Below are 111,154 nucleotides of genomic sequence, written 5' to 3'. Positions count from 1 at the left end.
CCAGGAACCGGCGGTGTGCGGACCCGACGATGCGTTCGGAGGCGGCGAATGTCGCCGCAGGATCCCTCTCGAGGTCCGGGCTGAGCAGGCGGTTGAGTTCGACCGCCGATCGATCGACCCCGAGGGCTGAGAGCATCGATGCTGCGGCATCCGCGCTCTCCACGGCGAGGCGGAGGAGACCACGGAACGCGGACCACTCGGCGTGCCACTCCCCGGCCGGTCGGGCGTCCTGGGAAACCCCGGCGGTGTGGACCGTGGCGAGCAGGCCGGCCGCACGAAGCCCGTTCGCGCTGAGGAGCACGGCGTCGACCGGGTTGTGCTTGTGCGGCATCGCCGACGAGCCCCCCGTCGTGCCGAGAGACACCTCCGCGATCTCGGTCCGCGCGAGGAAGGCGACGTCCTTGCCGACGCGGCCAAGAGCGGTGACGACGAGGGCGGACGACGATGCGATGCGCAGGATCGGACTGCGTTCGCTGGGCCACGAACGCCCGGGGTCGTCGAGGTCGAGGGCGTCGGCAAGCGCCGCCCGCAGCGTACCGGTGGTATTCGCCGAACCGGCTGCGCGATCGAAGTCTTCCCCCGTGCCGACGGCTCCGCCGAGCTGGACGGGATACGCGGTGGTGTCGATCGCGTCGATCGCCGCCGTCACCCCATCGAGCCAGCCGGCCACAGCGACACCCACGGTGCTCTGCGCTGCATGCTGGCCGAGCGTTCGCGCGATCGACAGCGTCTCCTTCTCGGCGATTGCGAGCTCGGCAAGGCTGTGCCCTGCTGCGACGAGGCGTTCGCGGGCGTCGCCCAGGGCGCGACGTGCGACGAGCACGAGCGCGGTGTCGAGGATGTCCTGGCTGGTCGCTCCCGCGTGGACCCGTCCTCCTGATCCCGGGACGACGGCCTCTGCCTGCACACGGAGTTGAGCGACGAGCGGGATGACGGGCACACCGCCCGCCCGTGCTCCCGCGATCAGGTGGCCGCGGTCGAGGTCCTCTGGCCGCAGGGCATCGGCCACGTCATCGAGATCCTCGCCCAGCACCTGGCCCCACGCACGCACGAGGCCGCGCTCGACGTCGACGAGCGCCCCGAGCACAGCGTCATCCGAGGTGACCGCAGCAGACCCCGCGAGCGGTTCGAGCAGCCCCCAGTCGGTCGCGTCGGCACTCGAGCGCTCAGCCATGGATCTCCGCATCGAAATCGAGGAAGACGGTTTCGCTGTCTCCCTGCAGTCGTATATCGAAACGGTAGCTCTTCTCGGCGTCCGGCGCAGCGAGAAGAGTGACGCGGCGGGCCGGATCTACCGCGGCGAAAAACGGGTCACGGCCGTTGCGCTCGGCTTCGTCTCCGAAGTAGGCGCGGGTGAACAGGTGATGCGTCAGACCGCGCGCAAAGATCGTGACGAGAACATACGGCGCGGCTTCCGGCCGTGTCGGGCCTGGCTTGATCGTGGAGAAGTCGTAGTGGCCGGCCCGATCGACAGCGGCACGACCGAAGCCCGTGACCGTGTGGCCGTCGCGGTCGAGACTGCCCCGCTCCGTGATCACGCGACCGGAGGCATCCGCGTGCCAGATCTCGACGATGGCGTCGGGGATCGGATCGCCTGCGCCGTCGTAGACCGTGCCGTGGAGACGGATCGCGTCCGGATGCCACCCGGGGGCGACGTCCGGGCCACCGACGTATGGCAGCGCGTAGCCGAAGAACGGGCCGACGGTCTGCGACGGCGTCTGGCCGAGGGGGGTGTCAGGCATGGTCGGCATCCTCCGGTTCCATCCACGTGGACTTCGGACCGGTGAGCACGACGTCCCACCGGTAGCCGAGAGCCCACTCGGGCTCGCTGACGTCGTGGTCGTACGCTGCGACGAGGCGGTCCCTGGCAGCGGGGTCGACGATCGACTGGTAGATCGGATCGAGGCCGAACAGCGGGTCACCAGGGAAGTACATCTGGGTGATGAGCCGCTGCGTGAAGGCCGAGCCGAAGAAGGAGAAGTGGATGTGCGCTGGGCGCCACGCGTTTCGATGGTTCTTCCACGGGTAGGCGCCCGGCTTGATCGTCGTGAGCCGATATTCCCCGTCGTTCCCGGTGATCAGGCGCCCGACCCCGGTGAAGTTCGGATCGAGGGGGGCGGGATGCTGGTCGCGCTTGTGCACGTACCGGCCGGAGGCGTTCGCCTGCCAGATCTCGACCAGCTGGTTGCGGACGGGGCGACCGTCGCCGTCGAGCACCCTGCCGGTCACGATGATGCGCTCTCCGAGTGGTTCGCCGGTGTGCTGGATCGTGAGGTCACTTTCCTCGGCGGCGACGTCGGTGTGGCCGAACGCCGGGGAGACCAGTTCGATCTCCTCCGGGTCGGCACGCACAAGTTCGTGGGTGGGATGCCGCAGGGTCGTGCTGCGGTAGGGCGCGAAGTCCCGCGGCGGGTGTGTTGCGAGAGGCCGGCCGGAAGCTTCCGCTGTGGCGCGGTGCTCGGCGTGGAGGGCAGCTATCTCGTCTGAGATCACCTGCTGGGTCACGGGAGTCGAGTTCATCGGGCATCCTCTCAGATCGGGAGGCCGGCGTATTGCTCGGCCAGGCTCTGCATCGCGTGGGTGGAGCCGGTGACGTACTCGAGCTGGCCGACCTGGCTCCGGTAGCGGAAGGCGCGGGCAGAGGCATCCGGGTCCTCGTGATGGACATGGAGCATCTCGGTCATCCACTGCGAGAAGTGCTGCACCTGCCACTGCCGTGCGAGCGCATGATCGCTGTAGCCGGCGAGACCGGTGTCGTCTCCTGCGTGATGCGCGATCAGCGCGCGTCCGAGCATGGCGACGTCGGCGATGGCCGAGTTGAGACCCTTTGCCCCGGTCGGCGGCACGATGTGGCCCGCATCCCCTGCGAGGAAGAGCCGACCGCTCGAGAGCGTCGAGGTCACGAAACTGCGCATCGGGGTGATGGACTTCTCGGTGATCCGGCCCTCATCGAGCGTCCAGCCTTCGACGCCGAGACGGGTGTGCAGTCCCTCCCAGATCCGCTCGTCGCTCCAGTCGTCGACGGACTCGTCAGGTCCGACCTGCAGGTAGAGGCGGGAGACCTGCCTGCTCCGCATCGAGTGCATCGCGAAGCCGTCGGGGTGAAGCGCGTAGATGAGGTCATCGGTCGATGGCGGCACGTCGGCGAGGATGCCAAGCCAGCCGAACGGGTAACTGCGCTCGAAGACGTGCAGCTCAGAGGCGGGGATGCTGCGGCGACAGACCCCGTGGTACCCGTCTGCGCCGACGACGATGCCGCACGACAGCTCCCTGGTCGATCCTTCGTGCGTGAAGGTCACCGTTGGACTGCTGCCGTCGATGCCGATCGGCGTGACGTCGGCTGCCTCGAACAGGATTGTGGAGCCGATGCGTTCGTGTTCGGCGAGCATGTCGGCGACGAGGGCCTGCTGGCCGTAGACGGTGACGGTGCGGCCGACGAGGTCACGGAAGTCGACGTGCCGCCTTCCGCCGTCGAATTGCAGGTAGATGCCGCCGTGCTCGAGGCCACGGCTTCGCAGGTTCGCGTCGAGCCCGAGGTCGGTGAGGATGTCGACCGATCCCTGCTCCAGGACGCCGGCCCGGATACGCGAGAGCACGTGCTCGCGGGTCTGGCGTTCGAGAATCACGAAAGGGATCCCGGCCTGGGAGAGGATGTGCCCGAGCAGGAGTCCGGCCGGGCCGGCTCCGATGATGGCCACGCTGGTCTGCACGGATCCGCCTCTACATCGATGGGAAGGTGATCCAAGCATCCGTCATCCGGCCGAGCGGAACATCCCCTGTTCCGTTGAGTGGAAGAGCGGTCCTGCAATACTTCTCGGATGAAGACTTCTTTGATTCCTCAGACAGATCTCGAAACCTCCAACGTCATCCTCGGCCTGATGCGCATCTCCGAACTCTCCGATGCCGAAATCCGGGATCTCATCTCGGCTGCCAGGGATGCCGGGATCAACTACTTCGACCACGCCGACATCTACGGCGGCGCACGGCACGAGTGCGAGCGTCGGTTCGGCGACGCCGTGACCTTCTCCCCTGCAGAGCGGGAGTCGGTGGTCGTGCAGTCCAAGGTCGGCATCCGGGACGGCTACTTCGACTTCTCGCGTGAGCACATCCTCACGACCGTCGACGAGTCCCTCGCCGCACTCAAGCTCGACTACCTCGACGCCCTCCTGCTTCACCGCCCTGACACGCTCGTCGAACCGGAAGAAGTCGCCGCCGCCTTCGACGAACTCCACGCCGCTGGCAAGGTGCGTCACTTCGGGGTTTCAAACCACACTCCTGGCCAGACCGAGCTCCTCAAGAAGTTCGTCAACCAGCCCCTCGCGATCAACCAGGTTCAGCTGAGCATCACGCACGCACCGATCGTCGCCCAGGGCACAGCCGCGAACATGGTCGGCCTCGACCAGTCGATCAGCCGCGACCTCGGGATCCTCGATTACAGCCGACTCAACGACATCACCCTCCAGGCCTGGTCCCCCTTCCAGAAGGGCTTCTTCGACGGGGTGTTCCTCGGTGACCGCGAGAAGTTCGCCGAACTGAACGACGTGATCGACGAGCTCGCCTCCGCATACGACGTGCCGACCTCCGCGATCGCGGTCGCCTGGATCACCCGTCATCCCGCGAACATCCAGGTCGTCCTCGGCACCACGACGATCGCCCGGGTGCAGGACTCCGCCCTGGGCTCAGACCTCCCGCTCACCCGCGAGGAGTGGTACCGCCTGTACACCGCGGCCGGCCACATCCTGCCGTAGGCCAGAGCGGAACGCCGACGACATGACGAGCACCCCCTCGCCCACAGACGCGCAACTCGCCTGGCAGAGGATGGGCATGGGGATGTTCGTCCATTTCGGGCTCAACACCTTCGCCGATCGCGAGTGGAGTGACGGCACCCTGCCCGCCGGCTCCTTCGATCCCAGCGACCTCGACGCGAGGCAGTGGGCGCGCACAGCGGTGGATCTCGGGGCCGAGTACGTCGTTCTCACCGCCAAACACCACGACGGTTTTTGTCTCTGGCCCACCGCGACCACGTCGTATTCGGTCGCGTCCTCACCCTGGAGATCAGGGAAGGGAGACGTCGTGGCCGAACTGGCCGACGCCTGCAGGGACGAAGGCCTCAGGCTCGGGCTCTATCTCTCGCCCTGGGATCGCAACGCCCCAAGTTACAGCGACCCGGCAGCGTACGACGACGTCTATGTCGCCCAGCTGACGGAGTTGTGCACACGGTACGGCCCGCTCGTCGAGCTCTGGTTCGACGGGGCAGGCTCCGAAGGGCACCGCTACGACTGGGCCAGGTACATGGAGGTCGTCCGCTCGCACCAGCCAGACGCGATGATCTTCAACATGGGCGAGCCGACCATCCGGTGGGTCGGCAACGAGGACGGCCTGGCCGGCGACCCGGTGCGGTACGTCATCGACTCCACTCCTGACAGCCAGTACGTGGGGACCGCGACGTCCCTCGTGACGGAGGCCTACCTTCCACCGGAGTGCGATGTCTCGCTCCGGCGCAAGTGGTTCTGGAGCCCTGACGACGAACCCAAGTCGGTCGAGCACCTGCTCGCGATCTACTACCGGTCGATCGGGCTGGGGGCGAACCTGCTCCTCAACGTGCCACCGGATCAGTCGGGGCGGATCTCCGCGACGGATGCCGCTCGGCTCGCCGAGTTCCGCTCGGAGCTGGATCGCCGGCTGGGACGACCGGTACCGACGCGGCTGTCACAGGACGGCGACAGGGTCACGGTGCACTGGGACGGGCCACTCACGATCGAGCATGTCGAGCTCGAGGAGGACCTCAGCGACGGCCAGCGCGTGTCGGGCCATTCCGTCAGTATCAACGGCTCCGTGGTCGCCGGCGGCGGGAGCATCGGCATCCGGCGGATCCACCCGATCCCCTCCGTCGTCGCGCACAGGCTGGCAATCGATCTGACGGGCGAGGGCGGACGACTGCGCTCGGTCACTGTACGCACCGGCGGAGACAGTTCCATGGAACCCCAGATCCCGGCGGGTTACGAAGCGCCCACCGACACACCTGACGACGCCTGACCAGCCGCCCGACCGCGCCGCATCCCGGTCACCGCCGCGTTCACCGCAACGATGATCGCGATGCCGAGCCATTCGTGGGCAACGGGCACCTGGTGCAGCACGACGAGCCCGGCGAGCGCCGCGATCACCGGGTTGATGCTCATGAACACGCCGAAGACCGGTGTCGGCACCCGACGCAGCGCGAGGAGGTCGAGTGCGTACGGGACGGCGGAGCAGAACACTCCGGCGGCGACGGCGGCAAGGACCGAGCTCACGTCGAACCGCCCCTGAACGGCGAACACGACAATCGCCGGTGCCGACATCACTGCGGCGACGAGTGTCGCCGCAGCTGCTCCGTGCAGTCCGGTGGTGCGTCGCCCGATCACCCGGTTGAGCAGGATGTACGACGCCCAGCAGCAAGCGGCGATGAGTCCGAAGCCGACGCCGATCAGGTCACTCGACGGCCCGGGTAGCACGAGGATCCAGACGCCCGCGAAGGCGGCGACCGCACAGACGAGGTCGAGCAGCCTCCTGGACGATGCGAGCGCGACCCCGAGCGGCCCCAGGAATTCGAGGGTCACGGCGAGGCCGAGCCCGATGCGATCCACCGCCGAGTAGAGCGTCAGGTTCATGATCACGAAGACGAGGCCGAGAAGCAGGATCGGCCACCACTGCGCTCGCGTGAATCGGTGCAGGGGCGGGCGCACCACCGGCATGAGCACGGCTGCTCCGACGATCTGGCGGACGGCGACCACTCCGACCGGCCCGATCGCGTCGAAAGCGGTGGCGCCGACGGCGGCACCGAACTGGTTGCTCGTCGCGCCGGACAGCATCATGAGGATGCCGGAGGGACTGACGCGAGTCGGAGCCGCTGCCGTGTGAGGCGTCGGAAGACCGGCCGTCGTCGGCGCGGTGTTCGTGCGAGTTGTCGTCAGGTGGTCGTTCACGATGCCAGTCTCACGAAATGTGACGACACCGCAGAATGCGTGACGGGGTACGGCCATACGCTGGACGCATGGCTCTGGATCTGTCGCACCTGCGGTTACTCGTGGCCTGCGTCTCGCAGGGCACGATCACGGATGCCGCCATCGAGGTGGGTTTGTCGCAGGCGGCGGCGTCCCGCGCGATCGTTGCACTCGAATCAGAGCTCGGGACCCGTCTGCTCCGCAGGGGACCCAGAGGCGTCATTCCGACTCCGGCAGGCAACAGGGTCGTGGCGCACGCCAGGCGGGTGCTTGCAGAGGTCGATGCCTTGCGCACCATGGCCAGTTCGGAGAGCGGGACATTGCGGGTCGGCTACGCGTGGGCCGCCTTCGGGGCCTACACCGACGGCATCCGCAAACGATGGTCGACGGAGCATCCTGACACCCGCCTCGAACTCGTCCACGTCAACTCGCGCACCGCAGGTCTCGCCGAAGGGGTCGTCGACGTCGCGGTGCTCCGCGTGCCCGTCGACGCCCGGTTCGAAACCGTGGAAGTCGGCCGGGAACGCCGGTTTGCCGCGATTCCTGCAGACGACCCGCTCGCACGTCGCCGGTCGCTGTCACTGGCCGACCTGGAGGGCCGTGTCGTCGCGACGGACCCGGAGTCGAGCACGACGACGGCGGCGCTCTGGCCCGAGGCGAGTGTCACGATGACACGCATCTCAGACATGGAGGAATGGCTCGACGAGATCGCAACGGGCGGAGCTGTCGGCACCACCGCAGAGGCAACGGTCGCGCGGCATCCTCGTCGTGGCGTCGCCTACCGGGTGCTTCGCGGAGCACCTCCGATTCCGGTGACGCTTGCCTGGTGGCGCGACGACACGGCGCGCGACGGACGCGCGCTGGTGGAGATCGCGCGAGAACACTACGCCGACGGGCGTCCATGACCTGATGAGTCTGCATCCGCCCGGATCGCGGGGGCGTTGACCAACCCGGTTCGAGATGGAACGATCGTGCAGGTGACCAGCACCACCGACACGACACAGCGCCTGAGCGATCTCGCCCGGCTGCGTCGGGTGCGCGACCGGATGGACCGGGAGTACGCGCAGCCCCTCGACGTCCAGGCGCTCGCGCGGGGCGTCAACATGTCTGCCGGTCACCTCAGCCGTCAGTTCCGTGAGGCATACGGCGAATCCCCGTACGCCTACCTGATGACGCGACGGATCGAGCGCGCGATGGCGTTGCTGCGTCGCGGCGATCTCAGCGTCACCGACGTCTGCTTCGCGGTGGGCTGCGCGTCCCTGGGCACCTTCAGCACGCGCTTCACCGAGCTGGTCGGTGTGCCCCCAAGCGTCTATCGGCGCGAGAGCGTGCACACGACCGCCGGGATGCCGGCCTGCATAGCAAAACAGGTGACGAGACCGGTCAGGAATCGAGAAGCGCGCGTGCCCGTGCCCCAACTAGGTTGACTGCCATGAACATCACCATTTTCGCGAGTTTCCTTCCGCACACGGATCCGGATGCCTCTCTGTCGTTCTACCGCGACGTCCTCGGTTTCGAGGTTCGCAACGATGTCGGCTACGAGGGGATGCGCTGGATCACCGTCGGCCCTGTCGGCCAGCCGGACACGGCCATCGTCCTCGAGCCACCGGCCGCCGACCCTGGCGTCACCGACGACGAACGCCGCACGATCGTCGAGATGATGGCCAAGGGCACCTACGGCGGCATCGCCCTGGCCACCCCTGACCTCGACGGCACCTTCGAACGGCTGCAGGCCAGTGGTGCCGAGATCGTCCAGGAACCGATCGACCAGCCGTACGGCATCCGGGACTGCGCCGTCCGTGACCCGGCTGGCAACCAGATCCGCATCCAGGAGCTGCGCTGAAGCTGGTTAGATCGAACCAGGCGACACCGATGGAGTCCGCGAGCACGGCTCCGCCCCGACAGATGGAGACACGATGAGCATGGCCACGAGGACGGACACGCAGTCGTCAGAACCACAGGTTGCAGACAGCCACGATTTGATCCGCGTCCAGGGCGCTCGCGTGAACAACCTGAAAGACATCAGCCTGACGATCCCGAAACGTCGGCTGACGGTGTTCACCGGAGTCTCCGGATCCGGCAAGAGCTCACTGGTGTTCGGCACCATCGCCGCGGAATCGCAGCGGATGATCAACGAGACCTACAGCGCGTTCCTGCAGGGCTTCATGCCGTCACTGGCGCGCCCGGACGTCGACGTGCTCGAAGGGCTGACGACAGCGATCATCGTCGACCAGGAACGGATGGGCGCGAACTCACGGTCGACCGTCGGAACCGCCACAGACGTCAACGCGATGCTCCGCATCGTCTTCAGCCGCCTCGGCCAGCCGCACGTCGGATCGCCGCAGGCATTCTCTTTCAACGTCGCATCGATCAGCGGCGCCGGTGCGGTGACCCTCGAGCGCGGCGGAAGAACCACGAAGGAGCGCCGGAGCTTCGAGATCACCGGTGGCATGTGCCCGCGCTGCGAGGGTATGGGCACGGTGAACGACATCGACCTCAGCCAGCTCTACGACGATTCCAAGTCGTTGAACGAAGGCGCGATGACGATCCCCGGCTACACCGCAGACGGCTGGGGCGTGAAGATTTACGCAGGGTCGGGCTTCGTCGACCCGGACAAGGCGATCCGTGACTACACCAAGAAGGAGCTCGACGACTTCCTGTACCACGAGCCCACGAAGGTGAAGATCGGCGACATCAACATGACCTATGAGGGACTGGTTCCCCGGGTCCAGAAGTCGATGCTCTCCAAGGACCGCGAGGCCATGCAGCCGCACATCCGGGCGTTTGTCGACCGAGCGGTGACGTTCACGACCTGTCCTGACTGCGGCGGCACACGACTCAACGAAGGTGCACGATCGTCGAAGGTCGCCGGCATCAACATCGCAGAGGCCTGCGCGATGCAGATCAGCGACCTCGCCTCCTGGGTCCGCGACCTCGACGAACCATCGGTCGCGCCGCTGCTCGTCGCACTGCGTGACACCCTCGACTCCTTCGTCGAGATCGGGCTGGGCTATCTCTCACTCGACCGGCCTGCCGGGACACTGTCAGGAGGTGAAGCCCAGCGCACGAAGATGATCCGTCACCTCGGGTCATCGCTCACCGACGTCACCTATGTCTTCGACGAGCCGACCATCGGTCTGCACCCGCACGACATCGAACGGATGAACAAGCTGCTTCTGCAGCTGCGCGACAAGGGCAACACCGTGCTCGTCGTCGAGCACAAACCGGAGATGATCGCGATCGCCGACCATGTCGTCGACCTCGGCCCCGGCGCCGGAACCGGTGGCGGCAACATCACATTCGAGGGATCCCTCGACGCCCTCCAGTCCAGCGACACCCTCACCGGGCGTCACCTCCATGACCGGGTCGCTCTCAAGGACACGGTGCGGAAGCCGACCGGCGCCCTCGAGATCCGCGGAGCCACCGAGCACAACCTGCAGAACGTCGACGTCGACATCCCCCTCGGTGTGCTCGTCGTCGTCACCGGAGTGGCCGGCTCCGGCAAGAGCTCCCTCGTGCACGGATCCATCCCCCGTGGTGCCGATGTGGTGTCGATCGACCAGGGGGCGATCCGCGGTTCACGGCGAAGCAACCCCGCGACATACACCGGAATGCTCGAACCGATCCGCAAGGCGTTCGCGAAAGCCAATGGCGTGAAGCCTGCGCTGTTCAGCTCCAACTCCGAAGGCGCCTGTCCGGTGTGCAACGGCGCAGGAGTCATCTACACCGAACTCGGTGTGATGGCCACCGTCGAGTCGCCGTGCGAAGTGTGCGAGGGCAAGCGGTTCCAGGCCGAGGTGCTCGAGTACAAGCTCGGTGGCCGTGACATCAGCGAAGTGCTCGCGATGTCCGTGACCGAGGCGGAAGAGTTCTTCGGATCGGGCGAGGCCCGCACTCCGGCCGCTCACGCCGTGCTCGACCGGCTCGTCGACGTCGGACTCGGCTATCTCAGCCTCGGCCAGCCGCTCACCACCCTGTCCGGCGGCGAGCGCCAGCGGCTCAAGCTCGCCACGCAGATGGGCGAGAAGGGCGGGATCTACGTGCTCGATGAGCCGACCACCGGCCTGCACCTGGCCGACGTCGAGAACCTGCTCGGCCTGCTCGACCGGCTCGTCGACTCAGGCAAGTCGGTCATCGTGGTCGAGCACCACCAGGCGGTCATGGCGCATGCGGACTGGATCATCGACCTCGGTCCAGGAGCCGGTCACGACGGCGGCCTTGTCGTGTTCGAGGGTTCGCCTGCGGATCTTGTCTCCGGCCGGTCCACCCTCACCGGCAAGCACCTGGCGGCATACGTCGGCGCCTGATCGGCGGCGCCGATCGATCAGTTCTGAAGAAGCACCGACGGCATCCGACGAATAGAGTCTGTCCCATCAGGTCCCCCGAAAGGAACAAGAAATGGCCGAGGCGAAGAAGACAGCGAAGTCGTACGACGGATTCACCGACGAAGAACGCGCCGCGATGAAGGAACGCGCGCAGGAACTCAAGGCGGAGGCGCGCCGCGGCGACCGCGACGCGAAGGCGCGGGAGAAGGGAGAAAAGGACCTTCTCGACAAGATCGCCGAGATGTCCGGGAACGACCAGGACATCGCCGAGAAGCTTCACGCCCTCGTCTCGGCTGTCGCACCCGAGCTGATGCCGAAGACCTGGTACGGGCAGCCCGCCTACGCGCGGGATGGTCAGATCGTCGTCTTCTTCCAGGCGGCCCAGAAGTTCGACTCACGGTATCCGACCCTGGGGTTCAACGACCCGGCAAAACTCGACGACGGCACCATGTGGCCGACCTCTTTCGCGCTGACCGCGTGGACCGCCGAGAACGAGAAGGCGATCGCCGCCCTCGTGAAGAAGGCAGCCGGCTAGAGGAGCGGAAGCCGCTTGACCAGACGGTCGACGGCGTTCCGCGGACCGACGATGCTGATGCCGACGAGGGAGGCATCCGCAGTCTCCCTCAGTTCTGACACGTACTCGTCATAGACCCGGTTGGTCTGCGCGGACTGCGGCATATCGGCCACGAAGACGGCGTCATGACCGGCGGCCTTCGCGCGGATCGCAGAGATCTGCTCGGCTGTCGCCGACAAGACACTGCAGCCCGCCCAGGGAAGCCCCTCATGGGCTGCCCCTGTCGCGTCCACCGCGCTCGGCCCGATCAAACCGACGATCGCTTGGCCGGTGGATGCCGAGACGCAGGCGACCGCGTTGACCATCTGTCCGAGCGGGGCATCGTCGCGAACGAGAACGACCCATTTGAGACGCGCAGACCGTGTCGGTTCCCCGGTGCGGATTTCGTCAGGGGCAAAGGCGGGTATGGTCACTCTTATCCTTACGTCCGGTAAAGCAAGGCATCAGGCTAGCAAGACAGCCATCAGAGCGCCGCTAGACCGGATTATCTACGGAGGAAGAGGAGAAATGGCGATACTGGACGACATTGATACGGCGATCATCCGGGAATTGCAGTCAGATGCCCGGCGCACGAACAGGGACATCGCCGCGGCGGTCGGCATCTCTGCCACGACCGCACTCGACCGCACGAGGTCCCTGCGACAGCGGGGGATCATCCTCGGCGCGACGCTGGAACTCGACCTCGGTTCGATCGGGCGGCCGGTCCAGGCGATGATCGCCGTGCGCATCCGACCGCCGTCCCGGCGCAATATCGAGGGTTTTCGCAACTGGGTTTCGGCCCTCCCTGACGTCGTCTCCGTGTTCGTGACGAGCGGCAATGAGGACTTCCTGATTCACGTCGCGGTTCCGAGCAACGACCACCTCTACGCCTTCGTCATCGACAAACTCACCGAACGCAACGAGATCGTCGACGTCCGCACCTCCGTCGTCTACGAACACATCAGAAGCCCGGACGTCCTCCCGGCGTAGACCCGCGCGCGGCGACGCGTCCTGTGTGGCATCCGGCCGGAGAACAGGAACCTTTGGGCATTGCGTCGAGGGCTGCACGGCGGGACGCTTGGGGGACAACGCGCAGGGATCCATCCGTTTCGGCTTCCGCGACCAGGTAGTGGAGGAACACCATGGGTGCTGAACCCAACGGTACGGGCACGACATCGACGATGATGGCGCTCCGCGCGCACCGGCGTGGTGGGCCGGAGGAACTCGTCTACGAGGAGGCGCCCAGGCCGGTCCCAGGCACTGGTGAGATCTCGGTCGCTGTGCGGGCGGCCGCGATCACGTTCGCCGAGCTGACCTGGCCGGAGACGTGGGAGACCGGCGGTGTCGACCGGACGCCCATCATTCCGTCGCACGAGTTCTCCGGAGTGGTCGCCGAGATCGGCCCGGATGTCGTCGCCCTGGCCGTGGGCGACGCGGTTTTCGGGATCGCCCCGTTCGACGGCGACGGAGCGGCTGCCGAATACGTCGTCGTCCCCGTCGCATCCGTCGCCCGAAAGGATGCTTCGGTCTCCGATGTCGACGCGGCCGCTGCCGTTCTGCCGGCTCTGACGGCGTGGGAGGCGCTCAACGAGCACACCCATCTGACGGCCGATCAGCACATTCTGATCAGGGGCGGAACCGGTGGGGTCGGGGCGTTCCTCACCCAGTTCGCGCACCGGATCGGCGCCGAGGTCACCGTGACGGTGAGCTCAGCGTTGGCGGACGCCCACGCGAGAAGCCTCGGCGCCGATCATGTCGTCGTGGTCGCTCGCCACTCCGAGCCGCTCGACCTGCACGGGTTCGACGTCGCGATCGACGCGGTCGGGGGTGACGTGCCTGAGTGGATGTATGCCGCGGTTCACCAGGGCGGACAACTCATCGTCCTCCAGGAACCCCCGAGCGACGACTTGGCCGAGAAGCACGGCATCGGTGCTCTCTTCTTCGTCGTCGGCACGCGTCAGGACAGGCTGGAGGAACTGGCCGCGTTGCTCGCCGCTGGGGACGTCGACGTGGCGATCGCCCAGACGTTCCCGCTTTCAGCCGGTCGGGAGGCCTACGAAAGCGGGGAACTGCCGAAACCGAGGCCGGGGAAGACCGTCATCCTCGTTCCGTGATTCCGTCGCGCCCGACCTGAAATCTGCGGGGTCCGGGCACGAAAAAAGCCCCCGATTCCTCGGAGGCTTTCTCTGTGTTTCAACCCTGTGCGCGAGGGGGGACTTGAACCCCCACGCCCTTTCGAGCACTGGCACCTGAAGCCAGCGCGTCTGCCAATTCCGCCACTCGCGCAGTGTTGCGACACGTGCGTGTCAACTCAGCGAGATTAGCATGACGCCGGTCGAATCGCCATTCGGCCGGAGGGGTGCGGATGCTGTCCTATATATAGGGGAGCGCGGGTTTAGGCAGGTCCGCAGGCGGCTTGAGTCGCACTCACAGCCCCGCCTACTAACATGTGCATAGCCATTTGACACGATCGGGAGACCTGTGGGCATTCTGGACAACTTCGAGAAGGGTCTCGAACGTGCCGTTAACGGTGCGTTCGCCAAGACCTTCCGTTCGGGGCTGCAGCCGGTCGAGATCACCTCGGCACTCAAACGGGAACTCGACACCAAAGCAGCCGTGATGAGCCGCGACCGCATCCTCGCGCCCAACCAGTTCGTCGTGCGCATGTCGCCTGCGGACAACGAGCGCATGGCAAGCATCGGTCCCGCACTCATCGACGAACTCACGAGTCTCGTGCAGAAGCACGCGACGCACCAGGGCTACCAGTTCGCCGGCGGAATCAGCATCCGCCTGAAAGCAGACGGCAGCCTCTCCGACGGGATGCTCCAGATCGATTCGGTCAACGTGAAGGGCCAGGTCTCGTGGACGCCGGTCCTCGACATCGGCGGCCAGCGCCACCCGATCACGAAGAGCCGCACGGTCATCGGCCGCGGCAGCGATGCAGACATCACGATCGACGATTCAGGCACCAGCCGCAAACACGTCGAAATCCTCTGGGACGGCGAGCGCGCCCAGGCCCGTGACCTCGGGTCGACGAACGGATCGACCCTCAACGGAAACCCGTTCACCCAGACCGCGCTGACCCCCGATTCCGTCGTTCAGATCGGTCGCACCCGTATTGTGTTCCGAGTGCTGGCACAATCTTCCGCTCCGAGTCCCCGTGACGATTACGACGACTCCACCCGCGCTTATGGCGCGGAGGGCGGATTCTGGGGGCCCAAATCGTGAGTGAACTCACCCTGCTGGTGCTCCGCATCGGCTTCCTTCTTCTCCTCTGGCTGTTCGTGTTCGCCATCGTCTACGCCCTCCGCGCCGACATCTTCGGCCAGGGCTCGCGCAAGGCACAGGCGGCTCAAGCGGCCGCGGCTCCCCGGGCAGCGCCGGCCCCACCACTGCCTCCGAAAGCGGCTCCGGCACCCCCGGTCCTGCCAACGGGAGGTCGCAGGAACGAGAAGGCGAGCATCCACAACGTCAACCGCCTCGTCATCACCGCAGGGCCCAAGGAGGGCCTCGAGGTGATGCTCGGTCGCGACCCGCTGACCATCGGCCGCGCACCCGACTCGGGTCTCGTCATCCGCGACGACTACACCTCGACCCATCACGCGAAACTCCTGCTCTGGAACGAGGACTGGATGATCCAGGACCTCGACTCCACCAACGGCACGTTCCTCGGCGGCAAACGCATCAGCTCACCGACGCAGATCACGCTCGGCACTCCGATCAAGGTCGGCGCGACCAGTTTTGAACTGCGGCGGTAGACGATGACGAAAGCAGGCGACTCTGCGGCCATCTCCCATGTCGGGAAAGTCCGCTCGAACAACCAGGACTCCGGATACGCCGGAACCCACTTGTTCGTGGTCGCCGATGGCATGGGCGGTCACGCCGGAGGCGACGTGGCCAGTGCGATCGCCATCAAGCGGATCATGCAGGCGGATGCCGATTTCACCAGCGCACAGGACGCCGAAGCCGCACTGCAGACCGCGATCAGTGCGGCGAACTCCGAACTCGCTGAAGCCGTGTTCGAGCACCCTGAGCTCGGCGGCATGGGCACGACGGTCGACGCCATCGCTGCGGTCGGCGACGAGGTCGCCATCGCGCACATCGGTGACTCCCGCATCTACCTCCTCCGCGACGGCGAACTGAGCCAGATCACCACCGACCACACCTTCGTGCAGCGGCTCGTCGACTCCGGCAGGATCACCGAGGAAGAGGCGATGGTCCACCCGCGCCGCTCCGTGCTCATGCGCGTGCTCGGTGACGTCGACTCGAACCCCGAGATCGACACCATGGTGATGCGAACCCACCCGGGTGACCGCTGGCTGCTCTGCTCGGACGGCCTCTCCGGCGTCGTCGAGAACGAAGCCATCCAGGTCACCCTCGCCCAGAACCTCCCCGCCCGCCAGGTCGGCGAGCAGCTCATCCGCAAGGCGCTCGACGGTGGAGCACCGGACAACGTCACCGTCGTCATCTTCGACGTCGGTGCCGAACGCTCGGCGAGCGCCGAGACCCCCGTCATCGTCGGGTCGGCGTCCCGACCGCTCGCGTACCAGAACGAAGTGCCACGACGCACCGGGCTACTACCGTCGCTGCGGCTGCACTCCGGCCGGGCAACCTCGTCCGGCCCCAGCCACTTCGAGCCGGCGTCGGACGACTACCTGGACGAACTCATCGAAGAGGATGCCCGCCGCGCGAAACGACGACGCCTCACCTGGCTCGTCGGCTCGATCGCGATCGCCCTCGCCATCGCTCTTGCATTGCTCCTCGGCTACGCCTGGACGCAGACTCGCTACTTCGTCGGCGCGGACGAAGACACCGTGGTCATCTTCCAGGGCATCCAGCAGGACATCGGTCCGTTCAGCATGTCAACCGAACACAACGACACCGGCATTCCCATCTCGATGCTGTCGACCTACGACCGGCAGCAGGTGGAGCAGACCATCAGTGCCTCGTCGCTCGAGGAAGCGCAGGAGATCGTCTCGCGCCTCCGCACCACCACGTCGAAGGACGACGAGTGATGTCAGATAGAACCCAGTCCACAGGAGCCGTCGGCGGCCGCATCGTCGACCTGCCCGCCTCCACGCCTGAATTCAAGGCAGACACCGCGGTCATCCGTACGATGCGCAAGCTGCACCTGCCGCAGAAGTTGCGTAACCGCGAACTCGCCCTCCTGCTCTTCGCCTGCGTCATCAACTCCGTTGCGATCCTGCTCGTGCAGCTCGGCGCGACCGGGGCGATCGACCTCGACCTCATCTACCTCGGCGCCGGCCTCTCTGCCCTCGTGCTCGGGCTGCATGTCTGCCTCCGCTACGTCGCACCACAGGCAGACCCGCTCCTCCTGCCGATCGCCACCGTGCTCAACGGTCTCGGCGTCGCCATGATCTACCGCATCGACCTCGCGGTCGGTGTGACCGGCTGGGCAGCGGCATCCACCCGCCAGATCCTGTGGAGCGCCATCGCGATCATCGCGTCGATCGTCGTGATCCTCGTGGTCAGGAACCACCGCGTGCTGTTCAGGTACACGTACCTGTTCGGCTTTTTCGCGTTCATCCTGCTCCTGCTTCCGCTCGTCCCCGGCATCGGCCGTGAAGTCAGCGGCGCACGCGTCTGGGTCGGCATCGGCGACCTCGTCAGCTTCCAGCCCGGTGAGATCGCGAAGATCGCTCTGGCGATCTTCTTCGCCGGGTACCTCGTCCGCACGAGGGACAGCCTGTCCATGGTTGGCAAGAAGGTCCTCTGGATGCAGTTCCCCCGCCTCCGCGACCTCGGCCCGATACTCGTCGTCTGGGCGCTGTCGATGGCAATCATCGTGTTCCAGCACGACATGGGAACAGCGCTCCTCTTCTTCGGCCTGTTCACGGTGATGCTCTACGTCTCGACCGGCCGGCTGAGCTGGATCGTCATCGGCGTCGGCCTCTTCGCCGTCGGTGCCTTCTTCGCCAGCCAGACCCTCACCTACGTGCACGGCCGGTTCCAGAACTGGCTCGACGCGTTCAGCACCCAGGTGTACGACGCCCAGGGCGGCAGCTACCAGCTCGTCCAGGGCATCTTCGGCCTGGCGCAGGGTGGCCTCATCGGCACCGGCCTCGGGCAGGGCAGGCCGCACCTCACCCCGCTGTCGCAGAGTGACTACATCATGGCGAGCCTCGGTGAAGAGCTTGGACTCGCCGGCCTGTTCGCCATCCTCGGCCTCTACCTGTTGTTCGTCTCGCGCGGGCTCCGCATCGGCTTCAGGGGCCAGGACGACTTTGGCAAGCTCCTCGCCGTCGGACTGGCATTCACCATCGCCCTGCAGGTGTTCATCATGGTCGGCGGCGTCACCCGGGTCATCCCGCTCACCGGCCTCACGACGCCGTTCCTCGCTGCGGGTGGTTCGTCCCTCGTCGCCAACTGGATCATCGTCGCCCTCCTGCTGCGCGTGAGCGACAGCATCCGCACCGGCCCCGGAACGGAGGTCACCTCATGAACCGTGAATTGAAACGCGTCAGCGTCGTCGTCCTCGTCATGTTCTTCGCCCTGTTCGGCTCGACGACCGTCATCCAGGCTTTCCAGGCGGACGCCCTCCGGCTGGATGCGCGGAACACGCGCGCCCTTTACGATAGCTACGACACCGAGCGCGGTCCGATCCTCGCCGGCAGCACGGTGATCGCGCAGTCCGTGCCGACGGGCGACCAGTACGTCTTCCAGCGGGAGTACCCGCATGGCGAGTTGTACGCACCGGTCACCGGGTTCTTCAACCCGACCCAGGGCTCGGCAGGCATCGAGCAATACATGAACGACTACCTGTCGGGCACCTCGAACTCGCAGTTCCTCGACGGCATCAACCGGATCGTCGCCGGCCAGGCCCCGAAGGGTGCAGCGGTCGAGGTCACGATCGACCCGATCGTGCAGCAAGCCGCGTTCGACGCGCTCGGAGACATGCAGGGCGCCGTCGTGGCGATCGAGCCGTCGACCGGCCGCATCCTCGCCATGGTCACGTCACCCACCTACGACCCCAACGTCCTTGCGTCGCACGACTCGCAGAGCGTCATCTCCGCATACGAGGCGCTTGAAGACGACCCCCTCGATCCGCTGGTCAACCGGGCGACAGGCGGCGACATGAACCCGCCAGGCTCGACGTTCAAGATCGTTGTGGCCGCAGCGGCCATCGCGAGCGGCAACTATACGCCCGAGTCGACCTTCCCGAACCCGGCCAGCCTTCAGCTTCCCGACAGCGACGCGGTCGTCTACAACTGGACCCGCACCACCTGCGGCCCGGGTGAGACGGTCACTCTCAAGGAGGCGATCCGCCAGAGCTGCAACATCCCCCTGGCGGAGCTCGGCATGGAGCTCGGCGACGAAGCGCTGCGCGAGCAGGCCGAGAAGTTCGGCTTCAACACCGAGATGGCCCTGCCGACCCCGACGGGCGTGAGCGTCTACCCGGAGGACCTCGACGACGCCCAGACGGCCTTGTCGGCGTTCGGCCAATACGACGTCAGGGCCACACCGCTGCAGATGGCACTCGTCTCGGCTGGAATCGCGAACAAAGGAACGGTGATGGCACCGACTCTCGTCGACAGCGTGATCGGCCGAAACCTCGAGGTCCTCAAGAGTTTCGAGCCCCAGGTGATGAGTGAAGCGCTCACCGAGGAACAGTGCGTTCCGATCACCGACATGATGGTCAACGGCGTCTCAGCCGGACAATCGAACGGTGCAAGAATAGAGGGGGTCGACGTGGCGGGAAAGACCGGCACTGCACAGAACGGTGACGACGAACCATATTCACTCTGGTTCACCGGCTTCGCCCCAGCAAGCAATCCCGAGGTCGCGGTCGCGGTTGTCGTCGAGAACGACGGAAATCTGGGTCACCACAGCTCAGGAAACATCGTTGCCGCGCCAATTGCCAAGAAAGTCATAGAGGCGGTGCTGAACAAATGAGACCCACAGCAGGGGTCACCTTCGGGGGACGCTACGAACTGGAGTCCAGGATCGCCATCGGCGGCATGGGCGAAGTCTGGAACGCGACCGACCTGGTCATCGGTCGAACCGTCGCCATCAAGATCCTCAAGGATGAGTACCTCGGCGACCCGAACTTCCTCGAGCGGTTCCGCTCCGAGGCGCGCCACGCCGCCCTGGTGAACCACGAGGGCATCGCCAACGTCTTCGACTACGGCGAAGAAGACGGCAGCGCGTTCCTCGTGATGGAGCTCGTACCTGGGGAAGCACTGTCGACCATGCTCGAGCGCGAGCACGTGCTGTCCACCGACAAGGTGCTCGACATCACCGCCCAGACCGCTCTCGCGCTCCAGGCCGCACACGCCGCCGGCCTCGTCCACCGTGACATCAAGCCAGGCAACCTGCTGATCACCCCGGATGGCCGCGTCAAGATCACCGACTTCGGTATCGCCCGCATCGCCGACCAGGTGCCGCTCACGGCAACCGGCCAGGTCATGGGAACCGTCCAGTACCTCTCACCGGAGCAGGCGTCCGGCCACGCGGCCTCGCCGACCACCGACATCTACTCGCTCGGCATCGTCGCTTACGAGTGCCTGGCAGGCAAGCGGCCGTTCACCGGCGAGTCGCAGGTCGCGATCGCCATGGCTCAGATCAACGAGACTCCGCCGCCCCTGCCTGTCACGGTCTCCGAACCGGTACGCAACCTCGTGCTCTCGATGATCGCGAAGAACCCGTCCGACCGGCCGGCATCCGCGGCACACGTCAGTCGTGCCGCCCAAGCCCTGCGTCGGGGAGACACCGCCGCCGCTGCAGCGGCCGTTCCGGCCATCGCCGAGGGAAGCGGACTCACCGACGCGACCATGGTCATGGGAGCGGGAGCGGACGACGCGACCCAGCTGATCGGCGCAACCGAGGTCACCACGACCACGACGGCCGAGGTCCCGGTCACCGAGCCGAAGAAGCGCAGCCCGTGGACCTGGCCTCTGATCGCCCTGATCACGATCCTCGCGATCGTCCTCGCCGGCACCGTCATCGCCCTGATCAACCAGGGCGACGGCGGCAACCCGCCTGCGACAACCGCCTCGAAGACACCGAGTGCCACACCGACGCCCACTCCGACCCCGACACCGACTCCGACGAGCGAGCTCATCGCTGTCAGCGCCTCCGACTTCGTCGGCGACACCTACGACGAGGCTGCCGCGAAGCTCAGAGACCTCGGGCTCGCGTCCGAACGCGCGGAGGGCAATGCCGCCACCAGTGAAGACCAGGTCGGCATCGTCTACGCGATCAACCCGGAGGGCAACCTTCAAAAGGGCCAGGTCGTCACGGTCACCGTGTACGGTCCGATGGCCTCCATCCCCACCCCGACGGCCGCTCCGACCATCTCGGGCGACGGATGCGACGGCGCCGGCGGATGCGTGAACGTCGCGGCTGGCTCAACGGTCACCGTGAACTGGCCGGCATTCACTCAGTGCCCGGCCGGTCAGCAGATGCTCGGTTACCGCATCACCGCCACCGGCGGAACCCCGACCGCAGCGGGTGGAGCAGTGTCCACCAACAGCGGCCAGGTCGTCGTCGGCGACACCCCCGGCCCGCTCAGCATCACCTACAGCGTGTTCTGCGGATCGGGTGAATCAGCCCAGTCTCCTGCGGGAACAGCGACCATCCAGCCCGCCGGAGAGTGAGCATACGTCAGCGACTAAGCTATCCCTGACCTGACTATGGGTGTGATCTGAAGGAGTTCATGCGTGGCTGACGAACAACGCCTGCTCGCGGGGCGCTACCTCGTCGGCGACCTGATCGGTCGCGGTGGCATGGCCAACGTTTTCCGCGGCACTGATACCAAGCTCGGTCGCACAGTGGCCATCAAGATCCTCAAGGCCGACCTCGCCAACGACCCGGCTTTCCGCACCCGTTTCCGCCAGGAAGCCCAGGCGGCGTCGCGGATGGCTCATCCCACGATCGTGCGTGTCTTCGATGCAGGCGAGGAGACGATCAAGGAGGACGGGCGCGTTTCACGTGAACCCTTCATCGTCATGGAGTACGTCTACGGCCGCACGCTGAAGTCGGTCATCGCCGAGGGGCCGATGGAATCCGGCCGCGCCGTGGCGATCACCGAAGGCATCCTCACCGCCCTCGAATACTCACACCGCGCCGGAGTCGTCCACCGCGACATCAAGCCGGGCAACGTGATGATCACGCCGGACGAGCAGGTCAAGGTGATGGACTTCGGGATCGCGAGGGCCGTCTCCGACTCATCGTCGACCGTCGCTCAGACCACGGCCATCCTCGGCACCGCCTCCTATTTCTCGCCGGAGCAGGCGAAGGGCGAAACCGTCGACGCCCGCACCGACCTCTACTCGACCGGGGTCGTCCTGTTCGAGATGCTGACCGGTCGGGCACCGTTCCGCGGCGACACCGCCGTCGCCGTCGCGTACCAGCATGTGAGCGAGACCGCCGTGCGGCCGTCGTCAGTGAACCCGAAGGTGTCACCGGCCCTCGATCACGTCGTCATGCGCGCGCTGGCCAAGGACCGTTTCGGGCGCTACCAGACAGCCGCGGACTTCCGCGACGACGTCGCCGTAGCCGCATCGGGCAAGATCCCCGTCCACCACGACACCGACGACGCGAGCACAGCGCTGTTCGGTCCCTCGCCACGCGCGTCGGCGAGCACCGAGCAGGCGCTCCGTCAGCTGACCAGCGACGACTCGGTCACGAGGACCCAGCGCCGGCCACCCGTCGTCTGGATCTGGGCAGGAATCGCGTCGATCGCTGTCGTATTGATCGCGGTGATGATCTGGGTGATGTCCCTCAGTCAGGCACCCGTGCTGCAGACCGAGTCGCGGCTGATCCCCGACCTCGTCGGGGTGAGTGAGGAGAGCGCGGTGAACACTCTCACCGACCTCGACCTCGTCGCCAGTGTGGTCACCGAAGAGAACACGACCGTGGACGAGGGACTCGTCATCCGCACGGATCCGAACGAAGGCAGCAAGGTCAGGCCCAAGGATGTCATCCGGGTCTACGTCTCGCTCGGAGCGGCCAAGGTCACGGTGCCGGATGTCGCGAACAAGACCTCGGAGCAGGCGCAAGCGGACCTGACCGCCGCTGGGCTGGCGATCGGGTCGATCTCGAAACAGAACTCACCCAGTCTCGCGGCTGGCTCCGTGATCAGTACCGACCCGGCAGCGGCAAGTGAAGTGCCTGAAGGCACCACCGTGAACCTCATCGTCTCGAGCGGAATGGTCACGATCAAGGACGTCCGTGGACAGTCGATCGATGTCGCGACCGAACTGATGGAGGACGCGGCGGTCGGGCTGACCGTGCAGCCGATCCCCGACACGAGCTGTCCGGCTCAGCCGGGCAACCCCGTGACGAACCAGTCGCTCGCACCAGGCGACGTGCCCCAGCGGTCCACCATCGACCTCACCTACTGCACGGGCTGATCCGCCAGAGAGGAAACGGCGGCCGCGACTGATGTCGCGGCCGCCGTTTTCTCTCTGCCCGCTACCGGAGTGGTTCTTCCGTCCGGGTGGCGTCGAACACCGGCTCATCAGAACCGAGCGGAGATGCGCCACTGTCAGGGGCGACGTAGCCCCCGGTGGAGTACGACTGGCCGGAGGACCCGGATGCCTCATCCGAGTCGCCCTTGATGTCCTGGACCTGGCTGGTCGCATCGTCCTTCACGTTGGAGGCGGCGGTGGTCGCGGCATCCTTCACGGACTCCGCGGCATCCTTGACCGGCTCCTTGAGGTCCTCAGCCACGCCCTTCGCCGTCTCCTTGAGGTCGTCGACGAGCGGAGCGGCCTTTTCCTTGGCGGTCTGAGCGAGCTCCCTCTCCTTCGAGGATGCCGGAATCAACGATGCGGCAAGCAGGCCAGCGCCGAAAGCGATGAGGCCGACGGCGATGGGGTTGCCTTTCGCCTTGTCGATCGCGGTGTGCGGGACGTCACCGATGCGGGACGCTGCATCGCCCACGTGGGAGGACGCATCGTCAGCCGCGCCCATCACGCTGTCCTTCACCTTGCGCGCGACACCCTTGACCTTCTCGGTCTGGCGCTGGGCGATGCTCGACGGGCTCACCTTGTCGGCGAGCGCGTCGACGTCGTAGCTGAGGTTGCTCCTCGTCTCTTCGATGTCCTGTCGGATTGCTTCCGGGTCGTTCGTCATCTCTGGTCCTCACTTGTCTTGAATGCGTCTGGTACCTTCTTCAGGGTCTCGGCCGTCTTCGGCGCACCCTGGATCTCTTCGATTTCCTTCTTGCCGCGCATCGCGAGCACCGCTGCGACGATGCCCCAGATGGCCGCAACGATGATCGCGGACCACACCAGACCGGTGAGGAATCCCAGTCCCCACCAGAGCGCCACGGAGAGGAAAACGAGGGCCATCAGGCCGGCTACTCCTGCACCACCGAACATTCCAGCGCCCTTGCCGGCCTTCTTCGCGGATTCGGACAGTTCGGCCTTCGCGAGCTCCACTTCCTGCCGGAACAGTGTGGAGATGTCCTTCGAGACCTCACCGAGCAGTTGGCCGAGCGATTCGGTCCTTCCGTTCGGATCCGGAACGTATGGCTCACTCATCGAACGTCACCGCTCGTGTACTCCGGGGTACCCGATGGGTATTCAGACGTCTCGGTGTGCCCGGCGGGCGCGGTGTACCCGGAGGCGTACCCTGCTGTCGTACCTGCTGCGGTGTAGTCCGCGGCAGGGATGTTCGTCGCAGTCGGTCGCCCGGCCGACGTGTCGTGTGACTCGTCGTTCCCGCTCGCGAGCGACTTCGCCAGTCGGCCGACGACGATGCCGGCGCCTGCAGCGATCGCGATGAAGACGCCGGGGCGGCGGCGGGCGAATCGCTTGACGTCGTCGAGCAGAGCTGAGGGATCCCTGCCTTCCAGCCAGCCCGCGACATCGCCAGCCCGTGAGGCGGCCTGCGAGACGAGATTCGAGGCCATGCCCTGCGAGCTGGATGAATCGGCCATCGAGCGCAGCTCATCGCTGACAGAACGGATGCCGCCTGCGGCACGCTCCTGCTGAGTCGCAACCTGACTGCTCACCTGCGAACGGACTTCGCCGGCGAGGTTGCGCACCTGGTGCTTCACTTCCTGCTTCACGTTGCCGGCCTCATCGGCGGCTGCACTGGCTACGTGGGATCCGGCATCCCGCACACGATCCGTGGTGGATGCTTCGGTTGTATCTGATGACGTCTGTGTCATGATTTTTCCTCCTCGGAGGAGACCTGTCCGCGTCGTCAGGGGTGGCGACGGCTTCGAGGTCTCGAGTCGTGAGAGAAATCCTCACCCCGGGCTTCGCGAACTCCAAGAATCGGCAAAAGGCTTGACTCCCCTCAAACGGGGGAGTATCACGCGCCCGGATGGAGGTCTCAGGTGGAGGGTTCGCGGGCGCGACGAGCGCAGCCCGGCTCGGTGGGACGAGTAGGGCTGGGCCAGACGCTCTTAGGAGACGACGAGCGGGGTGAGTCCCTTGGCGGTCTCAGCGGCCTGCGGGAGGCCTGCGGCAGCGAGCCAGTTGCCGAGCATGAGGTAGCCGCCCTCTGTGAGCACGCTCTCGGGGTGGAACTGCACACCGTAGATCGGCGCCTCGCTGTGGCGGAGGCCCATGATGACGCCGCCCTGGGTCCTGCTGGTGACCACGAGGTCGCTCGGGACCGTCCCGTCCACGACGGCGAGCGAGTGGTACCTGGTGGCTGTGAAGGGGTGCGGGACCCCGGCGTAGAACGCGCTGTCGTCATGCTCGATGAGCGAGGTCTTGCCGTGCATCAGCTCGTCGGCGTTCGTCACGGTCGCACCGAATGCCTCGGCGATTGCCTGGTGCCCGAGGCACACGCCCAGGAGCGGTGTGCCCGATGCCAGCGCTGCATTCACCATCGGGATGGAGACGCCGGCGTCGGACGGCTTTCCGGGGCCGGGGGAGACCAGGATCGCGTCGTATTCCGCGAGCTTTGCCGCGGCATCCGCTTCGCTGATCGTGTCGTTGCGAAGAACCTCGGTTTCAGCACCGAGCTGCAGCAGATACCCGTTCAGGGTGTAGACGAAGCTGTCGTAGTTGTCGATTACCAATACGCGAGTCACAGGAGCCTCTTACTCTTCAACGGTCACTTCCTGGGGGTCGATGAACGACTGCACCCAGGGGAACACCCAGGTCGCCAGCAGATACAAAACTACCGCGAGCAGCGCGATCAGTATCAGGATGCGCACCCAGACCGGTCCAGGCAGGACGCGCCACAACGCACCGTACATGTCTAGCCTTCCACTGGTGCGGCCAGCGAAGCCGGCCCATCGGGTTCGGCGGTTCGCGGCGTCCACGATTCGAAGACGCCATAGGCGATGATACGTTCCGCGGTTGAGAATGCCGGATTACAGCTGGTGAGGGTGATGAACGAATCCGTCGCTTCGACACCGTCGAGCTGTGGGACAGGGTTGAGGACCCCGACCCCCGACGGCTTCACGTACTCGAGGGTCCTGAACCGGTAGGTGTACCAGCCCTCGGGAACCTCAACCACGATCGCGTCGCCGACCTGCAGGGTTCCGACCAGGTTGAGTGGTTTGCCGTGAGTGTTCCGGTGTCCGGCAACGGCGAAGTTACCCGGCTGGCCGGGCATCGCCGTGTCCGGGTAGTGTCCGATCCCGAGCGGGTTCAGCGTGCGCGACGTCGAGACGCCGCCGGCCATTTTGGCTGCGTAGTCAGCGCCGAACCGCGGCACCCGGAGGACGCCGAAGACCTCGGCGTCGCCTGGTTCTGCGAGGACCAACGGGTCGACGGCGTCGACGGGGTCTGCAGGCGCTTCGGATGCCGTGGGCAACGGAATACTCGTGGCCCACGACTTACTCAGCGCATCTGCTTCGGTGTCTTGAGCCGCACGGAGGACCGCGTCGTTGAGCCAGAGCTGCCAGACGAGGAACAGGAGCACGAGGACCCCGCCGGTGACGAGCAGTTCACCGATCACTCCGACAACGCTCACTCGGGGTCGCGGCTTCTGCGAGCGGTTCCGCCCACGACGCGACGCCCTGGTGGGCGGCACGGACTCGGGGCTGTCTGGCATTCGGCAAGTCTATCTGCGGCACCTTGGAGGCTTTCCCAGAGTTGTGCACAGAGTTATCCACAAGCTGGGGATAATTACACCGGTGTAATTGTCCACAGTGTTAATAACCCTGTTAACAACTCTGGCCGGGGGTTTTCCCGTGGAGCCGCGGCGGCTGCGCCCGGTATCCCGGGCGCGGCGCGGCGTTGGTTGGGGAAACTAACGCCAGCGGGTCGTCATCAGGAAGCCGATGAAGGCGATTCCGAATCCGACGACGATGTTCCAGGACTCGAGCGCGGCGATCGGCAGAGCTCCCTGACTGACGTAGAACACGATGATCCAGGCCAGCCCGAGGAGCATGAAGCCGAACATCACCGGCTTGAACCAGACCGGGTTGGGTGCCTGCTCACCGGAGCGTTGTGTGCTCGAGGTGGCCTGTGTGCTCTTCGTTTTGTCGCGTGCCATAGCGCCGATTCTAGTCGCTCAGCCCTAAAGCGCGCGCATCACCGCGAAGTAGGGGATCAGGCTGGCGATCACGAGCACGACGCACAGCCCGGAGATGAGGAGAGTCTGACGTCGCTTGTGCTTGAGGTGCCTGGTCTCGTAGTAGATCAGACCGACAAGGGCGCCGCCGACGAGCCCGCCGAGGTGCGCCTGCCAAGCGACGTTGATGCCGGGGATGAAGCCGATCACGAGGTTGATCCCGACGAGCACGAGCAGGCCGTTCATGTTGCCGCCGCGCTTGCGCTGGATCACGAGGAATGCACCCATCAGGCCGAAGATCGCACCGGACGCACCGACGACCGGAGTGGTTCCGTCCGTGAGGAACAGCACACCGAGCGAGCCCGCAAAACCGGAGATCAGATACAGGGCAAGGAAACGTGCGCGCCCGAGCATGGGTTCGAGCGCTTGCCCGAAGATCCAGAGCGTGTACATGTTCAGCAGGACATGGAAAATGAAACTCTGGGAGTGGACGAAGACAGTCGTCAGCATCCGCCACGGCTCGAACGCCAGCGGCGTCGAGTAGACACCCGCGTACAACAGGTATTCCGTGACGTTGAGTCCCGGGATGAGTTGCAGCAGGAAAACGAATGCCGTGACGGCGATGAGGACGTACGTGACGATCGGCCGCTCGCCGCTGCGGCTGAAGAAGCCCGTCCGTCGTGGCGCTGTCTGACGCTGCTGCTTCATGCATTCCGGGCAGATCACGCCGACCGCGCCAGGAGTCTGGCATTCGCCGCAGATCGTGCGCCCACACCGCTGGCAGAGCACGAAGCTCTGCCGGTCGGGGTGGCGGTAACAGAAGTTGTCCCGGCGCACGGGAGGAACGGACGACTGGCTCATTCGCCGAAACCGAAGACCGGGCCGAAGCCAGTGCGGGGTTTAGACGTCGGCAACCGTGACGCTCTCGATGACGATGTCGTCGAGGGGGCGGTCGCGTGCGTCACGGGGAACCTCTGCCAGTTTGTCGACGACCTTGCGGCTGGCTTCGTCTTCGACGGCACCGAAGATGGTGTGCTTACCCTGCAGCCAGCTGGTGTCGCCGACCGTGATGAAGAACTGGGAGCCGTTCGTTCCACGGCCCGCGATCTTGCCTGCGTTTGCCATCGCGAGCATGTACGGCTCGTTGAAGTTGAGTTCCGGGTGGATCTCGTCGTCGAACTTGTAGCCCGGGCCGCCGGTTCCGTTTCCGAGGGGGTCGCCGCCCTGGATCATGAAGCCGGGGATGATGCGGTGGAAGATGACACCGTTGTAAAGGGGTGTGTCCTTCTTGGTCTCACCGGTGCGCTCGTCGGTCCATTCGGTGCTGCCAGTGGCCAGGCCGACGAAGTTGCCGACCGTCTTGGGGGCGTGGTCACCGAAGAGGTTGACCTTGATGTCGCCGTAGTTGGTGTGAAGGGTTGCGACAGCGGTGTGCTTTGACATGTTTTCAATTCTTACACACGCATTGAGTCAAGCCGGGTGGTGTTCGGGGCATTCGGTGGCAAGATGGATGTCTGTCGCGTTAAAACGAGATCAATGGAGGTCAGCGGTGAGTCTGTCACGCAAGCGCAAAAAAGAGCTCAAGCGACTCAAGGGTGAAGCCAACGAGTTGTGGCAAGCCCAGCAGGAGATTCTGGACCACGCCAACCATGTCGCTCGTGAGGCGAGCAGGCAGTTGAGTGCATACGGCCGGGAGCAGATCGTTCCCTCGGTCGTGAACACGTACGAACACAAGGTGCAGCCGGTCGTCGACCGCGGCTATGCCGCATCACGGGACTTCGCCGATGTCGCCAAGCGCGGCATCGACAAGACGGTCCTGCCGGTGCTCGGAGGGGTGGTCGGCAGCGTGCTGTCGATCGGCGACATCGCCAAGGACCACCGCGTCCGCGCTGCGCTGGAACGCTTCCAGCCGGCCAAGCCGGCACCGAAGAAGTCGAACGTCGGCAGTGTCATCGCCGTCGGCGTCGGAGTACTCGCTGCTGCGGGTGTCGCCTACGCGGTCTGGCAGACGTTCCGTGCCGACGACGAGCTGTGGGTTGCTGACGAAGAGCCGGCCCTGCCGAACCTCTGATCCTCGTTACTTCGAAGGATGGCCGGTCCCTGAGGGGCCGGCCATCCTTCGTTTTGTGTCTGCCGTCCACCCTGTTGCTCTGGGCATCCGTGCACGAGAATGAGCCTGGGACGCTTGTCCACCCAGATGAGGAGCAGCCATGCCGGTGACGGAATTGTCCGAAGCAGAATCCCTCGAGTTACTTGCTGCCGCACCCGTCGGCCGCATCGTGGTCGCGGTCAACGACATCATCGACATCTATCCGGTGTCCCACACCGTTCTCGATGGCGCGATCTACTTCCGCACTGCACCCGGCGACAAACTCGCCGGTCTGGCAGCCAATGCGGCTGTGCTCTTCGAAGCGGACGAGCTCACTCCGACCGATGCCTGGAGCGTCGTAGTCCATGGTCTTGCGCGTCGGCTTGAGCACGACGACGAGATCGAGCCGGTGGTTGGCAGGTTGCGGGATCCGTTCGTGCGCGGTCGGAGGGACGTCATCGTCCGGATCGTTCCCAGCTCGGTGAGCGGCCGCTCGATCCATCCCATCGACGGTGACGACGACGACGACGACAGCACGCTCTGAGCCGAGCGATCGGTTGCAACCGTCCTGACCGGTTACAGCATCGCGAGCGCGATGTCGACGAGCGCCACGCGCTTCAGCGACGGTACCGCGGTGAGCGGATGCCACGCGGCCAGGTCGGTCGACCCGCCGACCTCATAGGTCAGCTCACCACCCGTGACGTGCGCACGGTAGACGATGCGGAGACCGTGCAGAGGTCTGGTTGCATTCGGTGAAATGCGATTCTCGGGCTGCGCGACGAACGAGTCGATCCCGAGCAGACCGTCGAGTTCAGCGGTGTAGCCGGTCTCCTCGAAGATCTCGCGTACCGCGGCATCCGCCGGGTGTTCGCCCGGATCGATGCCACCGCCAGGCAGGGTCCAGCCGCTGTGTCCTGCCTCCCGCCAGTGGGCGAGAAGGATCTGGTCGCCATCGATGATGACGCCGTACGCAGCAACGCGAATGTCCATCCGCCCACAGTACCCATCGAGAGGTTCCCGGCGAAGGCCGGCGACTCTATTCGCTGAGCCAGGGCGTCGACACGAGCCCGATCAGGAGACCCTCAGGGCTGAGGAGCCTCGCGGTCACCTGCCCCCATGGTTCCGTGCGGGTTCCGTGGATGAGGGTGAGCCCTTTCGCGCGCAGTTCCTGCTCGGCGACCGCCACGTCCCTGACCTCGAACTCGATGGTCGCCTGGGGCACGGGGATGTCGTCCGGCCAGTCGGGGGTGCCGAAGCAGGTCTCAGCCGCCTCTGCGAGCGGCCAAAGGCCCAGATGCTTCGTCCCATTGAGCTGGTGAGTGTAGTTGTAGTCGCCCATCTTCTCTTCGAAGCGGATGCCGAGGCTGCCGCCGTAGAACGAGAGGGCTGCGTCGGGGTCGGCGACGATCGGTGAGAACCCGGCGACGAAGAGAATGTCCATCGTTCCAGTGTGGCGCAGGCGACACACGATTCCGTGAAAGTCACACGCTCGGGGAGGGAGAAAACTGTGGAGCCTAGGGGAATCGAACCCCTGACCTCCTGCTTGCAAAGCAGGCGCTCTACCAATTGAGCTAAGGCCCCGATTAGGGAGAAATTGTATCTAAACGTCTCCCGAGTGGGGATACCAGGACTTGAACCTGGGACCTCTTCGTTATCAGCGAAGCGCTCTAACCGCCTGAGCTATATCCCCGTTTGGGCAGATTAGAGACTACCTGAGATCTGCCGTTTTCTATAATCGAGAGGGCTCGTCGAGCCCTCTCGATCACGCTTAGTTGTTTGTGAAGCCGACCAGGAGTCCGCCGGTGATCTTCACGCTCAGGTTGTACAGCGCGGCGCACAGGGCACCGAGCGCGGTTACGACGATGAGGTTGAGAATCGCGACGACGACGGCGAAGCCCATCACCCGTCCGAGGTTGAAGATCGCCAGGAGGTCGTTGCCGACTCCGGCGACATCCTTGTACAGGCCGTTGACCTGATCGAAGATGTTCGTCTGGTCGAGCACGGTGTACACGAGGAAGAACACGACGATGGTGACGACCGCGAGGGCAACAGCGACGAGGAACGACAGCTTCACTGCCGACCAGAAGTCGATGTAGACCAGTTTGAGACGGACCTGCTTTGTCGAGGTGCGTTTCGTCGACTTCTTGGCGAGCTTCTCGGCAACGCTACTCATACTTATTCTTCCTTCTCAGCCTCGGCGGCGGGCGCTGCAGCTTCTTCTACGACTATGACATCTGCTGATTCTGCGTCCGCGGCCACAAGATTGCGGTCACTGTTCCTGGCCAGGGCAATAATCCGGTCATCGTCTGCGAATCGTGCGAAAACGACGCCCATGGTGTCCCTGCCCTTGGCGGGAACTTCGGCCACCGCAGACCTTACCACCTTGCCGCTGGCAAGAACCACAAGCACCTCGTCGTCCTCGCTCACGATGAGTGCGCCGGCCAGGTCGCCTCGGTCCTCGTTGTACTTGGCGACCTTGATACCGAGTCCGCCGCGGTTCTGGAGCCGGTATTGCTCGACCGCAGTGCGCTTCGCGTAGCCGCCCTCGGTGGCGATGAACACGAAGGCTTCCGCATCGGGATCCGCCGGCAGGACCGAGGCGGACAGTAGTTCGTCGCCGTCACGGAAGTTCATCCCGATCACACCAGATGTCGAGCGTCCCATCGGCCGCAGCGTCTCGTCGTTCGCGGTGAAACGGATGGACATGCCGAGTCGTGAGACGAGGAAGATGTCGCTGTCGTCTTCGACGAGAAGTGCACCGACGAGCTCGTCACCCTCACGCAGGTTGATGGCGATGATGCCACCGGTGCGGTTGGTGTCGTATTCGCTCAGTGCGGTCTTCTTGGCGAGACCGTTGCGGGTCGCCAGTACGAGGTAGGTGGCCGCCTCGTAGTCGCGGATATCGAGGATCTCAGCGATCTCCTCATCCGGCTGCATGGCGAGCAGGTTGGCGACGTGCTGGCCCTTGGCGTCGCGGCCGGCCTCCTGCACCTCGTACGCCTTGGCCCGGTAGACCCGGCCCTTGTTCGTGAAGAACAGCAGCCAGTGATGCGTGGTCGTCACGAAGAAGTGATCGACGACGTCGTCAGCGCGGAGCTGTGCTCCCTTGACGCCCTTGCCACCGCGGTGCTGCTGGCGGTAGTTGTCGCTCCGGGTGCGCTTGATGTAGCCGCCGCGCGTGACCGAGATGACCATCTCTTCTTCGGGAATGAGGTCTTCGACGCTCATGTCTCCGTCGTACCCGAACATGATCTCGGTGCGACGGTCGTCTCCGAACCGGTCGACGATCTCGGTGAGTTCCTCGCTCACGATCGTGCGCTGGCGCTCGGGGCTCGCGAGGATCGCCTTGTACTCGGTGATCTCGCGCTCGATCTCGTCGTGCTCGTCGATGATCTTCTGGCGTTCGAGAGCGGCGAGACGGCGCAGCTGCATCTCGAGGATGGCCCGCGCCTGCAGCTCGTCGATGTCGAGGAGGTCGATCAGGCCGTCGCGGGCATCCTCGACGGTCTTGGACCGGCGTATCAGGGCGATGACCTCGTCAAGGGCGTCGAGGGCCTTGAGGTACCCGCGCAGGATGTGAGCACGTTCCTCCGCCTTCATCAAGCGATGCTTCGTGCGACGGATGATGACATCGATCTGGTGGGCGACCCACGCGGTGATGAATCCGTCGAGCGCGAGCGTGCGCGGGATGCCGTCGACGATCGCAAGCATGTTCGCGCCGAAGTTCTCCTGCAGCTGCGTGTGCTTGTAGAGGTTGTTGAGCACGACCTTCGCGACGGCATCACGCTTGAGCACGATGACGAGGCGCTGGCCGGTGCGGCCGGAGGTCTCGTCGCGGATATCCGCGATACCCGAGATCTTGCCGTCCTTGACCATATCGGCGATCTTCACCGCGAGGTTGTCCGGGTTGACCTGGTACGGCAGCTCGGTGACGACGAGGCAGGTGCGGCCCTGGATCTCCTCGACACTGACGACGGCGCGCATCGTGATCGAGCCGCGACCGGTGCGGTAGGCGTCGTGGATGCCCTTCACTCCGAGGATCTGGGCTCCGGTCGGGAAGTCGGGACCCTTGACCCGCTGCATCAGGGCTTCGAGAAGCTCCTCACGCGAGGCATCCGGGTTGGCCAGGTGCCAGAGGGCAGCGCTCGAGACCTCGCGCAGGTTGTGCGGTGGGATGTTCGTGGCCATACCCACGGCGATGCCGACCGAGCCGTTGACCAGGAGGTTCGGGAACCGGGCGGGAAGAACGGCGGGCTCCTGGGTGCGTCCGTCGTAGTTGTCCTGGAAGTTGACGGTGTCCTCGTCGATGTCGCGGACCATTTCCATGGCGAGCGGCGACATCTTCGTTTCCGTGTACCGCGGTGCTGCCGCCCCGTCGTTGCCGGGGGAACCGAAGTTGCCCTGGCCGAGCGCCAGCGGGTAGCGGAGGCTCCACGGCTGGACGAGTCGGACCAGTGCGTCGTAGATCGCGGAGTCACCGTGCGGGTGGAACTGACCCATCACGTCACCGACGACACGGGCGCACTTGGAGAAGGCCTTGTCCGGCCGGTAGCCACCGTCATACATGGCGTAGATCACGCGGCGGTGAACGGGCTTCATGCCGTCGCGCACCTCGGGGAGGGCGCGACCGACGATGACGCTCATCGCGTAGTCGAGGTACGACCTCTGCATCTCCAACTGGAGATCGACCTGGCTGATCCTGCCGTGGACGCCATGGTCCTCGGGTGGATCTACAACGATGTCTTCGGCGCCTTCGGGAGTGGTGTCGTTAGATGTCAAGGAACCGTACGTCCTTCGCGTTCTTTTGGATGAAGTTTCGGCGTGACTCGACGTCCTCGCCCATCAGGGTGGAAAAGATCTCGTCGGCGGCTGCAGCGTCGTCGAGGTTGACCTGCATCAGCGTGCGGGTCTCGGGGGCCATCGTGGTCTCCCACAGCTCCTTGTAGTCCATCTCGCCGAGACCCTTGTAACGCTGGATGCCGTTGTCCTTGGGGATGCGACGGCCGGCCGCGATTCCCGCGGCGAGCTGGGCGTCACGTTCGGCATCGCTGTAGACGTATTCGTGCTCGGCGTTGGTCCACTTGAGCTTGAACAGCGGCGGCTGCGCCAGATAGACGTAGCCGAAGTCGATCAGCGGACGCATGTAGCGGAACAGGAGGGTGAGCAGCAGCGTGGTGATGTGCTGGCCGTCGACGTCGGCATCGGCCATCAGGACGATCTTGTGGTACCTGGCCTTCTCCGGGTTGAAGTCCTCGCCGATGCCTGCACCGAAAGCGGTGATCATCGCCTGGACCTCGGCGTTGCCGAGGGCGCGGTCGAGTCGCGCCTTCTCCACATTGAGGATCTTGCCTCTGAGGGGCAGGATCGCCTGGGTCTCCGGGTTTCGGCCCTGCACGGCCGAGCCGCCGGCCGAGTCGCCCTCGACGATGAAGATCTCGGAGAGCGATGGGTCCTTGGACTGGCAGTCCTTGAGCTTGCCCGGCATACCGCCACCCTCGAGGAGTCCCTTGCGGCGAGCGGTCTCGCGGGCCTTGCGGGCGGCGAGACGCGCGGTCGCAGCCTGGAACGCCTTGCGGATGATCTCCTTGGCCTGGGCCGGGTTGCGACCGAACCAGTCACCGAGCTGATCGCCGACGACCTTCTGGACGAACGCCTTCGCTTCGGTGTTGCCGAGCTTGGTCTTCGTCTGGCCCTCGAACTGCGGCTCGGTGAGCTTCACCGAGATGACGGCGGTGAGGCCCTCACGCACGTCGTCACCTGAGAGGTTGTCGTCCTTCTCCTTGAGCAGGCCCTTTTCACGCGCGTACTTGTTGACGAGCGTGGTGAGTGCGGCGCGGAAACCTTCTTCGTGGGTTCCGCCCTCGTGGGTGTTGATCGTGTTCGCGTAGGTGTGGACGCTCTCGGTGTACGCGGTCGTCCACTGCATGGCGACTTCGAGGGCGATCTTGCGGTTGTCGTCCTCGGTCTCGAACGAGATGATCTCGTCGTTGACGAGGTCGGCCTTGCGGGCGTGGTTGAGGTACTCGACGTAGTCCACGAGACCGCGCTCGTAGAGGAACACGTTCGACTGCTGCACGAGTTCCGGCTCGGTACCGTCGACCGTGACCTTCCCCTCGACGAGGTGGTCGGCGCGTTCGTCGTGCAGTGCGATGCGGAGTCCCTTGTTGAGGAACGCCATCTGCTGGAACCGGGTACGAAGCGTGTCGTAGTCGAACTCGGTGGTCTCGAAGATTTCCGCACTCGGCCAGAAGGTGATCGTGGTTCCGGTCTCCTCGGAATCCTCATCCTGCGAGAGGGGAGCGTCGGCGACACCGTCGTGGAAGGTGGCACGCCAGACCGAACCCTGGCGACGGACCTCGACGTCGAGGCGGTTCGACAGGGCGTTGACGACCGAACTGCCGACACCGTGGAGGCCACCGGAAACGGCGTATCCGCCTCCGCCGAACTTTCCTCCGGCGTGGAGGATGGTCAGAACGACCTCGACGGTCGATTTCCCTTCGACGGGGTGGATGTCGACGGGGATCCCTCGACCGTTGTCCACGACACGGACGGCACCGTCCGGAAGAATCGTGACCTCGATGTTGTCGCAGTAGCCGGCCAGGGCCTCATCGACCGCGTTGTCGACGATCTCGTAGACCAGGTGATGCAAACCGCGCGGACCGGTGGAACCGATGTACATTCCGGGGCGTTTACGTACGGCTTCGAGACCTTCGAGAACCTGAATCTGGCTTGCGCCGTAGTCGCTGTTATCCGCGGACCTGTTCGGTTCTGATGACATATGAAATTAGGCTCCAAACCGTGTTCGTGCTCGACATGTAATTCTATCAAGAACGGGAGGGCTTCGGGGCTGATATGCCCCTCTGAGGCACTTTTACCGCAGGGTCGACCACAAATGTCTGGTTAACCGTAGGTATCGCGTACGCCACGCCCTTGAACCGATCTGGGGCCGCGTTTGAAGGATGGGACGTTGGGTCCCAGAAAACGGATGCTCTCGATCCCCGCTTCGGGATACCTCACGGCGATGTGCGTCATGATGTCGACGCGCATCAGCCGGAGCTGCGTCGCCCAGGCCGTCGATTCGCACTGGACGGTGAGAACACCGTTCTCGATTCCGACCGGAGAGGAGTGGTTAGCGGTCTCCTCGCCGGCCAACTCCGTCCAGTTCGCCACGAGCTCCGACTGTGCCAACGGCGAGTCCCAGCCGAGCTGGCTGGTCAGTGCGCCGAGGACGTCGCTGATGCCTTTCGGGTCGCGGCCGAGTCCGAACGGGACGCTCTCGCCCGGCTCCGTCTTGCGATTCCGTTTGGAACGCGCGTAGTGCTTCTGCCCGCCGAAGAGCTCCTTGAAACGCACGTAGACACGCGCCGATTCTGAGGATGAGTCCTGGCCGCGGTTCGCCTCAGCCATGAATGGTCTCACCGGCTGCTTCGAGAATCTGCCCGGCGGAGATGTGCACGGTATGGGCGGTGAGAGCCTCCGGGACGTCTTCGAGGACGGCGGCGGTGATGAGTACCTGCTCGAAACCAGCGACGGCAGCCGCGAGCCTGGCCCGGCGGTTGAGGTCGAGCTCCGCGAAGACATCGTCGAGGATCAGCACGGGGTCGCCCGTGTTCGAGTCCCGCCGGAGCAGCTCGGCCGACGCGAGTTTGAGCGCAAGGGCGAACGACCAGGTCTCGCCGTGGCTGGCGTAGCCCTTCACCGGGAGCGCGTTCAGTTCGAAGAGGATGTCGTCCCGATGAGGGCCGACCAGTGTGAGTCCGCGCTCGAGTTCACTGCGGCGCTGCAGGGCGAGCGCGGCCCGGAACCGTTCGGCAGTCGCACCGGACGGCGCTGCGGACGGTTCGTCGGCCGAATCCGGCGATTCGAGCTCGGCGTCGACCCCGTCGATCGAGAGCAGCGGGGTGAGCGAAGGACCGTGGTCGTCGCCGACGACCGAGGCATAGGCATCCCTGATCGGCTGCCTGAGGGATTCGATCAGCGCGACGCGCTCGTCGATGATCTCGGAACCCAGCGCGACGAGTTTGTCGTCCCAGATCTCCAGCGTTGTCAGCTGGTTCGGTTTGAGGCCTGATGCGCGTGCCGATTTCAGGAGCGAGTTGCGCTGTTTCAGGGTACGTTCGTAGTCGCTCATCACGCCCGCGAGCCGGGGGGTGTGGAGAATGAGCAGCTGGTCGAGGAACCGCCGGCGTGCTGACGGGTCGCCACGGACGATGCCGAGATCTTCAGGGGCGAAGAGCACGCTGGAGAAGTAACGGGGCAGCTCGCGCGGTTTGATCTGGCCGCGGTTGACCTGGGCCCGGTTGGCTCCGGTTCGGTTGATCTGCACCTCGGTGAGAAGGTCGCGGCCGTTGTGCTGCAGCCTGGCCCGGATGATCGCGGCATCCTGTCCGGCGCGGATCAGCGCCGAGTCCGTGGACACGCGGTGGGAGCCGAGGGTGGAGAGGTAGCCGAGGGCTTCGACCAGGTTGGTCTTGCCCTGGCCATTGCGCCCGACGAAGAGATTCGCCCCCGGCGCCATCGCCACGTCAGCGACCGCGTAATTGCGGTAATTGCTGAGGTTGAGGTGGGTGACGATCACTCCAGAAGCCTACCGAGCGCGCCTGACAGGCAGGTCAGTCGTCGGACTTCTTCACCGAGTGGCCACCGAACTGGTTCCGGAGCGCCGCGACCGCCTTCATGGCAGGCGAGTCATCCTGGCGAGAGACGAAACGGGCGAAAATGGATGCCGAGATGGTCGGGACGGGGACGGCGTTCGCCACTGCTTCCTCGATCGTCCAGCGGCCTTCACCCGAATCCTCGACGTAACCTTCGATCTCGGACAGGTCATCGTCCTCATCCAGTGCACGGACGAGGAGTTCGAGCAGCCAGGACCGCACGACGGTGCCGCGCTGCCAGGCCTTGAACGTTCCGGGGACGTCACGGATGATGTCTTCGCGCTTCTCGAGGAGCTCGAAGCCCTCGGCGTACGCCTGCATGAGCGCGTATTCGATGCCGTTGTGCACCATCTTCGCGTAGTGACCAGCACCGACTTCACCGACGTGGACGAAGCCTTCTTCGCGCGGGCCTTCCGGTCGGAGGGCGTCGAAGACCGGCATGACACGCTCGACCTGGGCGGCCGATCCGCCGACCATGAGGCCGTATCCGTTCTCGAGACCCCAGACACCGCCGGAGACACCGGCGTCGATGTAGTCGATGCCCTTCGCCGAGAGCAACTCAGCGTGCTTGAAGTCCTCGGTGAATCGGCTGTTGCCGCCATCGATGACGAGGTCGCCTGCGTCGAGTCGTTCGTTGAGGTCGGCAACGACACCGTCGGTGATCTCGCCGGCAGGCACCATCACCCAGATGGTGCGTGGCGAAGGGAGAGCCGCGACCAGGTCGTCGAGGGTGGCGACATCCGAGACATCCGGATTACGGTCGAAACCGGTGACTTCGATGCCTGCGTTACGGAGGCGGGTTCGCATGTTGCCGCCCATTTTGCCGAGTCCGATGAGGCCGATGTGCATGCGAGGTGTCCTTCGAGGTGTGAATTGCGGGCGGAAGCCCAGGTTTAGCGCAGGAGAAGGTTCGGCTGAAGCAGGTATTTGAAGCTGTCGGCGCCTGGCTGGTCCTTGGACGACTGGCTGGTGATCAGCATCGGCCCTGGCTTGTTGGTGTTCTCCGACTTGGTGAACGAGAACCGCACGTACTCGCTGCGCACGGCGGTAAGGCCATCGATGAGGAATTGCGGCTTGAGGCTGAGCACGATGTCGTCGCCGGTCAGCAGCGCGTCGATCGCTTCGGATGCCTGTGCCTGCTCGGATCCGACGGCCTCCATGGTCAGTCCGTCGATCGTGAACGTGAATCGGAGCGCAGCCTCTCGTTCGAGAACGAGGGAGACACGGCGGACGGCTTCGATGAGTTCGGCCGTGTTGATGACCGCGTAGTTCTCGCTGGAGTCGGGGAACAGGCGGCGCACAGGCGGGAAAGAACCCTTGATCAGCAGCGAGGTGACGGTCTTCTTGTCAGCGGTGAACGCGATGAGCTCGCGGTCGTCCTTGCTGGTGAAGGCGACCGAAATCGTCGACGAGTGACCGAAGGTCTTGCCGACCTCCTGGAGCGTGCGCGCCGGAACAAGAGCGACGAGACTGTCCGGTGTGGTGTTGTCGCCGTTGTCCCAGTCGATCTCTCGGACAGCGACACGGTATCGGTCGGTGGCGACGAGGCTGATGCGGTTGTCGGTGACTTCCAGCTGAACGCCGGTGATGACCGGGGTGACGTCATCTCGTGACGCGGCGACGGCCACCTGGGCGACGGCGGCTGCGAAGTCCTCGCCGGGCACGAGCCCGGTCTGGCCGGAGATCTGGGGGATCGTCGGATATTCCTCGACGGGCATCGAGAGCAACGTGAAGTTGGCGGAGCCGCAGGAGACGACGATCCGGTTGTCGTTCGTCGTGAACTGCACCGGAGCGTTCGGAAGTCGGCTGGCGATGTCGGCGAGGAGTCGGCCGGAGACGAGGATCGTGCCGGCTTCGTCGACCTGGGCGCTGATCTGGGTCTGAGCCGAGACTTCGTAGTCGAAGCTCGAGAGCGTCAGACCGTCGTCTGTGGCCTGGATGAGCACACCGCTGAGGATCGGAAGGGTCGTTCTCTGCGGCAACAGCTTCACTGCGAATGAGACTGCTTCGCTGAAGACATCGCGATTGACGCTAAACCGCACAGTGGATCCCCTGTCGTTTCAAGGTACGAGTGGTTCCCCATGTTAGTCGGGTCGAGGAAGCACTGTCATTCACCTGTTCGAGGAGATCGAGCCGCGGCGAGAAGGTTGTCGACTGGAGAGAGAGTTAAAGAATCGTTAATGGTCTTAACCGCTGTGGAAACTGTGGATAACTCTGTCGATCCAAGCAAACACATGGGAACTACAACTGTGTGAGTTGTTGGCGGGCTGTGCAGTCGGTGCCGACGGCATCCCATGCGTTTACTGGCATCCGAGTGGTTTGTTCACAATCGGAACGTCCAATTTCACAGACGCGCCCGAGTTGTCCGAACAGTTTCCACAGGGTTATCCACATTGTGTACGACGCCTCAGTTTTCTACTGGTTAACCCCGTGTGTTCACCGCTTTAACGAGTGAAACGGTGCCCCTGCTTGATGCGGCTGGTCAGTTCGGTGACCTGGTTGTAGATGGAGCGACGCTCCTGCATGAGGTCGGAAATCTTCTTGTTGGCATACATCACGGTCGTGTGATCCCGGTTTCCGAAGAGCTGACCGATCTTGGGAAGGGACAGGTTCGTCAGCTCGCGGCACAGATACATCGCGATCTGCCTGGCTGTGGCGATGGCCTGGGAACGGCTCGAACCATAGAGGTCGTCGACGCTGAGTTTGAAGTATGCCGCGGTGATGTTGATGATGTCGACCGGAGAGATGACGTTGTCGTCGTCGAGGGTGATGAGGTCCTTGAGCACGGTCTGGACGAGGTTCATGTCGACGGGGGTGCGGTTGAGGCTGGCGAACGCCGTGACCCGGATGAGAGTCCCCTCGAGTTCGCGGATGTTGCTGGACACTTTCGACGCGATGAATTCGAGAACCTCGTCGGGGATCTGCAGCTTCTCGCTCTGCGCCTTCTTACGGAGGATCGCGATCCTGGTTTCGAGGTCGGGAACCTGGACGTCGGTGATCAGACCCCACTCGAAGCGCGAGCGCATCCGGTCTTCGAAGCCGGTCAGGGCCTTCGGCGGCAGGTCGCTGGTGATCGCCACCTGCTTGTTGTGGTCGTGCAGGGTGTTGAAGGTGTGGAAGAACGCTTCCTGCGTCTCCGCTTTACCCTGCAGGAACTGGATGTCGTCGATCAGGAGGATGTCGATGTCGCGGTAACGGGACTGGAAGACCGACCCGCGGTTGTTGGCGATCGAGTTGATGAAGTCGTTGGTGAATTCCTCGCTGCTGACGTAGCGGACGCGGATGCCCGGGTACAGACTCATGGCGTAGTGGCCGATGGCGTGGAGAAGGTGGGTCTTGCCGAGTCCGGAGTCGCCGTAGATGAAGAGCGGGTTGTATGCCTTCGCTGGCGCCTCGGCCACGGCGACAGCCGCTGCGTGGGAAAAGCGGTTCGACTGGCCGATGACGAAATTGTCGAAGGAGTACTTCGAGTTGAGCCGGGTGTCGTTCTGTCGTGCCGGGAGGACGGTGTCGGTCATCGACATGTGGGAGGGCGCGTTGTTGACGTAACTCGGCTGTTCCTGATTCGCGGGAGCCTGGGGAAGGGGCTCGTACTCCTCATCGATGATCTCCGGATTCACGACCACGGCGAAGGTAGAGGCGCCGTGCGATTCCTGCAGGGTGCCGATCGCCTTGAGCAAGGGGGCACGCATTCGCATGTTCAGCTGGCCGGCCGTGAACTCGTTGGGAACCTCGAGGTAAAAGGTGCCGGCCATGATCCCCTTGGGGACGACCAGGTTGAGGAACCCATGGAGCGGAGGTGTGATGCGCTCGTCGGTCGCGAGCTCATCGAGCACGGTCTGCCACGTCTGCGTGATTGACTCTTGCTCGTTTGCCATATTTCCCCACATTGAAAGTTATTCACAGAGTTATCCACGGATGCTCTCACACCGGCGGATCCATTGGGAACCGGGAAGGCGAGGCTGGGGATAACTGATCCCTCACGCTAGCCAATCGGACGCATGACCCCAAATTTACCGCAGAAATCCGCCCGCGTGTCAGTGCTGGCTTCCCTGAGAAACCTGTGGATAATCATTCGTTTGGCCTGATTCAGTTTGACCATCGGGCGTCGAGGCCGTAGGTTTAATCAGTTGACTTCTGCCTACGGGCACCAATCTTTCCCCTGCTATGCACACCGCCGCAGTGGAGATTCCAAACGTGGAGTAAGTGATTATGAGCAAGAGAACCTTCCAGCCGAACAACCGTCGTCGCGCCAAGGTGCACGGTTTCCGTCTGCGCATGCGCACCCGCGCCGGCCGTGCCATCCTCGGCGCCCGCCGTCGCAAGGGCCGCACCGAACTCTCCGCGTAGCATCCCGACTCCGGCAACCCGTCGTCATCGTGCTCGCTAAAGCGCAACGCATCACGAGCGCAGATGACTACAAGCGGGTCGTGCGCCGTGGACGACGGATGGTTGGCGTGAACAGCGTGACCTATCAACTGATGAACCCGAATGGCGGATCTCCGCGGTTCGGGTTCATTGTTGCAAAAACGGTCGGGAACGCCGTCGTACGCAACCGGGTTCGTCGCCGTCTCAAAGCAATCGCATATGCGATCGCACCATCGCTGCCCGATGGCGCCGAGACGGTATTTCGCGCACTTCCTGCAGCGGCGGGTGCCACCTTTCCCGCCCTGTCGGGCGAGATCGAACGCTCAACCACCAGCTTGGCGGCGCGCTCGTGACCGGCGTCACCGCAGACCAGGGAATCGGGACCGACGCGATGCGGAGCATCCTGCTACTTCCGCGCAACGCGGCGGTTGCCGCTCTGATCGCGTACCGCACAGCGATCTCACCGCTTTATGGTGAAGTCTGCCGGTACTATCCCTCTTGTTCGGCCTATGCGATGCATGCCATCGCACAGCACGGTGCAGTGATCGGATCGGGACTCGCCCTCAGGCGGATCGCGCGCTGCCACCCGTGGGCTGCCGGCGGCGTCGATGATGCGCCACTCAAAAAGAACTTCCGATACACCGTGACCCCGCGAGGGTTCGTTGTAACAGCCAGCCACCGAAAGGGCTAAATCCCACATGGATCTCTTGTCGATCATCCTTTGGCCGTTGAAGTGGGTCGTTGAGCTCATCCTCGTCGGCTGGCACTCGCTGTTCAGCGCGCTGGGACTCCCTCCGGAGGAGGGACTCACCTGGGTTCTGTCGATCGTCGGCCTGGTGCTCGTCGTTCGCGCACTGCTGATTCCGCTCTTCGTCAAGCAGATCAAGAATCAGCGCCGGATGATGGAAGTCGCTCCGCAGCTGAAGAAGATCCAGGACAAGTACAAGGGCAAGAAGGACCAGTTCAGTCGCGAGGCCATGAGCCGCGAGACGATGGAGCTGTACAAGAAGACCGGGACGAACCCGCTGGGCTCCTGTCTTCCCCTCCTCGTTCAGATGCCGATCTTCTTCGCCCTGTTCTCGGTGCTCAACGACTCGCAGACCGGTAAGTCCGGTGTCGGACCGCTCAACGAGGAGCTCTCCGAGCAGTTCGGTTCTTCGTCACTGTTCGGTTTCGCTCCCCTGCACATGAGCTTCCAGTCGGCGATGAACGCTGCAGGTGGACCCGAGGTCGGCGTCATGATCGTTGCCGCCATCATGGTCGTGCTCATGACCGCGTCACAGTTCATCACTCAGCTGCAGATCGTCTCCAAGAACATCTCGGACGAGACCAAGGCCAGCCCGATGTTCAAGCAGCAGCGAATCCTGCTCTACATCCTGCCGTTCGTCTTCCTCTTCTCCGGCTTCGCGTTCCCGCTCGGTGTCATGTTCTACTGGCTGGTCTCGAACATCTGGACCATGGTCCAGCAGTTCATCATCATCAGGAACATGCCGATGCCCGGCACGGAAGCAGCGAAGGAACGCGAAGAGCGACTGGCTCGCAAGGGCAAGCTGAAGCCGGCCGAAGGCGCGGGCGACACCCTGGTCATCGAAGAGAAGAAGCCGGCCCAGCGCCAGCAGCCGGTCGGAAAGAACCGCGCCAAGAAGGCTGCGCCTAAGGGCCCCGCCGCCACCGGGCCGAAGACACCGCCTGCCCAGACGAAGAACCCTGCAGCTGCTCCCAAGGCGCCTGCTGCGAAGCCCAACCCCGAGGCCGGACAGGCTCCGAAAAACAATGGAAAGTAGCGCGATGAGCGACCTGATCGATAACCAGGCAGACGTTGAGATCGTGCGGAACGACTCCCCCACAGTCACCCAGCTCGAAGAAGAAGGCGACGTCGCCGCGGACTACATCGAAGAATTCCTCGACATCTGCGACCTCGACGGCGACATCGACATCGACGTGCGTAACGGCCGCGCCTATGTCGCCGTCACGGCGAGCGAGGGAAGCAACATCCGCGTTCTCTCCAAGCCCGACGTCGTCAGCGCGCTCCAGGAGCTGACCCGCCTCGCCGTGCAGAGCAAGACCGGTGCGTTCTCCCGCCTGATCCTGGACATCGGTGGATCTCGGGATGCTCGCCAGGCCGAGCTGACCGTTCTCGTGGACAGTGCGATCGCTCAGCTCGACGCCGGCGCTTCGTCCGCCGCTCTGCCCGCGATGTCGAGCTACGAGCGCAAGCTCGTTCACGATGTCGTATCTGACCGGGGCTTTGTCTCCACATCACACGGCGAGGGCCGCGATCGTCACACGGTGATCACGCGCGCCTAGTGTGCCCGTTGTTTCACGTGAAACGGGGTGGGCGGTGTCGCCTGCCCCGTGGCCGTCGCTGATCGAGCCCACTGGCTGATCGAGCTTCATCGCTGATCGAGCTTGTCGAGATCCTTCTCGCCCGATGATCGAGCCTGTCGAGATCGCACCCGCGCACCGGTGGTCATTCCGACAACCTCGATGACCGGGCCTCAGCCCGCTGATCGAGCGTGTCGCGATCCCCATCCTTGTGGTCACAACCGGCACTTCCTCCTCACCCCGGCGTACCGCCCGACCGAATAGAGTTGACCCGACATGACTGACGCCACACTCGAGCCCGAGCCCGCCGCTGCATCCCTCCTCCTGGGTGATCGCCTCCCCCTGACGCGGCGCTTCACCGAGAACCTTGCCCGTCGCGGTGAGGAACTGGGGCTCATCGGACCCCTTGAACTACCGCGCCTCTGGACCCGGCACATTCTCAACAGCGCTCTGGTGGCACCGTTGCTCCGCCCGGGCACCGTGGGCGACGTGGGGTCCGGCGCCGGTCTCCCTGGACTCGTCCTGGGTATCGCCCGCCCAGATGTGCAGTTTGTGTTGATCGAGCCGATGGAGCGTCGTGTCGCTTGGCTGAATGATCAAGTCAACGAGCTTGAGTTGAGCAATGTGACCGTTATGCGGGAACGTGCGGAGGACGTGAAGCTCGGAGAGCGGCTGGATCAGGTGACCGCGCGCGCCGTTAGCGCCTTCAGGAAGCTCTTGCCCCTGACGGCTCCCCTACTCCGGGATGGCGGCGAGCTGGTCCTCATGAAGGGCGCGAACGCCCAGGCTGAGATCGACTCGGCTGCCAAAGAGATGCGCAAGTACAAGGTGACCGATGCCCGCGTTCAGGTCCTGGGTGAAGGAATTACCGAGGACGTCACGCGGGTGATTCTCGGTACCGTCCGAGCCCACTAAACGATTCAACAGGCAGACGCGTGGCCACCGCCGGCCACTGGCTCGTTTGTTTCACGTGAAACAGTAGCTGCGTCGGTGCTCAGGCGTCCTTCACAGTCCGATACCTGGCGTGGTCTATCCCCGGATGCCCTCGATTCGTCATCGAGGTGTGCGGGTGCATCGAGACTGAGTGCATGGCATACATGGACATCATCGTGTGTTCCGACGGAACCTACTCCGTGGGCAGTACCTGGTGCGTGCCTGAGCGGGTGGCAAGACACAATGCTGGGCCAGGTTCGGTCGTTACGCGACGCCGGCTACCCGTGAGGCTGGTGCACTCGGAGAAGTGCCCCAACACGCCGAGGCCCTCGGGCGCGAGAAGCAGTCCCAGCGCAGGGTCGCCGCAAACACCGAGCGCTCATCGACGGCAGGCCGAACAGCCGGGCATTGTGCGGGGTGAGAAGGCGAGACGAGCTCAGGTCGACCGTGATGATCCATAGTGGAAGGCCCTCCCCTGCAGCTGGGCTCAGGCCCGCCGCGCCCGGTGCTGGTAGGCGGCACCGGGCGCGGCGACTCGCGTCCCTTCGGTTATCGAGCCTGTCGAGACGACCCGGGTCCGAGGCATGCGATCTCGACAGGCTCGATCGCCGTGACGGGAGCACCTCTCGACGGTGTTTCACGTGAAACCCGTGGGGCGTGGCCGTTCATCGACCTCGTCAACATGCCCCGCGCACGGTCATTGAGCCTGTCGAAATCCTTCTCGATCACCGAACTGTTCGCTCGCCGTGTCGGAGGCCCTCGACTGTGTTTCACGTGAAACGGAGGCTGCGCTGGCGGCCATTGGGCCAGTCAGGATGCCTTATCGGTCAATAGCTCTCCCCGGAGTTCGACAGGGTCGATCCACGGGAGGGCAACCAGCCGCTCGAGGTCAGTTTCACGTGAAACAATGCACCCTCCACGTCGTGTCGGCGAGCACATCGGTCATTGAGCCTGTCGAGACGCTTTCGAGAGAACATCTGGCCCCTGGATCTCGGCGAGCTGGAGCAAGTGAGGAGCCGCGGCGGTGTTTCACGTGAAACGCTGTGCCTGGGTTCGATCTCCCGGCCGGCCGAGGAGGGATCACGACAAGCTCGATCCACGGGGTCGACCGGCTCTCAACGAGTGGTTTCACGTGAAACGCCGAGCTGCCCAGGATCTCGAGGGGCTCGATCACTGAGGTGACTCGAGCACCGGGCTGTACGAAAAAGGGGCGGGTGGCTGCCCGGCCGTTGGATGTTTCACGTGAAACGAGGCCGCTAGCTGTATTGAGTCGGGATCTCGACAGGCTCGATCAGTGGGTCGGGGTCGCTCGGACAGCGGGTCGCTCGAACAGCGTGTCGCTCGAACAGCGGGGCGGCTCCGCCAGCGGCGCCTGCGGTGTTTCACGTGAAACACGGAGAAGGTGCGCGGTGAGCGACAGATCGGCAAGCTCGATCAGCGGGCGGATCAACGGGGTGCAGAGTGTGCGGACGGCCCGCGGAAGGCGCACACACGGCCTCGATTGGCGGGCCGGGCGCGTGGGGTCAGGTACGGTTGGAAGGAACGAGAGAACGGAGACCGTTTCACGTGAAACATCCCCAATCTGAAGGAGAGTCGGTGAGCACAACGTCCACGATCAACGAAACATCCCCCCTCATGCGGGAGATCCTCGATCTGACTCACCGCCGCAAGAATCTCGCTGAAGCGAAAGTCCCTCTCCCCGAAAACACGCGGATTTTCACGGTTTCCAATCAAAAGGGCGGCGTGGGCAAGACCACGACGACGGTGAACATCGCCGCTGCGCTGGCCAAATCCGGGGCTCGCGTGCTCGTGATCGACCTCGACCCCCAGGGGAACGCATCCACGGCCCTCGGCGTCGACCATCACGCCGAAGTTCCGAGCATCTACGACGTGATCATCGATGACTTCCCGCTCGCGGATGTCGTCCAGAAGAGCCCGGAATTCGACACTCTGTTCTGTGCCCCGTCAACAATTCATCTCGCGGGGGCCGAGATCGAGCTCGTCTCGCAGGTGGCCAGGGAGCACCGTCTCCGCACCGCCCTCGAAACGTTCGTCGCCGAGGCGGAGATCCCGTTCCATTACGTGCTGATCGACTGCCCGCCGTCGCTCGGGCTTCTCACAATCAACGCATTTGTGGCCGCACGCGAGGTTTTGATCCCGATTCAGGCCGAATATTACGCCCTGGAGGGCCTCAGTCAGCTGCTCAACAGTATCCAGCTCATCCAGAAGCACCTGAATCCGCCTCTGAAGCTCTCGACGATCCTCCTCACCATGTATGACAGCCGTACGAATCTCGCGCATCAGGTCGCTGACGACGTTCGGGAGCACTTCCCCAACGAAGTGCTCGTCACTGTGATCCCGCGATCGGTGAGGATCTCCGAGGCCCCGAGCTTCGGCCAGACGGTCATCAGCCACGACCCCAGCGGGGTCGGCGCCATCTCGTACCTCGAGGCGGCAGCTGAGATCGCGACCAGGCACGCCGCAGCGGCGGCAACACAGAACGACACTGCACTATCCACTGAAGGAGCAACACACTAATGGCTGCGAAACGCACCGGTCTCGGCCGCGGAATTGGGTCACTCATCCCCACGACGACCCAGGAGATGACCGACAACGGCCGGCCCGTCGACGTCTTCTTCCCTGAGAGCAGCCCCAGTAGGACGGCCGAGGCGCAGCTCGTCGACGTCCCAGGCGCTCGTCTCGTGAACCTCGACCCACACGACATCCTCCCCAACGCCGTGCAGCCGCGCACCCACTTCGACGTGGACCACCTCGCGGAGCTGGTCCACAGCATCCGCGAAGTCGGTGTCCTCCAGCCGATCGTGGTGCGCAAGCACGCGACCGAAACCGGCAAATACGAGCTCATCATGGGTGAGCGTCGGCTGCGCGCGACCAAGGAGGTCGGGCTCGACAGCATCCCGGCCGTCATCAAGGACACCGCGAACGAGGACATGCTCAGGGATGCTCTCCTGGAGAACCTCCATCGCTCCAACCTCAACCCGCTCGAGGAGGCGTCCGCCTACCAGCAGCTCCTCGCCGACTTCGGGATCACCCAGGATCAGCTGGCGCAGAGAATTGGCCGGTCACGGCCACAAATTACCAACACCATCCGGCTCCTGAAGCTGCCTGAATCCGTGCAGAAGCGCGTCGCGGCCGGTGTGCTCAGTGCAGGACACGCGCGCGCCGTTCTGTCGGTAGGCCACCACGAGGGGATGCTCCGCCTCGCTGACAAGATCGTCAACGAAGACCTCTCAGTGAGAGCTGCCGAGGCCGCTGCTGCCCAGGGCCTCGCTCCGAAGAAGCCCAAGCCCGCAGCCGGATCGCGACACGGGCACCTCGACGAGATCGGCGAACGACTCGGCGACCGACTCAACACCAGGGTGAAGGTCTCACTTGGAGCGAAGAAAGGCCAGGTCACGATCGATTTCGCGACCATCGCCGACTTGAACAGGATCCTCGACGAGATCGGTGAACCGGTCTACGGCGGATAGCCACCCACCTCGCCGCAGCGAGCCGGGGGTCACTCCCCGGCTGCTGCGATCGCGAGAGCGCTGTATGCGGATGCCAGGGTGAGCCCGGCCGCCTCGATGGCCTGGGGCACGAGTGACGTCTCCGTGAGCCCGGGAAGCATGTTCGCCTCGAGGAACCAGACGATGCCTTCTTCGTCGACGATGACGTCGATGCGGGAGATCTGCCGCAGCCCGAGCAGGGTGTGCACCTGCACAGCCACCTCGGCTGCGTGGGCGGCGACCTCTTCGGACACCCGCGCCGGGGCGTAGAAGGTGGTCTCCCCCGCGTTGTAACGCGCTTCGAAGCTGTAGACGCCCGACAGCGGCTGGATCTCGACGGCAGGAAGCGCCACGGGGCCGTGTCCGGTGTCGATCACGGTGATCGCCAGCTCTGTGCCCTCGATCTTCTTCTCGATCAGCGCGACATCCGAGTAGGTGTATGCGTCGACCATGGCGCGCGGCAGATCCGCGGCATCCGTCACGATCGTCACTCCCTGGGCCGAACCACCCTGCGCGGGCTTCACGACGGCGGCAGCGCCGATACCGTGCAGGACTTCCGCCAGGACGCCATTGGCACCGAGCTCGCGGAAGGTCTCGGTGGGCAGCGCAAGCCAGGCGGGCGTGGCGATGCCGGCACGGGAAACCAGCACCTTTGCGGTCGGCTTGAACCAGGCCAGTCCGGCTGCTTCAGGGTGAGATCCGACATAACGGATACCCCTGGCGCGCAGAAGCGCCTGGAGCGCCCCGTCTTCACCGCTGGCCCCGTGGAGAGCCGGCCAGACGACATCCGGGTTCTTCTCGGTCAGTGCAGCGAGCAGGGTGGCGTCGGGGTCGCGGAGCGTGACCGTGTGTCCGGCTGTCTGCAGTTCCTCGGCGACGCGTCGTCCCGATCGCAGGGACACATCACGTTCGTGCGAGATCCCGCCGGCGAGCACCACGATGTCGAGCTTATTGAAAGTGGTCATGATCAGGCCTTTTCTGTGGTCTGTTTAGGGCGGGTGTCAGGACATGTTGGGTGGAGGAGCGGTGTACGAGACACGCGACCGCGCACTCGTCAGCGTGCCGGTGCCCGCGAACGTGTCCAGCAGGTCGAGCTCTCCGTTGATGACGGTGGCCAGCCGGCGGATGCCGACCCTGATGCTCTCCGGTGTCGGATAACAGAACGAGAGCCGGATGTTCCTGCGCCCGTCACCGTCGGCATAGAAGGCCGTCCCCGGGGTGTAGGCGACGAGTTCCTTGACCGCGCGCGGGAGCATCGCCTTCGAATCGAGGCGTTCGGGAAGGGTCAGCCAGACGTAGAAACCGCCGGTGGGATCGGTCCACGTGAGGTCGGGAAGGTACTCGCCGAGTGCAGCGAGCATCGTCTCCTTGCGCTCCTTGTAGACCCCGCGGAAGGTGTTGATCTGGCCCTTCCAGTCGGCCTGGTCCAGGTACTGGGAGATGACGAGCTGGCTGAACGACGACGGGCAGAGGATTGCAGCCTCGTTGGCGAGGATCAGCTTCTCACGGATGGCGTGGGGCGCGAGGGCCCAGCCGACACGGAAGCCGGGAGCGAGCGTCTTAGAGAAGGTGCCGAGGTACACGACGCCGTCGTGCTCGAGCGATCGCAGCGCTGCCGGGGGCTTCTGGTCGAAGTACAGCAGGCCGTACGGGTTGTCCTCGAGCACGAGGATGTCGTTCTCACGCGCGATCTCGAGGATCTCGCTGCGACGGGCCTCAGACAGCGTCACACCGGCCGGGTTGTGGAAGGTCGGGATCGTGTACAGGAACTTGATCCGCTTGCCGTCGGCCTTGAGCCGGGCGATGTGCTCGCGCAACGCCTCGGGGATGAGCCCGTCGTTGTCCATCGGAACGTGGTTCACTTCGGCCTGGTAGCTCTTGAAGATCACCATCGCGGTGACGTAACTGGGTCCCTCGGCCAGGACGACGTCACCCGGGTCGATGAACAGTTTGCTGAACAGTTCGAGCGCGTGCTGGCTGCCCGTGGTGATCACGACATCGGACGCACTGCCCTGGATGCCCTCGAGCGCCATCACCTCGAGGGTCTGTTCGCGCAGCTTCTCGACACCCTGCCCAGAGCCGTACTGCAGTGCGACGGGGCCCTGCTCGCGCATGACGCGACTCATGGCATCCGTCACCAGGTCTTCAGGCAGAGCGGACACGTACGGCATCCCACCGGCCAGCGAAACAACCTCAGGGCGGCTGGCGACGGCGAACAGGGCACGGACCTCGCTGGCGGCCAACCCGGCCGTGCGGGCGGCGTAAGAGCCGTACCACGGGTCGAGGTTGTTTCCGGATGCTTGGCGGATGCCTGGTTCTGACACTGTTCTTCCGTTCCTGGTCCTAATCGATGTTATCTGTGTTGGGGTGGGGCGAATTGCGAGGTGCGGCTCCTGCGGGGCGGTTAAATGAGAACGACCCGCCCGGCGTGTGCCGGACGGGTCGAGTGTCGAGGGTCGTCGGGCTACGCCAGGAAGGCGGCCAGGTCGGCCTCGAGGGCTGCTTTCGGCTTTGCGCCGATGATGGTCTGAGCGACCTCGCCACCCTTGAACACCTTGAGTGCGGGGATGGACGTGATCTGGTACTGCATCGCCAGGCCCGGGTTCTCGTCGACGTTCACCTTGACGATGTCGAGCTTGTCGATGTTCTCAGACGCGATCTGGTCGAGGATCGGTGAGACCATGCGGCAGGGGCCACACCACTCTGCCCAGAAGTCGACGAGCACCGGGCGGGCGCTCTGCAGAACCTCTGCGTCGAAAGTGCTCTCAGATACTGCACGTGCTGACATGGGGTTTTCTCCTTTGTGGATGGTTCGAAGTCTAGACGGATGCCGCGAGGGCGGCTTCAGCTTTTGGGCTGGCGGATTCTGCCTGCTCCCGGTCGGCGAGGAAGTGCTCGGCGTCGAGGGCGGCGACGGTTCCGGATGCCGCAGCGGTCACGGCCTGGCGGTACGTGGGGTCGATGACGTCCCCAGCCGCGAAAACACCGGGCAGGTTGGTCTTCGACGAGCGGCCGTCGACGGCGATGGTGCCGTCCGTGGTGAGCTCGAGCTGACCGTGGAACAGGTGGGTGCGCGGGTCGTTGCCGATCGCGACAAACAGGCCACCGAGTTCGAGGTGGCTCTCTGTACCGTCGACCGTGGACTTGAGCGTGACGCCATCGACGGCGTTCTCACCGGAGATGCCGACGACCTCGGAGTTCCAGATGAACTCGATCTTGTCGTTGGAGAAGGCACGCTCCTGCATGATCTTGGAGGCGCGCAGGGTGTCCTTGCGGTGAATGACGTACACCTTGGACGCGAAGCGAGTGAGGAAGGTGGCCTCCTCCATGGCGGAGTCGCCGCCGCCGACCACAGCGATGGTCTTCTGCTTGAAGAAGAAGCCGTCGCAGGTCGCGCACCAGGAGATGCCGCGGCCCGAGAGGCGCTCTTCGTCGGCCAGTCCGAGCTTGCGGTAGGCACTGCCGGTGGCCACGATGACGGATGCCGCCTCGAAGTCACCCGAGTACCCGGTCTTGACGGTCTTCACGTCTCCGGAGAGGGAGACCTCGGTGACGTCGTCGAGAATGACCTCGGTTCCGAAGCGCTCAGCCTGCTCCTGGAACTTGCTCATGAGCTCCGGGCCCTGGATTCCCTCGGGGAAGCCGGGGTAGTTCTCCACCTCGGTGGTGTTCATCAGCTCGCCGCCGGCCTCGACACTCGACGCCAGAAGCAGCGGGTTCAGGTTGGCCCGGGCCGCGTAGATGGCGGCGGTGTAACCGGCAGGGCCGGACCCGATGATGATGACGTTGCGCACGTAGAGCTCCTTGGAAGATGTCAGTCGCTGAGTGGAACACATCTTAGTTCGCCGATATTCCGGGAGCCTGAACGACGCCCGGTGCGTGTGGGTTCGCCAGGTGCAGAGCCTCTATCGGCGGCGCAGACGGCGGGTAACAGGGGCGAGTGCCTCGCGCAGCTCGGCGGAACGCATCAGCGTGAGCGCCCCCACATAGACCGCTGACATGACGACGGCGACGAGGGCCATCGTCACGAGGGCTCCGAGGACCGAAGCGATGGCCCATCCCCCTGAGTACCCGCCGAGCAGCCACACGAGGCCGGCACCGACGAGAACGGCGGGTACGGCGGCCACCGAGTAGACCACGAGGCTGCGGACGATCCTGGCGATGTCGAGCCCCGCGATCCGCTTCCGGAGAAGGATGCCGGCGGTCACCATCTGGACCGTGATCGAGATCGACATCGAGATGGCCAGCCCGACGCCGATCAGTGAAAGTGGTAGCAGGGAGCAGGCCAGAGCGAGCGCGATGTAAACGACGACCTGCACGAGCGTGAAGAAGAACGGCGTGCGCGTGTCTCCGAGGGCGTAGAACGTGCGCTGGAAGACGAACAGCACCGCAAAAGGGACCAGACCGGCGAGGTAGGCGATGAGCACGAAGCCCATCGCCGCTGTGTCACTGAACGCCGCCGTGAAGAGACTCGCGAACGGGAAGGACAGGACGATCAGTCCTGCGGTGGCCAGGACGATGATCAGGGTGATCTGACGGGTTGCGGCGGAGACATCCGTTTTCAGTTCGTCTGTCCGGTTCTCGCGGACGTGTTCGGCGAGCCGGGTGAAATATGCGGTCGCGACAGACAGGGTGATGACCGAGTGAGGCAGCATGAAGATCAGCCACGCGTTCTGCAGGGCGGCCGTGGACGGACCTTCACCTGAGGCGATGAGCACGACGTTGCTCTGGACCAGCCCGGCCAGGGTGGTCAAACCGAGCATCGCGAACGACCAGCCGGCCAGCTTGCCGGTTGCGCGCAGGCCGATGCCGCGCCAGCGGAAGTCCGGACGGAAGCTCAGGCCGACCCGGCGCCAGAAGAAGAACAGGATGAGCGCCTGGATGGCGACGCCGAGGGTGGCGGTGCCCGCCAGCACGGCGATCATGTCAGGCGTCCACTCCGTCACCAGCCTCGTGCCGTTGGGGTCGGCGCCGAAAAGCAGGATGAACACCACGAGACCGGCCATGGCCACGACGTTGTTGACGACGGGTGACCAGGTGTACGGCCCGAACAGCTTGTGGGCGTTGAGGATCTCGCCGAGCACCGTGTAGAGGCCGTAGAAGAAGATCTGCGGCAGGCACCAGTACGCGAATGCAACGGCCAGAGCTCGCGTCTCCGGGTCGAGCCTGACCGAGTACAGCTGGACGAGAAGCGGCGCGAAGAGGACCGCGACGGTCGTCGCTGCGAAGAGCACGACGAGGGTGAGCGTGAGGAGCTTGTTGACGTAGGACTTGCCGCCGTCCGCATGGACGATCGAACGGACGATCGACGGAACGAGGATGGCGCTCAGCACCCCTCCGGCGATGATGACGTAGAGCGTGTTCGGCAGCTGGTTCGCCACCGCGAACGCGTCAGCGCTGCTGCTCGCGACCAGGCCGATCGTCCAGGCGAGCAGCATCGCCTTCACGAAGCCGAGGATGCGGGAGACCATCGTTCCGGATGCCAGGAAGAAGCTGGCGCGTCCGATGCCGGCGTTGTCGGTCGTCTTCGTCATCGATCCCCAGGGGTGGTCGCGGTGGCGGGAGGAGCATCTGTCGTCTGCGGAGCATCCGAGGGTTCCTCGCTGGACAGCGTGCGGCGGTCGGAGCGGCGTTTGCGGACCGTACGGATGAGGCCGAGCACGAAGAGGACGGCGACGAGGGCGGCGAGGATGGCGGCGCCGATGCCTTCCCAGTCGGCGCGAACCGTGACGGGCACGAGCACGCTCTCGCCGATGACGGCACTCTGGGGCGAGTACAGCTGCAGGCGGACGGTGACCTCACCGTTGCCGAGCCTGGCCTCGACGGGGACCCGTACCGATTCACGGGCGTTCGCCGGGATGACTTGGGTGACGCTGGAGTCGACGTTGAGCTTGAGGCTCGAGCTCGATGCCTGGAGGACGACGGTGACCGGGAGGTCGTATTCATTCCGAACGGAGAATGGAAGCGACGACTGGTTGCTCACCATGAGGATCGGACTGGTGGCGGCGATCGCGACCGAGTCGAGCGTCGCAGTCGTCTCGGTGTCATGGGTGGTGGCCGCCTCGGTCCAGCCCTCGGGGTCCGAGCGCCACGACACGGCCAGAAGGGCGAGGATCTCGGCGCGCTCCCTGCCGGTGAGGAGGGCCGGTTCATCGAGCATGGTCGAGAACGCGGCGAGACTGCTCTCGCGGGTGTGCAGCCGTTTGACGAGGGCGACCCTTTCCGCAGACTGCGGCTGGTCGGCCACTGTCGCGGCGATCGCCTTCTGGGCGACGGCGGTGCTGAGCACGGTACCGGCGACGGTCGGCATCGACATGAGCGAGGTGATGGCATCGCTCAGGCGTGCGCCCGTCGGTGGCCACTCCCGGTCGAGGGTGAGCAGGAGAGTGCGTCCGGGCGCGTCCTCCTCGGAGGCGATGACCATGAGCTGAGCGGAGAGGTCGGCCAGCGCATCGAGCTGCTCGTCCGTACTGATCGCCGTAGCCGCGCGTCGCAGGGATTCGGATGCCACAGCATCCGAGAGCAGGACCGAGGTGTCGCTGGCCGTTGCAGAGGCTCCTGGGGTGTAACCGGTCTTGGTGGTTACGTTGCTGGAGGAGAGAATCGTGGTCGTCGCACCGGATGCCGTGAACACCGGAAGATCGGACGCCAGCACGGTGTCGTCGTCAGGCCAGACGATCCCCGTCGTCGTGTACGGCCACTCGGTCAGCTCGGCGAGTGTCGGGAGCGTCGGCTCACCAGGGGTCGGCGTCGGCGTCGGCGCGACGGACGGCTCGCCGGTGGGCGTCGTCGGATCCTCCGGGTCGGCCGGGTCGCCTGGGTCAGGATCCGTCGTGGCATCCGGATCGACGGCGTCGGTGAAGTTCTCCGGGTCGAGGCCGTAGAGCAGCGAGGTCGGGTTCATCAGACCACCGATGCCGGCCTGTGACTGGATAGACGCGTCGGCATCCGCATACTGCAACGGGAATGTTTCGTTCGTTGCGCGGCTCAGTCGATCGAGCCAGCTGACCGCGGACGCCGGTGCCGCGCTGCCGAGCGCGCGGATCGAAGCAATGACCATGGGGTCGATGCCGAGCGCGACCGGGCGGTCGATGAGCCCGTCGAGCTGACGGGTGAGAAGACCGGTCGGGGAGGTGTAGACGCTCAGTGCTTCGGCGCTGAGCAAACCGACACTCGAGGAAGGAGCAGTGATCGGTGCGGCGACGGCGACACCGAGCGACTGCGCGGTGACGTCCGGGGTGTAGACGATGGTCTCGTGGGCGCTGGCCACGGTATCGCCGCTCGTGAAGCTCGCGTCGATCGGATAGACGCCCGCCTCGGCAGGGAGGCCGAGCAGCGCAGCGTTGACGATGATCGGAGTGGCCGTGTGACGGAGGCCGGCGGCCAGGGATGGAACGGCGACGCTCGCAACGGCACGGTCGCTTGCGGTCTTACCTGAGCCGTCAAGCCAGTCGGCGAGAGCGGACCGGGAGGCGACGGCATCCGTCCCGGATTCGATGACGAGCGTGCCGGCAGGCAGGTCTGCGTCTGTCAGGTTCTCGATCGTGACGGTTAGGGTCATCGAGCCGGCCGCATTGATCGAACTGGCGGACTGGCTGATCTCGACAACGACCTCGTCATCGGCCGCCGCGGTCTTGACGGCGGTCTGCCCGGATCTCGGTGTGGAAACCGTTCCTGCAGGCCCATCGAAGGCGATGGCGCTCGAGCCGATCCCAAGGGACACCAAGCCGACCGCGGTGGCAACGATCACGCGCAGCGTCTTGTGCAGTCGATTCTTGGTCATAGGCTCTCGCTGGCTCTGGGCCTCGGCCAGCATGAATCCTGATTCTACGGGTGGACTCTGGGCGGATGCCGCCAGCGCGCGCCATGGGGCGCGGAAACGCTGTGGTGCGGGCTAGCGCCAACCCTCTCACACCTGGTCCGCCGGCCCTTTTCCTCCCGGCCCCTCCGCGATCAGTCGATCCTTCTTCCATCGCACCCAGCCGTGGATCTGGCGTTCGCGGTAGTAGGCCTCATCGATCCGATCGAAGTACTCGAAGTAGACCAGGGCCAGCGGCCGCCTCCGGGAGGTGTATTTGGCGCAGAGCGCTGACTCGTGCTGGTCCATCCGGTGCGAGAGGTCCCAGGTGCTCCCCGTGTACAGAGTGCCGTCGGCGCAGCGAAGGATGTACATGTAGGGCATGGGTCGAGGATGCCGTGGGGCCGCGTCGCGACGGGCGGGCGCCGAAGAGCGGGGAGAACTGTCGGCGGTGCTCGAGGGTGTGAAGGGACGGGCGGCTACAGGCCGATCGACCCGATCATCGTCCAGACCGTCCGTGTGAGGTCCGGGTGCTCGAGCGCGATCTCGCGCAGCAACTCGTACTCGAGCTTCGCGACGTTGTGGCGGTGGGTATCGGCATCCGGCCGGTTGCTGCGCGCTGCGTACCTGGCCATCGTGTATTCGGCGGTGAGTCCGCGGGCATCGAGAGCATCGGTCTTCAGCTCGTAGACGACGAGTTCGTCGACCGTCGGAAGGTCGTGGATGAAGTCGTACGGGTCTTCTCCGGCGCGGCAACGGTTCTCGATGAGGACGTCGAGTTCATCGCGTGCGTAGCGGCGGAGCCGGTCGAGGTCGAAGGGCGTCGTAGTCAAATCTCGGCCCCTCCCTGGTCGTCTGAGCCGTGTGCGCGTTAAAGGTTACGCCTGTTTTTCTGAAGGGCGACCGATGTCAACCGCCCCGCGCGCGCCGCACAATCAGGGCCAATCGGGTCGCGCCGTGCAACCATGGGCTATGGAACACTCACGGTTGAGCAAGACAACGCTGGAGCACTTCCGCGCTGTCCTCGAAGAGCAGCGCGCCGAACTCGAGCAGCATCGGGTGCACACCGAGGAGTCCCTCGTCGAAGTCCGGGTCGCCCGTGATGGTGAAACCGACGACGAGCACGACCCGGAAGGCCCGACCATCGCCTCCGAGTGGTCGAGGCTCACCGGCCTCCAGGAAGAGGCCGCCAGGCAGCTCACCGTGCTCGACAAAGCCCTTGCCCGGGTCGATGACGGCAGCTACGGTCTCTGCACCCGCTGCAACAAGCCGATCGGCCGCGCCCGCCTCGACGCGCGCCCCGCCGCCGAGCTCTGCATCGACTGCGCCCGCCTCGCCGAAGAGCACCGGTAACCCTTCTCGCGGGTTACAGCGCGGTCCGCAACCTCGGAGAATCGACAACCGACGGCCCCATCCGCACCTAAATCAGGCGGATCGACGGAAATCTCCGAAGTTACGCACGGCATGCGCGCGCTACGGGAGGAAATCAGGGTGTCGATCGGCCGATAGCGGATGGACCCGCCGATTTTCCTCCCGAAGTTCGACAACCCGCCAGGCATCGATGGCCGGCACACGGATCCGCGCGTACGCTCGCCGTATGAGCGACAGCGAGCCCGACCTTCCCGAGGTCTGTGTCTGCTACATCCTTCGTGAAACCGGCCAGGGCGGTTACGAGGTCCTCCTCGGCGAGAAGAAGAAGGGCCTCGGTCTCGGAAAGATGGTCGGACCGGGAGGAAAGCTCGAACCGGGCGAGACGCCCGCGCAGGCGGTCGTGCGCGAGGTGCACGAAGAATCAGGGTTGCGACTGCGCGAGGAGGATCTCGTGCCGCTCGGGCGCATCCGATACGAGTTCCCGTACCGCCCGGCATGGAGTCAGGTCTCGTGGGTGTTCGCGACCCGCGCGTGGCAGGGCGAGGTTATCGAATCCGACGAGCTGCTGCTGGGCTGGCACTGTGTCGACGACATCCCGTTCGACCGCATGTGGGACGACGCCAAACACTGGCTCCCCGAGGCGCTCGACGGTGAGTACTGTGAACGCCGATTCGTGTTCGGCGCCGACCTGTCGACGGTGGCGGCGGGCGACGTGCCGGTCAGGCCTGCAGCGCGAGGCTGAACGGCAGCACAGCGGATGCCCCAGCGCCGCGAAGCAGGCGGCCGGCGACGGTGAGCGTCCAGCGACTGTCGACCAGGTCGTCGACGAGCAGGATCGGTCGACCCTGGTAACCCTCGAGAGCGGTTACCAGCTCGGGATCGAGATCGAATCGATCCCAGACGCTGGCCAGCCGGTAGGCACTGTTCCCACCTGGTTCGCCAGATGGCCCGCCGTTCTTCAGGCTGAGCGTCCCGAGGTACGGCAGCCGGCCGACCTCTGAGAGAGCACGGGCGACCGAGTCGACGAGCTGCGGACGACGCCGTGACGGGATGCTGACGACGGCGGCAGGGCGTTGGTCCCAACCCCATTCAGCGAGTACGCGGATGCAGGCCTGCACGAGCGCCGGGCTGGCCGTCGCGTCCGGTGTCGTCGGGGCGAAGAGATCGCGGAGTGTCCCGCCCCAGCCGAGGTCGGTGAGCCGGGCCAGGGCGCGCCCCGCCTCGACCCGCTCCTCCGGCGCGATCTTGCCGCGAACCGGCACGCCGAGATTCTCGGCGCCCGTCGGCCACTGGGCACGCGGTTCGATGGCGACCCCGACACGGCTGAGCGATTTCTGTGCCTGGCCGGATGCCTCCTGCCGCACGTCGGTGGGATACCAGGCCGGCTCACCAGCCGCCGCCGCACAGTTGTCGCAGCGACCGCAGGGTACGGCTGTGTCGTCGTCGAGGGCGCGCTGGAGAAACTCCATGCGACATCCGGTGGTGCTTTCGTACTCGAGCATCGAGTTCTGCTCCTGGACGCGGGCCGCCGCGATGCGTTCGTACCGTTCGGCGTCGTAGACCCAGGGCTGCCCGGTGGCGACCCAGCCGCCGGTGACCCTTTGCACGGCGCCGTCGACGTCGAGCACCTTGAGCAGCAGTTCAAGCGGGCTGCGCTTGAGGTTCACCCGCGCCTCAAGAGCGGGGGTCGACAGCGGGGCTCCGTTGAACGCGAGCTCGTCGATGACGGCGAGGGCCTTCTGCTCGTTCGGCATCGACGACGTGGCGAAGTACTGCCAGATGGCTTCGTCCTCTGTTCCTGGCAGGAGCAGCACATCGGCGCTGGCCGCCCTCCCCTCGATCATGGCCGCACGACCGGCACGTCCGACCTGCTGGTAGTACGCCACTGGCGACGATGGCGCTCCGAGGTGCAGGACGAAACCGAGGTCCGGCTTGTCGAAACCCATGCCGAGCGCGCTCGTGGCGACGAGCGCCTTGACCTGGTTGTTCTTGAGCGCCTGCTCGAGGCCTTCGCGATCGCCGGCATCCGTTCGCCCGGTGTACGCCTGCACCTCGTGCCCGGCCTCACGCAGCAGACGGGCGGTGTCCTCGGCGGCAGACACGGTCAGGGCGTAGATGATCCCGGAGCCGCGGAGTTCTCCGAGATGGCTGAGCAGCCAGCCGAGCCGGGCGCCGGCATCCGGAAGTCGGAGGACACCGAGGCGGAGGGATGCCCTCGCGAGCGGACCGCGGATGGTCACGACGGGTTCGCCGCCGGCGTGCTCGAGCTGCTCGGCGACATCGGTGACGACGCGGGAGTTGGCTGTTGCGGTCGTGGCCAGCACCGGGACGCCGTGCGGCATCTCGGCGATGAGGTCGCGGAGGCGCCGATAGTCCGGGCGGAAGTCGTGACCCCAGTCGGAGATGCAGTGGGCCTCGTCGACGACGAGCAGGCCGGTGCGCTGCACGAGCTTCGGCAACTGCTCCTCACGGAAACGCGGGTTGTTCAACCGTTCAGGCGAGACGAGGAGCACGTCGACCTCGTCGTTGTCGAGCTTCGTGAGCACATCGCCCCACTCGTGCGGGTTGGCCGAGTTGATGGCCACAGCGCGCACACCGGCGCGCGCGGCCGCTTCGACCTGGTCGCGCATGAGGGCGAGCAGCGGCGACACCAGCAGGGTCGGCCCAGCACCCTGCCGACGGAGGAGCAGCGTGGCCACGAAGTAGACCGCCGACTTGCCCCACCCGGTGCGTTGCACGACGAGGGCACGCTTGCGGTCGGCGACAAGGGTCTCGATGGCTTCGAACTGGCCGTCGTGGAAGTCGGCGTCGGGCGAACCGACCAGCGTGCGCAGGATGTCGAGGGCATCGGCCCGGGTGTCGGTCATGGTCCCAGCTTGTCAGGTGCGGCTGACAGGACGGGTCCGTGATCGTGTGCGGCGGCGGGGCAGGGGGTGACCCGAAGCGGCTGAAAGCCTAGACTCCGGCCATGGCTACGACCGACCCGACGGAGGTGGAGGCGCAACTCACTGCGATCCTCGACCGGTACCGCCCAGAACTCGTGGACGGGACGATCTACGGCATCCCGGCGCTGATCTGGCCCGGTGCCACTGGGCACGACTATTTCGCGGCGCTCAAACGCAACAAGAGGAACGTCGGTCTCTACCTGATCATCGCCGACCGCTACCCCGACGACCTCGCGCTGGCCTCCGACGCCCTGCAATCGCGGCGTACCGGCAGGGCGACGTTCTCGTTCTCGTCGCTGGACGGGGAGATGGCGGTGGAACTCGTTCGACTGCTCGACCGGCTGATCGACCGGTACCGCGCCGAACACGCGACGTCCTGAGCACGACACGCACGAAGGAGGACCCGATGACGAACGAAGACGTGGCGCGCGCCTTCTCCGGCCACCGATTCGAAGAGGCGCTGAACCGTCTCGCCGACGACGTGGTCTGGAACCTCGTCGGCGAGGCCAGGCTGGAGGGCCGCTCCGCGGTGACCGACGCCTGTCGCGGAACCGCTGCCGAACTCACGGACGTGACCACCACCTGGCTCCGGTTCGTGTCCACCGGCAACGGTGATGTCGTCGCCGTCGACGTGATCGGGCGGTACGAAGACAGGGACGGCGTCACAGGGGTGTCATCCTGCGATATCTATGAGTTCGACGACGGCCGGATCCGGACCATCACGTCGTACACGGTCGAGATAGACCCCGACGCACGCACCTGACTGAGCTCACCGATCAGCCGGGCCGGCGGCATCCGTTTCTCAGGCGTCGACGATCTGCTTGCCGAGCGGAAGCAGGGCGACCGGCACCATCTTGAAGTTGGCCCAGCCGAACGGGATGCCGATGATCGTGATGCAGAGCGCCACGCCGCTGACGATGTGCCCGAGAGCGATCCACCACCCGGCGAGGATCACCCAGACCACATTGCCGAGAACCGACCCGATGCCTGCGGTCGGACGGTCGACGACCTCCTTGCCGAATGGCCAGAGCGCGTAGACGCCGATCCGGGCTGAGGCGATTCCCCAGGGGATCGTGACGATGAGCACGAACATGATCAGCGCGGCGAGCATGTAGCCGACGAACAGCCAGAATCCGGACAGCAGCACCCAGATGATGTTCAGGAGAGTCTTCATGGTGTGACCAGTCTGCCACCGGGGCGGTGCCACACTGGAACCGTGACTTCTGAGCTCGTGCACCGCCTCCGATCCGATCTCGACTCCGCCCGGTTCACGGTGACCACCCTCACCGGACTGTGGGGCGACGAAGCGGATGCCGCGCTGCACCGCAACGAGAGGGTCCCGGCATTGCGCGCGCTCGCGAGACGTCGTGCGGACTCGGGCGCCGAAGCATCCGCGACCCTCGCAACGGCATTCGTGCTCGGGCTCCCGGTTCCCCTGGACGACCTCGCCCAAGCCCTTCCCTCCCTCGGGGTGGACGGTGCGAGCGAACTCGGACTGGTCTCAGTCGACGGCGCCGAAGTGACCCCGCTGCTGGACCTGCGACCGTACAGTTTCGTCGACGCCCACGGCGCAGGCAGCTGGTGGATCCTCTCCGACCTCGGCGAACTCGCCCTCGGCCGCCCCCTCGGTGAAGAGCACGTCCTCGGCGTCGGCGGTGCGTCGGTGACCCTCAGCGGTCTGATGATGCAGACCCCTGTCGGGAGCGTCCTCGACCTCGGCACCGGATGCGGCATCCAGGCGATGCACGCAGCCAGGCACGCGACGACCGTCGTGGCGACCGACATCTCAGAGCGCGCGCTCGAACTCGCGCGGCTCAACGCCGAGCTCAACTCCGTCCACAACATCGAGTTCCGGCTTGGCAGCCTGTTCGAGCCGGTGCGGGGCGAGCGATTCGACCAGATCGTCTCGAACCCGCCCTTCGTCATCACCCCGCGCGGCGAAGGGGTGCCCGAATACGAGTACAGGGATGCAGGCATGGTCGGCGACGCGCTCGTCGAGGCGGTCCTCCGCGGGGCGGCCGCTCACCTGAACCCGGGCGGCGTCGCCCAGATGCTCGGCAACTGGGAGTACCGGGTCGGCCAGGATGCCCTCACACGCGTCGGCGGCTGGATCGACGGCACCGGGCTCGACGCGTGGATCATCGAACGCGACGTGCAGGATCCCGCCGAATACGCCGAGACCTGGATCCGTGACGGCGGCACGCGCTCGGGCACTCCAGACTTCGACCGGCTCTACGCCGCCTGGCTCGACGATTTCGCCGCCCGCCGCGTGACATCCGTCGGGTTCGGGTACGTCACCCTCCGGATGCCGTCGGCCGGCTCCCCGACGCTCCGTCGCCTCGAACGACTCCACGGCGCCCTCGGCTCGAACGAGTCCGGACTCGGTGTGCACCTCGCCTCGGCGCTCGCCGGACACGACTGGCAGGCGGCCTTGTCGGATGACGAGATCGCCTCACGGCGACTCACCGTCGCGCCCGACGTGACTGAGGAACGGCACTACTGGCCGGGGGCGGAGGATCCGACGGCCATGATGCTGCGCCAGGGCGGCGGGTTCGGTCGCACGGTGCGGATGGACACGGCCCTGTCCGCCCTCGTCGGAGCGAGCGACGGTGACCTGTCGGTCGGTGCGGTCGCCGGGGCGATCGCGCAGTTGCTCGACGCCGACTACGTCGAGTTGCTCGCCGAGCTCGTGCCGCGCGTGAGAGCCCTGGTCGACGACGGGTTCCTGCTGCCCCCTGACCTGTAAATCGCCGAACGCCGCACGCTGAGCAGGAGAAAGAGCACGCGACGCACGCTCAACAGGAGAAATCGGCCGTATCCGGCCTGGTCCTCCTGTTGAGCGGCATCCGTCTCAGCCGTCGCCTGCCGTCTAAGCCGTTTCCCACCCGATAAATAGGGCATCCGCCCGATACTGAGCCCCCTCCTTAGAGAACACGATGGAGACATCACCAAGACCTGAGGAGTTGAGATCATGCAGATTTCCGGAGAATACGGAACCGAGCTGCTCATCCGTTACACCGAAGAGCAGCTGAGCCGCGACCTGGAACGCCGTCGCATCGCGACCGAACGGCGTGCCGAGCGCCAGCCCGGCGCGAGCCGCCAGACATTCGCAGCGCGGCTGGCAGCACTGTTCGGTGCGCACGACGAGCGGATGCCGTCCGCTTCCACCGTGCGGTCGGCGGGCGTCTCGCAGGCCCACGCGGCGCACCGGTGAGCTTTCGTTCGACGACCGCAACCGGATTGGCGGTCGCAGCCGATCCGGTGGCCGAAACCCGCTCGACCGGCGTCGGCGGAGCGTGGGACCATGAAGGAATGAGGTCGCCGGCGGCAAGCCCATCGATGATCGGGCGCGAGTCCGAGCTCGCACAACTGCGCTCTGCGCTGGCCGACACTCTGCTCGGCCTGCCGCAGGGCGTTCTTGTGTCTGGCGAGGCGGGCATCGGCAAGACGCGCCTGCTCGAGGAGTTCCTGGCATCGGCGTCAGAGGAGGCACTTGTCCTCGCCGGGCAGTGCGTCGACCTCGGCGCGGTCGGCGCACCGTACGCGCCGATCAAGGGCGTGCTCCGTTCCCTGGTCAGCCAGATCGGAGCCGACACCGTGCTCGAGGCCGGCGGTCCCGGCCGCGGAGCCCTCACTGCGCTCCTCCCCGAACTCGGCGACGCCGACCTCGACCGCTCGGGCACAGGGCTCAACCGGCTGCACGAGACCGTCGCCGTCGTGCTCGAGACCGTGTCGCTGACCACACCGGTCGTCGTCGTGATCGAAGACCTGCACTGGGCCGATGACGCCACTCTCAACCTCCTCCGCTTCCTGCTGCGCGGACTCAGCAGGGGCCGGATCCTCGTCGTCCTCAGCGTCCGCACCGAAGACGTGCCCAGGGGGCATCCGCTCAGGGGCCTCATCTCCGAACTGGAGCGGTCCCGCAGCATCACGCGCATCGAGGTGCAACGGCTCAGCCGCCCGGAGGTCCAGCGCCAGGTGCACGAGATCCTCGGCACGTTGCCAGACGACGAAGTGTTCGACAGCGTCTTCTCCCGGAGCGAGGGCATCCCGTTCTTCGTCGAAGAACTCGTCGGGTTCGACGAGACCTGTGAGGGCGACCTCCCGTGGACGCTCCGCGAACTGCTCCTGGCCCGTTACGAACGACTCAGCGACGACACTCAGCATGTGCTCCGGCTGCTGTCGGCCGGTGGTGTCCGGGTCGACCATGAACTGCTGATGACGGTCTACCACGGCGACGCTGATGTGCTCGATAGGGCAGCGCGCGAGGCCGTGCTCGCGAACATCCTTCTCGCCGACGAGCGCAGTTATGCCTTCAGGCACGCGCTCGTCCGTGAGGCGATCCACGCCGACCTCCTGCCAGGGGAACGCACTCGCTTCCACACCCGCTTCGCCGAAGCGCTCGAGGCCGTCGCAGACGAACGGCGGGTGGCGACGGAGATCTCGTACCACTGGCTCGCCGCCCACGACGCGGCGAAGGCGTTCCCGGCCTCCCTTCGTGCGATGTCCGAGGCGCGCGCGACCTACGCTTACGGAACGGCCGCGCAGATGGGTGAGCGAGCCCTGGAACTGTGGGACCAGGTTCCGGATGCCGAGACCGTCGCGAATCGCAAGAAGATCGACCTCATCGCCCAGACGGCCTCGGCACTGCGCAACGCCGGTGAAGGCGAACGATCGCTGGCGATGGTCAACCTCGCGTTGCAGGAATGCCCGCGCGACGACGCATTCCGCTACGCCCGACTGCTGCGGGACAAAGCGATGTACCTCGGCAACATGGGCAAACCGGGCTCGATCGAACTGCTCCGCGAGGCCCTCGAACTCGTCCCCCCGGGGTCGACAGGTCTGGCCGGCACATCCGGACTGGCGGGTTCGACGCTGACGGCAACGGAGTTGCGCTCGGCGATGCTCACCGGGCTCGCCGGCCGGCTCATGATCGAAGCTCGCTTCACCGAGGGCGCTTCGGTGGCGCTGGAGGGGCTGGAGGAAGCCCGCGCGGCTGGCTCCGACCGGCACGCGTCAATCGCCTCGAACATCTACGGTGCGGCGATGATCGACTCCGGCAGGATCGAGGAGGGGTACCGGCACCTCGAGAACGCCCGCCGGCTGGCCGAGAGTGACACGAGCGCGATGCTCCGTTACCGGGTGAACGCCTCGGATGCCGAATACCTCCTCGGCCACTACCCCGAGGCGCTGCGGATCGCCGAACTCGGCATCGCCTTCGCACACGAGCTGGGTGTCGAACGCAGCACGGGCATCATCCTGCAATCCAACGCCGTCGATCCGCTCATCGCGCTTGGGGACTGGGAGCGCGCCGAACGGCTGGTCGCCCGCGCCCTCACGCTCCTGCCGTCGCCCGTCTTCAACGCCTACCTCCAGCGCGCCAGGATCTTCCTGATGATGTGGCGAGGCGACGTCGCAGGCGCAGCGAAGCTGTACAAAGGACTGCGCTCCGGCTTCCTCGCCCTCGCACAGGTCGAGATGCAGGTGGAACTCGGCCACGCGAGGATGGCCGCAGAACTCAACCTGGAGCGCGGCGACCCGAAGCAGGCCTGGGCCGACGTCTCAGTGTTGCTCGGCGACGACCATCGGCAATACCCTGGCTACGATCTGCCACTGCTCGCCGCGGCGGCCCGTGTGCTCGCCGTGCTCCGCGCGGGCGGTGACACGCTCCCAGCCGGCGAAGACGCGGCGGCCGAGGCCCGCATGCGCGAACTTGCCGACGAGCTCGATTTCTGGCCGACGAGCCCGGTGTGGATTCCCCTCTTCCACGCCGAACTGTCGGGCACAGACGGCACAGGAACCGACCCGGATGCCTGGCAGCGGGCCGTCGATGCGGTCGCTGGCAACACCGCAGCTCCCGCACACCTCCACGCTTATGTGCTGCTCAGGCTCGGGCGGGCGCACGCGGAGTCCGGCGACAGGGCAGAGGCGGCATCCGCCCTGCAGGCGGCCATTGCCGAAGCCGGCCTGCTCGGTGCCGGCCTGGTCAGCGCACAAGCCCGGGCGGTCGCCGCGCGCGCCGGCATCCCGCTCGACGGCGGCCAGCCGAAGCCGGTGACGGATGCCACCGAGCTCACCGCCCGCGAACGGCAGGTCCTCGAACTCATCGCCCAAGGCCTCAGCAACAAGCAGATCGGCGAGCAGTTGTTCATCAGCGCCAAGACGGCGAGCGTGCACGTGTCTGCGATCCTCCGCAAGCTCGGGGCATCCAGCCGTACCGAGGCGGCCTTCCTGGCCCGGGAACTCGTCTAGTCGGCCGTCGCGCCCTGCCCGATAGTCGGCCGGACCCCTGACGCGACGAGGCCCTGCCGCCTAACATGAAGGATCAGACCCGTTGCCGTCACGGGAGGTTGCCATGGTTCAGGTTCGCATCGTCGGCGTCGCGCTGGACTCCAGCGCCCAACCGGTCATCTTGCTGAAGCCGTTGGACGAGGTGGCGGGCACCGGGCGGATGCTTCCCATCTGGATCGGTGCATCGGAGGCGACATCCATCCTCATCGCGGTGGAAGGCGCCGAAGCGCCGAGGCCACTGTCCCACGATCTGATGAACACCCTGATCGAGGCGGTCGGTGCCTCGGTCGACCGGGTCGAGGTGACGAAGATCGAGGACGGCACGTTCTACGCAGAGATCACGCTCCGCACGAGAGACGGGTCGCTGGTCATCGATTCGCGGCCCTCGGATGCGATCGCCATCGCGGCGCGCGCGGACGCACCCATCTGGGTCGACGACGAGGTGCTCGTGGTCGCTGGCGTCGTCGACACCGACGAAGGGCTGAGCCCGGCAGTCGAGGAGGAACGGCTCGAGGAGTTCCGCAAGTTCCTCAACGACGTCGACCCGGAGGACTTCCAGGGCTGAGAGGTCGCTTCAGTTCGCGGTCGCGCCGCCCTCGGCGAGGTACGCGAGTCGCTGGAGCGTCTCTGTATTGCGGGCGTGAAGCATCGTCTGGCGGATCGGACCCGGGATGTAGCGGCCCGGCCCGCGGACGGCGTCCTCACCGATGCGGACGACGCATCCGTCTTTTCGCGGTTTCACGTCGAGGGTCACGTGTGCCTCGCCGATCGGCCAGCCCCTCGCCTTGATCTTCATGTGACGGGGCGGGTCCCACTCGAGGACCGAGGTCGAGTCGTTGATGAGGAACGGCCAGACGCCGAAGGAGTGGAAGATCCGCGCGCCTTCTGCGGGCCAGGCGTCGTCGACATCGCGCATACGTGAGGCGCCGACCACCCAGCTCGGGTAGAGCCAGCCGTTCGCCAGCACCGCGAACACCTCTTCAGGAGTGGCTTCGATGTAGCGATAGTTGACGGACATGACTTCTCCTACGATTCGTGTGTGGCGTCTGGCGCCAGTGACGGCGGGGTCGACAGACCGAAAACATCACGCAGCGCGAGGAGCGCCGCGTTCCAGCCGGGCAGGCCGTGGACCCCGGGGCCTGGCGGGGTCGAGGACGAGCAGAGGTAGACACCCTCCAGCGGCGTCCGCCAGGGCTGCGCGGACAGCAGCGGGCGCGCCAGCAACTGCGGCAGGTTCACATCACCCGCGGAGATGTCTCCGCGGATGTAGTTCGGGTTGTAGTGCTCGTATTCGATGGCGGTCTTCGACGCCGAGGCGAGGATCGTGTCCCTGAAGCCGGGAGCGAAACGTTCGATCTGGCTGATCACGGCTTCGGTCCGGTTCACCGTCGACCCGGCGGGAACGTGTGTGTACGCCCAGAGCACGTGTTTGCCTTCGGGTGCCCTGGTGGGGTCGAAGCTGCTCGGCTGCGAGACGAGGACGTAGGCGTTTTCCGGATGCTTGCCGCGGGCGACGTCGCGCTCGGAACGGGCGATTTCGGCGCGGGTTCCGCCAAGGTGAAGCGTTCCGGTGAGGGCGAGTTCGGGGTTGGTCCACGGCACGGGACCTGAGAGGGCGAAATCGACCTTGGCGACGGCGTTGCCGTATGAGAACCGGCCGAGCCGCCTGGAGTATCCATCGGGCAGGCGATTCCCGGCGATCTTCTGCAGGGCGCGGGGGCTGGTGTCGAAGAGCACGGCGCGGCTCGGCGGCAGTTCGCGCAGGCTGGTCACCTCATGGTCGGTGATGATCTCGCCGCCGTGGGCGACGACATCCGCTGCCATTGCGTCGACGATGCCCTGACTTCCGCCGACGGGGATCGGCCAGCCGCCCGCGTGTGCGTACGCGGCGAGCACGAGTCCTGCTGCGGTCGGGGCCAGGCCAGGCAACGGCTGGATGGCATGGGCGAGCACTCCGGTCAGAAGGGCGGGAGCGACATCCCCTTTCCACCGGACGTTCCAGAATGGGCTGCCCTGCTCGAGAGCGCGCAGCCCGAACCTGGTGAGTGTGATCGGATGCTTCGGCACACGCAGCAGGGAGGTGGATGTGAACTGGGCGATGCCATCCGCGTGCGCCGAGAGCGGTCCGAACAGCTGCTTCCAGGCCGGTCCGTCTGCGCCGAGGCCGTCGGCCGCGCGGTCGAGGGAGCGCCAGGCGAGCCCGGCCTGTCCATGGTCGAGCGGGTGGCCGTATGCGAGTTCGGGGTTGACGAAGTCGAGGCGGTCGGTGAGCCCGAAGTGCTGGAAGAAGCCGGAAGCGTATGCCATCGGATGCACGGCGGAGCAGACGTCGTGCCGGAAGCCGGGAAGCGTCAGTTCTGAGGTCCGCGAACCGCCCCCGATGGTGCTTTCACGCTCGTAGACGCGGACCGAGACGCCGGCCCTCGCCAGGGTCACGGCGGCTGCGAGTCCGTTCGGGCCGGCGCCGATCACGAGTGCATCTGGCTGAGTCATTGGTCGTCAGTATGACACCGTGATTCGGAACCGAGCGACCCCTTGACTGCGTCCGACGACACCCGAACTCGGGTCGCCGCCACACCCGAAGTCGGGGTTTGTCCAGCGCGTAGACGCGTGGCGTTCACGAATCGTTCGGAATACTCTGGTCGAATAGGGCCTTAACGCACCATGGTGTGAGGAAACGAGCACCACCGCCAAACCCGATTGGACGGATTGTGACTACCCGAACGGCCGAGTATCCGAGGCCGGATCATTTCATCCTTCACATCAGCGACACACATTTGCTTGCCGGGGGCAGCAAGCTTTACGGTCAGGTCGACAGCGAGACGCACCTCAAACAGCTGTTCGCCGAGCTCGAAGCCTCAGGGGGTCGCCCTGAAGCCATCGTCTTCACGGGTGACCTGGCCGACCGAGGTGAGCCCGAGGCGTACGAACGTATCCGGGCCATCGTCGACCCGGCCGCAGCCCGACTCGGCGCCACGGTCATCTGGGTCATGGGCAATCATGACGACCGCGAAGCCTTCCGCGCCGGCCTGTTCAACGAAGTACCGACCCAGCGCCCGGTGGACCGCGTCTATGAGATCAACGGGCTGCGCATCATCACCCTCGACACCACGGTTCCCGGCCACCACTACGGCGAAGTGACCGGAGACCAGCTCGACTGGCTCGCTGAGGAACTCTCCGTTCCCGCACCTGAGGGTACGATCCTCGCCATGCACCACCCGCCGGTCCCGAGCATGCTCGATCTCGCGGCGAGCGTCGAACTCCGTGAGCAGGCCGGCCTTGCCGAAGTGCTCGAAGGAACGGATGTTCGGAGCATCCTGGCCGGGCACCTGCACTATTCATCGACGGCGACATTCGCGGGCATCCCGGTGTCGGTCGCGTCGGCCACCTGCTACACCCAGGACCTCACCGTGCCGATCGGCGGCACGCGCGGTCGCGACGGGGCTCGGGCCTTCAATCTCGTCCACGTCTACCCGAACACGGTGCTGCACTCGGTCGTTCCGCTCGGCAGCTTCCCGACTCTCGACTACATCGACGCCGCCGAGAGTGCGCGTCGGCTGTCGGCGCTCGGCGTGAAGTTCGATGAGGCCGTGCGCCTCGCCCACCCCGTCCTCGAATCACTCGTGGTGCCGAGCGCACCGCCGACGGAATCGATCCCCATCCTGCGCTGAGGGCCCGAACCGCGTCCGCTCACGCGTTCCGGACGCACTCACCCGGCGCACCAGGTGAGCGGGTCCGGAACAGGTGAGTACGTGTCGACGCGACCGAACCGCTGGTCACGTCCGCTCCGGTGATCGAGCCTGTCGAGATCCCCGGCGACCGAACGGTCCGAAAAGGTCGCTCGACGACGAATCGCCTCTTGGGACCGATCGCCGGGCCGGGTCGCCCTTCAGGACCGATCGAGCGCTACGAACGCCTGTCAGCCGGCATCCGTCGCCGAGTGCTCGCTCGAGTGCAGGGCGACCTCGGTCTCCCACGGCGCAGCGAACGGGAAGTAGTGCTCGAGGAACTCGGTGACGGCCTGGGTGCGCTCTTCGACCGAGATCTCGGGCTTGGAGCCGTCGTTGAGACAGAACATGTCCTGGTCGCGGCGTTTCAGGAGTCGCTCCATCGACGGCAGCGCCGAGCGCAGCGTCGTTTCGATGTACTTCACCCGCGCGTTGGTCTGCACGACCGCTTTGCCGATCATCAGCGCGTAGTAGTGGTACAGCGAGTTCGTGACCGAGATGTCCGTCGCCGACCGGAACCGGCTGGCGGCTGTGCGACGGAACTCTTCGGGGAACTCGTTCTCGAGCTCCTGCATCACGCTCTTGCGGAGCGGGGCGGCGGAGTGTTCGAGGTGCCTCGTGGTGACCTTGCCGAACCGCTCGCGGAGGAGCTCACGGTTGACGCGGGCGGCGTTCTCGAATCCGCTACGCGAAGGGTCGCTCTCGCCGAGACCGATGCGAGTGGATGCCTCGACGAACTTCGTGATTCCCCCGGGGGAGAAGAACACCTCAGGCTTGATCGGCCGGCCGATGAACATGTCGTCGTTCGAGTAGAGGAAGTGCTCGGCGAGTCCGTCGATGTGGTGCAGCTGGGCCTCGACGGCGTGTGAGTTGTGGGTCGGCAGCACGCTCAGGTCGGCGAAGTGGTCCTCACTGCGCACCAGGGTGACGGACGGGTGCTCTGCGAGCCACTCCGGACGCGGGGAGTCGGTCACGATGAAGATGCGACGGACCCACGGCGCGAACATGTAGACGCTGCGGAGCGCGTACTTGAGTTCGTTGATCTGGCGGAATCGGGCATCCGAGTCGTCACCGTCGCCGACGACGTAGCTCTGCATCCGTTTGGCGCGGGCACGCTGGAACTCGGCGCTTGACCCGTCGACCCACGAGAAGACCATGTCGATGTCGAAGCTCACGTCGCTGGCGAGTTCGGCGAACATGTTCTGCAGGGTCGGCCAGGTCTGCCCGAACATCTCCACAGTGTCTTCGAGGGCCTCCGACCGCGGAAGCCAGCGCCGCATGAGCGCGTTCTCGACCGGCGCGACGATCTCGTCTTCGCCGAACCGCCACAGTTCCAGCTGCACCGCAGTATCCGGGCCGTAGCGCAGGCGGCCGATCGGCTCGATCCTGGGCCGGTAGAGACGGAAGACGGATGCCTTGCGGTAGGTCGTCAGCGCACCGTCCGCGAGGAGGACCGACGGGGCATCCTGTTTCTTCGACCGCTTGCCGCTGTTGATCGAAGCAGGGTCGAGAACCTTGGCGTAGAAGGGTTCATCGGCGAAGGCTTCGGAGAATGCCGCGCTCAACTGCTTGCGGCACTTGCGGTCGACGGCGATCACGAGATTGTCGTGGCTGCCGCGGACGAGGAGGTAGGGGATCTCGTGGCGTTCGAGGACGCGACGCAGCGAGAGGATGTCGGTGATCGCCGACTCGCGCGGGGTCAGGTGCCCGTTGATCAGGGTGTACTCGCCTTTGCGCAGGACGACGTCGTCGCGGCTGAAGCGGTTCGCGCGCGTGCCGTTGGAGAGGAGCACGAGTTCGGGGGTCTCGCTGATGATCGGCATCGACGCGGTGATCGGATCGTCGCGGCGGAACGCATCGACGGAGTTCTCGGTCTTCGTTGCGTGATGCTTGTTAACTGTCGTCATGATCGCCACCCTTCCCGATGGGTCGCCCACCAGGGGGGCGAAGAATGCGCTGTCACTTCAGCGAGAGAGCGCGAGCGACTCGACGGATATCGGCGCTGCTTGCTCATTGTACGGGCGGAGACTGAACTCGACGACGACTTGACTTCCGGGCTGTCCGATCCCACGTCGTGAGACACCGATGGCCTCGCTCCGCAGGGTGCGGAGCGAGGCCATCTGGCCAGCAGGATCGCCGTATTCCGGCGCTATCGGCTGGAGAGCGGGGTGTTACTTGACGAGCGCGAATCCGGTGTTCCAGGAGGTCTTCTCTCCCACGGCCAGGGTCAGCTGCAGGAAGCCGACGGCTTCGAGTTCGCGGGCACGCTTGAGGGAACCGGCGTCGACGGCGGTGAGGCCGCCGCCCTGGATGATCGCCGCAAGGGTGGCCTTGGCTGCTGCGTCGTCACCGGCGATGAGCACGGTGGTGTCCTGGTCGCCGACCGAACCGGTTGCGACGGTTGCCGCGAAGTTCGTGTTGAACGCCTTGAGCACGTGGGCTCCAGGGACCTGCGCGGCGATCTCGGCGGCAGCGGAGCCGTCGGCCGGAACGACCAGGTCGTCGAAGGTGGCGAAGTCGAGCGGGTTGGTGAGGTCGACGAGGATCTTGCCGTCGAGCTGACCGTCGTATGCAGCGAGCACATCGGCGACGGCGGGGTAGGGGAGGGCGAGGATGACGACGTCACCGGTGATCGCGTCGCCGACGGTACCGGCGGTGACCTGCTCGCTGACCGCGGCCTTTTCGGTGTCTCGGGCGAGGACCTGCACAGTGTTGCCGCCTTCGAGCGCGATTCCCGCGATGGCCGAGCCCATGTTGCCTGCTCCGATGATGGTGACACTTGTCATGCTGTTCTCCTTGAGTCTCGGGCGGCGGCCCGATTAGTTGTTGATACAAGTAACGATAGGACACATTAGTTGTAGCGTCAAGTATTTGCTAGAATAGGGGCATGGATGATGTGCGCTGGCTGACGACAGAGGAACTCCAGGCGTGGACGAAGTTCGTCGCCGTGGTCGAACTGCTGCCCGGCGTGCTCGATTCACAGCTGCAGCGCGACGCCGACCTCAGCCACTTCGAGTACTTCGTGCTCGCCATGCTCTCGGAGGCTCCGCGCAAGACGCTGCGGATGACGGGGCTCGCGTTCGCGACGAACGCAACGCTCCCCCGGCTGTCACACGTGGTCTCACGGCTCGAGAAGCGCGGGTTCATCGAGCGCACCGCGTGCGCGGAAGACCGCAGGGCGACGAACGCAACGCTGACCGACGCCGGGTGGCAGAAGGTCGTTGCGACTGCTCCCGGGCACGTCCACACGGTCCGTGAGAACGTCATCGATCCGCTCACCGCCGAGGATGTCGCAGACCTCAACCGCGTGATGGGGAAGGTCCTGGCAACGCTCGATCCCGAGCACCGCTTCAACTACGCGGCCACGAGCGGCGACTAGGGCGGTTCAGAGAAGCCGGCACCACGGCATCCGCTCGTGGCGATCGCAATTCCTCCGGATGCCTGTCAAGGCCCTCGGCCTTTCTGGAGCTCCCGCGTAACGTGGCGAGCCGGAAAGGAGCACCATGACAGAAACACTCACAGGCAAGAAGGTCGCCTTCCTCCTCACGGACGGTTATGAGGACTCGGAACTCACGAGCCCCTGGCAGGCGGTGACGGATGCCGGCGCAGACGCAGTTCTCGTCTCGCCAGAGATCGGCACCGTCACGGGGAAGAACGGGCACACCCAGCAGGTAGACGTACGGGCGGCCGAAGCGACCTCCAACAACTTCGACGCGCTCGTGCTCCCCGGTGGAGTCGTGAACGCGGATCACCTGCGCATGGACGCCGATGCCGTCGCGCTCGCGCACGCATTCTTCGAGGACCACAAGCCGGTCGGCGTGATCTGCCACGGCGGCTGGCTGCTGATCGAGGCCGACGTCGTCCGCGGCAGGGAGCTCACCAGCTACCCCAGCCTCAAGACCGACCTCACCAACGCCGGCGCCAGCTGGGTCGACGAAGAGGTCGTCGTCGACAGCGGGCTCGTCTCGAGCCGTACCCCGGACGACCTGCCGGCGTTCAACGCCAAGCTCGTCGAGGAGATCGCCGAGGGCGAGCACGAGGGCCAGAAGCCGTAGGTCTGCAGTAACCGCGTTTCGCGCGGGTGGTTCGGCTTCCCGCGGGTGAAAAATCACCCGCGCGGAGCCGATTCGCGCGCGCGAACACGTTTTCGCCTCAGCGGCCGATGACCTTCGTTATCGCCATCACGAGGATGACGCGGTCGGCCTTGTCCGGCGGAGCTACCTGTGCGGCGTTGCCGTAGCGCTTGCCGAGCCGAACGTAGAACGCACCGGTCGGATCCTCCCGTACCTCCGAGAGCGCACCGCGCAGCTCGACGTAGCTCAGCGGATTCTCCGGGTCGAACACCGAGAACGCCATCGACGGGTTCTTCTGCAGGTTGCGGTACTTCGCCCGCTTGGTCGTGTGGGTGAAGAGCAGGTTCTCTCCGTCGAACTCGAACCACATCGGGTTCACCTGGGCGGTGCCGTCCGGGCGGACGGTGGCCAGGCTCCCGAAGTTCGGGGCGGTGACGAGGTGCAGCAGGTGGTCGGGGATCTCAGCCGTCATGCTCTCAATCTACGTGTTCTCCACAGGCATCCGTTTCTCCACAGAAAGCGGATGCGACGGCGCACGGCATCCGCGAAGCTCACCATGGTGGGCATGACCGAAATCAGAGCCGAAACGGCGGAGAACGAACCGCTCGTCACCGACGAGCTCATCGAACAGCGAGTGCGGGCGATCGTCGGCCGCGCCTGTCGACGGCAGGTGTGGATGCTGTTCCTCGACGAGGACAGCGTTCAGGTGCCGCTGATCCTCCCGATGGCGGACTACCCCTCCAGCCCTGGCGACGGCAACGCAGCCATCTTTGCCGCGCGGGTGAGGGAGATCGTCGAGGTCGCCGGTGCCGCTCAGGTGATCTTCGTGTGGGAGCGGTACGCGGGCGACCGACTCACCCAGTCCGACTGCGCCTGGGCCCAGCACCTGCACGAGGCGTGCCGGGCGGAAGGAGTGGTGGTGCGGGCGCAACTCCTCAGCCACAAACGCGGCGTCAGGTGGATGGCCGCCGAAGACTACCTCGACATCTGACCGTGTGCAGCGCTCGCCGCGTCCGCCCCGGACGGTCTAGAGGTCCACCGATTTGTTGTCGCCGACGTCTGGCTGCGTGTGGGTCACGACCGCTTTGGCGATCTTGAACATCGTCACGACTCCGGGCTCATTGGTTGCCCAGTATTCCGCGGATTCCGCATTGACCTTGATCAGGGCGACGGTGGGGTCGTCCTTGCCGTCGGGGAACCATGCCTCGACCGCCGGTGTCCACAGCTCGTCGACCTTGGCCCTGTCGTGCACGACCGTTGCTGTTCCCGCGATCGAGAGGTAACCCTTGCCGGACTCGAACGCGGCATTGACCTGGTTGTGCGCACGGATGTCGTCGACTTTCGAACTGGGGTCCTGCGTGAAGAACCAGAGATCGCCGTCGAAGTCGGTCTCCTGCGTCGCAAGCGGGCGGCTGTGCAGGTGGCCGGTGGACGTGATGGTTGTGAGCAGCGCGATCTTCGCCGACTTCACCAGTCGGGCGATCGTCTTCATGTCATCGTCGTCGGCCGGAATGAAGGTGTCCACCGGGACGGTGCGGTTGGCCGGGGTCGCGATGTCGTCGTCGCTGAATGTCATGACTGGGTCTCCCTCGGATCGTGTGAGACGCGCGGCAGAATCGCGCCGGGCGCTGATCGCACGGTACGCCGCGACATCTGCGGCCCTCTACCCGTTGACAATCACGGGGCTGCAGCCGCACCCGCGCGACCCGTTGAACCGGGTGTGGCCGCAGGTCTAACGTCGGCAGGGAGATGGAGTGGTTCGCCGCCGGGGACTATGAACTCGCCCGCCAGGTCCTGCAACGCGGTATCGCGGCGCTGTACCTGATCGCGTTCGTGTCTGCCGCGTACCAGTTCCCCGCGCTGCTCGGAGAGCGCGGGCTGCTCCCGGCGCCATGGTTCCTGAACCGGATCTCGTACCGGCAGTCGCCGAGCGTGTTCCACTGGCGGTACAGCGACAACTTCTTACTCGGCATCGCCTCGGCCGGCGCAGGGATCGCGGCGACCGTCGTGGTCGGCCTGCCCCAGTCAGGACCACCCTGGCTTCCGATGGTCGTCTTCCTGGCGCTGTGGGCGGCCTACCTGTCGATCGTGAACATCGGGCAGACCTTCTACAGCTTCGGCTGGGAAAGCCTGTTGCTCGAAGCCGGGTTCATCGTCGCGTTCCTGGGCTCGGACCAGGTCGCCCCACCGCTGCTGATCATCCTCTTCCTGCGCTGGCTCGTCTTCCGACTCGAATTCGGCGCCGGCATGATCAAGATGCGCGGCGGGCGCGAGTGGCGCGACTTCACCGCCCTGTACTACCACCACGAGACGCAGCCGATGCCGAACCCCGTCAGCTGGTTCGTGCACCATCTGCCCAAACTGTTCCACCGCGGAGAAGTGCTCGGCAGCCACTTCGCGCAACTCGTCGTGCCGTTCTTCCTCTTCGCACCCCAGCCCGTGGCACCCGTCGCAGCGCTCATCATCATCGCCACCCAGCTCTGGCTGGTGGTCACCGGTAACTTCGCGTGGCTCAACTGGATCACCATCGTGCTTGCGTTCTGCGCGATCGATGACGGGACGATCCGGGCCGTGATCCCCGGCTTCGGCCCCGACACGGCGTTCCTGCCCACTCCCCTCTGGTTCGATGTCCTCGTGATCGTTGCGACGGCGTTCCTCCTCGTGCTCAGCTGGCGCCCGCTCGCCAACCTTTTCGCCCGCCACCAGCTGATGAACGCGAGTTTCAACCGGTACCACCTCGTCAACGCGTACGGGGCGTTCGGCACCGTCACCAAGGTGCGGATCGAGGTGATCATCGAGGGCTGCGCCGATGAGCGCCCCGGACCCGACAGCGAGTGGTTGCCGTACGAATTCAAGGGCAAACCGGGCGATGTGAAGCGGATGCCGCCGCAGGTTGCGCCGTACCACCTCAGGCTCGACTGGCTGATGTGGTTTCTCGCGCTCGGGTCGCCGGACACCCGCTGGTTCCAGATGCTGATCTACCGGCTGCTCGACGGCGACGAGCGCACGCTGAGGTTGCTGCGGTACAACCCATTCCAGGAGGCGGCGCCGACGTGGATCCGGGCGCGCGCGTTCCGCTACCGGTATTCGACCTGGGCCGAGCGCCGGGAAACCCGACAGTGGTGGGTTCGCAGCCTGGTAGGAACGCTCATCGACCCGGTGCGACTGGAACGCTGAGCGACTGCTTCTGTGCTGCCCGGGCGCTGCCGGCGGGTTCGCGCGGGTGAATCGGCTCCGCGCGGGCGAAAAAACACCCGCGCGGAGCCGGAACACCCGCGCAAGCGGTTGCGCGGCTGCGGCGCTGGTGGCCGCCCGCCCGCCGACACGGTAGACAAGGGGTATGACGAACTCCGCCCCCGCCGGCCACTCCCAAAGCGAGATCGAGCGCAAGTACGACGTCGAGGATGGCGCGGAGGTCCCTGACCTCAGCTCCGTGAACGGGATCGCGACGGTCGACATCCGCGAACCGGTCGACCTGGAGGCCGTCTACTACGACACCGAACGACTCGACCTCGCCGTGCGGCGGATCGTCGTCCGACGGCGCACGGGCGGTGGCGACGCGGGCTGGCACATCAAGAAGCCTGCCGCTGAGGGACGCACGGAACAGCACTGGCCCCTCGGCGACGACACCGGGACAGTGCCGGATGAGATCCTCGAACCGGTCCGCGCGTGGGTGCGCGACCGTGACCTCACACCGCTGGCCCGCATCTCGACCAGACGCACGGCGATCCACCTCGTCGCTGCCGACGGCGCCGGGGTCGTCGAGATCGCCGACGATGAGGTGACGGCGACGGATGTCCGCCGCGGAGGAGAACGCAGCTGGCGTGAGTGGGAGGTCGAACTCCTCGACGGCGCCCCGGACACCGAAGAAGGACGCACGGCACTCCTCGACCAGATCGAAGGCGTGATCGCCGAGGCCGGAGCCCACCCGTCGTCGAGCGTGGCCAAGGTGGCGCGTGCCCTCGGTGTGAACTCGCTGACCGAGGTGACTCCCTCAGCCGGCGACGACGCGGGCGATGCAGCCGCCGACGGGACGGCATCCGCTGTCTTCCTCCCCGCCATCGCGGAACTCGTCGAGACGCTCAAACACGCCGACCCCGCTGCTCGCGCCGACGCACCCGATGCGGTGCACCGCATGCGCACGCTCGTGCGGCGGCTGCGCAGTGTGCTCGCCGCGTACCGGCGCCTCTTCGACCGTGAGGTCGCGGACGATCTTCGGGATCGCCTCGGACGGATCGGGTCCGCCCTTGGTGAGGCGCGCGACCTCGAGGTGCAGGGGCTCAGGGCCGAGTCGCTGCTCGACGAACTCGTCAGCTCAGACGCCGAGGCCAGGTCGCGGCTCGTCGACGGCGCCCGTTCGCGCTACGACACCGCACACCAGCGGCTGCGCGACGTGTTGTCCTCGACCGAGTACTACCGCCTTCTCGACGACCTCGACGCCTTCGTCGCATCCCCTCCGCTGACGGATGCCGCGTCGAAGCCCGCGAAAAAAGTCGTCAAAAAGGTGCTGGGGCGTGAGGTGCACCGCCTGCGGAAACGATCGGATGCCGTCGGCGCAGCCGGCGGAGAGCTCGAATCCCAGCTGCACGCGGTGCGAAAGGCCGGCCGACGGCTCCGGTATGCCGCCGAGATCGTCAGTGCGGCGGGCCTCCGGCGGGCCGCCGCCGCCGCGTCGGCCGGTGTGCGGGTGCAGGACACCCTAGGTGAACACCGCGACAGCGTCTTCTTCGGCGAGTACCTCGTCCGCACCGCCAAACGCGCCGAGGAAAACGGTGAGAAGACGGCTGTCTATGCCGCGCTGTCCGAACTGAGCGCCCGTCGCGGCACGGCCGCCCTCGTCGATGCGGCCGGCGCGCTGAGCGACGCATGCGACCTTCGACCCTGACCCGGGCAGGCGGCTGACGGTAGAGTCGAAGCTGGTGAGCCGGGAAGTCTGGTCGGCAATGATTTCGTGACCCGTCAGCAAGGAGTCCTCGTGACCGCCCGTTCTCCCCAGCCCACCCGCCCAGTCTTCGGCCCCGGCAGTTACGCCGAGGCCCTGCGGATCGGGAACATTCTCCGCAAGGAGACGGTCGGGGGCATGCTGCTCCTCGCCGCCGCGGTGATCGCCGTGGTGTGGGCGAACTCCCCCGCCGCCGACAGCTATTTCGCCCTCCGGGATTTCCGGGTCGGGTACGAACCATGGCACCTCGACCTCACTCTCGGGCAGTGGGCATCCGACGGTCTCCTGGCGATCTTCTTCTTTCTCGTCGGCCTCGAGCTCAAACGGGAGTTCATCGCCGGTGATCTCCGCCAGTTCAGCAAGGCCGTCATCCCCGTAGCGGCAGCGATCGGCGGAGTCGTCGTCCCCGCCCTGATCTACGCCGCCATCAACGCCGGCGACCCGGAAGCCATCCGTGGCTGGGCGATCCCGACCGCGACAGACATCGCATTCGCCGTCGCCGTTCTCGCGATCATCGGCTCACACTTGCCGAGCGCCCTGCGCATCTTCCTGCTCACCCTCGCCGTCGTCGACGACCTGCTCGCGATCACCATCATCGCCGTGTTCTACACGGAGGAGATCGTGATTCTGCCGCTCGTCCTGTTCCTGATCCCTGTAGCGGTGTACGCGTTCCTCGCTCACCGCTACCGCCGATTCTTCGGGCTCCACGCCTCGGCGGCCTGGCTGATCCTCCTTCCGCTGGGGCTGATCGCCTGGGGACTCCTGCACGCTTCGGGCGTACACGCGACGATTGCGGGCGTGGTGCTCGGCTTCGCCGTCCCCGTCATCCGCAGTCAGGCGAGCGGAGGGCCAGACGCCGGACCGGGCCTCGCCGAGATCTTCGAGCACAGGTTCCGACCGATCTCCGCCGGATTCGCCGTGCCGGTCTTCGCGTTCTTCGCGGCGGGTGTCGCTCTCGGTGGGGTGGAGGGATTCACCTCAGCACTGCTCGACCCGGTCACCATCGGCATCATCGTGGCGCTCGTGCTCGGCAAACCGCTGGGGATCGTCGCCACGACCTGGCTGGTGAGCCGGTTCACGAAGGCGCGACTCGACGCATCCCTCGCCTGGATCGACCTCATCGGAATCGGCCTTCTGGGCGGAATCGGGTTCACTGTCTCGCTGCTCGTCGCCGAACTCAGCTTCGGACTGGGCGCCATCGAGAACGACCACGCCAAGGTCGGCATCCTGCTGGCATCCGTTCTTGCCGCCGTCCTGGCATCCGTCGTGCTGATCAGCCGCAACCGGCGCTACAAACGGATCGAACAGGACGCACAGCGGGATGCCGACGAAGACGGCATCCCGGACGTCTACCAGCGCGACGCCTGATCACTCAGCTGAGGCCGGCGTTACCCTGCAGGTCGATCTCGCCGGGATCCACGTCGACATCGCCGACGTCGTCGGGTCCGCCGGTGCCAGGCAGGACGTTGACGTCGTCTGCGTCGATGTCCGGGTCGTCAAGTGCGGCGGAATCCGAGGAGGCCTGCAACTGTTCGGTCTCCTGGCCGCTCGACGGGCTGTATGACACGTCCTTGCCCGTCTGTTCGGCGTCGCTCAGGTCGCCGCCGGTGGGTGTCGCGCTGTCGTTCTGGGTCTCGTCGCTCATGCGTCGAGGCTACGGGCGCGGCATCGGGCGGAGAAGCCCCTTGCGCCGGGCCCCGTTCGTAACTGCGGAGATTCGGATGCCGTCACCCCGTTTCGGTGCCGGACGCGGCCAGGAGGGCACAATCTCCGCGGTTGGAAACGCTCCCTGCCGCCGCCGCGACGGTTTCGGGAGGAAAAGGAAGGGGTCCATCGACGTATTGTCGATGGACCCCCGGGATTTCCTCCCGAAACGCAGCTCTTAGTCGTTGGAGTTGTCGTCCGAGCCGTCCTCGTCGACGAACACGACGACGAACTTCTCATCGAGGTCGATGTCGGCTTCGGTTCCGTCTGTGCGTGTGACCTCGACCTCGAAGGCGTGGTCCGCGTCGTCGCTGCGGTCGATGTCGGTCACGGTGCCGGCAACTTCTGCCAAAGCGGCCTTCGTGGCGCTGGCCTTCTCGGCCTCGGTCAGGGGCGTGTTGGTGTCGTCGCTGCTGGTCGAGTTCGACCCGGTGTTGTCGTCGTCGTCCCCACGAGTGTCGTCGTCTCCGCCGCGGTCGTTGTCGACCCGAACGACCCCGAAGTCGCCGTCGAGCGAAACATCGACCTCGGTGCCGTCCTCACGGGTGACCTCGACCTCGTAGCCATCGTCGTCCGAATCCGAGTCGGTGACGCGTCCTTCTCCGACTTCGTCGAGAGCGGCCTTCGAAGCCTTCTCGAGTGTCGTCCCGGTGAGCTGGTCATCCCCGTCGAACGGGTCGGTCACTGCGACGGCCACTCCGGTTCCACCGAGCACGAGTACGGCAGCGACGGCCGCGCTGATCCAAATGGTCTTCTTCTTCACGAGAGCCTCCTTGTGGCGTTTGTTCCACTGTGCCCGGGAGGTGCTGAAGCAGACCTGAAGCCTCCTGAACGGAATTTCAGGAAGGCACCTCGGATGCCGCAGGCAGGCGCAGATCGAATCGCGCACCACCCAGCGTGCTCACCGTCGCGATCACGGAACCGCCGTGCGCCGTGGCGATCTCCCGCACGATGGCGAGCCCGAGTCCGCTGCCGCCCGACTCGCGGGCGCGGGCCTCGTCGAGCCGCACGAACCGTTCGAAGACCCGCTCGCGCTGGTCCTCGGGGATGCCATCGCCGTCGTCGGCCACCGTGAGAAGCACCTGCCCGTCGGACTCCGTGAGTTCGAATTGCACGGTCCCGGTCGCGTGGCGGGCCGCGTTGTCCGCGAGGTTCCGCAGTGCCTGACCGAGCAGGCCGCGGTCACCGAGCACGCGCGCGGGGCCGACCCCGCTGGTGTCGATGCGGAGGCCAGAGGTGTCCTTGAGCCGCCGCGCTTCTGCCAGCGCGAGATCGTCGAGGTCGACGGCGGCCCGAACCGGAGTGAGCGTCCGCTCGTCGGCCTTCGCCAGCACGAGCATGCCCTGCACGAGGCGTTCCAGCCGGGCGCCTTCGTCGAGGACGACATCGGCGAGCTCCCCATCGCCCACCTGGTCGGGGTGTGCGCGGGCGACCTCGGCGTACTGGCGCATCGACGCGAGGGGTGATCGCAACTCGTGCGAGGCATCCGAGATGAAGCGCCGTTGCGAGCGTTGTGAGGCGTCGAGACGGTCGAGCATCCGGTTCATCGTCGTAGCCAGTCGGCCGATCTCATCGGAGGTCCCCGGGTCGGCGATACGGCGGTCGAGACTCGCCGCGGTCACGTCGTCGACCTCGCGGCGCATCTGGTCGACGGGTCGTAGCGCACGGCCGACCACGAACCAGGTGGTGAGGGCGACGAAGAGCAGGAGGACCGGCAACGCGATGGCGAGCAGACGGATCACGGTTGCGGTGGTCTCGCCGACGGTCTCGAGACTGCGGCCGGTGACCACGGTGAGGTCGTCCGCCTCTCCGGCGACGACGACGAACTCGCCGAGCTCGCCCGGCAGGATGACAGTGCGTGATTCTCCTTCGGCCGGAGCACTGACCGTTCCGATCCCGGTGACGTTCTCGCTCGCGGCCACGACGGCGCCGGACTCGTCGACGATCTGGAAGAAGGCCTCGTCATCGTCGTAGTCCGAGAGGAACTCCTCGGTGCTCTCGGAGGCCGGGTCGTCATCGTCGTCATCGTCGGGATCGGGGGTGTCACTGTCGTCGGAAAGCGAGTCGAGACCGGATGCTTCGACACGGTTCGTGAGTTCGCTCAGGCTCTGCTCTGCGGTGTCGCGCACCCCGTCGCGCAGGGCGCCCTGGAGCAGCACGACGAATCCGACGGCACCGAGCAGCAGGGCGACCGCCACGACCGCGGTGGCGGCGAGAACGATCCGGACGCGGATGGAGCCTCGGCGCTTCTGCCCCTTGCTCGCGGTCGTCTCCTCAACCACCGTTCGCTGCCAGACGGTAGCCCGCGCCACGGAGCGTCTCGATCGCCTCACGACCGAAGGGACGGTCGAGTTTGTTGCGCAGGTGGCGCACGTAGACCTCGACGATGTTCGGGTCGCCTTCGAAATCGAAGTCCCACACGTTGTCGAGCACCTCGCGCTTGGACACGACGGTTCCCCGCTGCCTGATGAGGTACTCGAGCACGGCGAACTCCCTGGAGGTCAGGTCGATCGGGGCGTCTCCCCGCCAGACCCGGCGGGAAGCGGGGTCCACCCGGATGTCTCCCGCCTCGAGCACGACAGGGCGCTCGGCCGCGCCGCGGCGCAGCAGTGCGCGGACCCTGGCCAGCAGGATCGCGAACGAAAACGGTTTGGTGAGGTAGTCGTCTGCGCCGGTGTCGAGGGCCTCGACCTGATCCCACTCGCCGTCCTTGGCCGTGAGCATGAGGATCGGCGTCCAGTTCTTCTCAGCGCGCAGGGTTTCGCAGACACGGTACCCGCTCATTCCCGGCAGCATGATGTCGAGGAGGATGACCGCGTACTGGTTCTCCCGCGCCAGCCAGAGCCCGTCGGTGCCGGTCGGGGCGACGTCGACGGCGAAGCCCTCCGCTTCGAGTCCGCGGCGCAGACCGTCGGCGAGCCGTACTTCGTCTTCGACCACGAGTATCCGCATGCCGACCACCTCCCCCGCCATTCTGCCCGAGCCGGGCTGAAGCGCCGCTGAAGCGGAGTCGCCGCAGCCTTTCGAGCACGGGGCCGTGGGTTTCGGGAGGAAAATCGGGGGGTCCTTCGATGTATGGAAGATGGACCCACGGATCTTCCTCCCGAAGGCGGCAGAGGTGCGCGCCGACACGCACTCCGCTCGCCGCGCGGCTCCGCTGGAGTGACGTCACCAACTTCGGAGATCCTTGGTCGAACGGGGAGGTTCAGGCCAGAAACAGCCATAATCCAGAGAATCTCCGAAGTTGTGGCCCGTGGTCCCCATGCGCTCGCTGGCGCCCGGACTCGACCCACGCGGGTGGGCGCTCGCCACTCGCCTCGTGGGCGCGGTCGCCGCAGCCTCCCAGTTTTCCTCGGTATCGTCGGATACTGCAGATCTCCCCACCCGAAAGCGAGCGGATGCCAGACAGCCCGATCTCGGCGACGCCTTACGAAATCCTCGGCGTGAGCCCGACGGCCGGCCAGGACGACCTTCGCCGTGCCTATCGCAAGCTGATGCGCGAGACCCACCCGGACACCGGCGGGAACGCGGCACGATTCACCGCCGTTCAGCTGGCGTGGGAGCGCATCGGCACAGCAGAAGGCCGTGCCGCATACGACCGCGGCCGGGCGACAGGCACGAACGCTCCAGAGGAGCACCACACCTGGGCCGCGTCCGCGGCGAAACCGAAGGCGGACTCACGCCCCCGCGCCCGTTCGTACGGGCATCCGGGTGGCTGGCGCCGGGAGCGCTACCTCCGTCTCATGCGCGAATGGGCGGGCCGCGGGGTCGATGCCGATCCGTACGACCCGACACTTGTGCGCACGGCCCCTCGGGAGCTCCGCCACCTTCTCGCCGATGCGCTCGCCGAAGAGGCCACGGCCAGGAACCTCGCCGAACTCGGCCTCGGTTTCACCGTCTGGCATGACGTCGCCACCGGCGCACCTGACGAGAAGGTCGACCACGTCGTCCTCGGCCCGACCGGTCTGTTCGCCCTCCTCTCCGAGGACTACGGCGACGCGGTGAAGATCAAACGTGGCGAACTCATCGGTGAGGCTCTCGCCGGCGACCGTCCGATGCACGACCTCGCCGCCCGCGCCAAGGTGCTCAGCCGCTCGCTCCGGGTGAAATTCACCGGCCTCGCGATCGTGCTGCCGGACAACGCACTCGAAGCCCCGTACGTCCAGCTGGGCAGTAGCCGCGGCGCGGCGACCCTCGCCATCAGGGAGTCGTTCCTCCCCGGATTCCTCCGTGCAGGGCTCCCCGATCTCGCCCGCGCCGGCGGCAACGAACTCTTCGACCTGCGAACCAGGCTCCAGAACGGCATCCGCTTCGTCGAATAGGCACATCGGTGCCGTCGCTGCGGCCCTGAGGGTCGCGCCAGCGCTAGCGTAAGAACGCACCGGTCTCCCAGCCGGAGGCGGATGAAAGGGCACCATGGCCACGATCTACGACGTCGCCGCGCTCGCCGGTGTCTCGCCGGCCACGGTCTCGAGGGTCTTCAACGGCAGGGCCGTGTCCGAAGACCGGGCTGAGCGGGTACGGGAGGCGGCGGCCAGCCTGTCATTCACGCCGAACCGCACGGCGAGGACCCTTCGCCGGCAGAGCTCTGAGGTGATCGCGCTCATCATCCCCGACATCGAGAACCCGTTCTTCACCGCGCTTGCCCGCAGCGTCGAGGACAGGGCCCAGTCCGCCGGCTTCTCGGTCGTGCTGTGCAACACCGACGACGACCCGGAGAAGGAGGCCCACTACCTGCAGATCGCGGTCTCCGAGAACATGGCAGGCGTCATCCTCGTTCCCGCCTCCGACCACAGCGACCTCACAACGATGGTCAGCCAGAACCGCCCCGTCGTCACCGTCGACCGCACGACAGGCTTCTCCGTCGACCACGTGATGATCGACAACCGGCCGGCAGGAGCATCCCTCACCGCGGCCCTTTTCGACGCCGGATACGAGCGCATCGCGTGCATCGCCGGACCTGAGACGATTGTCACCGCGACTGAGCGCGCCCTCGGCTGGCGGAACGTCGTCGAGGAGCGCGGCGACTACGACCCCGAACCGTACCTCCGCATCGCGAACCACCGGGTTGACGGAGGTCGGCGGGCGATGGCCGAACTGCTCGCTGCGGCCGAGGTGCCCGATGCCGTCGTCGCGACGAACAACCTCATGGGGGTCGGCGCCCTTCAGGTGCTCAACGAGCACGGCCTCACCCCCCCGGCATTCGGCGTCGGCGTGATCGGCGACCTCCCCTTCACCACCCTGTCGCCTGGGCTGATCACCCTCGTCCACCTGCCGACGCGGGACCTCGGCACGACGGCCGTGTCGATGCTCGTCTCCCGCATCGCCGGCGAGACCCAGGCCCCGCGCACCGCCGTCTTCCCCGGCGAACTGGCCCGGGCCACGCGCGCGGCGCACTGAGGCCGGCGAACGGATCGGGCTGCCGGACGGCTTGCGCATGAAATCGATTTCTGCGACCCTGAAGTCGATCGTCTTCACGCACGAGCAAGGAGCCAATGATGTCCACCTACAGCCTCCCGGCGACCACCACCGAGGCGGTCCCGGAGCCGAAGACCGCCTACCTGATCTCGAGCGGTGACCTGCGCGAATCCGCCAACACCGCCGGCTGGCCCGTGCAGGAGGCGATGGAACGCGACCTCGAGAAGGCCTTCGCCGGCATCGGCTGGACCATCACGCGCGGCAACCCGATCGACCCCGAGCTCGGGCACGGCTTCATCCGGAGCCAGCGGATGGGACTCGACGTCTTCCGCAACATCCCGCCGACCGCGCCCCTGATCGTCGCCGAAGCCGTCTGGCAGTACAGCCACCACGTGCTCGCCGGTCTCCGCACCCACCGCGGCCCGATCCTCACCGTCGCCAACTTCGCGCCGGACTGGCCCGGCCTCGTCGGTCTGCTCGGCCTCAACGCCGGCCTGACCAAGATGGGCACCGACTACTCCACGATCTGGAGCGTCGACTTCACTGACGAGTGGTTCCTCGACGGCATCCGCAGCTGGGTCGAGACCGGCACGATCAGCCACGACGCCTCGCACGTGCGCCCGCTGCCCGAGCTGCCCGACTCCCCGGAGAAGGAACTCGGCGTCGCGCTCGCCCGCCAGCTCAAGACTGAGAAGGCCATCATCGGCGTCTTCGACGAGGGCTGCATGGGCATGTACAACGCCATCTTCGACGACGAGCTGCTGAACACGCTCGGCATCTACAAGGAACGACTCTCGCAGAGCGCCCTCTACGCCGAGATGCTCACCGTCAGCGAAACGGATGCCGCCGCCGTCGGCGACTGGCTGAAGGACGCCGGCATGACCTTCCGGGTCGGCACGGATGACGCCACCGAGCTCACCGAGGAACAGCTGACCTGGCAGTACAAGATGTACATCGCCGCGCTGCGCATCAGCGACGATTTCGGACTCGACGCCGTCGGTATCCAGTACCAGCAGGGTCTCAAGGACCTCGTCCCCGCGAGCGACCTCGCCGAGGGCATCCTGAACACGACCGATCGGCCGCCGGTGACGAGCCGCGACGGCTCCCGTGTGCTGCACGAGGGCAAGGCGTTCCCGCACTTCAACGAGGCCGACGAGGGTGTCGCCGTCGACTCGCTCATCACCGACCGGGTCTGGCGTGCGATGGGACTCGTCCCGGACAACACGCTGCATGACGTGCGCTGGGGCGAGGACTTCGACGGTGAATTCGTCTGGGTGTACGAGATCTCCGGCTCCGTGCCCGCTTCGCACCTCGGCGGCTGGCAGAACGCCGAGGGCTGGCGGCAGCACCCGGTGTTCTTCCCCGCAGGCGGCAGCACCATCAACGGTGTCTCCAAGCCGGGTGAGATCGTCTGGTCGCGGGTCTACATCGCGGACGGCGCGCTCAATCTCGACATCGGCCGCGCGAGCGTCGTCGAGCTGCCCGCCGAAGAGACCGAACGGCGCAAGCAGGCCACGAATCCGGAGTGGCCGATCGCACATGTCGTGCTCCGTGGAGTGACCCGCGACCAGTACATGGCCCGCCACAAGGCCAACCATGCACAGGTCGTCTACGCACCGGATGCCGAGACAGCCGACAAGGCGCTGATCGCCAAGGCCGCGCTGTTCGCCGAACTCCGCGTGCACGTGCACCTCGTCGGTGACGTCACCGTTTAGACACCCCCAGAACGCCCGGCCGGAGTCGATCCGGCCGGGCGTTCTCGCGTCGTTTCGCGGGTCCTGCGGAATTCCGATCGCGAAAGATCCTCATGCCCGTTCTGGGGATGCGTGGCGGGGTTGACCGGTAGGTACTGTCGAGCAAAAGCAACAGAGGGGGACACGTGACCGACACCGTCACCGCCACGAGCATGCGGCAGCGTTTTGCCGCCCAGGCCGTCATCGAGGAACTCGTCGGCGACCAGACACATGTCGTCCCCCGGGGGCGTGCGGCCCGGATTCTCGGTCGTTCCCCGCTGAGCTACAGCGGCACCGCGTGGTACCTCGGCGCGCAGGGCGAGCTCGCTGTCGGGCGGATGCTCGGGGAGCTTCCTCCTGAATGGACCGTCTTCCACGCGCTCCCCGTCGGCACGAAAGAGGCCGACATCGACCACCTGGTCGTCGGCCCCGGCGGTGTGTTCACGATCAACACGAAGCACCACAGCGGCAAGCCGATCTGGGTCGCGAACCGCACACTGATGGTGTCGGGTCAGCGTCAGCCGCACATCCGCAATGCCGAGTACGAGGCAGCGCGGGTGACCAAGATCGTGCACCAGAAACTCGGCCTGCCCGGGCGAGTGCGCCCGGTCGTCGCCATCCACGGTGCGTCATCGATCGTCGTGAAGGAATGGCCGGATCTCGTCGCCGTGCTCGACGCCCGCCGGCTGCGCCGCTGGCTGCTCAAGCGGCCCATCGTGCTCAACGCCGAGGAGCGAGAGCATGTCGTCCGCCTCATCGACGACCCGGGGACCTGGCGCACCGTGCCGACCGCTCCGAACTCAGACGTGATGGCTCGGTTCGCCGACATCGACCAGGAGGTTCGCACAGCGGCGACGCGGCGATCGCTCTGGGCGCTCGGCGGCATCGCTGCCGTCGGTGCGACGGCGATCGCTGTCGCACCGCCCGTGCTCACGGCCGTGTTCACCGAGGTCGCTGCGGCGCTGGTCCGGTAACTCGGGGTGCTCGCACGCCGACTGCTTCGTCTTCCGCGTCGGTCCTCTGCTCGGTGTTCGTTCTCTGCTCCGGCGTCGTCCGCTGCGCCCGCCCCGGCAACAGAGTGAGGGGACGCACACCAAAAGTGCACGCCCCCTCGCCCCGGACGATGCCGCGATGCGCGAACGATCGCGACATCCCTTATTCCCCCCAACGGGCCGGCTACGGCCCGCCCAGCGCACACCGTGCGCTGCAGCAACGGGCGCACTCGGCGCACACGCTGCAGATTGACGCTATCCGGGGCACCGGCATCCGGCTAGGGCCGTGATTTCAGATAGTGAAACCGGTCAGACCAGCCGATCTGCACCCAACTGAAGCGACAGGCGAGCCGCTGCAGCCTGCATCCGTTTCATGATGGCGGGCACGTCGGCCGGCGTGGCATCCGCAGGCGCGGACACGGCCAGCGACGCGATGACGCCGGGAGCACGAACCGGTACGGCAAGGCAGTTGAAGCCGAGGACGTACTCCTCGTGATCGACTGAGGCGGCCTTGTGCTCACCGAGCTGGTGGAGCAGGACCCGCCGGTCGCAGATCGTGTTCGGCGTGAGCTGCTCGAGCGGATGCCGCGACAGGTAGTCGAGTCGGTCCGCCTCTTCCAGCTCTCCGAGGATGCGTTTGCCGAGTGCGGATGCGTGTGCGCTGTTGTCGAGTCCCACCCAGACCTCGACACGGGGGCTGTTGACCGCGTCGACGATGTCGACCAGGTGCACCTCGCCGTCGGTGAAGCGGGAGAGGTAGGCGGTGGCGCCGAGTTCCTCGGTCACCGACCTCAGGGTCGCTCGGACGCGGGCGATGAACACGCCGTCCTCATCGCGAGCCCGGAGGCTGGGGAAGCGGTGGCCGAGCACGAGGCCGTCGGGTTCGCTGCGCAGGTAACCCTCATGGATGAGCGTGCGAACGATGTTGTACGCCGTCCCCAGGGTGAGACCGGAGGCCCGCGCGAGTGCCTTCACCGGCATCGGTCGGTTGGCATTCGCCACGACGTCGACCAGCTGCAGTGCCCGTTGGATGGACCCTAAAAGTGTCCCGTCCCGTTCCCCGTTCATCATTTCCCCCAGGTTCAGGCTAGCTGTATTCAGACCACTATTTACGGCATCCGTCTTCAGGTCTAACGTGAGTGGCATCACGTGAGAGAGGAACCGAGATGGCTACGACGCTTCCTGAGCCGGTGGCCCGTCTGCTGGCTGCGGCCAACTCCGGAGACACGGAAGGATTCCTCGACGCGTTCGCCCCAGACGGGAGCGTCAACGACTGGGGCCGCGTGTTCACGGGCCACGATGAGATCAAAGCGTGGTCGGATGCCGAGTTCATCGGCGTCGACGTCAGCCTCGACGTGACGGCCGAAATCACCACGGGCGAGTACTCGACGATCACCGCCACCGTCGGCGGGCGCGGCTTCAACGGGCAGAGCCACTTCAGCTTCACGGTCACAGACGATCTCGTCCAGGAGATGACGATCACGGCGTGAGCGCTCGTCCCGCTGGTCGGTGCGCTGCTAGGTTGGCGCCATGGAATCAGGGCTTATCGGCTGGCATATTCTCATCATCCTGGGCTGCCTCGCACTCGCGGGTGGAACGATCGTCCTCTGGATCGTTGCCCTTCTGCAGATCATGAAGTCGTACCTCGACTCGACCGCGAAGGCGATCTGGGTGCTGATCGTCGTCGTAGCGCCGTTCCTCGGGGCGCTCGCCTGGTTCTTCATCGGCGCGCAGCAGGCGCCGCCGCTCACCAGGCGCTGACCGGTATCCGTTCGGCGGCGTTTTGTAGCCGGCGTGCTGTCTCCACCTGCGGAGATTTCTCTGCAAAGTGTCGGATTCGGCCCGATCAGCCGCTGTTCTGACCGTTTCTCCGTAGTTGCGAACACAGCCGCGGACCGACGGCCGGGTTTCGGGAGGACAATCGCAGGGTCCATCTCCGATACGTGGACTGACCCCCCGATTTTCCTCCCGAAGGTGGGGCATCCGTCGCCGTCGGGGCGAAAGCGCCCACCGATAGGCTGGGAGCGCCGTCAGTACCGCCGGCGCCAAGGAGAGTCATGGATTTGCTAGCCACCCTGTTCAGCCCCGTCGTTCTGGCGGTCGTAGCAGGGATCATCCTGCTGCTGATCATCATTGCGTTCGTGCAGAGCCGATACAAGATCGCGCAGCCAGACGAGGCGATCATCGTGACCGGGCGCCGTGCGCGCAAGTCCGTTGGAGTCGACGGCCGCACGATCACCGACCTGACCGGCCAAAAGGTGGTGCAGGGTGGCGGTGTCTTCGTCGTCCCGTTCCTGCAGAAGCAGTTCTCGATGTCCCTGCGTTCACGGGCCATCGGCATCCAGGTGGTCGCGCAGACCCGCAACGGTGTGACGATCCGCATCGAGGCCGTCGCCGTCGTGAAGGTCGGCGACAGCGACTCGGCGATCCGCTCGGCTGCCCAGCGGTTCCTCGGGCAGGACAAGCACATCGAGCCGTTCACCCAGGAGGTGCTGTCCGGTTCGCTGCGTTCGTCGATCGGTAATCTCACCGTCGAAGAGATCATCCGCGACAGGGCCGGCCTCGCCGAGCAGGTCATCGAAGCCGCTCGCACCTCGCTGCTCAACCAGGGTCTCGACGTCGACACGTTCCAGATCAAGGAGATCGCCGACGACAAGGGCTACATCACCGACCTCGGTCGTCCGGAGCAGGCCCGTGTGCGCCAGGCCGCCGAGATCGCCGAGTCCGTGTCCGCGCGTGCATCCGAGCAGGCCCGGATCGAGGCTGCTGAAGCGATCGCAGACGCCAACCGCGAACTCTCGCTGAAGAACGCGTCGATCAAGATGGAGACCGACAAGGCGCTCGCCGAGGCCGAGGCCGCGAAGCCGCTCGCTGAGGCATTCGCGCAGCAGGGCATCCTGCAGCAGCGTGAAGTCACCGCCCAGCGTGAGACCGCACTGCGCGAGCAGCAGCTCAACGCCGACGTCCGCAAGACGGCGGATGCCGAGTCGTACCGGATCCGCCAGATCGCCGAGGCGCACGCCGCCCAGGTCGTCGCGGAGGCCAAGGCCGACCGTGACCGTCGTATCGCCGAAGCCGAGGCCACCCGCGCCGAGGGTGAAGCCGAAGCGGCCGCGATCTTCGCCAAGGGTGAGGCAGAGGCCCGAGCCACCGAGCTGCGCGTCGCCGCTCTCCGTGACGAGTCCGAGGCACTGCTTCAGCAGCGCGCCATCGAGATCCTGCCGGAGATCGCCAAGCAGCTCGCCTCACCGTACGCGGCCATCGACAACCTCACCGTCATCTCCACCGACGGTGCCTCGCACCTCTCGAAGCAGGTCGTCGGCGGAGTCACCGAAGTCACGAAACTGCTGAAGGATGCCACGGGCATCGACCTCGCGAGCATGCTCACCGGTGCCGTCGGTGGACGCGCCGCCGCAGGCGCTGTCGGCCGCGGCGGCCGGGGCCCGAGTGCGTCCGCTGCACCTGCAGCTGAGCCGGCCCCCGAGCCTGCGGCAGCATCCGCCGCGGAGTAGCCGCCGGGTCGCCATTGCGGCGAGCACGACACAAGGACAAAGGCCCGGGAGAAGGAAGCGGATGTGATCCGCGTCCTTGTCTCGGGCCTTTCTCTCTTGCCCCGAGCCGGAGGTGCACGCGCGACCCGCGCCGCGGCATCCGTCGCCCGAACCCGCCTTGCGCGGGTGAATCGGCTTCGCGCGGGCGGAAAAACACCCGCGCGAAGCCGAAAAGCCCGCGCAAGCTAACGGATGCTCGTGCACGGGCGCGCCGACGGCATCCGAGGGCACCGCGATAATGGGGCCATGAGTCCTGTGCGCAACACGAAACTGTCCGTCATCGGTGCGGGGAGCGTGGGGTCGTCGCTGGCGTATGCCGCGCTGATCCGCAATTCGGCGCGGGAGGTCGCTCTCTTCGACGTCAACGCCGCTCGCGCTGAGGCTGAAGTGCTCGACCTCGCGCACGGAACGCCGTTCACCGGCTCGTCGCGGATCACCGGCGGTGGCGACATCGAGGTCGTGGCGGACTCGGACGTGGTCGTCGTCACGGCGGGCGCCAAGCAGGAGCCAGGGCAGACCCGGCTCGACCTGGCCGGGGTCAACGCGCGGATCCTCGAGAAGCTCATGCCGCGACTCGTCGAGCTCGCGCCGCACGCGGTGTTCATCCTCGTCACGAATCCCTGCGACGTGCTCACCGTCGTCGCCGATCAGCTCGTCGATCTGCCCGCCGGGCGGCTGTTCTCGTCGGGTACGGTGCTCGACTCGGCCCGGCTCCGCTGGCTGCTGGCCGTGGCCGCCGGCGTCGCGCCGCAGAACGTGCACGCGCTCATCGTCGGCGAGCACGGTGACAGCGAGTTTCCGCTGTGGTCGGATGCCACGATCGGCCAGACCCCGCTCCGTGACTGGACCGACGAGAACGGCACCCTGCTCTTCCCGCGCGAGCGGCTGGCATCCCTCACCTCGGATGTCGTGCACGCCGCGTACAAGATCATCGAAGGCAAGGGGGCGACGAACTATGCCATCGGACTCTCGGGCGCGCGGATCGTCGAGGCAGTGCTGCGCAACGAGCGGGCGATCCTGCCGGTGTCGAGCGTGCTGCACGGCTACCGCGGGATCGAGGGCGTTGCGCTCAGTGTTCCGTCGATCGTCGGGTCGAACGGCGTGGAACGGACGCTGGATGTTCCGATGGACGACGTCGAGCTCGACCTGCTTCATCGTTCGGCCGAGGCGCTGAGGGCGTCGGTCGCGCACCTCGGCTGATCCCGTCAGGCGAGTTGCTGGGTTTGCAGCGGTTCGGGCGGGGCCCGACCACCCCAAACCCAGCAACTCGCGGGAGAGGTTGAGAGTCAGTCGGTGACGAGCACGATCTTGCCGCGCACGTGGCCCTTCTCGAGCTTCTCGTAGGCCTCTGCGGCACGCTCGAGCGGGAAGACGTCACTGATCGGCAGCTGCAGCTCACCAGAGGCGAGCAGCTCGGCGACGTGGCTGAGGTCCTCGCTGGTCGCCTGGGCTCCACCGATGTGGGTCGCGCCCCGGTCGGCGGGACCGTGGGTCGCGATCGTGTTGATCCGCTCGATCGGCACGCCGAGTTCGAGGCCGGCCTCGATGGTGTCCGGTCCGTGGTTGTCGAGCACGGCGGTGTACCCCTGTGGAGCCGCCTCCTTCAGCCGCTCGACGAGACCGTCACCGTGCGCGACCGGGATCACCCCGAGCGAACGCAAAAACTCGTGGTTCGACGGGCTCGCCGTACCGACGACCGTCGCACCGGTCCGAACGGCGAGCTGTGAAGCCACCACCCCGACCCCACCAGCAGCTGCGCTGATCAGCACCGTGTCGGCATCCGTGAGGTGAAGCGACTCGACGCTCGCCCAGGCGGTGCGCCCGACGACGGTGATGGCAGCGGCGACCTCGAACGACAGGTCGGCGGGCTTCGGAACGAGGATGCCGTCGGCCGGCAACACGATGAAGTCGGCGAGGGCGTGGTTGCGGGCTCCACCAATCACTTCGTCGCCGACGGCCCAGGAGGTGACGCCGTCGCCGACCTGCTCGATGATTCCGGAGAAGTCGTTGCCGGCGCCTGAGGGCAGGGTCGCGCCGTAGATCTTCGCCGCAGGACCGCGGAAGATCTTGAAGTCGACCGGGTTGAGTCCGGCGGCCTTGACGCGCACGACGACCTCGCCCGGGCCGGCCTGCGGCTTGTCGACGGAGATCAGATTGAGGACCTCCGGCCCGCCGAACTCGGTGAACTGGATGAATCGTGGCATGCGTTCCTGCTTCCTGCGCGGCGACCGCGCGTCGTCAAGTGTTACGCCGGAGCATCCGTCGTTGTTCCCGCCATCGCCACATTTTCAGGCTTCAGGGCTATCCCGCCCGCCCACAGCGGCCATAGCATGACGCCCGTCGACCCACTGAGAATCCAGCATGAGGAGCCATCATGAAGGCAGCAATTCAGAATGAATATGCATCGCCCGTCGCACTCCGTTTCAACGTGGATGATCCGCTGCCGGTCGGCGACAACGAGGTGCTCATCGCCGTGCGGGCGGCTGGTGTCGACGCGGGCGTGTGGCACACCACGGCCGGCAAGCCGTTTCTGTTGCGGTTGTTCCTCGGCTTCACCGGTCCGAAGCAGCCCATTGCGGGTCGGGATGTCGCCGGTCAGGTCGCCCAGGTCGGCAAGGCGGTGACGCGATTCGCCGTTGGCGATGAGGTGTTCGGCACGACGTTCGAGGGCAGCTTCGCCGAGTTCACGAAGGTGGGCGAGGACCGCCTCGCGCACAAGCCGTCGAACATCAGCTTCGAGCAGGCGGCGGCGGTTCCCATCTCCGGTTGCGCGGCGCTTCACGGACTGAAGGATGCCGGTGGCCTGCGCGCCGGCGAGAAGGTGCTCGTGCTCGGAGCGGGCGGCGGCGTCGGATCGTTCGCCGTGCAGATCGCCATCGCCCTCGGCGCGACGGTCACCGGGGTGTGCAGCACATCGAAGGTCGACTTCGTGCGGTCACTCGGCGCCGAACGGGTGGTCGACTACACGCGGGAGGACTTCACCGATGGAACCGAGGCCTGGGACGTCATCCTCGACACCGCCGGGCACAACTCGCTCTCGCGACTGCGCCGGGTGCTGCGGCGCGGGGGCACGCTCGTGATCGTCGGCGGGGAGGGCGGCGGCCCGCTGCTGGGCGGCTTTGGTCGTGCCCTTCTGGCCCCGGTGGTCTCGGTCTTCACGAGCCAGTCGATGAAGGGACTCGTCTCTGACGAGGACCATCTCGCACTCGAAACTCTCCGCGGGATGCTGGAGATCGGTAGCCTCACGCCGGTGATCGACAGGACCTTCCCGCTCGAGGAGGCCGCAGAGGCGATCGCGTACGTTCACACCGGCAAGGCGCGGGGCAAGGTGGTCGTGACGGTCTAGTCCCCGCCGATCGAGCTTGTCGAGATCAAGGCCCCGCTCGCTGGATCAGCGCAGCGACGAAGCGGAGAGCCACGGGCTGTACGCCACCCGCCGGCTTCAGTAGCATGGCGGCTCAACCCCGGCCGCACGAAGGAGTGCTCCATGCAGAAGATCGTCCCCTCACTGCTGTTCGACGACGAGGCTGAAGAAGCCGCCACGTTCTACGTGTCGGTGTTCGAGAACTCCGAGATCACCGACGTCTCCCGCTACGGCGAGGGCGCGCCGCTCCCGGCCGGCACGGCGCTCGCCGTCTCCTTCGTCGTGGACGGGGTCGAGTTCCAGGCGCTCAACGGCGGCCCTGACGTCACCTTCACCGAGGCGACGTCGTTCTCCGTCAGCGCCGAGACACAGGAAGAGATCGACAGGCTGTGGAACACCCTCACCGCTGACGGTGGCGAGCCGAGCATGTGCGGCTGGCTCAAGGACAAGTACGGGCTGTCGTGGCAGATCGTGCCGCCCATCCTCGGCGAGCTGATGAACGACCCGGATCCGGAGAAGTCCGGCCGGGTGATGCAGGCCATGCTCGGCATGGGCAAGCTCGACATCGCCGAGTTGAGGGCCGCCTACAACGGGTAGGGGTCCTACGGGATCGCGACCGGCGCGACCGCGGGGTCGGATGCCTTCTGCCGCGCCCGGTGCGCACGCACCCGTTCCCGGGTCGCGCACGCCGGAGACGGGCAGTAGCGGCGGCGTCCGGACGGATCGGCGAACACGAACCGGCACCCATCGGCGGCGCACTCGTGGAGGTGCCGGCGTTCGGGACCAGACAGGTGCAGCGATGCTTCCCAGGCGACGCGAGACAGGGCATCCGTCGTCGTCGCGGGCTGCGGCATCCGCAGTTCACCGTCGACCAGTGCAGGAGCCGGTGGTGGGGTGAGGAACGGCCCGAGCGCATCGGTGGCTGCGCTGTCTGGCGTGTCATCCGAAGTGACGGCGAGAGCCAGCACACGGAGTGCTTCCCTGAGCGCCACGGCCGACTCGAGATCCGCGTCTGATGGCGGAGTGGTCGGCGCCAGGTCGACGGCAGTGAACCACTCGGCGAGGCGGTCGGCGTCGAAGAGGCGCTCGATCGGATGCGACGTGAACGCCTTGCCTCGCGTGGCGAGGAAGTTCAGCCAGGTCGAGCCTCCGTCGAGGCGGAACGTCATGAGATCGGATGCCATGATCCCATTGTAACGGATAATGCGTTACACTCGGTAACGTCTCAACCGTTACACCTTTCGCAAAGGCAGAAAATCATGCACTCTCTCGGACGCCGGGCAAGCTTCTGGGTCGCCGCGGCCGTGGTCGCGATCGCCCTCTGGACCAGCGCAGCACCCACGGTCAGCTACCCGCTCTATGCGGCCGAGTGGAACCTCACCCCGGCGGTGACGACGGCGATCTTCGCGGTCTACCCGCTGGTCCTCGTCATCGTGCTCGTACTGTTCGGAAACCTCTCCGACTACATCGGCCGCCGGAGGACGATCCTCTACGGCCTCGCCGCGTCCCTCGCCGGCGTGCTGCTGTTCGCTCTCGCGCCGAACGTCGGCTGGATCTTCGTCGGCCGCGCGTTGATGGGGATCGGGGTCGGCCTGTCGCTGAGCCCCGCGACGGCCGCAATGGTGGAGTTCAGCGCGCCAGGCCAGGAGAGACGGGCGAGCTCGACCACGACCGCGTCGACCGCGGTCGGTCTTGCGCTTGCCACCCTCGTCGGCGGTGCGCTCATCGAGTACGGGCCCATCCCGACGCATCTCAATTTCTGGGTGCTGTCTGCTGTCGTCGCCGGAGTCGCTGTCGCCGCGTGGTTCCTTCCGCGTCACTCGGCGGCCGAGGCAACGGGGCGGTGGCGCCCACGACCGCTCGTCGTGCCGCGTGGTCTTCGCGGCAGCTTCGCCATCTCGGCAGCGGCTGTGTCCGGCGCCTTCGCACTCGGAGCCCTCATCCTGTCGCTCGGCGTCGAGATCGCGCAGGAACTCATCCGGTCCGACAACGCGCTCGTGAACGGTGCCGTCCTCTCACTCAACGCCGTCGTCATCGGAGCCAGTGCACTCCTCGTGCGACGGTGGCGCTCCGATCTGATCATCGTGCTCGGCGGCGTCACGACGGTGATCGGTGTCGGCCTGTTCTTCCTCTCGTCGGTGGAGCACTCGCTGGCACTGTTCCTCGCAGCCGGAATCGTGGCGGGCTTCGGCTACGCCGCCCTGTTCTCCGGCGGGCTCGGACTGATTAGCGCAGCGGCGCCTGCGCACCACCGCGCCGGAACCGTGTCGAGCGTCTACCTCGTCGCGTACTTCCTGCAGGGATCGATCGCACTGATCCTCGGAGCGCTGGCGACGGCATCCGGGTTGCAGCTCGCGCTCGAGATCGGCGTGGCCGTTGTCGCGCTACTGAGCATCACCGCGGGGGCGCTCGCCGTGACGGTGGGTCGGCAGCGGGTGCTCGCGACGGCGTAGCTCGGCAGACCCCGCCCGCTGGTCCTCGCTCGCTGGTCCCGCTCGCTGGAGGAGCGCCAGCGACGAAGCGAAGGGGTCCACGTAACATTCTCGGCAGATGACGTAACCCGGCAATCTGCCCCGCAGAATCGGCATCCGCCGTCATATTGTCAGCGGCCGTGATCGGCGGTGGCAGGATCGAATCATGAGTGAGACCCTCCCGATTCTTGATTTCTCCCGACTGGATGCCGGCGCTGACGAAGCAGCCGCATTCCGTGCCGATCTGCTGCGCGCGACCCACGAGGTCGGCTTCTTCTACCTCGTCGGCCACGGGGTCGACCGGGGACTGATCGACGACCTCCTCGACGTTTCACGCCGGTTCTTCGACCTCCCCACCGAGGAGAAGCTCAAGCTCGAGAACGTGCACAGCCCGCAATTTCGCGGCTACACGCGGGTCGGTGGCGAACTCACCCACGGCGACGTTGACTGGCGTGAGCAGATCGACATCGGACCGGAACGGGATGCCGTCGAGCCGGCCCCAGGGACGCCCGACTACTGGCGCCTCGAAGGCCCGAACCTGTGGCCCGAGGCACTGCCCGAGCTGGAGGAGATCGCGGTCAAGTGGAACGACGAGCTCAGCCGGGTGTCGCTGCGGCTGCTGCGCGCCTGGGCGGTGTCGCTCGGGGCGCCCGAGGATTCCTTCGACGCGGCGTTCGCCGACAAGCCGTTCTCACTGACGAAGATCGTGCGGTACCCAGGGGAGTCAGACACCGAGCGCAAGCAGGGCGTCGGTGCGCACCGTGACGGTGGGGTTCTGACCCTGCTGCTGGTCGAGCCGGGCAAGGAAGGGCTGCAGGTCGAGCACGACGGCGAGTGGATCGATGCGCCGTCGATCCCCGGGGCGTTCGTCGTGAACATCGGTGAGATGCTCGAGTTGGCGACCGGCGGTTACCTCAAGGCGACGCTGCACCGGGTGTTCTCTCCCCCGGTCGGCTCGGACCGCATCTCGGTGCCGTTCTTCTTCAACCCGGCGCTGGATGCCACGATCCCCCGGCTTGAGCTGAGCCCGGAGTTGGCGGCGAAGGCGCGTGGATTGTCGGTGGATCCGACGAACAGCCCGATCCTCGACACCTACGGTGACAATGCGCTCCGGTACCGCCTGCGGGCTCACCCGAATGTGGCGGAGATCCACCACCAGGATCTGCTCGTAGCCCGCTGATCGGTAGGCCGCCTGCGGCCCTTTCGAGATCAAGGCCGCTCGCCGGAGACGGCGGTCAGAGGCACTCCGGGTCGATGGGCAAACCGTGGCGGATACCCTTACGCGAACGCCACCCGCCGCGCCACCCGCTCCGCGAGCTGACGCACCTCCCAGTCCTCACCGCGGCCGACGCCGTGGATGCCACCCTCGAGCAACGCCGCCAGCCGACCGGTTCCCACCCGCCACATCAGCGTCGGGTGCTCACTGAGCTTCGCTGGCGTCGCATTCACCGCCGCCGGGTCGACATCCACGAACAGGATGCCGGTCAGCCCGGAGACACCGATGGCATCCGCAAGCTCGGTGACCCGCGCCGCATCGATCCGCGAGCGCTCCAACGGCGGCTCCACAAGGAAGAGTCCCTGCGGCCCGACGACGAGGTGCGACGCATACAGGTTCGCCTCGCCGACGAGCACGTCATGCCAGACCGTGAACTCGGCACTGAGAGACTTCAGCGCCAGCGCGATCCGCTCCTGCGCCAGAGCACGGTCGAGATACGCACGCGCCTTCGCCGGCGCGACCATCACGGAGTCGAACGCGAACGGCGAGCTCAGGAACGCCTCCGCGTCCTCCGGACGCCGCGCCAGGTCCTCCGCGAACTGCTTCTGCTCCGCCCGATGCTGGCGAACGAGTGCGTGATAGATCTCCCGGTTCCGCGCACGCACGCGGCGCACCTCGGCCCGCGGCCGGCTCGTTGCCAGACGCATCACCGCGATCACCCCGCCACCGAGGAACGAGAGACTCGCCGCCGAGACGCTGACCGATCGCCAGACCTGCCACACGACATCCGCCGGCAGGGTCCCGGTCACCGCTCCGATCAGCACCAGAACACTGAGAACCGCGACGAACCCGGCCGTCAACTGCAGGAAGACGACACCCCACATATGTAAAAACCTGTCGTGCTCATGCGGGACCCGCGACGGTCTCGGCGGCGCTGCCGGCGGCTGGGGCGACAGCATCCATTCACGGGAGATGTCGAGGTAGCGCGCCCGCGACCGCCCACCAGGATGCCCGTGCACGGTCGCAAAGGTGGGTGTTGCCTTCGCGCTCGGCTGGGCCGTCTGCTGATCCGCGGCTCGCCGCGACGAGGTGCGCTCCCGCCTGGTCCCACCGGTCGGAGCGGATGCAGTCCGCGGCGGAGCGGATGCCTGCGGCATGTACAGGCGGTCGTACTCAGCCCGACGCGCGGTGTTCCCGAGCACCGCCCATGCCGCCTGAACGATCCGGAAGCGCTCGGCCGACCCACCGACGTCCGGGTGGCTCGTGCGGAGCGCCCGCCGATAGGCCTGCTTCAGCTCCGCGGCCGTCGACGAGCGCGGCGCTCCGAGCACGTCGTAGTGGGTCTCGTGATCCATCCGATCCCCTCGTTCGGCGGCGACACCCAAATCTAGGTTGCTCGGGATGCCCGCGGCGAGGCCCCAGTGTGGGGTGCCGGCGACTCCGGCGAGCGGAGGGCTCCCGGGTTCGAGACCGGGAGCCAGCCCGAGGTTCAGCCAGCGTATGCGGGCTGGACGTCGAGGACCCACGTCACTCCGAACCGGTCGCTCAGCATCCCGAAGCCCGGAGTCCACGCCGACGCAGCCAGGGGCTCGATGATGGTGGCGCCGACAGCGAGGGCGTCCCAGTAGCTCGTGACTTCGTCGAGGGATTCGCCGCGAACCGAGAGAAAGAAGGGCTGATCGGTGATTGTCGCGCCGTTCGCACGACGGGTCGACCCGGTGAACTCCTCCGTCCGGCCGGGGACGTCGTATGCCATGATCCGGAATCCGTTCTCGGCGATGAGCTGGCCGAAGACGACCTTGCCTGCATCGGGCAGATCCTGGGGCATGCCGAGCTGGCCGTACGTGGTCGCGGAGACCTCGCCCCCGAAAACGCTCTGGTAGAAGTCGAGCGCTGCGCGCGCAGTTCCAGGGAAGTTGAGGTGCGTCGTGGTCGAGATGGTCATCGTGTGTCCTTGTCTTCGGAGGTGTGCGGCGGCGAGGAGGCCGTCGGGACGAGACTGACATCAGTAGCGGACAGATCGGGTCCTCTTCTTTTGCCAGAATGGATGTCATGACCGGAGCCCCCTCACGCATGCTGGCTCTGCTGTCGCTGCTGCAGACTCGGCGAGACTGGCCAGGGCAAGTCCTGGCCGAGCGACTCGAGGTGACCACCCGAACCGTGCGACGCGACGTGGACCGACTGCGCGAACTGGGGTACCAGATCGGCGCCGTGAAGGGGCCGGATGGCGGGTACAGGCTCGCCGCGGGCTCTGAGCTACCGCCTCTGCTCTTCGATGACGACCAGGCGGTGGCCATCGCGGTCGCCCTGCAGAATGTTGCATCGAGCGGCGTCGCCATCGAAGAGGCGGCCGGCCGCGCTCTCGCCACAGTGCGGCAGGTGATGCCGTCGCGGCTCCGCCACCGCGTCGACGGGGTGCAGTTCACCGGCACGGCGAGCCGCGATCAGGTCGACCCCGCAACGCTGGAAGCAGTGAGCGAAGCCGTCCGGCGGGGCAAGATTCTTCGCTTCGACTACCGTGACCGGGATACGCCTCCGCGGCGCGTAGAACCGCACGGACTGGTCGCCCGGAACGCCTCGTGGTACCTCGTGGCATGGGACCTCGACCGTGAGGACTGGCGGATCTATCGCCTCGACCGCATTGCGCCCCGCACTCCCGCCGGTCCGTCCTTCGTTCCTCGACCGGTTCCGACAGGGAATGTCGGAACCTTCCTCGCGGCCAGGTCGAAGGGGTCGACGGACGAGGATCGCTGGCCCTGCGTCGGGCAGTTCGAGGTGTCCCTGTCGGTGCGCGAACTCGCACCCTGGCTGCTCGACGGAAAGGTCGAGGCGATCACCGATCGCTCATCGCTGGTCACGGCGGGCTCGTGGTCGTGGACAGGTCTTCTCGCTCACATCCTGCGTCTCGACGCGCCGTTTCGGATCGTCGGGCCTCAGCCGCTCGTTGCGGCGTCGGCGGCGTTGGCCGAGCGGCTCGATCGCTCGCACGGGTGAGGCTTTGCAGATAGCGGACGCGGACTGTCCGCTTGCTCTGGCATCCTCAGAGTTGTGAGCACCGAAGACGACCCGAAGCATCCGCTGATCATCGCCGACATCGACGGATGGCGCAGCTGGCTGGCGAGCAACGAGGATACGTCCGACGGCATCTGGCTGATGCTCGCGAAGAAGGGCGTCACCAGCCCGACCTCGATCACCTATCAGCTCGCGCTCGAGGAGGCGTTGTGCAGCGGGTGGATCGACGGCCAGCGCAAGTCGTTCGACGCCCACACGTTCCAGCAACGCTTCACCCCGCGTCGTGCTGCGTCCCTGTGGTCGCAGCGCAACGTGGAGATCGTCGGGCGGCTTCTCAGTGAAGGTCGCCTGCGGGAACGCGGACACGCGGAGATCGCCCGCGCAAAAGCCGACGGGCGCTGGGAGCGCGCCTATGCCGGCCAGGCTACGGCGGAGGCCCCGGCCGACCTGGTCGATGCACTCGACGCGGTACCTGCAGCTGAGGCGGAGTTCTCCCGCCTCAGCCGAGGGGACCGCTTCGTCGCCATGAGTCCGATCCTGACCGCACCGAACCCGGTAACCAGGGCCCGTCGAATCGCCAGCCTGGTCACAAGGCTCGCCGCTGCCGGACCCACCGAAGAGTTCAGCACACCCCTCGAAGACATTGCCAAGACGGTCGGCGCCGAACCGCCGGCCGACTCGGTCACGGCATTGCTGGATGCGTGCGGCCCCACGTCGACCCCGACGCCATAACCGTGTAGCTCGCCAGCGACCGTGACGTTGCCCGTCCCGCTGCCGTGAGCGGGCCAGGGTGAGTGGTCAGACTCGAATGCCCTCCTGTCCAACATAAAATCGAGCGAAACATCCGGGTGGATGCGTATGATTGCCCGGTGCGAACCCCCTCGTGGTCCTCGTCGTCGCCCCTCAGGCAACGAGTGCTTCGCCCGCACCCGGCACAGATGGTCCTGCTCGGATTCGCCGCAGCGATCGCCGTCGGAACAGGCATTCTCATGCTTCCGGTCGCGAAGGTCGGCCCTGGTGGCGCGTCCTTCCTCGAGGCTCTCTTCACGGCAACCTCCTCCGTCTGTGTCACCGGGCTCATCGTTGTCGACACACCGGTCTACTGGACGGCCTTCGGCCACGTCGTCATCCTGGCGCTCATCCAGGTCGGCGGGTTCGGGATCATGACCTTCGCGTCGGTGATCGGGCTGGCGGTCATCCGGCGAATGTCGCTGCGTTCGAGAATCACCGCCGCCGCTGAAGTCAAGAGCCTTGGCCTGGACGATGTGAAGGGCCTTGTTCTCGGTGTCGTCCGGATCTCTCTCACGATTGAAGCCATCGTCGCCGTTCTTCTGACCGCGCAATTCATGCTCGGCTATGGCGAACCCTTCGGCCGCGCGGTCTGGCTGGGCGTGTTCCACTCGGTGTCATCGTTCAATAACGCCGGCTTCGCCCTGTTCAGTGACAGCCTGATGTCATATGCCACCGACCCGTTCATCTGCCTGCCTATCGCTGCGGCGATCATCCTCGGTGGCCTCGGATTCCCGGTGATCATGCAACTGCGTAAGCACTTCCGATCACCGCTGCGGTGGACGATGAACACCCGGCTCGTGCTCTGGGGAACGCTCGTGCTTCTGGTCGGCGGCACCGTCTACATCACCGCTCTGGAGTGGAACAACCCGGCCACCCTGGGTCCGATGGACTGGCCAGGGAAGGTTCTCGCCGGATTCTTCCAATCCGTTCAAACCCGGACCGCCGGATTCAACAGCGTCGATACCGCAGCCATGCACTCGGCTTCCTGGCTCGGGATGGACGTTCTCATGTTCATCGGTGGAGGCCCTGCAGGTACCGCCGGAGGTGTGAAGATCACGACATTCGCTGTCTTGTACTTCATCCTTTTGACAGAGATCCGGGGAGAGGGTGCCGTCAACATTTTCGGCAAACGACTCTCCCGTGCCGTGCACCGTCAGGCGATCACCGTCGTGCTGATCGCCGTAGCCGTTGTCATGGGGGCGACGGTGTTCCTGATGTTGCTGACCGATCTCGACCTCGATCAGCTTCTCTTCGAAGCGATCTCCGCGTTCGCCACGGTCGGGATGTCCACGGGCATCACCAGCTCGCTGCCACCGGCTGGTCAAGTCATCCTCATCCTGCTGATGTTCGTCGGCAGGCTCGGACCGATCACCTTCGCGTCCGCGATTGCGCTTCGTGAACGGCGCGTGCTGTACGAGCTCCCGAAAGAGAGGCCCATCATTGGCTAATTTACGACTGTTCCGAGGCTCCGACCCCACACGGGTCGCCGAAGCCGACTCCGTCGCCGTCATCGGGCTGGGCCGATTCGGCAGCGCGCTGGCGCTCGAACTGATGGCGAACGGCACCGAGGTCCTCGGCATCGACGGTGATGAAGAGATCGTCCAGGGCCTCAACGGAAGACTCACCCACGTTGTTCGCTCTGACGCGACCAAGGAAGAGTCCCTTCGACAGCTCGCTGTTCCAGAGTTCGACCGTGTCGTCGTCGCCATCGGAAGTGACATCCAGGCAAGCATCCTCACCACATCTCTCTTGCTCCGGTTCAACGTTCCGCAGATTTGGGCCAAAGCTGTCAGCGATCCACACGGTGCCATCCTGGAACAGCTGGGCGTGCAGCATGTCATCTACCCGGAGAAGGACATGGGCCGACGGGTCGCTCACCTGGTGCGGGGGGCGATGCAGGACTACATCGATATCGGCGACGACTTCGCACTCGTCAAGACACGACCTCCTGCAGTTGTCGTCGGTCGCCCCCTCAGCGAAACGCAGATTCGCACCCGATATGGGGTAACGATCAGCGCATTCAAGCGCGGAGACGAGCCGTGGACCTACACGACGATGGACACGGTGCTCGAAGCGAGCGATACGGTGCTCGTCGCCGGGGCGACACGGAAGGCAGAAGCATTCAGCCAACTTCGGTGACGACCGTCGAGTGATTCCGTCACCAGCGCACCCTGACCCCGGTGAGGTCTTCGGTTGCCGCCCCATTGCGCCGCAACGCTCCCAGGTGACGTAATTGACGTTCAGGGAGGATCCACATGCGCAAGATCGCCGAGAACTGCTTCCAGCTGGAGAGATCGACGGGAGCGAACGGCTATGTCGTGCGCGGTGAGGGGCGCACGGCGGTCATCGACCCCGGCATGGACTCCGGCTTCGAGGCAGTCCTCGCAGAACTGCGCGGCTCCGAGTCGCGCACCGGGGCCGTCACCGACATCCTGCTGACCCACTACGACGTCGACCACGCACAGGTCGTCAAACGACTGCAACTGGCGCTCCAGGTTCCGGTCTGGATCAGCACAGCGGATGCCGCGATCCTCCGCGGCGACGTCCGCCCGCCGACCGCTCTGCGCCGTTTCATCAACCGGATCGCCCGCTCGGACTACCCGGGTGGTGTGGTCGAGATCACAGGTACGCTCGAGATCTTCCCCGGCCTCCTGGCGTTTCCCACACCGGGCCACACGCCGGGACACGTCGGGTACCGCTGGCACGATGTGCTGTTCACGGGGGATGCCGTCCGGGTCACCAGGGAGGGCGACCTGAAGCAGTTCTACCGCGTGATCATCAGCGACAGGCCGATGGCGAAGACGACCGAGAAGCTGCTGCGCGAACGGATCAAGGCGGAGGAGATCGAGTGGGTCTGTGCCGGCCACAACCCGCCGACGCGCTGGATCGGTGGCGCCGCCGAGTGGTGACCGTCCGAGGTGTATACGGCCGCGCATCACCAGCCGAGCAGAGCGAGTACTCCGGTCGCGGCTATCGCCACAGAACCCGTCCACAGGACGATCGCGACGATCTGCCAGAGAATGACCCACTCCTTGCGCACTCCGGACGCGACGAAGAATGCGGCGGTCAGCATGGTCGGCAGGGCGAGCGGCGCAAGAAGACTCGCGCCCGGTACGCCGAACTTGACCAGCCAGCGCCGCAGTTTGGCCTGACCCTTGGATGGGCGAGCCGCGTCGGCATCCTCCTCTGACCCGACAGCGGTGCGGGGGATGTCTTCGGCCGTCAGTGTGGCGGTGCCCGTGGTGGCGATCGACGATGTGACGAGACCCGATCCCGCACGTTCTGCGGCGACCTCCGTCGCCGTCGTGCGAGCTGCGCGTCGCCTGACGGCACCGCTGCGGATGCGTGACCCCAGCAGCACCACGGCGATCACGCAGAGCACGTTGCCTGCGATCGCGGCAAGCGCAGCGACGATCGGGTTGATGCCGGCGATGATGCCGAGCGCCGCCGCTCCCTCGCCCTCGACATAGGGGATCGCGGCGGCGACCGCGACCATCAGCGGCTGGAGGATGTCTGGAACCTGGTTGATGAAGTCCTGCAGCCAGTCATATGGATTGTTCATAGCTCTTCTCTTCGAATCGGATGCCGCTCGAATGGGAGGCCGCCGAGCGGCCCGATCCTGCGGACGTGATGGCACTCAGCTAAGACCGTGTTCTCGGAACAGGGTCAAGCGCGGGGTCGGCGAAATGCGTTTTGGCGCACCACCCTTGACTCTGTTCCGGGAACACAGTCTTGAATGGGAATCGGCAGGATGAAATCGTCACTGCACCAGGGAGAGGAGGCGACAGCGATGGCATGGAGCACACGCGAAGTGGCGGATCTCGCCGGGACCACCGTCAACACGGTCCGGCACTATCACCGCGCCGGTCTGCTCGACGAACCTGAGCGCATGTCGAACGGATACAAGCAGTACCGCGCTCGCCACCTCGTGCGCCTGCTGCAGATCCGCCGGCTCCGTGATCTCGGTGTTCCCCTCGCGCAGATCGAGGCAGTCGGGGTCGGCAACAGTGCGGATGCCGCTCCGGCGCTGAGAGCGATCGATGCCGACCTCACCGCCAGCATCGAACGGTTACAGCGTGCACGATCCGAGATCCGGGCGATCCTCGCAGGATCGACGGTGACCAACGTCCCGGCTGGGTTCGAAGACATCGCGGGCAAACTGTCCGACCCTGACCGGTCCCTGATGCTCGTCTATTCGCAGCTCTACGACGAGTCGGCCATGTCTGATCTCAAGCAGATGATCGAGGCGGATCCCGATGTCGCGAGCGTCGAGTTCGACGCGCTCACGCCTGACGCCAGCGACGCCACCAGGCAACGCATCGCCGAATCGCTTGCGCCTCAACTCGCCAAGCATCTCGCGGATTATCCCTGGCTGACAGAGCAAACCGAGCATCTGTCCAAGAGTTTGAGGGTGGCGCAGGAGACATTCCTCGCGACGATCACCGAGCTGTACAACGAGGCGCAACTCGACGTGCTCGGGCGCGCGAGCATCCTCGCGGTACCGCCCCCGGACGCGGATGCCGCGTCTTCCGACGACGACACCGAACGCTGAAGGACCCGGAGAACCCGTCAGGCACCACTGAGCGGATGTCGTCGGACCCCACTGTGACGCCGCGTTACGCCCCACGCTACGAAGTGTGACCGACGACCTGTTGCGCGTGTCCGGCTCGACCATAGAGTCCTTCACTACCAACCGGTGCCACGCCTCGACCTCCACGGTCGGCGTCTACTCCAGTCACACGAGAGCCCATTCGCATGTCACGAATCCCCGCAAAACTTCTGTCTGCCGTCACCGTCGGTGTGCTCGCCACCCTCGCGCTGACCGCATGCGCCGGTGGCGCAGAAGGCCCAGCAGACGACGCCAAGCGCGTCGACGGCGGCACCATCGAGTACGCCCACCAGCAGGAACCAGCCTGCGTCTTCGGCGGCTGGATCGAACAGGCCTACCTGAGCTACCAGGTGCTCGACAACCTCACCTCGCTCGACAAGGACGGCAAGGCCGTCTCCTGGCTCGCCGAGGAGTGGAGCGCGTCAGACGACGGCCTCACTTGGACCTTCACCCTCAAGGACGACGTCAAGTTCACCGACGGCAGCGACCTCACCGCCGAAGCCGTCGCCTACAACTTCGACTATTGGGTCGCCGGCGGCAACTCCACCGCGAAGGTCTGGCTCGACGGCTACTACGACTCGGCCGAGGCCATCGACGAGAAGACCGTCGCCGTGCACCTCAAGGCTCCGTACCCACGTCTCGCCGACAACCTCTCGCAGAGCTACTTCGCGATCCAGTCGCAGGAGGCACTCGAGACCCGCACAGATGAGGAGAACTGCGAAGCCCCCATCGGAACCGGCGCCTTCATCGTCAAGGAGTGGAACCGCGGCGAGAACATCGTCCTCACCCGCAACGACGACTACACGTCCTGGCCCGCTGACGCCAAGCACGAAGGCCCGGCATACGTCGAAGAGATCAACTGGCGCTTCGTCGCAGACGGAACCACCCGCACCTCGGCGCTCCGCGCAGACGAGGTCGACGCGCTCTACGACGTGCCCGCCATCGAGTGGGCCGGACTCGAGACCGAGGGCTTCAACCTCGCCAAGTACATCACCCCCGGCCGCCCGCAGCAGCTGAGCTTCAACACCGTCGAGGGTCCGTTCGTCGACGAGAACGTCCGCAAGGCGTTCGCATACAGCCTCGACCGCGAAACCCTCGTCGACACCATCGGCAAGGGCGTCATCCCGTTCGAAGGCAACGGCGGAGTCAGCCAGACGACCCCCGGATACAGCCAGAAGGCAGCGGATGCCTACGACTACGACATCGACAAGGCCAACGAGCTTCTCGACGAGGCCGGCTGGACCGAGAAAGATGACGACGGCTACCGCTCGAAAGACGGCGAGACGCTCGACATCGTGCTCCCCTACGGCGCCGGATCGATCATCAACGCCGAAGGAGCATCCATTCTCCAGGGCGTCCAGGAGCAGGCGAAAGCGGCCGGCTTCAAGGTCGAGCTGATCCCGGTGCCGCAGAGCGAGTTCTTCTCCGGGGCGTACTCCACGCCGGAGGAACGGGACATCTCCGCCGGCTACTGGACCGCAGTGACCGCAGGCATCCTGCACATCAACTGGCGCCAGAACCTGCCGGAGAGCCCGAACTACAACAACTCCGCGTTCTACAACAGCACGGAGCTCGAGGACCTCATCCTCGCGGCGAACTCCGAAAGCGATCTCGATGCCCAGAACGCGCTCTACGCCCAGGCGCAGGAGTACATCGCCGACCACGCACTGGCCATCGGCCTGTACGACCGGCTGTCGACGCTCGCCGTGTCCCCGTATCTCAAGGATGTCTGGCAGGAGAACGCGCAGGGAGGACCGGTGTTCCATGACGCTTACTTCGTCGAGTAATCCCGAAACGGACGACGCGACCACCGCGGCCGCTGACGCTCAGGCGTCGGCGGCCCGGCGGCGGTCGCGCACCCGCCTGCTCGTGAGGCGGTTCGTCGAAAAAGTTCTCGGCGCCGTCATCGTGCTGTTCGGTGCGGCCACCGCCGCGTTCCTCGCCCAGGCGGCCCTTCC

General features: G+C 65.9%; 112 protein-coding genes, 3 tRNA genes and 1 other RNA gene (2 of these 116 running past the window's edge). 61 read left to right on the top strand and 55 right to left on the bottom strand.

The features are described from left to right. The 4 genes in view from AC1M0F_RS14340 to AC1M0F_RS14325 are tightly spaced (at most 11 nt apart) and all read right to left on the bottom strand, a layout consistent with a single transcriptional unit that may run on beyond the window. Positions 1-1,174 carry the 5' portion of a lyase family protein gene (locus AC1M0F_RS14340; protein WP_480238924.1) on the bottom strand. Its footprint begins 26 nt before the window's first position, so only the first 1,174 of its 1,200 coding nucleotides appear in the window; it begins with the start codon at positions 1,172-1,174; the stop codon falls past the left edge of the window. Continuing rightward, the gene (gene pcaG, locus AC1M0F_RS14335) at positions 1,167-1,742 is read right to left on the bottom strand and encodes a protocatechuate 3,4-dioxygenase subunit alpha (RefSeq protein WP_480238923.1); all 576 of its coding nucleotides are present in this window, start codon (positions 1,740-1,742) and stop codon (positions 1,167-1,169) included. The genes AC1M0F_RS14340 and pcaG overlap by 8 nt, the downstream gene beginning before the upstream one ends. Next, on the bottom strand, positions 1,735-2,520 hold the full coding sequence (gene pcaH, locus AC1M0F_RS14330; protein WP_480238922.1) for a protocatechuate 3,4-dioxygenase subunit beta: 786 nt from the start codon (positions 2,518-2,520) through the stop codon (positions 1,735-1,737). The genes pcaG and pcaH overlap by 8 nt, the downstream gene beginning before the upstream one ends. Positions 2,521-2,531: 11 nt before the next feature. After that, a complete protein-coding gene (locus tag AC1M0F_RS14325; RefSeq protein WP_480238921.1) occupies positions 2,532-3,710 on the bottom strand; it encodes a 4-hydroxybenzoate 3-monooxygenase in 1,179 nt (392 codons plus the stop codon). 108 nt (positions 3,711-3,818) lie between these two features. Between AC1M0F_RS14325 and AC1M0F_RS14320 the strand changes: the two genes are divergently transcribed. Further along, on the top strand, positions 3,819-4,748 hold the full coding sequence (locus AC1M0F_RS14320; RefSeq protein WP_480238920.1) for an aldo/keto reductase: 930 nt from the start codon (positions 3,819-3,821) through the stop codon (positions 4,746-4,748). A 22-nt stretch (positions 4,749-4,770) separates the two neighbouring features. Further along, positions 4,771-6,036, top strand: coding sequence for an alpha-L-fucosidase (locus AC1M0F_RS14315; RefSeq protein ID WP_480238919.1), 1,266 nt, complete (start codon positions 4,771-4,773; stop codon positions 6,034-6,036). Here AC1M0F_RS14315 and AC1M0F_RS14310 read toward each other — a convergent pair. Further along, a complete protein-coding gene (locus tag AC1M0F_RS14310; protein WP_480238918.1) occupies positions 6,000-6,962 on the bottom strand; it encodes an EamA family transporter in 963 nt (320 codons plus the stop codon). The two genes, AC1M0F_RS14315 and AC1M0F_RS14310, sit on opposite strands and share 37 nt — an antisense overlap. A 68-nt stretch (positions 6,963-7,030) precedes the next feature. Between AC1M0F_RS14310 and AC1M0F_RS14305 the strand changes: the two genes are divergently transcribed. The 5 genes from AC1M0F_RS14305 to AC1M0F_RS14285 all read left to right on the top strand — a co-directional run bounded on the left by AC1M0F_RS14305 (position 7,031) and on the right by AC1M0F_RS14285 (position 11,840). Next, positions 7,031-7,885, top strand: a complete 855-nt coding sequence (locus AC1M0F_RS14305; protein WP_480238917.1) for a LysR family transcriptional regulator — start codon at positions 7,031-7,033, stop codon at positions 7,883-7,885. Between the two features lie 72 nt (positions 7,886-7,957). After that, entirely contained in the window at positions 7,958-8,407 is a 450-nt protein-coding gene (locus AC1M0F_RS14300) for a helix-turn-helix transcriptional regulator (RefSeq protein WP_480238916.1), read from the top strand. Between the two features lie 5 nt (positions 8,408-8,412). Beyond that, positions 8,413-8,823 carry a VOC family protein gene (locus tag AC1M0F_RS14295; RefSeq protein WP_480238915.1) on the top strand — a complete coding sequence of 137 codons (411 nt, stop codon included), beginning with the start codon at positions 8,413-8,415 and terminating at the stop codon, positions 8,821-8,823. 73 nt (positions 8,824-8,896) lie between these two features. Beyond that, complete coding sequence (locus AC1M0F_RS14290; protein ID WP_480238914.1) at positions 8,897-11,287, top strand: ATP-binding cassette domain-containing protein; 2,391 nt, start codon at positions 8,897-8,899, stop codon at positions 11,285-11,287. 91 nt (positions 11,288-11,378) lie between these two features. Next, positions 11,379-11,840, top strand: coding sequence for an iron chaperone (locus tag AC1M0F_RS14285; protein ID WP_480238913.1), 462 nt, complete (start codon positions 11,379-11,381; stop codon positions 11,838-11,840). Here the strand turns inward: AC1M0F_RS14285 and AC1M0F_RS14280 are convergent. Beyond that, positions 11,837-12,292 carry a DUF2000 domain-containing protein gene (locus AC1M0F_RS14280; RefSeq protein WP_480238912.1) on the bottom strand — a complete coding sequence of 152 codons (456 nt, stop codon included), beginning with the start codon at positions 12,290-12,292 and terminating at the stop codon, positions 11,837-11,839. The two genes, AC1M0F_RS14285 and AC1M0F_RS14280, sit on opposite strands and share 4 nt — an antisense overlap. 94 nt (positions 12,293-12,386) lie before the next feature. Between AC1M0F_RS14280 and AC1M0F_RS14275 the strand changes: the two genes are divergently transcribed. Further along, complete coding sequence (locus AC1M0F_RS14275) at positions 12,387-12,848, top strand: Lrp/AsnC family transcriptional regulator (RefSeq protein WP_480238911.1); 462 nt, start codon at positions 12,387-12,389, stop codon at positions 12,846-12,848. Between the two features lie 152 nt (positions 12,849-13,000). Further along, positions 13,001-13,972 carry an NADP-dependent oxidoreductase gene (locus tag AC1M0F_RS14270; protein ID WP_480238910.1) on the top strand — a complete coding sequence of 324 codons (972 nt, stop codon included), beginning with the start codon at positions 13,001-13,003 and terminating at the stop codon, positions 13,970-13,972. Positions 13,973-14,060: 88 nt separating this feature from the next. Here AC1M0F_RS14270 and AC1M0F_RS14265 read toward each other — a convergent pair. Further along, positions 14,061-14,144: transfer RNA gene (locus tag AC1M0F_RS14265), tRNA-Leu, on the bottom strand. Between the two features lie 195 nt (positions 14,145-14,339). Between AC1M0F_RS14265 and AC1M0F_RS14260 the strand changes: the two genes are divergently transcribed. From AC1M0F_RS14260 to pknB, 7 genes are all read left to right on the top strand, one after another. Next, the gene (locus AC1M0F_RS14260) at positions 14,340-15,086 is read left to right on the top strand and encodes an FhaA domain-containing protein (RefSeq protein WP_480238909.1); all 747 of its coding nucleotides are present in this window, start codon (positions 14,340-14,342) and stop codon (positions 15,084-15,086) included. Continuing rightward, the gene (locus AC1M0F_RS14255) at positions 15,083-15,616 is read left to right on the top strand and encodes an FHA domain-containing protein FhaB/FipA (protein WP_480238908.1); all 534 of its coding nucleotides are present in this window, start codon (positions 15,083-15,085) and stop codon (positions 15,614-15,616) included. The genes AC1M0F_RS14260 and AC1M0F_RS14255 overlap by 4 nt, the downstream gene beginning before the upstream one ends. 3 nt (positions 15,617-15,619) lie before the next feature. Further along, positions 15,620-16,873, top strand: coding sequence for a Stp1/IreP family PP2C-type Ser/Thr phosphatase (locus AC1M0F_RS14250; RefSeq protein WP_480238907.1), 1,254 nt, complete (start codon positions 15,620-15,622; stop codon positions 16,871-16,873). Positions 16,874-16,974: 101 nt separating this feature from the next. After that, positions 16,975-18,321 carry an FtsW/RodA/SpoVE family cell cycle protein gene (locus tag AC1M0F_RS14245; protein WP_480238960.1) on the top strand — a complete coding sequence of 449 codons (1,347 nt, stop codon included), beginning with the start codon at positions 16,975-16,977 and terminating at the stop codon, positions 18,319-18,321. Next, positions 18,318-19,772, top strand: coding sequence for a peptidoglycan D,D-transpeptidase FtsI family protein (locus AC1M0F_RS14240; RefSeq protein ID WP_480238906.1), 1,455 nt, complete (start codon positions 18,318-18,320; stop codon positions 19,770-19,772). The genes AC1M0F_RS14245 and AC1M0F_RS14240 overlap by 4 nt, the downstream gene beginning before the upstream one ends. Further along, on the top strand, positions 19,769-21,475 hold the full coding sequence (locus AC1M0F_RS14235) for a protein kinase domain-containing protein (protein WP_480238905.1): 1,707 nt from the start codon (positions 19,769-19,771) through the stop codon (positions 21,473-21,475). The genes AC1M0F_RS14240 and AC1M0F_RS14235 overlap by 4 nt, the downstream gene beginning before the upstream one ends. Before the next feature lie 63 nt (positions 21,476-21,538). Next, positions 21,539-23,233: a Stk1 family PASTA domain-containing Ser/Thr kinase gene (gene pknB, locus AC1M0F_RS14230; protein WP_480238904.1), complete on the top strand. Its 1,695-nt coding sequence runs from the start codon at positions 21,539-21,541 to the stop codon at positions 23,231-23,233. Positions 23,234-23,294: 61 nt separating this feature from the next. Here the strand turns inward: pknB and AC1M0F_RS14225 are convergent, their stop codons facing one another. The 10 genes from AC1M0F_RS14225 to AC1M0F_RS14180 all read right to left on the bottom strand — a co-directional run bounded on the left by AC1M0F_RS14225 (position 23,295) and on the right by AC1M0F_RS14180 (position 28,751). Beyond that, a complete protein-coding gene (locus AC1M0F_RS14225; RefSeq protein ID WP_480238903.1) occupies positions 23,295-23,957 on the bottom strand; it encodes a DUF3618 domain-containing protein in 663 nt (220 codons plus the stop codon). Beyond that, positions 23,954-24,367 carry a phage holin family protein gene (locus tag AC1M0F_RS14220; protein WP_480238902.1) on the bottom strand — a complete coding sequence of 138 codons (414 nt, stop codon included), beginning with the start codon at positions 24,365-24,367 and terminating at the stop codon, positions 23,954-23,956. The genes AC1M0F_RS14225 and AC1M0F_RS14220 overlap by 4 nt, the downstream gene beginning before the upstream one ends. Beyond that, a complete protein-coding gene (locus tag AC1M0F_RS14215) occupies positions 24,364-24,999 on the bottom strand; it encodes a hypothetical protein (RefSeq protein ID WP_480238901.1) in 636 nt (211 codons plus the stop codon). The genes AC1M0F_RS14220 and AC1M0F_RS14215 overlap by 4 nt, the downstream gene beginning before the upstream one ends. A 240-nt stretch (positions 25,000-25,239) precedes the next feature. After that, entirely contained in the window at positions 25,240-25,875 is a 636-nt protein-coding gene (locus tag AC1M0F_RS14210; RefSeq protein ID WP_480238900.1) for an anthranilate synthase component II, read from the bottom strand. Positions 25,876-25,884: 9 nt separating this feature from the next. Continuing rightward, positions 25,885-26,043, bottom strand: a complete 159-nt coding sequence (locus AC1M0F_RS14205) for a hypothetical protein (protein ID WP_480238899.1) — start codon at positions 26,041-26,043, stop codon at positions 25,885-25,887. A 2-nt stretch (positions 26,044-26,045) separates the two neighbouring features. Further along, positions 26,046-26,474 carry a class E sortase gene (locus tag AC1M0F_RS14200; RefSeq protein ID WP_480238898.1) on the bottom strand — a complete coding sequence of 143 codons (429 nt, stop codon included), beginning with the start codon at positions 26,472-26,474 and terminating at the stop codon, positions 26,046-26,048. After that, an RNA gene (locus AC1M0F_RS14195) (hammerhead ribozyme type II) lies at positions 26,474-26,538 on the bottom strand. Before AC1M0F_RS14195 ends, AC1M0F_RS14200 begins: the two co-directional genes overlap by 1 nt. A gap of 506 nt (positions 26,539-27,044) precedes the next feature. After that, positions 27,045-27,290: a cell division protein CrgA gene (locus AC1M0F_RS14190; protein ID WP_480238897.1), complete on the bottom strand. Its 246-nt coding sequence runs from the start codon at positions 27,288-27,290 to the stop codon at positions 27,045-27,047. Between the two features lie 24 nt (positions 27,291-27,314). Further along, positions 27,315-28,169, bottom strand: coding sequence for a rhomboid family intramembrane serine protease (locus tag AC1M0F_RS14185; RefSeq protein ID WP_480238896.1), 855 nt, complete (start codon positions 28,167-28,169; stop codon positions 27,315-27,317). Positions 28,170-28,208: 39 nt separating this feature from the next. Continuing rightward, entirely contained in the window at positions 28,209-28,751 is a 543-nt protein-coding gene (locus AC1M0F_RS14180) for a peptidylprolyl isomerase (RefSeq protein WP_480238895.1), read from the bottom strand. Positions 28,752-28,857: 106 nt separating this feature from the next. Between AC1M0F_RS14180 and AC1M0F_RS14175 the strand changes: the two genes are divergently transcribed. Both AC1M0F_RS14175 and AC1M0F_RS14170 read left to right on the top strand, forming a co-directional pair. Further along, complete coding sequence (locus AC1M0F_RS14175; protein WP_480238894.1) at positions 28,858-29,379, top strand: DNA helicase; 522 nt, start codon at positions 28,858-28,860, stop codon at positions 29,377-29,379. Positions 29,380-29,518: 139 nt separating this feature from the next. Continuing rightward, the gene (locus AC1M0F_RS14170; protein WP_480238893.1) at positions 29,519-29,941 is read left to right on the top strand and encodes a pyridoxamine 5'-phosphate oxidase family protein; all 423 of its coding nucleotides are present in this window, start codon (positions 29,519-29,521) and stop codon (positions 29,939-29,941) included. A gap of 32 nt (positions 29,942-29,973) precedes the next feature. Here AC1M0F_RS14170 and AC1M0F_RS14165 read toward each other — a convergent pair whose 3' ends face one another. The 12 genes from AC1M0F_RS14165 to dnaA form a co-directional block, all read right to left on the bottom strand. Next, positions 29,974-30,387 (bottom strand): NUDIX hydrolase, encoded by a 414-nt coding sequence (locus AC1M0F_RS14165; protein WP_480238892.1) that lies wholly within the window; start codon positions 30,385-30,387, stop codon positions 29,974-29,976. A gap of 46 nt (positions 30,388-30,433) precedes the next feature. Further along, the gene (locus AC1M0F_RS14160; RefSeq protein WP_480238891.1) at positions 30,434-30,838 is read right to left on the bottom strand and encodes a VOC family protein; all 405 of its coding nucleotides are present in this window, start codon (positions 30,836-30,838) and stop codon (positions 30,434-30,436) included. A 67-nt stretch (positions 30,839-30,905) separates the two neighbouring features. Further along, positions 30,906-30,978, bottom strand: a tRNA-Ala gene (locus AC1M0F_RS14155). A gap of 35 nt (positions 30,979-31,013) precedes the next feature. After that, positions 31,014-31,087, bottom strand: a tRNA-Ile gene (locus AC1M0F_RS14150). A 78-nt stretch (positions 31,088-31,165) separates the two neighbouring features. After that, a complete protein-coding gene (locus tag AC1M0F_RS14145) occupies positions 31,166-31,570 on the bottom strand; it encodes a DUF3566 domain-containing protein (protein ID WP_480238890.1) in 405 nt (134 codons plus the stop codon). A 2-nt stretch (positions 31,571-31,572) separates the two neighbouring features. Further along, a complete protein-coding gene (gene gyrA / locus AC1M0F_RS14140) occupies positions 31,573-34,137 on the bottom strand; it encodes a DNA gyrase subunit A (protein ID WP_480238959.1) in 2,565 nt (854 codons plus the stop codon). Positions 34,138-34,165: 28 nt separating this feature from the next. Then, a complete protein-coding gene (gene gyrB, locus AC1M0F_RS14135) occupies positions 34,166-36,175 on the bottom strand; it encodes a DNA topoisomerase (ATP-hydrolyzing) subunit B (RefSeq protein WP_480238889.1) in 2,010 nt (669 codons plus the stop codon). Positions 36,176-36,297: 122 nt separating this feature from the next. Continuing rightward, positions 36,298-36,804: a DciA family protein gene (locus AC1M0F_RS14130; RefSeq protein ID WP_480238888.1), complete on the bottom strand. Its 507-nt coding sequence runs from the start codon at positions 36,802-36,804 to the stop codon at positions 36,298-36,300. After that, positions 36,797-37,975, bottom strand: coding sequence for a DNA replication/repair protein RecF (gene recF, locus AC1M0F_RS14125; RefSeq protein ID WP_480238887.1), 1,179 nt, complete (start codon positions 37,973-37,975; stop codon positions 36,797-36,799). The genes AC1M0F_RS14130 and recF overlap by 8 nt, the downstream gene beginning before the upstream one ends. A gap of 34 nt (positions 37,976-38,009) precedes the next feature. Further along, a complete protein-coding gene (gnd, locus tag AC1M0F_RS14120) occupies positions 38,010-38,900 on the bottom strand; it encodes a phosphogluconate dehydrogenase (NAD(+)-dependent, decarboxylating) (protein ID WP_480238886.1) in 891 nt (296 codons plus the stop codon). A 44-nt stretch (positions 38,901-38,944) separates the two neighbouring features. Then, positions 38,945-40,093 (bottom strand): DNA polymerase III subunit beta, encoded by a 1,149-nt coding sequence (gene dnaN / locus AC1M0F_RS14115; protein ID WP_480238885.1) that lies wholly within the window; start codon positions 40,091-40,093, stop codon positions 38,945-38,947. Between the two features lie 402 nt (positions 40,094-40,495). After that, positions 40,496-41,929, bottom strand: a complete 1,434-nt coding sequence (gene dnaA / locus AC1M0F_RS14110) for a chromosomal replication initiator protein DnaA (protein ID WP_480238884.1) — start codon at positions 41,927-41,929, stop codon at positions 40,496-40,498. Between the two features lie 334 nt (positions 41,930-42,263). Here dnaA and rpmH point away from each other — a divergent pair, with 334 nt between their 5' ends. The 8 genes from rpmH (at position 42,264) to AC1M0F_RS14070 (ending at position 49,168) form a co-directional block, all read left to right on the top strand. After that, the gene (gene rpmH / locus AC1M0F_RS14105) at positions 42,264-42,401 is read left to right on the top strand and encodes a 50S ribosomal protein L34 (RefSeq protein WP_010204566.1); all 138 of its coding nucleotides are present in this window, start codon (positions 42,264-42,266) and stop codon (positions 42,399-42,401) included. Between the two features lie 29 nt (positions 42,402-42,430). Continuing rightward, positions 42,431-42,772 carry a ribonuclease P protein component gene (gene rnpA, locus AC1M0F_RS14100; protein ID WP_480238883.1) on the top strand — a complete coding sequence of 114 codons (342 nt, stop codon included), beginning with the start codon at positions 42,431-42,433 and terminating at the stop codon, positions 42,770-42,772. Between the two features lie 38 nt (positions 42,773-42,810). After that, positions 42,811-43,110 carry a membrane protein insertion efficiency factor YidD gene (gene yidD, locus AC1M0F_RS14095; RefSeq protein WP_354498117.1) on the top strand — a complete coding sequence of 100 codons (300 nt, stop codon included), beginning with the start codon at positions 42,811-42,813 and terminating at the stop codon, positions 43,108-43,110. 7 nt (positions 43,111-43,117) lie between these two features. Then, a complete protein-coding gene (gene yidC / locus AC1M0F_RS14090) occupies positions 43,118-44,203 on the top strand; it encodes a membrane protein insertase YidC (protein WP_480238882.1) in 1,086 nt (361 codons plus the stop codon). 4 nt (positions 44,204-44,207) lie between these two features. Continuing rightward, positions 44,208-44,726: a Jag family protein gene (locus tag AC1M0F_RS14085; protein WP_480238881.1), complete on the top strand. Its 519-nt coding sequence runs from the start codon at positions 44,208-44,210 to the stop codon at positions 44,724-44,726. A gap of 294 nt (positions 44,727-45,020) precedes the next feature. Next, a complete protein-coding gene (gene rsmG / locus AC1M0F_RS14080; protein ID WP_480238880.1) occupies positions 45,021-45,659 on the top strand; it encodes a 16S rRNA (guanine(527)-N(7))-methyltransferase RsmG in 639 nt (212 codons plus the stop codon). 1,584 nt (positions 45,660-47,243) lie between these two features. After that, the gene (locus tag AC1M0F_RS14075) at positions 47,244-48,215 is read left to right on the top strand and encodes a ParA family protein (RefSeq protein ID WP_480238879.1); all 972 of its coding nucleotides are present in this window, start codon (positions 47,244-47,246) and stop codon (positions 48,213-48,215) included. Then, positions 48,215-49,168 carry a ParB/RepB/Spo0J family partition protein gene (locus tag AC1M0F_RS14070; protein WP_480238878.1) on the top strand — a complete coding sequence of 318 codons (954 nt, stop codon included), beginning with the start codon at positions 48,215-48,217 and terminating at the stop codon, positions 49,166-49,168. The genes AC1M0F_RS14075 and AC1M0F_RS14070 overlap by 1 nt, the downstream gene beginning before the upstream one ends. A gap of 29 nt (positions 49,169-49,197) precedes the next feature. On the opposite strand, the gene AC1M0F_RS14065 is transcribed toward AC1M0F_RS14070, so the two are convergent. The 8 genes from AC1M0F_RS14065 to AC1M0F_RS14030 form a co-directional block, all read right to left on the bottom strand. Continuing rightward, a complete protein-coding gene (locus AC1M0F_RS14065) occupies positions 49,198-50,151 on the bottom strand; it encodes a D-alanine--D-alanine ligase family protein (protein WP_480238877.1) in 954 nt (317 codons plus the stop codon). Between the two features lie 36 nt (positions 50,152-50,187). Further along, entirely contained in the window at positions 50,188-51,510 is a 1,323-nt protein-coding gene (locus AC1M0F_RS14060) for an aminotransferase-like domain-containing protein (RefSeq protein ID WP_480238876.1), read from the bottom strand. A 140-nt stretch (positions 51,511-51,650) separates the two neighbouring features. Next, positions 51,651-51,974 carry a thioredoxin gene (gene trxA, locus AC1M0F_RS14055; protein ID WP_196831868.1) on the bottom strand — a complete coding sequence of 108 codons (324 nt, stop codon included), beginning with the start codon at positions 51,972-51,974 and terminating at the stop codon, positions 51,651-51,653. Between the two features lie 31 nt (positions 51,975-52,005). After that, positions 52,006-52,980: a thioredoxin-disulfide reductase gene (gene trxB, locus AC1M0F_RS14050; RefSeq protein ID WP_480238875.1), complete on the bottom strand. Its 975-nt coding sequence runs from the start codon at positions 52,978-52,980 to the stop codon at positions 52,006-52,008. Positions 52,981-53,091: 111 nt separating this feature from the next. Next, the gene (gene murJ / locus AC1M0F_RS14045; protein ID WP_480238874.1) at positions 53,092-54,720 is read right to left on the bottom strand and encodes a murein biosynthesis integral membrane protein MurJ; all 1,629 of its coding nucleotides are present in this window, start codon (positions 54,718-54,720) and stop codon (positions 53,092-53,094) included. Beyond that, positions 54,717-56,969, bottom strand: a complete 2,253-nt coding sequence (locus tag AC1M0F_RS14040) for a DUF6049 family protein (RefSeq protein ID WP_480238873.1) — start codon at positions 56,967-56,969, stop codon at positions 54,717-54,719. The genes murJ and AC1M0F_RS14040 overlap by 4 nt, the downstream gene beginning before the upstream one ends. Before the next feature lie 126 nt (positions 56,970-57,095). After that, complete coding sequence (locus AC1M0F_RS14035) at positions 57,096-57,368, bottom strand: GIY-YIG nuclease family protein (RefSeq protein ID WP_480238872.1); 273 nt, start codon at positions 57,366-57,368, stop codon at positions 57,096-57,098. A gap of 95 nt (positions 57,369-57,463) precedes the next feature. After that, complete coding sequence (locus tag AC1M0F_RS14030; protein ID WP_480238871.1) at positions 57,464-57,817, bottom strand: hypothetical protein; 354 nt, start codon at positions 57,815-57,817, stop codon at positions 57,464-57,466. Positions 57,818-57,971: 154 nt separating this feature from the next. Here AC1M0F_RS14030 and AC1M0F_RS14025 point away from each other — a divergent pair, with 154 nt between their 5' ends. Beyond that, positions 57,972-58,337 carry a TraR/DksA family transcriptional regulator gene (locus tag AC1M0F_RS14025; protein ID WP_480238870.1) on the top strand — a complete coding sequence of 122 codons (366 nt, stop codon included), beginning with the start codon at positions 57,972-57,974 and terminating at the stop codon, positions 58,335-58,337. A gap of 244 nt (positions 58,338-58,581) precedes the next feature. Further along, positions 58,582-59,097, top strand: coding sequence for an 8-oxo-dGTP diphosphatase (locus AC1M0F_RS14020; protein WP_480238869.1), 516 nt, complete (start codon positions 58,582-58,584; stop codon positions 59,095-59,097). Here the strand turns inward: AC1M0F_RS14020 and AC1M0F_RS14015 are convergent. Next, on the bottom strand, positions 59,075-61,222 hold the full coding sequence (locus AC1M0F_RS14015) for a RecQ family ATP-dependent DNA helicase (protein WP_480238868.1): 2,148 nt from the start codon (positions 61,220-61,222) through the stop codon (positions 59,075-59,077). The two genes, AC1M0F_RS14020 and AC1M0F_RS14015, sit on opposite strands and share 23 nt — an antisense overlap. A gap of 101 nt (positions 61,223-61,323) precedes the next feature. Here AC1M0F_RS14015 and AC1M0F_RS14010 point away from each other — a divergent pair, with 101 nt between their 5' ends. Both AC1M0F_RS14010 and AC1M0F_RS14005 read left to right on the top strand, forming a co-directional pair. Next, a complete protein-coding gene (locus AC1M0F_RS14010; protein WP_480238867.1) occupies positions 61,324-61,680 on the top strand; it encodes a hypothetical protein in 357 nt (118 codons plus the stop codon). Positions 61,681-61,706: 26 nt separating this feature from the next. Beyond that, complete coding sequence (locus tag AC1M0F_RS14005; RefSeq protein ID WP_480238866.1) at positions 61,707-62,063, top strand: nuclear transport factor 2 family protein; 357 nt, start codon at positions 61,707-61,709, stop codon at positions 62,061-62,063. Positions 62,064-62,102: 39 nt separating this feature from the next. On the opposite strand, the gene AC1M0F_RS14000 is transcribed toward AC1M0F_RS14005, so the two are convergent. Further along, entirely contained in the window at positions 62,103-62,474 is a 372-nt protein-coding gene (locus AC1M0F_RS14000) for a YccF domain-containing protein (RefSeq protein WP_480238865.1), read from the bottom strand. A 42-nt stretch (positions 62,475-62,516) separates the two neighbouring features. On the opposite strand from AC1M0F_RS14000, the gene AC1M0F_RS13995 reads away from it, so the two are divergent. From AC1M0F_RS13995 to AC1M0F_RS13980, 4 genes are all read left to right on the top strand, one after another. Further along, positions 62,517-64,046, top strand: a complete 1,530-nt coding sequence (locus AC1M0F_RS13995; RefSeq protein ID WP_480238864.1) for a class I SAM-dependent methyltransferase — start codon at positions 62,517-62,519, stop codon at positions 64,044-64,046. 225 nt (positions 64,047-64,271) lie between these two features. After that, positions 64,272-64,514: a hypothetical protein gene (locus tag AC1M0F_RS13990; RefSeq protein WP_480238863.1), complete on the top strand. Its 243-nt coding sequence runs from the start codon at positions 64,272-64,274 to the stop codon at positions 64,512-64,514. Continuing rightward, positions 64,511-67,552, top strand: coding sequence for a helix-turn-helix transcriptional regulator (locus AC1M0F_RS13985; protein ID WP_480238862.1), 3,042 nt, complete (start codon positions 64,511-64,513; stop codon positions 67,550-67,552). Before AC1M0F_RS13990 ends, AC1M0F_RS13985 begins: the two co-directional genes overlap by 4 nt. Positions 67,553-67,655: 103 nt before the next feature. Next, positions 67,656-68,156: a bifunctional nuclease family protein gene (locus AC1M0F_RS13980; RefSeq protein WP_480238861.1), complete on the top strand. Its 501-nt coding sequence runs from the start codon at positions 67,656-67,658 to the stop codon at positions 68,154-68,156. A 9-nt stretch (positions 68,157-68,165) separates the two neighbouring features. On the opposite strand, the gene AC1M0F_RS13975 is transcribed toward AC1M0F_RS13980, so the two are convergent. Then, positions 68,166-68,609, bottom strand: a complete 444-nt coding sequence (locus AC1M0F_RS13975; protein WP_480238860.1) for an SRPBCC family protein — start codon at positions 68,607-68,609, stop codon at positions 68,166-68,168. Positions 68,610-68,617: 8 nt separating this feature from the next. Continuing rightward, the gene (locus AC1M0F_RS13970; protein ID WP_480238859.1) at positions 68,618-70,084 is read right to left on the bottom strand and encodes a phytoene desaturase family protein; all 1,467 of its coding nucleotides are present in this window, start codon (positions 70,082-70,084) and stop codon (positions 68,618-68,620) included. A 218-nt stretch (positions 70,085-70,302) separates the two neighbouring features. Here AC1M0F_RS13970 and AC1M0F_RS13965 point away from each other — a divergent pair, with 218 nt between their 5' ends. Next, positions 70,303-71,262 carry a phosphodiesterase gene (locus AC1M0F_RS13965; RefSeq protein ID WP_480238858.1) on the top strand — a complete coding sequence of 320 codons (960 nt, stop codon included), beginning with the start codon at positions 70,303-70,305 and terminating at the stop codon, positions 71,260-71,262. A 248-nt stretch (positions 71,263-71,510) separates the two neighbouring features. On the opposite strand, the gene AC1M0F_RS13960 is transcribed toward AC1M0F_RS13965, so the two are convergent. After that, positions 71,511-73,226 carry a stealth family protein gene (locus tag AC1M0F_RS13960; protein ID WP_480238857.1) on the bottom strand — a complete coding sequence of 572 codons (1,716 nt, stop codon included), beginning with the start codon at positions 73,224-73,226 and terminating at the stop codon, positions 71,511-71,513. 264 nt (positions 73,227-73,490) lie between these two features. Next, positions 73,491-74,105 carry an NADPH-dependent F420 reductase gene (locus AC1M0F_RS13955; protein WP_480238856.1) on the bottom strand — a complete coding sequence of 205 codons (615 nt, stop codon included), beginning with the start codon at positions 74,103-74,105 and terminating at the stop codon, positions 73,491-73,493. A gap of 101 nt (positions 74,106-74,206) precedes the next feature. Here AC1M0F_RS13955 and AC1M0F_RS13950 point away from each other — a divergent pair, with 101 nt between their 5' ends. Beyond that, complete coding sequence (locus AC1M0F_RS13950; RefSeq protein ID WP_480238855.1) at positions 74,207-74,698, top strand: MarR family winged helix-turn-helix transcriptional regulator; 492 nt, start codon at positions 74,207-74,209, stop codon at positions 74,696-74,698. Positions 74,699-74,822: 124 nt separating this feature from the next. Then, on the top strand, positions 74,823-75,374 hold the full coding sequence (locus AC1M0F_RS13945) for a type 1 glutamine amidotransferase domain-containing protein (protein WP_480238854.1): 552 nt from the start codon (positions 74,823-74,825) through the stop codon (positions 75,372-75,374). Positions 75,375-75,471: 97 nt separating this feature from the next. On the opposite strand, the gene AC1M0F_RS13940 is transcribed toward AC1M0F_RS13945, so the two are convergent. Continuing rightward, entirely contained in the window at positions 75,472-75,864 is a 393-nt protein-coding gene (locus AC1M0F_RS13940) for a PPOX class F420-dependent oxidoreductase (RefSeq protein ID WP_480238853.1), read from the bottom strand. A gap of 93 nt (positions 75,865-75,957) precedes the next feature. Between AC1M0F_RS13940 and AC1M0F_RS13935 the strand changes: the two genes are divergently transcribed. Then, complete coding sequence (locus AC1M0F_RS13935; RefSeq protein ID WP_480238852.1) at positions 75,958-76,383, top strand: hypothetical protein; 426 nt, start codon at positions 75,958-75,960, stop codon at positions 76,381-76,383. 36 nt (positions 76,384-76,419) lie between these two features. Here AC1M0F_RS13935 and AC1M0F_RS13930 read toward each other — a convergent pair whose 3' ends face one another. Continuing rightward, complete coding sequence (locus AC1M0F_RS13930; RefSeq protein ID WP_480238851.1) at positions 76,420-76,968, bottom strand: pyridoxamine 5'-phosphate oxidase family protein; 549 nt, start codon at positions 76,966-76,968, stop codon at positions 76,420-76,422. Positions 76,969-77,141: 173 nt separating this feature from the next. Here AC1M0F_RS13930 and AC1M0F_RS13925 point away from each other — a divergent pair, with 173 nt between their 5' ends. The 3 genes from AC1M0F_RS13925 (at position 77,142) to nhaA (ending at position 81,702) form a co-directional block, all read left to right on the top strand. After that, entirely contained in the window at positions 77,142-78,569 is a 1,428-nt protein-coding gene (locus AC1M0F_RS13925; protein WP_480238850.1) for a lipase maturation factor family protein, read from the top strand. A gap of 163 nt (positions 78,570-78,732) precedes the next feature. Beyond that, positions 78,733-80,277, top strand: a complete 1,545-nt coding sequence (locus tag AC1M0F_RS13920) for a CYTH and CHAD domain-containing protein (protein ID WP_480238849.1) — start codon at positions 78,733-78,735, stop codon at positions 80,275-80,277. A gap of 90 nt (positions 80,278-80,367) precedes the next feature. Beyond that, the gene (gene nhaA, locus AC1M0F_RS13915) at positions 80,368-81,702 is read left to right on the top strand and encodes a Na+/H+ antiporter NhaA (protein ID WP_480238848.1); all 1,335 of its coding nucleotides are present in this window, start codon (positions 80,368-80,370) and stop codon (positions 81,700-81,702) included. A gap of 4 nt (positions 81,703-81,706) precedes the next feature. Here the strand turns inward: nhaA and AC1M0F_RS13910 are convergent, their stop codons facing one another. The 4 genes from AC1M0F_RS13910 to AC1M0F_RS13895 form a co-directional block, all read right to left on the bottom strand. After that, complete coding sequence (locus AC1M0F_RS13910; RefSeq protein WP_480238847.1) at positions 81,707-81,979, bottom strand: hypothetical protein; 273 nt, start codon at positions 81,977-81,979, stop codon at positions 81,707-81,709. Positions 81,980-82,216: 237 nt separating this feature from the next. Further along, on the bottom strand, positions 82,217-82,801 hold the full coding sequence (locus AC1M0F_RS13905; protein WP_480238846.1) for a PepSY domain-containing protein: 585 nt from the start codon (positions 82,799-82,801) through the stop codon (positions 82,217-82,219). Positions 82,802-82,877: 76 nt separating this feature from the next. After that, positions 82,878-84,320 carry a sensor histidine kinase gene (locus AC1M0F_RS13900; RefSeq protein WP_480238845.1) on the bottom strand — a complete coding sequence of 481 codons (1,443 nt, stop codon included), beginning with the start codon at positions 84,318-84,320 and terminating at the stop codon, positions 82,878-82,880. Continuing rightward, positions 84,313-84,990, bottom strand: coding sequence for a response regulator transcription factor (locus tag AC1M0F_RS13895; protein ID WP_480238844.1), 678 nt, complete (start codon positions 84,988-84,990; stop codon positions 84,313-84,315). Before AC1M0F_RS13895 ends, AC1M0F_RS13900 begins: the two co-directional genes overlap by 8 nt. A gap of 446 nt (positions 84,991-85,436) precedes the next feature. Here AC1M0F_RS13895 and AC1M0F_RS13890 point away from each other — a divergent pair, with 446 nt between their 5' ends. From AC1M0F_RS13890 to AC1M0F_RS13875, 4 genes are all read left to right on the top strand, one after another. Beyond that, on the top strand, positions 85,437-86,360 hold the full coding sequence (locus AC1M0F_RS13890) for a J domain-containing protein (RefSeq protein ID WP_480238843.1): 924 nt from the start codon (positions 85,437-85,439) through the stop codon (positions 86,358-86,360). Between the two features lie 94 nt (positions 86,361-86,454). Further along, entirely contained in the window at positions 86,455-87,438 is a 984-nt protein-coding gene (locus AC1M0F_RS13885) for a LacI family DNA-binding transcriptional regulator (protein ID WP_480238842.1), read from the top strand. A 98-nt stretch (positions 87,439-87,536) separates the two neighbouring features. After that, entirely contained in the window at positions 87,537-89,171 is a 1,635-nt protein-coding gene (locus AC1M0F_RS13880; RefSeq protein WP_480238841.1) for a fucose isomerase, read from the top strand. 164 nt (positions 89,172-89,335) lie between these two features. Beyond that, positions 89,336-90,163: a nuclease-related domain-containing protein gene (locus AC1M0F_RS13875; protein WP_480238840.1), complete on the top strand. Its 828-nt coding sequence runs from the start codon at positions 89,336-89,338 to the stop codon at positions 90,161-90,163. 327 nt (positions 90,164-90,490) lie between these two features. On the opposite strand, the gene AC1M0F_RS13870 is transcribed toward AC1M0F_RS13875, so the two are convergent. After that, positions 90,491-91,249 (bottom strand): IclR family transcriptional regulator, encoded by a 759-nt coding sequence (locus tag AC1M0F_RS13870; RefSeq protein WP_480238958.1) that lies wholly within the window; start codon positions 91,247-91,249, stop codon positions 90,491-90,493. A 98-nt stretch (positions 91,250-91,347) separates the two neighbouring features. Here AC1M0F_RS13870 and AC1M0F_RS13865 point away from each other — a divergent pair, with 98 nt between their 5' ends. The 4 genes from AC1M0F_RS13865 to AC1M0F_RS13850 all read left to right on the top strand — a co-directional run bounded on the left by AC1M0F_RS13865 (position 91,348) and on the right by AC1M0F_RS13850 (position 94,932). Beyond that, entirely contained in the window at positions 91,348-91,671 is a 324-nt protein-coding gene (locus AC1M0F_RS13865; protein WP_480238839.1) for a nuclear transport factor 2 family protein, read from the top strand. A 40-nt stretch (positions 91,672-91,711) separates the two neighbouring features. Continuing rightward, positions 91,712-91,942, top strand: coding sequence for a PLD nuclease N-terminal domain-containing protein (locus AC1M0F_RS13860; protein WP_480238838.1), 231 nt, complete (start codon positions 91,712-91,714; stop codon positions 91,940-91,942). 296 nt (positions 91,943-92,238) lie between these two features. Continuing rightward, positions 92,239-93,693: a flotillin family protein gene (locus tag AC1M0F_RS13855; protein ID WP_480238837.1), complete on the top strand. Its 1,455-nt coding sequence runs from the start codon at positions 92,239-92,241 to the stop codon at positions 93,691-93,693. A 285-nt stretch (positions 93,694-93,978) separates the two neighbouring features. Beyond that, positions 93,979-94,932 (top strand): L-lactate dehydrogenase, encoded by a 954-nt coding sequence (locus AC1M0F_RS13850; protein ID WP_480238836.1) that lies wholly within the window; start codon positions 93,979-93,981, stop codon positions 94,930-94,932. Positions 94,933-95,018: 86 nt separating this feature from the next. Here the strand turns inward: AC1M0F_RS13850 and AC1M0F_RS13845 are convergent, their stop codons facing one another. Further along, entirely contained in the window at positions 95,019-95,936 is a 918-nt protein-coding gene (locus tag AC1M0F_RS13845; RefSeq protein ID WP_480238835.1) for an NADP-dependent oxidoreductase, read from the bottom strand. Positions 95,937-96,106: 170 nt separating this feature from the next. Here AC1M0F_RS13845 and AC1M0F_RS13840 point away from each other — a divergent pair, with 170 nt between their 5' ends. Continuing rightward, positions 96,107-97,078 carry an NAD(P)-dependent alcohol dehydrogenase gene (locus AC1M0F_RS13840; protein WP_480238834.1) on the top strand — a complete coding sequence of 324 codons (972 nt, stop codon included), beginning with the start codon at positions 96,107-96,109 and terminating at the stop codon, positions 97,076-97,078. Positions 97,079-97,219: 141 nt separating this feature from the next. Then, entirely contained in the window at positions 97,220-97,693 is a 474-nt protein-coding gene (locus AC1M0F_RS13835) for a VOC family protein (protein WP_480238833.1), read from the top strand. A 5-nt stretch (positions 97,694-97,698) separates the two neighbouring features. Here AC1M0F_RS13835 and AC1M0F_RS13830 read toward each other — a convergent pair whose 3' ends face one another. Then, positions 97,699-98,280 carry a CGNR zinc finger domain-containing protein gene (locus tag AC1M0F_RS13830; RefSeq protein WP_480238832.1) on the bottom strand — a complete coding sequence of 194 codons (582 nt, stop codon included), beginning with the start codon at positions 98,278-98,280 and terminating at the stop codon, positions 97,699-97,701. Between the two features lie 75 nt (positions 98,281-98,355). Here AC1M0F_RS13830 and AC1M0F_RS13825 point away from each other — a divergent pair, with 75 nt between their 5' ends. Then, positions 98,356-99,549, top strand: coding sequence for an MFS transporter (locus AC1M0F_RS13825; protein ID WP_480238831.1), 1,194 nt, complete (start codon positions 98,356-98,358; stop codon positions 99,547-99,549). A 184-nt stretch (positions 99,550-99,733) separates the two neighbouring features. Next, positions 99,734-100,747 (top strand): isopenicillin N synthase family dioxygenase, encoded by a 1,014-nt coding sequence (locus AC1M0F_RS13820; RefSeq protein ID WP_480238830.1) that lies wholly within the window; start codon positions 99,734-99,736, stop codon positions 100,745-100,747. Positions 100,748-100,845: 98 nt separating this feature from the next. On the opposite strand, the gene AC1M0F_RS13815 is transcribed toward AC1M0F_RS13820, so the two are convergent. Continuing rightward, a complete protein-coding gene (locus AC1M0F_RS13815; protein ID WP_480238829.1) occupies positions 100,846-102,138 on the bottom strand; it encodes a J domain-containing protein in 1,293 nt (430 codons plus the stop codon). A 134-nt stretch (positions 102,139-102,272) separates the two neighbouring features. Next, entirely contained in the window at positions 102,273-102,728 is a 456-nt protein-coding gene (locus AC1M0F_RS13810) for a VOC family protein (protein ID WP_480238828.1), read from the bottom strand. Between the two features lie 107 nt (positions 102,729-102,835). Here AC1M0F_RS13810 and AC1M0F_RS13805 point away from each other — a divergent pair, with 107 nt between their 5' ends. From AC1M0F_RS13805 to AC1M0F_RS13785, 5 genes are all read left to right on the top strand, one after another. Continuing rightward, positions 102,836-103,777 carry a helix-turn-helix transcriptional regulator gene (locus AC1M0F_RS13805; protein WP_480238827.1) on the top strand — a complete coding sequence of 314 codons (942 nt, stop codon included), beginning with the start codon at positions 102,836-102,838 and terminating at the stop codon, positions 103,775-103,777. Positions 103,778-103,831: 54 nt separating this feature from the next. Continuing rightward, entirely contained in the window at positions 103,832-104,527 is a 696-nt protein-coding gene (locus AC1M0F_RS13800; RefSeq protein ID WP_480238826.1) for a YdeI/OmpD-associated family protein, read from the top strand. A gap of 206 nt (positions 104,528-104,733) precedes the next feature. Beyond that, complete coding sequence (locus tag AC1M0F_RS13795; protein WP_480238957.1) at positions 104,734-106,035, top strand: TrkH family potassium uptake protein; 1,302 nt, start codon at positions 104,734-104,736, stop codon at positions 106,033-106,035. Beyond that, positions 106,028-106,726 carry a potassium channel family protein gene (locus AC1M0F_RS13790; RefSeq protein WP_480238825.1) on the top strand — a complete coding sequence of 233 codons (699 nt, stop codon included), beginning with the start codon at positions 106,028-106,030 and terminating at the stop codon, positions 106,724-106,726. Before AC1M0F_RS13795 ends, AC1M0F_RS13790 begins: the two co-directional genes overlap by 8 nt. 116 nt (positions 106,727-106,842) lie before the next feature. Continuing rightward, a complete protein-coding gene (locus AC1M0F_RS13785) occupies positions 106,843-107,496 on the top strand; it encodes an MBL fold metallo-hydrolase (RefSeq protein ID WP_480238824.1) in 654 nt (217 codons plus the stop codon). A gap of 26 nt (positions 107,497-107,522) precedes the next feature. Here AC1M0F_RS13785 and AC1M0F_RS13780 read toward each other — a convergent pair whose 3' ends face one another. Then, the gene (locus AC1M0F_RS13780) at positions 107,523-108,149 is read right to left on the bottom strand and encodes a small multidrug efflux protein (protein ID WP_480238823.1); all 627 of its coding nucleotides are present in this window, start codon (positions 108,147-108,149) and stop codon (positions 107,523-107,525) included. A 228-nt stretch (positions 108,150-108,377) separates the two neighbouring features. On the opposite strand from AC1M0F_RS13780, the gene AC1M0F_RS13775 reads away from it, so the two are divergent. The 3 genes from AC1M0F_RS13775 to AC1M0F_RS13765 all read left to right on the top strand — a co-directional run. Further along, the gene (locus AC1M0F_RS13775; protein WP_480238822.1) at positions 108,378-109,139 is read left to right on the top strand and encodes a helix-turn-helix domain-containing protein; all 762 of its coding nucleotides are present in this window, start codon (positions 108,378-108,380) and stop codon (positions 109,137-109,139) included. Positions 109,140-109,342: 203 nt separating this feature from the next. Continuing rightward, positions 109,343-110,983: an ABC transporter substrate-binding protein gene (locus AC1M0F_RS13770; RefSeq protein WP_480238821.1), complete on the top strand. Its 1,641-nt coding sequence runs from the start codon at positions 109,343-109,345 to the stop codon at positions 110,981-110,983. Continuing rightward, positions 110,961-111,154 carry the 5' end (the start) of an ABC transporter permease gene (locus AC1M0F_RS13765; protein WP_480238820.1) on the top strand. 844 nt of this gene lie beyond the right edge of the window, so only the first 194 of its 1,038 coding nucleotides appear in the window; the start codon lies at positions 110,961-110,963; its stop codon lies off the right edge, out of view. Before AC1M0F_RS13770 ends, AC1M0F_RS13765 begins: the two co-directional genes overlap by 23 nt.

This window comes from Mycetocola sp. Y719 (assembly GCF_056713205.1).
The sequence above is the reverse complement of the archived record's forward strand: the minus strand, read 5'-3'. Positions and strand labels throughout refer to the sequence as shown.

Excerpts from the sequence above, each read along its gene's own strand:
- pcaG (WP_480238923.1), bottom strand. The coding sequence starts at position 1,742 with ATGCCTGACACCCCCCTCGGCCAGACGCCGTCGCAGACCGTCGGCCCG.
- pcaH (WP_480238922.1), bottom strand. The coding sequence starts at position 2,520 with ATGAACTCGACTCCCGTGACCCAGCAGGTGATCTCAGACGAGATAGCT.
- AC1M0F_RS14320 (WP_480238920.1), top strand. The coding sequence starts at position 3,819 with ATGAAGACTTCTTTGATTCCTCAGACAGATCTCGAAACCTCCAACGTC.
- AC1M0F_RS14315 (WP_480238919.1), top strand. The coding sequence starts at position 4,771 with ATGACGAGCACCCCCTCGCCCACAGACGCGCAACTCGCCTGGCAGAGG.
- AC1M0F_RS14305 (WP_480238917.1), top strand. The coding sequence starts at position 7,031 with ATGGCTCTGGATCTGTCGCACCTGCGGTTACTCGTGGCCTGCGTCTCG.
- AC1M0F_RS14295 (WP_480238915.1), top strand. The coding sequence starts at position 8,413 with ATGAACATCACCATTTTCGCGAGTTTCCTTCCGCACACGGATCCGGAT.
- AC1M0F_RS14290 (WP_480238914.1), top strand. The coding sequence starts at position 8,897 with ATGAGCATGGCCACGAGGACGGACACGCAGTCGTCAGAACCACAGGTT.
- AC1M0F_RS14285 (WP_480238913.1), top strand. The coding sequence starts at position 11,379 with ATGGCCGAGGCGAAGAAGACAGCGAAGTCGTACGACGGATTCACCGAC.
- AC1M0F_RS14275 (WP_480238911.1), top strand. The coding sequence starts at position 12,387 with ATGGCGATACTGGACGACATTGATACGGCGATCATCCGGGAATTGCAG.
- AC1M0F_RS14270 (WP_480238910.1), top strand. The coding sequence starts at position 13,001 with ATGGGTGCTGAACCCAACGGTACGGGCACGACATCGACGATGATGGCG.
- AC1M0F_RS14250 (WP_480238907.1), top strand. The coding sequence starts at position 15,620 with ATGACGAAAGCAGGCGACTCTGCGGCCATCTCCCATGTCGGGAAAGTC.
- AC1M0F_RS14245 (WP_480238960.1), top strand. The coding sequence starts at position 16,975 with ATGCGCAAGCTGCACCTGCCGCAGAAGTTGCGTAACCGCGAACTCGCC.
- AC1M0F_RS14240 (WP_480238906.1), top strand. The coding sequence starts at position 18,318 with ATGAACCGTGAATTGAAACGCGTCAGCGTCGTCGTCCTCGTCATGTTC.
- AC1M0F_RS14235 (WP_480238905.1), top strand. The coding sequence starts at position 19,769 with ATGAGACCCACAGCAGGGGTCACCTTCGGGGGACGCTACGAACTGGAG.
- AC1M0F_RS14225 (WP_480238903.1), bottom strand. The coding sequence starts at position 23,957 with ATGACGAACGACCCGGAAGCAATCCGACAGGACATCGAAGAGACGAGG.
- AC1M0F_RS14220 (WP_480238902.1), bottom strand. The coding sequence starts at position 24,367 with ATGAGTGAGCCATACGTTCCGGATCCGAACGGAAGGACCGAATCGCTC.
- AC1M0F_RS14215 (WP_480238901.1), bottom strand. The coding sequence starts at position 24,999 with ATGACACAGACGTCATCAGATACAACCGAAGCATCCACCACGGATCGT.
- AC1M0F_RS14205 (WP_480238899.1), bottom strand. The coding sequence starts at position 26,043 with ATGTACGGTGCGTTGTGGCGCGTCCTGCCTGGACCGGTCTGGGTGCGC.
- AC1M0F_RS14200 (WP_480238898.1), bottom strand. The coding sequence starts at position 26,474 with ATGGCCGGCGGCGTCTCGACGTCGCGCACGCTGAACCCGCTCGGGATC.
- AC1M0F_RS14190 (WP_480238897.1), bottom strand. The coding sequence starts at position 27,290 with ATGGCACGCGACAAAACGAAGAGCACACAGGCCACCTCGAGCACACAA.
- AC1M0F_RS14185 (WP_480238896.1), bottom strand. The coding sequence starts at position 28,169 with ATGAGCCAGTCGTCCGTTCCTCCCGTGCGCCGGGACAACTTCTGTTAC.
- AC1M0F_RS14180 (WP_480238895.1), bottom strand. The coding sequence starts at position 28,751 with ATGTCAAAGCACACCGCTGTCGCAACCCTTCACACCAACTACGGCGAC.
- AC1M0F_RS14170 (WP_480238893.1), top strand. The coding sequence starts at position 29,519 with ATGCCGGTGACGGAATTGTCCGAAGCAGAATCCCTCGAGTTACTTGCT.
- AC1M0F_RS14165 (WP_480238892.1), bottom strand. The coding sequence starts at position 30,387 with ATGGACATTCGCGTTGCTGCGTACGGCGTCATCATCGATGGCGACCAG.
- AC1M0F_RS14160 (WP_480238891.1), bottom strand. The coding sequence starts at position 30,838 with ATGGACATTCTCTTCGTCGCCGGGTTCTCACCGATCGTCGCCGACCCC.
- AC1M0F_RS14145 (WP_480238890.1), bottom strand. The coding sequence starts at position 31,570 with ATGAGTAGCGTTGCCGAGAAGCTCGCCAAGAAGTCGACGAAACGCACC.
- gyrB (WP_480238889.1), bottom strand. The coding sequence starts at position 36,175 with ATGTCATCAGAACCGAACAGGTCCGCGGATAACAGCGACTACGGCGCA.
- AC1M0F_RS14130 (WP_480238888.1), bottom strand. The coding sequence starts at position 36,804 with ATGGCTGAGGCGAACCGCGGCCAGGACTCATCCTCAGAATCGGCGCGT.
- gnd (WP_480238886.1), bottom strand. The coding sequence starts at position 38,900 with ATGCACATCGGCCTCATCGGACTCGGCAAAATGGGCGGCAACATGCGA.
- dnaA (WP_480238884.1), bottom strand. The coding sequence starts at position 41,929 with ATGGCAAACGAGCAAGAGTCAATCACGCAGACGTGGCAGACCGTGCTC.
- rpmH (WP_010204566.1), top strand. The coding sequence starts at position 42,264 with ATGAGCAAGAGAACCTTCCAGCCGAACAACCGTCGTCGCGCCAAGGTG.
- yidD (WP_354498117.1), top strand. The coding sequence starts at position 42,811 with ATGCGGAGCATCCTGCTACTTCCGCGCAACGCGGCGGTTGCCGCTCTG.
- yidC (WP_480238882.1), top strand. The coding sequence starts at position 43,118 with ATGGATCTCTTGTCGATCATCCTTTGGCCGTTGAAGTGGGTCGTTGAG.
- AC1M0F_RS14085 (WP_480238881.1), top strand. The coding sequence starts at position 44,208 with ATGAGCGACCTGATCGATAACCAGGCAGACGTTGAGATCGTGCGGAAC.
- rsmG (WP_480238880.1), top strand. The coding sequence starts at position 45,021 with ATGACTGACGCCACACTCGAGCCCGAGCCCGCCGCTGCATCCCTCCTC.
- AC1M0F_RS14070 (WP_480238878.1), top strand. The coding sequence starts at position 48,215 with ATGGCTGCGAAACGCACCGGTCTCGGCCGCGGAATTGGGTCACTCATC.
- AC1M0F_RS14065 (WP_480238877.1), bottom strand. The coding sequence starts at position 50,151 with ATGACCACTTTCAATAAGCTCGACATCGTGGTGCTCGCCGGCGGGATC.
- trxA (WP_196831868.1), bottom strand. The coding sequence starts at position 51,974 with ATGTCAGCACGTGCAGTATCTGAGAGCACTTTCGACGCAGAGGTTCTG.
- murJ (WP_480238874.1), bottom strand. The coding sequence starts at position 54,720 with ATGACGAAGACGACCGACAACGCCGGCATCGGACGCGCCAGCTTCTTC.
- AC1M0F_RS14040 (WP_480238873.1), bottom strand. The coding sequence starts at position 56,969 with ATGACCAAGAATCGACTGCACAAGACGCTGCGCGTGATCGTTGCCACC.
- AC1M0F_RS14035 (WP_480238872.1), bottom strand. The coding sequence starts at position 57,368 with ATGCCCTACATGTACATCCTTCGCTGCGCCGACGGCACTCTGTACACG.
- AC1M0F_RS14020 (WP_480238869.1), top strand. The coding sequence starts at position 58,582 with ATGAGCGACAGCGAGCCCGACCTTCCCGAGGTCTGTGTCTGCTACATC.
- AC1M0F_RS14015 (WP_480238868.1), bottom strand. The coding sequence starts at position 61,222 with ATGACCGACACCCGGGCCGATGCCCTCGACATCCTGCGCACGCTGGTC.
- AC1M0F_RS14010 (WP_480238867.1), top strand. The coding sequence starts at position 61,324 with ATGGCTACGACCGACCCGACGGAGGTGGAGGCGCAACTCACTGCGATC.
- AC1M0F_RS14005 (WP_480238866.1), top strand. The coding sequence starts at position 61,707 with ATGACGAACGAAGACGTGGCGCGCGCCTTCTCCGGCCACCGATTCGAA.
- AC1M0F_RS14000 (WP_480238865.1), bottom strand. The coding sequence starts at position 62,474 with ATGAAGACTCTCCTGAACATCATCTGGGTGCTGCTGTCCGGATTCTGG.
- AC1M0F_RS13990 (WP_480238863.1), top strand. The coding sequence starts at position 64,272 with ATGCAGATTTCCGGAGAATACGGAACCGAGCTGCTCATCCGTTACACC.
- AC1M0F_RS13980 (WP_480238861.1), top strand. The coding sequence starts at position 67,656 with ATGGTTCAGGTTCGCATCGTCGGCGTCGCGCTGGACTCCAGCGCCCAA.
- AC1M0F_RS13975 (WP_480238860.1), bottom strand. The coding sequence starts at position 68,609 with ATGTCCGTCAACTATCGCTACATCGAAGCCACTCCTGAAGAGGTGTTC.
- AC1M0F_RS13970 (WP_480238859.1), bottom strand. The coding sequence starts at position 70,084 with ATGACTCAGCCAGATGCACTCGTGATCGGCGCCGGCCCGAACGGACTC.
- AC1M0F_RS13960 (WP_480238857.1), bottom strand. The coding sequence starts at position 73,226 with ATGACGACAGTTAACAAGCATCACGCAACGAAGACCGAGAACTCCGTC.
- AC1M0F_RS13955 (WP_480238856.1), bottom strand. The coding sequence starts at position 74,105 with ATGACAAGTGTCACCATCATCGGAGCAGGCAACATGGGCTCGGCCATC.
- AC1M0F_RS13950 (WP_480238855.1), top strand. The coding sequence starts at position 74,207 with ATGGATGATGTGCGCTGGCTGACGACAGAGGAACTCCAGGCGTGGACG.
- AC1M0F_RS13945 (WP_480238854.1), top strand. The coding sequence starts at position 74,823 with ATGACAGAAACACTCACAGGCAAGAAGGTCGCCTTCCTCCTCACGGAC.
- AC1M0F_RS13940 (WP_480238853.1), bottom strand. The coding sequence starts at position 75,864 with ATGACGGCTGAGATCCCCGACCACCTGCTGCACCTCGTCACCGCCCCG.
- AC1M0F_RS13935 (WP_480238852.1), top strand. The coding sequence starts at position 75,958 with ATGACCGAAATCAGAGCCGAAACGGCGGAGAACGAACCGCTCGTCACC.
- AC1M0F_RS13930 (WP_480238851.1), bottom strand. The coding sequence starts at position 76,968 with ATGACATTCAGCGACGACGACATCGCGACCCCGGCCAACCGCACCGTC.
- AC1M0F_RS13925 (WP_480238850.1), top strand. The coding sequence starts at position 77,142 with ATGGAGTGGTTCGCCGCCGGGGACTATGAACTCGCCCGCCAGGTCCTG.
- AC1M0F_RS13920 (WP_480238849.1), top strand. The coding sequence starts at position 78,733 with ATGACGAACTCCGCCCCCGCCGGCCACTCCCAAAGCGAGATCGAGCGC.
- AC1M0F_RS13910 (WP_480238847.1), bottom strand. The coding sequence starts at position 81,979 with ATGAGCGACGAGACCCAGAACGACAGCGCGACACCCACCGGCGGCGAC.
- AC1M0F_RS13895 (WP_480238844.1), bottom strand. The coding sequence starts at position 84,990 with ATGCGGATACTCGTGGTCGAAGACGAAGTACGGCTCGCCGACGGTCTG.
- AC1M0F_RS13890 (WP_480238843.1), top strand. The coding sequence starts at position 85,437 with ATGCCAGACAGCCCGATCTCGGCGACGCCTTACGAAATCCTCGGCGTG.
- AC1M0F_RS13885 (WP_480238842.1), top strand. The coding sequence starts at position 86,455 with ATGGCCACGATCTACGACGTCGCCGCGCTCGCCGGTGTCTCGCCGGCC.
- AC1M0F_RS13880 (WP_480238841.1), top strand. The coding sequence starts at position 87,537 with ATGTCCACCTACAGCCTCCCGGCGACCACCACCGAGGCGGTCCCGGAG.
- AC1M0F_RS13870 (WP_480238958.1), bottom strand. The coding sequence starts at position 91,249 with ATGAACGGGGAACGGGACGGGACACTTTTAGGGTCCATCCAACGGGCA.
- AC1M0F_RS13865 (WP_480238839.1), top strand. The coding sequence starts at position 91,348 with ATGGCTACGACGCTTCCTGAGCCGGTGGCCCGTCTGCTGGCTGCGGCC.
- AC1M0F_RS13860 (WP_480238838.1), top strand. The coding sequence starts at position 91,712 with ATGGAATCAGGGCTTATCGGCTGGCATATTCTCATCATCCTGGGCTGC.
- AC1M0F_RS13855 (WP_480238837.1), top strand. The coding sequence starts at position 92,239 with ATGGATTTGCTAGCCACCCTGTTCAGCCCCGTCGTTCTGGCGGTCGTA.
- AC1M0F_RS13850 (WP_480238836.1), top strand. The coding sequence starts at position 93,979 with ATGAGTCCTGTGCGCAACACGAAACTGTCCGTCATCGGTGCGGGGAGC.
- AC1M0F_RS13845 (WP_480238835.1), bottom strand. The coding sequence starts at position 95,936 with ATGCCACGATTCATCCAGTTCACCGAGTTCGGCGGGCCGGAGGTCCTC.
- AC1M0F_RS13840 (WP_480238834.1), top strand. The coding sequence starts at position 96,107 with ATGAAGGCAGCAATTCAGAATGAATATGCATCGCCCGTCGCACTCCGT.
- AC1M0F_RS13835 (WP_480238833.1), top strand. The coding sequence starts at position 97,220 with ATGCAGAAGATCGTCCCCTCACTGCTGTTCGACGACGAGGCTGAAGAA.
- AC1M0F_RS13830 (WP_480238832.1), bottom strand. The coding sequence starts at position 98,280 with ATGGCATCCGATCTCATGACGTTCCGCCTCGACGGAGGCTCGACCTGG.
- AC1M0F_RS13825 (WP_480238831.1), top strand. The coding sequence starts at position 98,356 with ATGCACTCTCTCGGACGCCGGGCAAGCTTCTGGGTCGCCGCGGCCGTG.
- AC1M0F_RS13820 (WP_480238830.1), top strand. The coding sequence starts at position 99,734 with ATGAGTGAGACCCTCCCGATTCTTGATTTCTCCCGACTGGATGCCGGC.
- AC1M0F_RS13815 (WP_480238829.1), bottom strand. The coding sequence starts at position 102,138 with ATGGATCACGAGACCCACTACGACGTGCTCGGAGCGCCGCGCTCGTCG.
- AC1M0F_RS13810 (WP_480238828.1), bottom strand. The coding sequence starts at position 102,728 with ATGACCATCTCGACCACGACGCACCTCAACTTCCCTGGAACTGCGCGC.
- AC1M0F_RS13805 (WP_480238827.1), top strand. The coding sequence starts at position 102,836 with ATGACCGGAGCCCCCTCACGCATGCTGGCTCTGCTGTCGCTGCTGCAG.
- AC1M0F_RS13795 (WP_480238957.1), top strand. The coding sequence starts at position 104,734 with ATGGTCCTGCTCGGATTCGCCGCAGCGATCGCCGTCGGAACAGGCATT.
- AC1M0F_RS13785 (WP_480238824.1), top strand. The coding sequence starts at position 106,843 with ATGCGCAAGATCGCCGAGAACTGCTTCCAGCTGGAGAGATCGACGGGA.
- AC1M0F_RS13780 (WP_480238823.1), bottom strand. The coding sequence starts at position 108,149 with ATGAACAATCCATATGACTGGCTGCAGGACTTCATCAACCAGGTTCCA.
- AC1M0F_RS13775 (WP_480238822.1), top strand. The coding sequence starts at position 108,378 with ATGGCATGGAGCACACGCGAAGTGGCGGATCTCGCCGGGACCACCGTC.
- AC1M0F_RS13770 (WP_480238821.1), top strand. The coding sequence starts at position 109,343 with ATGTCACGAATCCCCGCAAAACTTCTGTCTGCCGTCACCGTCGGTGTG.